Origin of the sequence: Colwellia psychrerythraea (genome assembly GCF_000764185.1) — a bacterium.
Classification (GTDB): Bacteria; Pseudomonadota; Gammaproteobacteria; order Enterobacterales; family Alteromonadaceae; genus Colwellia; species Colwellia psychrerythraea_B.
Genome location: NZ_JQEC01000011.1, coordinates 346030 through 461372 on the forward strand (window position 1 = coordinate 346030; position 115343 = coordinate 461372).

Consider the following 115343-nt stretch of genomic DNA (forward strand, 5'->3'; position numbering starts at 1 on the left):
TTATATCAGAGCAGCTCGCGCTAAAGGTTTAACCTTTCAACAAATCATATTTCGACACGCCATACGTAATGCACTGATTAAAATAATACGACATGTAGGTTTGCAATTTGCCAACTTGGTCACTATCGCTATGGTTACTGAAGTCATTTTCAGTTGGCCAGGCATAGGTCGCTGGCTGATAGAAAGTATATTCCAGCGAGATTACACTGCTATACAAAGTGGTTTATTAGTGCTGTCATGTTTTATCTTCATTATTCATATACTGACAGACTTTATTTATGCGGCGCTCAACCCATTAGCACGAGGAAATAAGCATGGCGCGTGAAAAAATATACCTTGAAGAAGTTTTTCCCTCGCCTTTTATGCAGCTGTGGGGGATTTTTCGTAAAACACCTGTCGCCATGGTAGGTTTCTGCTGTTTTATCTTTCTTATATTGTTAGCTATTTTCGCGCCAATTATAGCTCCCTACTCTCCAGTAGACGGTAATTTGCAGATGATATTATTACCTCCGGCTTGGCATGTTGATGGCAATGTTAGCTACCTTTTAGGTACCGATGAACTTGGCCGAGATATGTTATCAAGGCTAATGTATGGTACATCTCTGACTTTTGGTTTAAGTTTTATAGTGGTGATTTTCTCACTGGTTATCGGCGTAGTTATAGGCTCGTTATCAGCATTAACTCACGGCATTAAATCTAGCTTTTTAAATCACTTCCTTGATGTTGTACTCTCAATCCCCTCATTATTACTTGCCATAATTATTGTTGCGATATTAGGTCCTGGCATCAGTAATACTGTATGGGCAATCGCCATCGTTTTTATTCCGCAATTTATTCACATTACCCGTTATGCGGTAAAAGAAGAGTTTAGAAAAGACTATGTACTAGCGTCACGCCTTGATGGCGCCAGTAATTTCCGTATTTTGTATTACTCGGTATTTCCTAATATTGTTGAGCGCTTAATGAGTCAAGCGACCTTAGCGCAATCGGCAGCGATATTAGATATTGCTACCTTAGGTTTTTTAGGGCTCGGTGCACAAATCCCCTTACCTGAATGGGGCGCAATATTAGCAAATGGACTTGAGCGCTTCTATATAGCGCCTTGGACAGTTTATTTACCCGGCTTAGCAATCTTATTCGCCGTCGTTGCCACTAACTTAGTGGGCGAAGGAATCCGCCATGCGCTCAAATTACGCAAGGAAAGCTAATGGTATACCCTCAAATAGTGACAATATCTAGCATAACGACAACGACAGATTTCATATCAGTAACAAACAATGTCGCTTTACATTATCTGACATTAAATATTCAGTCTAAAAAGAGCGCTTAGAAGAGCTTATGAATTTACTCGACATTAGAAATTTATCCATAGAGCTAGATACCCCCAATGGCCGAGTATTAGCAGTAGACAGAGTAAGTTTATCAATCAAAGAAGGTGAGGTACGCGGTTTAGTAGGCGAATCTGGCTCAGGTAAGTCACTCTTAGCTCAAGCTATTATCGGTGTATTGGAAGATAAATGGCATGTTCATGCTGATCGATTTCACTGGCGCGGTATCGACTTACTGAGATTAACGATTGATGAGCGTAAAGCATTATTATGCCGTGATATCGCGATGATATTCCAAGAGCCAATGAGTTGCTTAGACCCCACGACTTTGATAGGTGAGCAATTAAGTGAAGCCATTGATACTTCACAACTATCTGGTTATTTTTGGCAGCGTAACAAACAACGTAAAGCCGCAGTGATTAAGTTGCTGCATAAAGTCGGCATTAAAAATCATAGTCAATGTATTAGTAGTTATCCTCATCAGCTCACCGAAGCAATTTGCCAACGCGTCATGATAGCAATAGCGCTCGCTGGCCGTCCAATATTACTGATTGCCGATGAGCCGACAGCAGCGATGGAAAGTACTAATCAGGGGCAGATTTTTAGATTATTAGCCAACTTGAACCAATTAAAAAACATGTCGATTTTATTAATCAGTCATGATTTAGAAAACCTTACCCACTGGACCAACACCATTACGGTGATGTATAGCGGTCAATTCGTCGAAGCAGGCACGACAGAACAAATATTTAATAAGCCTATGCATCCATACACCCGCGCTCTAGTTGATAGTAGTACTAAAGCCAATTTACAATTACCGACTAAATCTCGACTAATGACGCTACCTGGTAGCATCCCTATCTTACAACATTTACCTATAGGGTGTCGGTTAGGTCCTCGATGTCCTCGAGCCCAGCAAATGTGTGTCTCAGCACCAAAGGTAAGTAATTTTCATGGTCATAAAGTTAGTTGTCATTTCCCTATCCTTCGTGAAACAGTAAAAAAAGAAGTCATGAAAAACAACGCTGTAAAAGGAAGAAACTAGAGTGAGTATTTTATTTGATGTTAGAGATATATCCAAATCGTTCAAGCTTAAAGGTCACTGGTTTCACAAACGCAAATTCAATGCATTATCACCATTATCCTTCACCATTGAAGCAAAAAAAACGTTAGCTATAGTTGGGGAAACAGGTTCGGGCAAGTCAACGTTAGCGAAGATATTAGTTGGCGCAGAAAAACCCTCCGCAGGTAAGATATACCTAAACGGTCAATTACTGCAAAACCAACGTTTTAAAGAAAGGTGTCAACATGTCAGGATGATATTTCAAGACTCTGGCACCACCTTAAACCCAAGTTTAACCATACAAGAGTTACTCGACGAGCCATTGACCCTAAACACTGATTTAGATGAAAAGCAACGTCGTCAGCTTATTCGTACCACTTTGCAGAAGGTTGGCTTGCTTGGCGATCATATGAATTTTTATCCCCATATGTTTTCAGGAGGACAAAAGCAGCGCATATCTCTCGCTCGGGCGATAATATTGCAACCGCAAGTAATAATCCTAGACGAGGCCTTGGCAGCGCTTGATCCCTCTCTTCGGTCACAAATGGTTAATTTATTGCTCGATTTACAGCAACAGATGGGGTTAGCTTATATCTTGATTTCTCATAATTTGGGTATTGTTCGCCATTTTAGTGACGATGTCATGGTGATGTCCCATGGCGAGGTCGTTGAATCTGGTAAAACTATCGAAGTAATGCGTGATCCACAACATAAGGTGACAAAAAAATTAATGATGAGCCAAAACTTCCAGCTGAAATAAAACCAATGAGTATACTTTTAGTTAGCACACCTATTTAACCCTTATTATTTAACCTACTCCCCCCTGTAATTGCAAATAAAAAGGCCAATAGTAGGAACTACTATTGGCCTTTTTAGCCACTATAAGCGACTAATGGAACTCTCTATTTTAAAATAGGTAAGTTCTTAGTAAATAGCTACTGGCTCAGTAACTTGTTTACGGGTGATTTTAGCACCTACCTTTAACGAGTTAACAAAACTTTGATAAGCAGATTGTGCTAACTGAGAAGTTTGTTGCTGGGCTAAGTTAGGGTTAGCTGCTGTCTCACTTACGCCTACAGCGGTTACTTCAACTAGCGCTAGGTCACCATTGCTTAAAGCTACTGTTGAAGCGGAAACAACACCGTTAACCGGATGTGGTAACACAAAAGCCGCACGACTAATACTTTGATCAACTTCAGGACTATAACGGGCAACATTAGCCTTATTAACAAAACTTGCATTAAGCGCTGTTAGTTGAGTAGAAATATCCGTGCCTGTATTAAAGTCAGCTAATAAAGCATCAACGGTTTGTTGGGCTTGCTCGGTTGATTTTTGATTCACTAAGATATCTTTAATTTGTGCTTCAACTTCCAATAACGGCTTAACATTAGCTTCTTGGAATGTATTAAGGCGTAGTACTAAGGCAATATCATCATTCACTTCAATAAGGTCTGAGTTCATGTTGTCTTGTAAAACCATCTCAGAAAAAGCCGCCTCAATAACTTTTGCTTGATCAAAAGGTGCACTATTACCATTACGCGATAACCAAGGAGAAGTCTGTATGGTAACATTTACCTCACTCGCAGCATCTTCAAGGCTATCAGGGAATTCAAAGCTGATGCGTGCCATTTCTTGCTGCAAGGCAAAAAATTTGTCTTGTGCTTGCTCATTACTTAACTTAGTACGTAGTTCTGCTTGTACATCAGCAAAACCTTGGATTGCTTCGGCTTTATAATCAGTTAGTTTTAATACATGGTAACCAAAGCTCGTCTTAACTAATGGAGTAATATCACCAATATTAATCAATGCTAATGCAGCTTCATCAAAACTTTCCTCCATAACACCTGGCTCTAACCATTCTAGATCGCCACCGTTTTCACCACTGAAAGTATCATTAGAAACTTCAATAGCAACCACGGCGAAATCTTCACCTTGCTCAAGACGCGTTAAAATAGCTTGTGCTTGGGTTTTAGCTGCAGCTTCATCATCAGCAAATTCAATTAAGATATGAGAAATACGGCGCTGCTCTGCTTCAGTAAAGCTAGATAAGTTATCTTGGTAATGTTTAGTTAACTCTTCATCAGTAACATTAATACCTTTAGCGATGTCAGCTACATTTAAGCTAATGTAATCTATTTTCACTTGCTCTTTATTTTCAAAACGAGCTTGATTAGCAAGGTAATAGTTATTTACTTCCTCATCGGTTAACTCAATGGCTGCTTTAAACTGCTGTGCTGAGATGGTGGCAAATCGAATATCTCGAGTTTGATTCTGTAATGCTGTTTGCAGTTTTTCTTGATAAGGTAAACTAAACTCTGTGGCAACTAACGCTTGGCTTAACTGACGGCGAGTCATTTCAACACGTAAATAATCACGGAAACTTGATGATTGGAAAAAACCAGCTTGATTGATAATGGCTAAATAACGGTTATTATCAAAAACACCATCAACTTGAAATTCAGGCATCTTACGGATAGTTTCTTTTAAGCGAGCATCTGAAACACGAATAGCTAACGCTTTGCTGTTTTGATCAATAAGCTTTTCATTAATTAGATTGTCTAAGACACCTTGGCGAAAGTTTGCCATATAATTGGCATCATTTGATAAGGTATCAAACATTTCACCAAATTGTTGCGCCATACGGCCACGCTGTGTTTGATAAGCTTTATTAAATGCTTGTTGACTAATGGCTTCACCATTAACTGTAGCTACTGAAGTATCAACAGAATTGGTATAACTGCCAACACCTGCGACAGCGAAGGTTAGGATAATCAAACCAAGAATAATTTTGGCAGTCAGTCCTTGCGATTTTTCACGAATATCTTCTAACATCTCTTTCTCTTTTTTTATGCCTAAAACATCTAGGCTTAGGTATTTTAATACCAAATGCATCACTTGGTATTAATTAAAGTTGCTCGCGATTTTAGCAGAAGATAATAACAAGTGCATTAATTTATTGACCACTTAGCGAGAATTAAAAGGCTTAGAGGCAAGGCATTGATTGAAGAGAATAGTTATTCCCTTCTCAAAGTCAATAACGCCGCATGTAAGAATTTCAAACTCGCCCTTCGGAGTTTATTCGCAAACTTATAGCGGCACAAAATGAATAAAACATAGAATAACTATGTTTAAGTAATTTTGTTTGCTCTAAGCTCTCTAATATAGCTCTAAGCTGACCAATTAATTAGTGCAATTGGTATAAGCATTGCTTGAAGTACAACCTAGGTAAAATGCAAATTTAATATTCTATTAATTAGAATACTTCTATTTTCATCTAGCCTAAAAGCAAAAAACCACCTAAAAAGGTGGTTTCTAATACGCGGTATAACTTAGTCTAGTGACTAATTATGCGTTACATGCGTCTTTTAATGCTTTACCAGCTTTGAAAGATGGGATTTTAGCAGCAGCGATTTGGATAGTAGCACCCGTTTGTGGGTTGCGACCAGTACGAGCAGCACGGTCACGTACTGAGAAAGTACCAAAACCAACAAGAGCAACTTGTTCGCCATCTTTTAATTCATCAGTTACAGCGCCAATAAATGAATCTAATGCACGACCCGCAGCAGCTTTTGAAATGTCTGCACCAGCAGCAATCTTCTCGATTAGTTGAGATTTATTCACAGTGTATACCCCTTCAATTGTTATTATACAACGCTCTCCTTTTTATAAGTTTCATCAATCAAAAAATTATTTTCATTCGATGACTTGAAGCGTTGTGTGTAGAAATTATATTGCTCTCTAGCTCCCTTCAAATCATCTATATAACATAGAGGACAAGGGGTCTAGCGATAAAAGCGTAGTTAACTTACCATAGTTTCAGCGTTTGCAAAGCGATTATTACGTTTTTTTGCTATTTTTTTAGATTTTTTGGCCTTTTTTGATATAAATCATCAAAAAAGGCCAAGCTTTAAGCAAATTATTTTTCAACTTTCCATTGTTCTACTGGCTGTTCAAGCGCAAGAGCAAGTACTTCATCTATCCATTTTACTGGGTGGATAGACAATTCAGCCTTAACATTGTCAGGAATTTCCTGTAAATCACGTTCGTTTTCATGGGGTATAATTACAGTTTTTATACCACCACGATGCGCAGCAAGTAACTTCTCTTTAAGACCACCGATTGCTAACACTTCACCACGTAGAGTAATTTCACCTGTCATAGCAACTTCAGCTTTGACCGGATTACCTGTAAGGCTTGAAACTAATGCTGTACACATGCCAACACCGGCACTAGGACCATCTTTTGGTGTTGCCCCTTCAGGCACATGAACATGGATATCACGTTTTTCATAAAAATCTTCATTAATACGAAGTTTCTCGGTGCGACTACGTACAACCGTCATGGCCGCTTGAATAGATTCTTGCATAACATCACCTAATGAACCGGTATAGGTCAGCTTACCTTTACCTGGTACAGAGGCTGTTTCTATAGTGAGTAGCTCACCGCCAACTTGAGTCCATGCTAAACCAGTTACCAAGCCGACGCGATTTTCCGAGTCAGCCTTGCCATAATCAAATCGTTGTACGCCTAAAAATTCATTTAGATTATCTTGATTAATGGTGACTTTCTTTAACTTTTTATCCAGTAAAATAGCCTTTACCGCTTTACGGCACAGTTTCGATATTTCGCGCTCTAGACTACGTACACCCGCTTCACGTGTGTAATAACGAATAATGCCAACAATAGCACTATCATCAATGTCAATTTCTTTAGCTTTCAAGCCATTTCGCTCAATTTGTTTGTTGAGTAAATGATTTTTAGCAATATTAAGTTTTTCATCTTCCGTATAGCCCGACAAACGAATAACTTCCATACGATCTAACAAGGGACCAGGAATATCCATACTATTAGAAGTAGCAACAAACATCACATCAGACAAGTCATAATCAACTTCTAAATAATGATCATTAAAAGTGGTATTTTGCTCTGGGTCTAATACTTCAAGTAATGCCGAGGCTGGATCGCCGCGCATATCAGACGCCATTTTGTCAATTTCATCCAATAAGAATAGCGGGTTTTTAACACCTACTTTTGATATTTTCTGGATTAATTTACCCGGTAGCGAGCCAATATAAGTACGGCGATGACCACGAATTTCAGCTTCATCACGAACGCCACCTAACGCCATACGCACATATTTTCGACCGGTAGCTTTAGCAATAGACTGACCTAGCGAAGTTTTACCAACACCTGGAGGTCCTACTAAACAAAGAATTGGCCCTTTTAATTGACTTACTCTTTGTTGTACCGCTAAATACTCTAAAATGCGCTCTTTAACCTTATCTAAACCAAAATGATCTTTATCTAATACCTCCTGAGCTAAGGTAAGGTTACGCTTTAATTTACTGCGCTTTTTCCACGGCACGTTTATCATGCAATCGATATAGCTGCGCACAACAGTTGCTTCTGCCGACATGGGCGACATCATTTTAAGCTTTTGCAATTCAGCAACCGTTTTGTCTTTCGCTTCTTTTGGCATTTGTGCTTCTTCAATGCGCTTCGCCATTTGCTCAAGCTCATCTGGTGCATCATCACCTTCGTTAAGCTCTTTTTGAATGGCTTTCATTTGCTCATTCAAGTAATAATCGCGCTGACTTTTTTCCATCTGTTTTTTAACACGGGTACGAATTTTCTTTTCAACTTGTAATAAGTCAATTTCGCCTTCCATTAAAGCCATCAAATGCTCTAAACGAACATTAACATCAAGAATCTCTAAAACCTTTTGCTTGTCAGCCAGCTTAAGAGGCATATGAGCGGCCATAGTATCAGCAAGCTGCTCGGCTTCATCGATACCCGATACCGAAGTGAGTACTTCTGGTGGGATTTTTTTATTAAGTTTTACATAACCTTCAAATTGAGAAATAGCCGAACGGATTAGAACATCAATATCATCGCCAAGCTCAGATTTTGGCTTAACATATTCAATTTCCGCGCTAAAATACTCTTCAGTCTCAACGAACTTATTTATTGTGGCACGCTGTGCACCTTCAACTAATACTTTAACAGTACCATCGGGTAACTTTAACATTTGCAATATAGTAGCAACCGTACCTGTGCTGTATACGTCTTCAGCTTTAGGATCGTCGATGGCAGCATCTTTTTGCGCAACAAGAAATACTTGCTTATCATTTTCCATCGCTAAATCTAGACAACGAATTGATTTTTCACGGCCAACAAAAAGGGGGATAACCATTTGCGGGTAAACAACAACATCTCTTAAGGCTAAAACGGGGATCTCAACGACACCAGATAATTCTTTACTCATTGGCTACTCTTCTTGGGAATTGTTTTAATTAATAAAATAGTTTAAAGCTATAGAATCTATATGGGGCTAGGCTGTTAACTTTCAACAATAGATAAAAAATAAAGCGCTAAACAACTAGATTTTTATGAATAAGATCAAAAAAGCCTGATGTAGTAAGTAATTATCTATAAAAATAATTACTTACTACATCAGGCTATATTTTTTACTTAAGCAAACTACAGGCGTTTAAAGTTACTCGGAGGCAGCTTTATCTTGCTTACTGTCATAAATAACAATCGGCTTACTCTCACCTTTAATGGTGTTTTCATCTACAACAATTTTACTGACATTTTCCATGGATGGTAATTCATACATAGTTTCGAGTAAAACAGCTTCAACGATTGAGCGTAAACCACGAGCACCAGTTTTTCTGTTCATAGCTTTACGTGCAATAGCGTGTAAAGCATCAGCTCTGAACTCTAGCTCGACATTTTCCATATCAAATAATGCGGTAAACTGCTTAGTTAGTGCATTTTTAGGCTCTTGCAATATTTGAATAAGCGCTTCTTCATCGAGTTCTCGTAATGTTGCCAAAACGGGCAAACGACCAATAAACTCAGGAATCAAACCATACTTAACTAAATCTTGCGGCTCAACATCAGCTAAGCGATCTGTTAACGATACCTCTTGGTCTTTGCCACGAACTTCTGCGCCAAAACCAATACCGGTGCCAGTATGACAACGCTGCTCAACAACTTTATCTAAACCAGCAAAAGCACCACCACAAATGAACAGTATTTTAGAAGTATCAACTTGCAAAAATTCTTGTTGTGGATGTTTACGACCACCTTGAGGAGGTACGGAAGCAACGGTACCTTCAATAAGCTTTAATAAGGCTTGCTGAACACCTTCACCGGAAACATCACGGGTTATAGAAGGGTTATCTGACTTACGTGAAATCTTATCAATCTCATCAATGTAAACAATACCACGTTGAGCTTTGTCTACATCATAATCGCATTTTTGCAATAACTTTTGAATGATGTTCTCAACATCTTCACCGACATAACCCGCTTCAGTTAACGTAGTTGCATCAGCCATAGTGAATGGTACATCTAATAAGCGAGCTAATGTTTGCGCTAATAATGTTTTACCACTACCCGTTGGACCGATAAGCAAAATATTACTTTTACCAAGCTCTACACCATTATGATTATCACCATTTCGTAAACGTTTATAATGGTTATATACTGCAACCGCTAGTACTTTTTTCGCATGGTCTTGACCAATAACATAATCATCAAGACTTTCACGGATCTCTATAGGAGAAGGCAACGCTTCTTTATTTTCTTTTGGCGAAATTTCAGAAATCTCTTCGCGAATAATGTCATTACATAGTTCTACACATTCATCACAAACAAACACTGATGGGCCAGCAATTAATTTACGTACTTCATGTTGGCTTTTGCCACAAAATGAGCAGTAAAGTAATTTACCATTGTCGCCACCACTTTTAATATCGGTCATGCCCTACCTCTAAACTTTTAATACCAATAAATCCATTTATTACTCAATCTACACTGCTAAGTATACACCGAAATCCTATTTATCGTTACGTTGTTCTAATATGGAGTCAACTAAGCCGTATTCAACCGCTGCCTCTGCACTTAAGAAGTTATCTCTGTCTGTATCTTGAGAAAGCTGCTCTAAGGTTTTGCCCGTATGTTCAGCCATTAACGAGTTAAGCTTTTCTTTTATAAACAATATCTCTTTGGCATGAATTTCAAAATCTGAAGCTTGCCCTTGGAAACCACCTAGTGGTTGATGAATCATTACACGAGCGTTAGGTAAACAATAACGTTTACCTTTTTCACCACCTGATAATAAAAACGCCCCCATACTTGCCGCTTGGCCAATACAAACTGTGCTGATATTCGGTCTGATGAATTTCATCGTGTCATAAATCGCCATACCAGCAGTAACTGAACCACCGGGTGAATTTATATACAGAAAAATATCTTTATCTGGGCTTTCTGATTCTAAGAATAATAACTGCGCTATGATCAGGTTAGCCATATGATCTTCAACTTGTCCACAAAGGAAGATTACACGCTCTTTTAACAGCCTTGAATAGATATCGTATGAACGCTCACCTTTAGCTGTTTGCTCAACAACCATAGGCACTAACGCACTTTCAATACCGGTTGTACTACTTTGTGATGACACTTTTGATGATCTTTGTGATGTAATTTGAGAACCAATTTGAGAGTTAAACAAGAGTATACCTTCCCTTAATAGATAAAAATGGCCTGTATGTTGCCATACAAGCCATTAAATTTAAGCGATTGCTGAGTCTATTGTCAATGCAAAACTACGATAAACTTCAGCTTTACTTAATATTACTTAGCTTCTGGGTTCATTATTTCGTTAAAGCTAGCTTTTTTGTCCGAAACGTTGGCTTTTTCAACTAAAAGTTCAACCGCTTGTTCTTCTAGCGCTACGTTTTGCATTTGTTGCATTAGCTCTTGATTGTTTGCGTAGTATTCAATAACTTCTTTAGGATCTTCGTAAGCAGAAGCTGCTGAAGCAATCAATTCATTCACTTTAGTCTCATCAACTTTAAGCTCATTTATTTTGATTATTTCACCTAAAAGCAAACCAACTTTAACACGACGTTCTGCTTGTTCTGTGAACATATCAGCAGGAAGTTGTGGTAAGTTTTTCGGATCCATTTGACCTTTGAAACGTTGCATAGCTTGTTGACGTAAAACATCTACTTCTTGCGTTACTAACGCTGCAGGTAAGTCAACTTCATGACCAGCAAGTAAACCATCAATAACTTGTGTTTTAACTTTAGCTTTAACCGCTTGAGTTAATTCACGTGCCATGTTTTTACTTACTTCTGCACGTAAAGCTTCAACACCACCTTCTTCAATGCCGAAAAGTTTTGCAAACTCTTCATCTATTTCAGGTAGAATTGGACCTTCAGTTTTATGAATTACGATATCAAACTCAGCATCTTTACCTTTAAGGTTTTCAGCATGGTAATCGTCAGGGAAAGTTACTTTGATAGTTTCTTCATCACCCGCTTTCATACCGGTAACTTCTTTCTCAAAACCAGGGATCATACGACCAGCACCTAGTTCTAATTCAAAACCTTCAGCTTTTCCGCCTTCAAACTCTTCACCATCTACACGGCCAGTGAAATCAAGTGTTAGCTTATCGCCTTTTTTAGTTTTGCGTTTGTTTTCTTTCCACGTTTGATGTTGCTTTTGTAGCGTTACAAACATTTCATCTAAATCAGTATCTGTCACGTCTACTTGTGGACGTTCAACCGCGATTTTATCCAAATCTTTTAATTCTACTTCTGGGTAAACTTCAAAAGTTGCTTCAAACTCTAACGCTTTGCCGTCTTCATTGCTTTTAGCTACAAATGAAGGTCGACCCGCGGGGTTGATTTTTTCTGCAACAATTGCATCAACAAAGTTACGCTGCATAATTTCACCAGCAACTTCTTGACGTACTGATTTACCGTAGCGTTTTTGAATAACTGACGGTGGTACTTTACCTGGACGGAAACCGTTAATACGCTGTGTTTTACTAATTTGACGAAGACGATTCTTAACTTCTACATCTACTTTCTCGGCCGGAACAGAAATAGTCAGACGACGTTCCAAACCCTGTGTAGTCTCAACTGAAACTTGCATTTAAATACCTCAAAAACTTAGCGTATTACGCTTTTTATCGCATCAATCAATAGCCAACACCTTTGGTAATACCTACCAAATTTGTGACAAAATGATGCCCTGTTACAAAAATATGACGCCGAATTATAGCGAGGGCAAAAAAAAGTTGCAAGGAGTAAGTTTTAAGCAATAGACTTTTTTATGCATAATCGAAGGTACTAGGCTTTATGACACAAAGATATTTTTTAGAAAGAGTAACTTTAGGATTAAAACTGAGCGTTTATTAGTTTTATTTTTTTAAAAGGAATTTCAGAATTTTACTTTTTTGAATTAGAGAAAGTGGTCGGTGATGCAAGATTCGAACTTGCGACCCCTTGGACCCAAACCAAGTGCGCTACCAAGCTGCGCTAATCACCGACATATTCTCTGAGTATTCTATTAGCTGGAACTAGTAGAATTAAAGATGGGGTGGCTAAAGGGACTTGAACCCTCGACAACCGGAATCACAATCCGGGGCTCTACCAACTGAGCTATAGCCACCATAATACTTTTCCATACTTATCATTTATAGATAAGAATGGTGCGCCCTGCAGGATTCGAACCTGCGACCCACGCCTTAGAAGGGCGTTGCTCTATCCAGCTGAGCTAAGGGCGCACATTGCCTACAAAGGCATAACACTTTAGACCAGAAGTTAAAAGTGGTCGGTGATGCAAGATTCGAACTTGCGACCCCTTGGACCCAAACCAAGTGCGCTACCAAGCTGCGCTAATCACCGATTTATGCTGTATCAACAAGAAGTAAACTGCCTCGTTTCAACGGATGCGGATATTACCGAGTTGCTTACCCCCAGTCAAATCTTTTTTATAAATAAATAACTGTTCGGTTGTTTTTAACACAAGTCGTTTAATTCTTCTGCTAGCAACTATGCTTTGCCGGGTTAATTGACCGTATTATCAATTCCAATTTTTCAAGCATCAATACATAAAAATTTAGTCATTAAAATAGCGCTATTTATCATAGTGAATATTGCTTGATTTAACATCACCTACACAGAGTACCAGTTCACTATTTTTAGTGCCCAATCCCAAGGATTATATAAATAAATAGTACCCACCTAATGTATGGTTCCAATAAAATTATAATTTTATAACCTAGCTATGATGCCTGCAACAACTGACTATTGTATACAATCCATAGAAAGCGAATAGATAAATACTGTTTTAAGTAACCTTACTCATCCGGAGTTGATGTTAAGTAAAGTAAACCTACAATACACCTGCAGTTTGTGGCAAAATAGTCTCGTTTTTTTATTACATAAGCTAGGGCTAACAATAGAGTTATGACAGCATCATTGATCGATGGCAAAGTAATTGCCAAACAACTTAGAGATTCAGTTAAAGAAAAAGTTAGCTTACGTATTAGTAAAGGCCAAAGAGCACCTGGTTTAGCCGTTATTCTTGTTGGTTGTGATGCTGCTTCACAAGTTTATGTGGGTAGTAAGCGCAAAGCTTGTGAAGAAGTTGGATTTGTTTCCCGCTCTTATGACTTACCTGATACAACCTCAGAGCAAGAGCTATTGAGCTTAGTCAGTGAATTAAATAACGATGACACTATCGACGGTATTTTAGTGCAACTTCCTTTACCTGAAGCATTAAATGCCGACTTAATTATCGAACACATTAACCCACTAAAGGATGTTGATGGTTTTCACCCATCTAATGTCGGCAAACTGGTATTAAGACAACCAGGCCTTAGACCATGTACACCTAAGGGAATAATCACACTTGTTGAGTCAACGGGCGTTGATCCTAAAGGATTAGATGCACTTGTTATTGGCGCTTCAAATATTGTTGGCCGACCTATGGGGTTAGAGCTTTTGCTAGCCAAGTGTACGGTAACAACAACACATCGCTTTACTAAAGACCTAGAAGGTAAAGTGCGAAATGCAGATCTTATAGTAGTAGCTGTTGGCAAACCTGGCTTTATACCAGGAGAATGGATTAAAGATGGCGCTATAGTAATCGATGTTGGCATTAACCGTCTAGATAGTGGCAAATTGGTGGGTGATGTCGAATTTGATGTTGCTAAAGAGAAAGCTTCATTTATCACACCAGTACCTGGTGGCGTTGGCCCGATGACAGTTGCTAGCTTAATTGAAAACACTTTGATTGCATGTGAACAAGCAAATCATTAAGCGCTCGCTTTAAATCTAGCACATAAAACGTTGTCTGTGGTGATCAAAAAAGGGTGAACACTTTCTAGTGTTCACCCTTTTTATTACTTACTTCTGAGTATTTATAGATTAATGTTTAGAGCTTTATTTAAAAACATTAATCATGCTTTTAGCCTTTACGCCAAGTTGTTTTACCTGCACTATCTTCTAAAACGATATTCATGGCATTAAGTTTGTCACGAGCATCATCAGCTAGTGCCCAATCTTTATCTATACGTGCTTGGTTACGTTGTAAGATAAGCGCTTCAATTTGTGCAACTTCATCATTATCATTATCACCTTGCAAAAATACTGCGGGGTCAAGCTGTAACAAACCAATTATTTCGCCCAACGCTACTAACATTGAAGCCAAGTCACTGGCTAAGCTCTCATTATTTGTCGCTTTGGCAACATTTAGCTCTTTCGATATTTCAAATAAAACAGCTAATGCTTGTGGTGTATTAAAGTCATCATCCATTGCTTGGCAAAACTGCTTCACAAAGTTAGAGCTTTTATCAAGCACATAATCACTTTGAGTATTTACATCACGAAGCGATGTGTAAATTCGCTCAACCGATGATCTTGCTTGCGTTAAGTTATCGGTAGAATAGTTTAACTGACTGCGATAGTGACCGGTAGTTAAGAAAAATCGTACTGTTTCGGCATCATATTCAGTTAATACATCACGTATAGTGAAAAAATTGCCTAATGATTTCGACATTTTTTCTTGATCTACTTGTACCATACCGGTATGCATCCAATAGTTCACATACGGGGTATCAAGGGCACAACAACTCTGCGCGATTTCATTTTCATGGTGAGGAAAAGTTAAATCAGAGCCGCCGCCATGAATATCAAAATGATGACCGAGCTCTTTCGCGTTCATTGCTGAACACTCTATATGCCAACCTGGACGACCTTCCCCCCAAGGAGATGACCAACTAGGCTCTCCGGGTTTAGCCGATTTCCATAAAACAAAATCAAGCGGATTATTTTTATACTGATCAACCTCTACCCTTGAACCTGATTGTAATTGCTCAAGATTTTGACCACTTAGTTTACCGTAATCTGCATAACTAGAAACACTAAAAAGTACATCCCCCTGCCCGGTAGATTCAACGTTAGCACCGGCAACATAAGCATGCTCCTTAGCCACTAGGGTTTCAATCATAGCAATGATTTCACCCATGTGCGTGGTTACTCTTGGCTCTAAATCAGGCCTAGTCATATTAAGTGCATCAAAGTCTTGATGCATAGCGGCGATAGTACGCTCTGTTAATGCTTCAGGTGTTTCATTATTTTCGTTGGCGCGATTAATTATCTTATCTTCAACATCCGTGATGTTGCGCACATAATTTACATCGTAGCCAGAAAAGCGTAAGTAACGGGCAATATTATCAAAACTGATATAAGTACGGCCATGGCCTATATGGCATAAGTCATAAACGGTGCAACCACAAACATATAAGCCGACTTTACCTGGGTTAATTGGTGTAAAGGTTTCTTTTTGACGACTTAAAGTGTTGTAAATCTGCAACATGATATTTTATGATTCCTACTGAGTAATTTCTAATAAATAAGTGTTAGACCTGCTCTACTTCGAAATACATATGGAAGTAGATAGGCATAGATTGTACCTGAACAAATCTAAAGGATCATCAAGACTAATACCAAATACATCAATTAATTGACCACTTAGCGAGAATAAAAAGGCATATAGGCAAGGCTTTGATTGAAGAGAGTGGTTATTCCCTTGTCAAAATCAGTAACGCGGCATATATGCCTTTGCTTTCTTATTAGGGGACGCCTTTCGGAAGTTCATTACTGACCTGATAGCTGCTCAGAATTAATGAAATATAGAACGACTATGTTTAAGTAATTTCGTTTGTTCTCAGCTCATTAATGAAACTCTAAGTTGACCCGTTTATTGATGTAATTGGTATAATGCACTTTATAGCAAGTTAGCGTACAATTGCGGCAATTATTTTATCAGAACTTAACAAGAGACAACTATGATCGTATTAAAAACAAGCCTTGGCGATATTAAAATCGAATTAGACTTTGAAAATGCACCTGTTTCCGCAAAAAATTTCCAACAATATGTGGAAGAAGGTCATTACAATGGCACTATTTTTCACCGTGTAATTAAAGGTTTTATGGCACAAGGTGGTGGTTTTGCTCCTGGCTTAGAAGAAAAAGAATCTCGTGCAAGCATTAAAAACGAAGCAAATAATGGCGTAAGTAACAAACGTGGGACTTTAGCTATGGCACGTACTCAAGAGCCTCATTCAGCATCAGCACAATTTTTTATCAACTTATCTGATAATGACTTCTTAGATTTCACTGCTGAAAATGTACAAGGCTGGGGTTACTGTGTGTTTGGTGAAGTTGTTGAAGGCATGGACATCGTTGATAAAATGACTTTAGTTGAAACTGGCAACATGTACGGCCACGGTGATGTTCCAAAAGATGATATCGTTATTGAATCAGCTACGGTTGCCTAAGCTTTACCGCTTAACATAATTGAAAATATGATTAAAAGTAAAGATACTGCAATAACTTACCTTATTGCTGATTTGCACTTGTGTGAAAACAGGCCTGATATCAGCGCCTGTTTTTTACGTTTTCTGGAAAATGATGCTGTTAAAGCAGAGAAGCTTTATATCTTAGGTGATTTATTTGAAGCTTGGGTTGGTGATGATGATGATAACCCGTATCTTAAAACTATCGCCGATGCACTAACAAAATTAAGCCAAACAGGCACGAAAATTTATTATATTCATGGTAATAGAGACTTTTTACTAGGTAAAACTTACGCAAAAAAATCAAGTATGACACTCTTACCTGAAGTGGAGACTATTGATCTTTATGGACGACATGTTGTCATCATGCATGGCGATACCTTGTGTACTCGTGATATTGACTATCAGGTATTTAGAAAAAAATCTCGCTCTTGGTGGTGGCAAACAGCAGTTAAAAGTCTACCGTTATTTGTCCGTAAAAAGATGGCAGCAAATTATAGAAAAAGAAGTGCTGCTGCTACAGCAATTAAATCACAAGATATTATGGATGTTACCGACAGTGAAGTAACTGCATGCCTTGAGCAATACCAAAGCCAATTATTAATTCATGGTCATACCCATAGACCGGCGGTACATGAAATAATTGCCAATGGTAAAAGCGCTCAGCGTATAGTTTTAGGTGATTGGTATGAGCAAGGGGCATGGTTAAAAGTAACACCCGATGCTATTGAGTTACTCAATCAACCTTTAAATCAGTAACACTCAGCCCAAAAGATTTAGCACTTATCGATATCATGACAGGCACTCTCGTTGGCTATTATGTTATCGACTAGCGTTAAAGCTCACTTAATTGCTTAAATCGGCGAGCCTGAATGAAACTTAAAGTCTTCATCCGGACTAGAAATAAGCTCCGCTTCTACTTTAGCAAAGTAGGAAATACGCTCGCTAATATCTACGCCCTCACCGGCAACTTGTGCAGCTAAAGCCAAATAATCTTGATAATGACGTGCCTCAGAGCGTAATAAGGACACATAAAACTTATTTAACTCATCGTCTAAATGTGGTGCCAATTTAGCGAAACGCTCGCATGACCGAGCTTCAATGAATGCACCAATAATCAATTTATCAATTAACGCATTTGGCTCATAAGTGGTGACATGTTTGAGCATGCCTTTGGCGTAACGGCCTGCGGTAATACCATCAAACGGAATATCTCGTTTTACCATGATTTCTAACACTTGATAAAAATGGTGTAACTCTTCTTTAATTAACAACACCATTTTATCAATAAGATTTTGACTAAACGGCGATTGACCTTGAGCAGTGTTACTTTTAGGAAAAATAGCCTTAGAGATATTGTTTTTATTGGCAAGTGACGCTAAATCACCACGCTTTCGATATAAAAAATCTTCATACGGTTGAAACCATTCAAGTAATACCTTGTTACTTTCTTTATCTATCGCATATTTTCGAATAAGAAACATAGCGGTTTGCCCCGCCTTAAGCTCACAGGCAAGATGGTCTCGTAAAATTATAGGTAAATTTTCTTTTTTCTTCGCTTCATCTATCCAAGCATCAGGAGTTTCACATGTTAAAAAATTCAATATAGGGATTAGTAATTGCTCTGCTTCGGTCATCTGTTTATCTCAGCTCTCAATAGCCAGTTAATTCGTTTGGAGGAATAAGGTTTATTGCGCTATTTTAAAAGTCTATTTCTTGAGATACTAGCAAAATATGTTTTTTACCTTACATAGATCAAACTTATGCCTTCTATTATAAAAAAAGCACTAACCTGTAAAAATTCAGCTAAAAACCTTGTTAAAAAACATGATCAATTGATACATAGCGAAAATATGAAAGTGACCTCACATGTTCAGCGGGAGTGTGAGGATTGGATAATTAATACAATAATGCTTGATAACCTTGATGTGCCGTTCAAATACAAACGCAAAAAACTTTATCGAAGCCTACAGGGACAAAGAGTTAATTTAACTTATTACCTTGAAAATGAAATGATTGCCGGCTTTAGTATTGAAGTCATGTCAGTAGTACGTATTAAGATTAGCTAACCAAATCAGCCCCCCTATCATTCCTTATCGCATAAAATTATTAAAAATACATTTAATAGAGCTTTATTGTTTATTTTTACAGCAACACTTGACGGGGCCCTTTATATATTTCATAAATAAAGGAGTAATAATAAGAGTACTGATGGTTTAATAAGTTTTGTTGTGTATTTTGACTTAAAAGTACTTTCCGAATACTTACGTGCGAGAGGAATGATTATGATACTAAATCACATATGGGGGCTATATGCCCACCCAAAAGAAGAGTGGCATGTTATTGAAAAACGTCATGAAAGCTTAAGTTATAGTTTAATGCACATTTTAACCATAGCGCTTATTCCTGCAATAAGTTGTTATTACGCTACAGCCTACATTGGCTGGACTATTGGTGTTGGTGACCCGATAAAAATAAGCGTTGAAAGTGCTCAAATTATGGCTATCGGCATGTATCTTGGTTTGATTTTTGGTGTATTCGCTTTAGCTTACCTTATTCAATGGATGGCAAAAACTTTTGATTCTAAGCCTGATTTTGTTCAAGCTCTTGAATTAGCTGCATATACCGCGACGCCATTATTGATGGTAGGTATTACCGCATTATTCCCTGTTTTATGGTTTGTCGCCTTAGCTGGCCTTGCTGCCGTAGTCTATTCAATCTATTTATTATATTCAGGCGTGCCCATTATGATGAATATTCCTGAGGAAAAGGGCTTTATATATTCGAGTTCAGTAGTAACATGTGGGCTAGTTTTATTAGTAGGCTTAATGGCGTTTACCGCAATGATGTGGACTATGGGTTTTGGACCTGAATTCGTCTCTTAACATTCGCTAACTTAGCAGTTTAAATAAAAAAGCCTTATTTCTCTAATAGATAATAAGGCTTTAATTTAATAGCAATACAGGCTTAATAACTTAAACTATTAATCTCTATATTTAAGAAAATAGAAAACTACTCTGCACCTTCATTATGCATATCAATTATAGAATCAGCATTTTTATCTGATTCTTCTTTAGTAGTATTATTACGTAAAGCATCTAATCTTTCTAAATAATCTTGGTTAATATCATTAGTGACATAGTTACCGTCAAACACTGATGTATCAAATGACTTAATGTCTGGATTACCAGCACCTACAGCAGTAATTAAGTCCTCAATAGATTGATAGATTAACTTATCAGCACCAATGAGGTCACAAATATCATCCAACTCTCGACCATGAGCAATTAACTCATTGGCACTTGGCATATCTATACCATAAACGTTAGGGAACCTTACCTCTGGCGCAGCTGAAGCAAAATAAACTTTCTTTGCTCCGGCGGCACGTGCCATATCAATGATTTGCTCAGAGGTAGTGCCTCGAACAATAGAATCATCAACCAATAAAACATTCTTACCCTTGAACTCAGTACCAATAGCGTTAAGCTTTTGTCGCACAGATTTTTTACGTTGTTCTTGTCCCGGCATAATAAAGGTTCTACCAATATAACGGTTTTTAACGAAACCTTGGCGATATGGTAAATCAAGATGATGCGCTATTTGCAAAGCAATATCACAAGATGTTTCAGGAATAGGTATAACAACATCAATATCAATGTCCTGCCACTCAACAGCTATTTTCTCACCTAGCTTAGTACCCATTTCTACACGAGAAGCGTACACCGACATTTTATCCATTGTTGAATCAGGACGAGCAAAATAAACAAATTCAAAAATACATGGACTATAAACAGGGCTTTCAGCACATTGCTGGCTATGAATTTGGCCTTTTTCTGAAAAGAAAATAGTTTCACCTGGCGCAACATCACGGACAAATTCAAAATTACATGCATCAAGCGCCACTGATTCAGAGGCAACCATATATTCAATACCTTGCTCGGTTTCACGCTTACCAAACACTAAAGGTCTGATGCCATTAGGGTCACGAAAAGCAATCATGCCATGACCAACAATTAAAGCGACAGTTGCATAAGCACCACGAACACGTTTATGAAGCTTGGCTACTGCGGTAAAAATATCATCAGGGGTAAGCGCAATATTTTCACTTTGTTGTAATTCATGAGCCAAAATATTCAGTAACACTTCAGAATCTGATGTGGTATTAACATGGCGACGAGCTTCATTAAATAACCATGCTCTTAATTCTTCAGCATTAGTTAAGTTACCATTATGCGCTAATGACAAACCAAATGGCGAGTTTGCATAAAATGGTTGAGCTTCTGAAGAGCTAGAAGTTCCCGCTGTAGGATAGCGAATATGTCCAATACCAATATTACCTTGCAAGCGAAGCATATGACGGGTGTGAAAAACATCTTTCACCAAGCCATTGCCTTTACGTAACCTGAAAGTATTATTATGAATAGTTACAATACCTGCAGCATCTTGACCACGATGCTGAAGTACTGTTAATCCGTCATAAATATACTGACTAACAGCGGTTTTACCTACTATACCAACAATGCCACACATGAATTTTTCTCCACAAAAAAAATATTTTCAATAGTTATATGATCTACATGGGGTAAGCCACTACATAAATATTGAGTTATAAGGCATCAAAATAATGCCTTATAAGTTATTGCACACGGAATTACTCCGTATAGACTTAGCTATTAGTTACAACAACTAAGTTAAAAAACTTGATGAGCCTTTAAGGTACTCAAAGAACCATTCAACAACGAGAGTAAACTCTGGAATTAATTGAGAGCTTTGCCACCACTGTGTTTTTGCTGCACCAGTAAAAGCATCAACAAAAAATAACAAAGCGCTAATAATAAGTACGCCACGAAGCGCGCCAAAGACTAAACCTAATATACGATCAGTACCTGAGAGCCCGGTTTTACTAACCAATTGCCCAATGAGATAATTAACCAAAGCACCAAGTACTAAAGTTGTAATGAAAAGAATGGCAATGGCTGCAGCATTTCGCAAGAATTGATCAGAAATATTTGTTAAAAGGTTGGCGAGGTTGGCGTAAAAGGTACTAGCAATAAAGAAAGCGCTGATCCAAATAACTAGAGATACCGCTTCTTTTGCAAAGCCCCGCACCAAACTAACTAGTGTTGATATGCCTATGATGGCCAAAATGGCGTAATCTATCCAAACCATAACTTGAGTGTCTCGTTGAGTTTCTCTAAATTAGAGGCGCACATTCTACCAGAAGCCACCAAATAATACCTAATCATTTATAAAAGCGTATTACTTATTAGGTTCAAAGTACGCGACTTTGCCTTGAATATTTGTAAGCTTTTTCAAGGCAGGAAGTTTTTTAATCATGGCTGATTTTATTAGTTCAGGTCCTATAATGACTTTAGTTAACGTACCCTGCTTGGTTTTGATTGGTTTAGTGAAAGCGATATAACCTTTTGATTTCAACTTTTTTAATAACTGGGCAACATTGTCTTTGTCTTTAAAACTGCCTAGGTGAATCACCCAGGCCTCTTTAGCAATTGCTTTTTCAGGTAAGTTTGCAACTGACTTCTTCGCTATTCTAACTGGCGGCTTCACAATAGCTTTAGTGCTTGGTACTTTAACTTTTATCTTCTCGGTTTGTTGGCTTGAACCTTGAGGCAAGTTTTCCGTTGCTATATCGTCAATAGCTGTTTCATTTGAAATTGGCGTGACCTTTTGATGTACTAACTTATCTTCAGGGAAAGGCTTGTTTGTCAACTTACCTGAAAACACTTCGGCTTGTGGAATAGCTTCAAAATCAGCTTGGTGTGACTGTTTTTCACCATCCAGTACATCTGGTAGGAAAATGATAACCACGGCTGCGACAATGATAGTACCGACAAGACGATTTTGAAACGGTGTAGACAAGAGACACTCCTAATTAATACAACTTTACCTATTCGGGAAAACTTATATGTCAAAATTAATACGGCACAGTTAATACAATATAAGTCACACTTAAAAATCACTCTCAAGCTAACAAGTAATTAGCTGAGATCTGATTTTCGCAACAGTAAAAAAAGAGCCAAAAACAAGAATTAAGTCACTTGAACTCGCCTGCTCGCTCGCCATTTTAAATGCCTCATCGACATTGTCAAAACAATTAATTGCTTCAGTAAATTCTGCTAACTTACTTTGCATTGCTTCTTTAGTTGCAGCCCTTGGCACGCTTAGTGCTCCGGCATACCAAAAATCAATATCATCTTTTAGTGATAATAAACTAGCGCTGATATCTTTATCGCCCAGCATTGCAACCACAGCAAATACCTTTTGATAGTTATGTTGTGCTTTTAACTGCTTAATATGATTTGCTAAGTAACGTGTTGCTTGCGGGTTATGGCCGACATCAAGAATAACATCGCATTGGTTTACATGTTCAATTAACTCGGTTCGCCCTGCCACCTTTGTTATTGAAATAACTCGATTGACAAAATCACTAGTAAGCGTTAATTCGAGCTTTTCTAAGACCATTAAAGCTGTTGCAACATTATCTTGCGGAATGAAGGGAGCTTTAAGCCCCTTCAACCTAGTTTTTGTTGTTTGCCATTGCCATTGTCGTTGAGTACTTTCATTTTTAATGACAAACTCACTTTCACGTAAAAATAACCGCCCACCATGATGAGCATGTAAAGTTCCAGCGTGTGTTAACACCGACTTAGGTATATTGGCATCACCAATGACAATATCTTGCCCTTTTCGCATGATGCCTGCTTTTTCAAAGCCAATAGTCTCTTTGTCATTACCTAAAAAATCTTGGTGGTCTAGATCAACTGTGGTGACTACAGCTATATCAGCATCAATAAGATTGGTAGCATCTAAGCGACCTCCTAAACCCACTTCCAGTATGATAAAGGCAGGCTTTACATGCATTAACACCAACAGCGCTGCTAACGTCGTATATTCATAATAACTCAGGGATATTTCTGCACGAGCATGTTCAATAGCTTTAAAAGCATCAATCAATGGCTGATCATCAATATCCTGTTTATTGATTCGTAAACGTTCATTAAAGCGCTCAATATGCGGAGATGAGTAAACGGCAACACCTTGCTCCAAGCCATGAGTTTGGGAGTTGAGTAAGGAATTTTCTATAAAAGCACAGGTAGTGCCTTTACCGTTTGTGCCTGCAACCGTAATAACTTTAGCAAAACTTAGATCAATAGCTAAACGCTGGGCCACTTTGCCTATTCGAGCTAAACCAAGCTCTATCTCGCTACTGTGCAAGTTTTCTAAATAATAAAGCCACTGATCTAGATTAGTAAAATCTTGATAGTGGCTTGAATTTGATTTTGACATTTATTCTATCAACTAAAAGTTTGAGTTAAATAGACAATAACTGCTATTGCTTAGTGCTGCTTACGAAACGACGCTGGCATGTCCCATAAACTTACCTAGCATTCTCGCTATTGTAGTTTTCATTTCACGGCGATCGATGATCATATCAATAGCACCTTTTTCTAATAAAAACTCACTACGTTGGAAACCTTCAGGTAATTTTTCTCTTACTGTTTGCTCAATAACACGAGGTCCTGCAAAGCCAATTAATGCTTTAGGCTCAGCAATATTGATATCACCTAACATAGCAAGACTTGCTGATACACCACCCATAGTTGGATCGGTTAAAACTGACACGTATGGAAGACCTTTTTCGCTCATTTTAGCTAATGCTGCACTGGTTTTTGCCATTTGCATTAATGAGAAAAGAGCTTCCTGCATGCGGGCACCACCACTAGCAGAAAAACAGATAAACGGTATATTATGTTCTAAACAGTACTCAACACCTTTAACAAAACGAGCGCCAACTACAGAAGCCATTGAACCACCTAAAAATGCAAATTCAAAAGCGGCTGCAACAACAGGCATACCATTAATCTCACCTTTCATAACAACTAAGGCGTCTTTTTCACCGGTATTTTTTCTAGCTGCGCTAAGGCGATCTTTGTATCGTTTCGAATCTTTAAACTTTAAGATATCTTGTGCTTCAAATTCTTCACCTAATTCCATACGGTTATCTTGGTCAAGAAAGCTATCGATACGCTTACGTGCACTAATACGCATATGGTGGTCACATTTAGGACACACGGAGATTTGTCGCTCTAACTCAGCTTTATAAAGTACGGCATTACATGAAGTACATTTACTCCAGACACCTTCGGGAATATTACTTTTTTGCGTCGTTTTTGCTTTTGGGAGAATTTTTTCTATCCAGCTCATAATTTTATTTTTGCCTGTTGCAACGAAATATCTGTCGGTTTTTGATGGAAATTCCCCACCAAATTCTATTTTAATTTAATACTAATTCTAAACCGCATATTAGACCATAGTATAACCCATAGAATATAGGAAAAACTGGTCTGCTCAGTAAAAAATCAACAAAATACAATTTTTTATCTATAAAAACAATGGCCCTAAACGACTTTTAGGTAGGTCAAAGTGTTCTGGATAATCAACATCAACAAAATATAACCCTTCTGGTGGTGCTGTTACTCCTGCGAGGCAGCGATTTTTAGCTAACAGCACTTCTTTCATCCAATAAGTCGTCTCCTGTGATTGCCCTACACGCATTAAACTACCAACAATATTTCTTACCATATGATGCAAAAATGCATTGGCTTTGATATCGACTACAAGGTAATCACCCTGTCGAGTGATCCGGCAATGCTTTATGGTTCGCACGGCTGAGTGAGATTGGCAATGTACGGTTCGAAAAGAAGTAAAGTCATGCTGTCCGATAAGGAAGTCAGCACCTTGCTGCATGAGTTTTTCATCTAATGGATAGTGACAATGGCTGATGCCATGGCTTAATATTGCTGAACGTAATCGCTTATTATAAATGATATAACGGTAATTTCGAGCGGTTGCACTAAAGCGGGCATGAAATTCATCATCAACTTTTTTAACCCAAGCTACGGCAACATCACTCGGTAAGTGGGTATTTACACCTAAAGTCCAGGCTACATCTTTTCGTATCTTTAAAGTATCAAAATGAATAACTTGGTTAGTTGCATTAACCCCAGTATCAGTTCGTCCAGCGCACACAACTTCAATCGGTTCATTGGCAATTATAGATAATGCTTTTTCAACTTTTTCTTGTACTGTTATGGCATTATTTTGACGTTGCCAGCCACAATAATTCTTACCATCATACTCAATACCTAACGCATAACGCATGCGAACCTGCCTTTTCTAGTGAGGAGATTATTTTCGCTGCACATTATCCTTTATTTTATGCAGTTAGGCTATTGCTTGTTATTTTATTATCACCCATTAAGTTACCCTATAACTTATCCTATAACTTATTCTATAAAGTATTTAATAGCGCCTGAGCTTCATTTTTTTGAGCTGTATCGCCCTTTAAAATGACTTCTTTCAAAATCACTTGAGCATTTTCTTCATCACTCATTTCTATATACATTTTTGCCAAATCTAATTTACTCGAAATGGAGCCACCCTCATCAACATCAACACCGCTATCACTCTCAGCAAACTGGCCTAAACCAACATCAATATTGGCTTTATCATAAGGCTCTGATTCATCTACTTCGTTTAAAGTCTCAGATAGCAGTTCATCTACGGATACATAATCTTGTGCTGAATTTTGGTCCTCTTCTACGCTAAGGCTTTCTTCGCTAAAGCTATCATCAATTAAATCATCACCAATATCATTCAAGCTGAGTTCAACCTCATCTGACTCAGTTAAACTTGTTGCTGACTCTTCTTCTATATTTGCCAATAGCTCATCAAAATCAACGTTATCTAACTCTTCAATTACTTCTAACGCATCAAGCTCTTCAATATTTTCGGCTTCAGTTGAATCAACAGTTTCAGCTAATAGCTCAGCCAAAACATCTTCGTCGGTAAAGTCTGGTGACAATTCAATTGACTCTAAAGAGCTTTCCTCTGATTGTTTTGTTTCTTCATCAAGTGATTCATCTGCTAATAATTGGCTTAAATCCGCTTCTGAGTACCCCGCAACTACTTGCTCATCAACACCTTCATTATTACCTACATTCATAGCGTCACTAGCAGTTTCATCAATTGGGGTAGCAGTTAGGCTATCACCAATATCTTCTCTCTCATTTGGCTGCTCAGCTTGGGAAGCTTCATCCTTACTAACGGTATCAGCAATAAGTGCATCTATATCCAGTTCATCATCTAGCTCATTACTTTCGCTACTAGTTAATTCTTCTACGGGTAATCCAGCTTGACTTTCTTTAGCGATAATATCGCTAAAGTCAGCAGTAAGAAATGGTGTGACATATTCAGCAGTAAATTCAGCTATTTTAGCTTCGTTTTCTGCTATTTGCTTTTGAATATTTAAATCTTCCGCGCTTATCGAGCTTTCATTATCAGATAGCTTCTCATCAGGTTTTGTATCTTCTGGTGAGCTTGCCATTACAGCTTGTTGCGGCACAGGCGCATTTCCTGACATTGATTCAAGCAGTGCATCAATGTCATCTGGGTCTGTTACATCAACAGCCTCTGCAACTTTTTCTTCCGCTGGCGTTTCATTTACCGAACCATTCACTGAATCAAGTAGTGCATCAATGTCATCTGGGTCAGTTACATCAACAGGCTCTACAATTTTTTCTGCCGCTGCTGGATCATTTACCGAGTCATTCACCGAATCAAGTAGTGCATCAATATCATCAGGGTCAGTTACATCAACAGGCTCTACAATTTTTTCTTCCGCTGGTGTTTCATTTACCGAGTCATTCACCGAATCAAGTAGTGCATCAATATCATCAGGGTCAGTTACATCAACGGGCTCTGCAACTTTTTCTTCCGCAGGCGGTTCATTTACCGAATCATTCACTGAATCAAGCAGTGCATCAATATCATCTGGGTCAGTTACATCAACACGCTCTACAACTTTTTCTTCCGCTGGTGCATCATTCACCGAGTCAAGCAGTGCATCAATGTCATCGGGGTCAGTTACATCAGTAGTGTCTTCTACTTCGGGCTTAGCAGTTGATTCTGAAACTGCATCGAGCAAGGCATCAATGTCATCGGGGTCTGTTACATCGGCAGTGTCTTCTACTTCTGGCTTAGCAGCTGGTTCTGAAACTGCATCGAGCAAGGCATCTATGTCATCTGGGTCTGTTACATCCGCAGTGTCTTCTACTTCTGGCTTAGCAGCTGATTCTGAAACTGCATCGAGCAAGGCATCAATGTCATCTGGGTCTGTTACATCGGCAGTGTCTTCTACTTCTGGCTTAGCAGCTGATTCTGAAACTGCATCGAGCAAGGCATCAATGTCATCTGGGTCTGTTACATCGGCAGTGTCTTCTACTTCAGGCTTAGCAGCTGATTCTGAAACAGCATCGAGCAAGGCATCAATGTCATCAGGGTCTGTTACATCGGCAGTGTCTTCTACTTCTGGTTCAGCAGCTGATTCTGAAACAGCATCGAGCAAAGCATCAATGTCATCTGGGTCTGTTACATCGGCAGTGTCTTCTACTTCTGGCTCAGCAGCTGAATCTGAAACAGCATCGAGCAAGGCATCAATGTCATCTGGGTCTGTTACATCAGCAGCTTCAACTGATGTTTCATCCTCATCAAGATCGCCTAAACCACCAAGTAAATCATTTAAATCATCTTGATTTAATTCTCCGCCTTCAAGCACCTCACTTTCAGGTTCTTCATCTAAGCCTGAGAGCAGCGAATCTAAATCACTTTGATCTAACTCACCGCCTTCAAGGTTTTCAGTATCACTTTCATCATCTAGCAGGATATCTTCAAGATCATCGAGATCATCTAAACTGTCGTCATCATCTAAATGGATAGCGTCAACATCAAGTAACTCATCACTATCATTTTCAATAAGATCTATAGAAAGATCATCATCTAAGTTCAATTCATCATCAAGTGACAAGTCGAGTTCATCATCGAGTGATAATTCATCATCCAAGTTCAGTTCATCATCCAAGTTCAGTTCATCACTGAGTGATAACTCCTCATCAAGAGAAAGTTCATCGGCAACAGCTTCTTTTTTAACTGAGGGGGATTTCTTTTTATTATCTAACTCATTGAAAAACACTTCATCCGAAGCTTGTTGTTTGCGTTTAAACAAGAACACTAATAAAACAAGAAATAACAATGCAGGTAGCGTTCCCATGGCTATTTTAAACCATAAGCTTGAAGTAATATCTTGCTCAGCTAGTTCGGCAAGTTGCTGTTCTAATAATAACTGTTTTTCCCTCGCTTCTGCTTTCTCTAATAATGCTTGTTGCAGTTTGATCATATCGTCCATTTGCAACTTAATTTCTTTGCCTTTAGCCACTTCATCTTGCATAACACCAAGCTTGTCATTAAAAGAACTTAGCCGCTTACGTAAATCATCATTTTCTTTTAAAATAGCTTGCAAACCATCTATTGAGTCTGAGATATCATTCTGAATGTTTGCTAAACGCTTCTGCTGCTCACCATCAATCTTTTGCAGCTGATCATTAATTTCAGTTTTTACTGTCTCTAGATCTTTTTTCTTAATACTCGGCTCTGTTGACACAACCTGTTTAGTCACTTTAGGCTGAGTTTTTTGCCAAACTTTAGCATCACTTTGTGATTTTTGTTTCGCACTCTCGGTGTTTATCGCCATCATATTATTAAAGGATGGGATTTTTAAATATTGCCCTTCAACCAAGTGATTAATATTACTATCAACAAAAGCTTGTGGGTTATCTTGATATAACGCCTGCATTACTTGATAAACACTTAAGCGTGTATCAGGACGAATTCTAGTGGCAATGTTCCACAAGGTATCCTTAGAGGTGATTGGCCCATAGCGATCATAAGGAAAAACATCACTACTTTTAGGTCCTCGCATGCGAATGCCACGTTCCTCTTCTGCATTAACAGGGAAGTGAACGGTGAGTATGCCAATAATAATTACCTGCCATAGGCACAGGCGCAATAATTTTTGCATGGGGATATTCCTAATTTGACTTATTTAACTTATTTAACTTATTTAACTTATTTTAAGTAATGGCGCTGATTATTATATTTGTGCGCCAAAAAAATATCGCATTACTTTCTTTTTATAAGATAAAGCGTCTCAAAAAGATGAAATGCAATCTTTATTCCAAAAAATCATTAACTAACAAGATAATAGCAAATTCATTCAATAAGTCTTCTATTTTTGTAACTCTTAGGTAAATCAATACTGTGTTTTTGAATACCCGCTATATATTAATATTTAATTAGCTAAGTTTGGTTAAGCTTGCCGTACTGTAACAAGATTTAATTAGCTCTTTGGCTGAATTTAAACATTTTCAAACAATTAAATATAAAGCAAAAACAAAAAAACTCGTTAAGAAACTTATTGCTAAGGTTATTAACGAGTTTTTAAATAACTAAGTTAGTTATTAAATTAAGTACTAAAACTTTTTACTTTTATCAGCAAAGACTAGCTTAAATGATCTTTTACTAATAATTCTGCTATTTGCACGCTATTTGTTGCCGCACCTTTACGGACATTATCGGCAACAATCCACATATTTATGCCGCAATTATGGCTGATATCTTCACGAATACGACCAACGTAAGTATCGTCTTTACCACTAGCATCACCAATTTGAGTTGGGAAGTCTTCATCATTACGACAAACAACCACACCAGGGGCTTGCTCTAATAAGTCTTTAACTTCTTCAGCTGAAATAGGTGAATTAGTTTCAATGTGCAACGATTCGCCATGACCAAAGAATACAGGAACACGAACTGCAGTAGGATTAACTAGTACATTTTCATCTCCTAAAATCTTTTTCGTTTCCCAAACCATTTTCATTTCTTCTTTGGTGTAACCATTTTCTAAGAATACATCGATTTGTGGAATAACATTAAAGGCGATTTGACGAGAGAAGTTTTTAGTCTCCACTGGCTTACCACTTAATAAGGCAGCCGTTTGCTTAGCTAATTCATCCATAGCTTCTTTACCACCACCAGAAACTGACTGGTAGGTACAAACGTTTACTCGACTAATACCCACAGCATCATAAATAGGCTTTAATGCCACCATCATTTGAATGGTTGAACAATTAGGATTAGCGATGATATTGCGATTACGGTAATCAGCTAGTGCTTCTGGATTTACTTCAGGCACAACAAGAGGAATATCTGCGTCATAACGAAACTCTGAAGTATTATCAATAACAATACAACCAGCTTCACCCGCTATAGGGGCAAACTTAGCTGAAATGTCACCACCGGCTGAAAAGAAACCAATTTGTGCTTGGCTCCAGTCAAAATGGTCGGCATCAAGTACTTCAATACTTTCGCCATTGAACTCAATGATCTCACCAGCAGAGCGAGCACTTGCTAATGGGTAAAGTTTATTAATTGGGAAATCTCTTTCTTCTAAGATTTCCATTATTGTTTTACCAACTAATCCTGTTGCGCCAAGTATGCATACATCAAATTTCTGTGCCATGATCCTCTCTCTTCTAGTTGGACGATTTACTAAAACCTAAGCGATGTGGCACATCACTTTTGGCATTGGGTGACAAGGTAATCGTAACGGCAGAAAATTCCCTGCGAACGGGGTAATTCTTCCGTAAACTGTCAAATCCTTGTACAAATAATTGTTGACGAAATATTGCATCGTCTCGTCTGACATCGTAAACCATTTTAACTAACTGGTTTAGTAGTATTTGACTAAAACCTTGATTAATTTCAATTGCAGGGATACTTGCCGACGGTAAGAAGTTTTTTAGCTTATATTTTACTGCTATTTTTAACTGTTTACATAATGCCTGATAGAGCATTTCACTGCCACGAGCTTTTCCTTCTAAGCTATAACCGGCAATGTGTGCCGTGGCTATTTCTGTATAAGGAATTAATGCTTCAAGAACCTCAGGTTCACCTTGCCAAACATCGAGCACAACTTTTAAGCCATGACCTGACTGTTTAAGGGCCAATAAAGCATGATTATCAATGACATCGCCTCGGCAAGCACTGATTAAAATTTGATCCTGACGAAGTTCTGCTAAATTTTCTTCATTTAAGAGTTTATTTGTTGGATATTTGCCATCAACAATTTTAGGTACATGTAATGAAATCACATCACAGGCTAAAACCTCAGCCAATGAAACATAACTGCGTTTATCTGTTGCTGTTGTACTGTTATTTTGTACTTTTCCTTCGACTTGCTTTTCTTCAAGTAATGGGTCGCATATTTTATATTCTATGCCTAGAGCGGTTAATTTTTCACTTAAACGAGAGCCAGTATTACCACCACCGACTATACCTACGGTTAACGATGATAAGTTGAGTAGGTAACGCTCAGCTAAAACCACTAAAGCACTTAATACATATTCAGCAACTGAAATGGCATTACAGCCTGGTGCTGAATGAAAACTTATCTTTCTTTTGGCTAAATAGTCTAAATCAATATGATCTGTGCCAATGGTTGCACTACCAACAAAGGATAATTTTTCATTCAAATGAAGTAATTGCTCATTAACCTGAGTGATCGAACGCACCAATAGCACATCAGCATCAGCAACTTGCTCTGCGGACAATGTCCGTCCCGAAAAAGGAACCAACTCTCCCTTCGCATTACCATTAGTTATTTTATTAAAATGACAGAGTTCACTAAAAAACTCTTTGGCAAAGGGCATGTTCTCATCAAAATATATTTTCATTGATTCTAACTAACTGCTTAAGGTATTAAAGGACGTAATTATACGCTTATTTAACTATTAAGTACTAGGTGAAGACAAGCAGATTCATCTAGTACTAGCTATTTCTGAAACTAAAAAACCACATTAAGTATTTACTTAATGTGGTTTTTTTTACATGACTTAGTAACTATGTCTAAGGCATCTGCCTAACTGAACAAGATAAGGTTATTTATATTTTTTCATTACTAAAGTGGCATTAGTACCACCAAAACCGAAGCTGTTAGACATAACAAGGTCTAATTCAACATCACGTTTTTCAGTAACAATATCTAGGCCCTGTGCTTTTTCATCTAAATTATCAACATTAATTGACGGGGCAACAAAGCTATTTTCCATCATCAAAATTGAATAGATAGCTTCGTGAACACCTGCAGCGCCAAGTGCATGACCTGTCATTGCTTTGGTCGCGCTAATCGCTGGTGAATCGTCACCAAATAATTCTTGAATAGCGCCTAACTCTTTAACATCGCCAACTGGCGTTGAAGTGCCATGGGTATTTAAGTAATCAATTTTACCTTCAACACCTTGCATGGCTTGTTGCATACAGCGCACTGCGCCTTCGCCACTTGGCGCTACCATGTCGTAACCATCAGATGTTGCACCGTAGCCAACAAGCTCAGCATAGATATGTGCGCCACGAGCAAGTGCATGTTCTAATTCTTCTACAACAACCATACCGCCGCCGCCAGAAATAACAAAACCATCACGGTCAGCATCATAAGTACGTGAAGCGAGTTCAGGTGTATCATTACGACCCGCTGACAATGCGCCCATGCCATCAAACATCATAGCAAGTGACCAATGAACTTCTTCACCGCCACCAGCAAAAACGATATCTTGCTTGCCAAGTTGAATAAGTTCCATTGCATTACCAATACAGTGAGCACTAGTTGCACAAGCAGAACTAATTGAATAGTTAACACCTTTAATTTTAAAAGGGGTTGCTAAACAAGCTGACACTGTACTGCCCATCGTTTTAGGTACCGCATAAGGACCAACACGACGAATACCACGGCTACGTAAAGTGTCTGTTGAAGCAACAATATTCTCTGATGATGCGCCGCCTGAGCCAGCAACAATACCAGTACGAACATTTGAAATTTGCTCTTCAGTAAGCTTGGCATCTTTAACAGCTTGATCCATAGCAATGTAGGCATAACCTGCCGCATCACCCATAAAACGTACTGCTTTACGGTCAATGTGATCTTTAATCTCTACTGTTGGCTTACCCCAAACATTACTCTTCAAACCTTGCTCTGCAAAACTTTCAGAATGAGTGATACCTGACTTACCAGCTTTTAATGAGGCTAGTACTTCATCAGCATTATTACCAATACTTGAGACAATACCTAGACCTGTTATTACGACACGTTTCATTTAACTAACCATCTATAATTATAAAATTTTGCGCTATTATACTCGTAATAGCCGTTGAACTGGTAGTACTAGTTGCTTGTCACAACAAAAACCAGCGTACACTTGTACACTATAATATGATATCCATTCTAATTTATCTATGACATTTTAACTTAACAATCGTTATTTTCTGCTCGATATCAATATATCGGATAAAACATATAAGGTAAACTAACCTTAAACATGCACTAAAACCATCATTTAAGCAAAAGAATTTTTCATGAAAAAACGAGATAAAACAAATGCCCGCGGTATATTATCCTATCTAGAAGATGGTAGCCCTTATTGCCAGCGTTTTGATGATGTTTATTTTGATAGCGAGTCTGGTTACCAGCAAAATGATTTTATTTTTATTCAAAAAAGTCACATAAAACTACGTTTACAAGCAGCAGAAAAAACTTTCACCGTAGCTGAAACCGGCTTTGGTACCGGCTTAAATTTTCTATTAACCTTACAGGCGTACCAAAAATCGCAACTAGCCTCACCGACACCACTTGCTCCCTTGCATTTCATTAGTGTTGAAAAATATCCACTATCAAAAGAGCAGCTAGTTCAATCTTTATCCCTATTACCGCAATTAGAGCACTTAGCTTTAACACTCATCAATAGTTACCCTGAAGGTGCTGTTGAGCAATTTGAACAAGAGTTTCAAGCAACGTTTTTAAATGGCCAAGTGCGTTTAACACTTATATTTGATGATGCTGCTTTAGCTTACTCTTCTTTGAAATGCTCAAAACAGGGCTTAGTCGATGCTTGGTATCTAGATGGCTTTACTCCACAAAAAAATCCTGACATGTGGAGCAACGATTTATTCACCCAAATTGGCCGATTGTCAAAAGAACAAGCGACACTCACTACGCCAACAGTAACCGAGGTTGTTAAAAGACAGCTAGGCGATATCGGTTTTCGCCTTGAGCAGCAATTAGTACCCGATAAACACCAAATCATGCTTGTCGCTGTCATGCAAAGTAACCCGTTAACAAATAAAGGTTACCAATTAAGACCCGCCATTATAAAGCCTAAACATGTCACTATTATTGGCGGCGGTATCGCATCTGCGTGCTTAGCATATTCACTCACTAAGCAAGGGGTAGAAGTTACCTTGTATTGTAAAGATGCCTCACTTGCTCAAGGTGGTTCAAGTAATGCTATTGGCGCTTTATATCCTTTATTGCACCAGCAAAAAGATGATATCAGCGCTTTTTATCAGCAAGCTTTTTGGCGCGCGAAAGCGCTCTATACAGAAATATCTGAGCAAGGCCATTCATTCGACCATCAATGGTGTGGTTTATTAGAAGTATCTTATAAAGCAGCATTAACGAATAGACAATTAACATTTGAAAAAATGAATACTTGGCCTAAAGCTCTTATCCATGGTGTCGATGCTAAACAAGCCAGTGAACTTGCCAATATAGAATTACCTTATGGTGGACTTTTTATGCCTAACGCCGGCTGGATATCACCGCAAGACTTAGTTAAGAAAATGTTTAATGCGGCTAAAACAAGTAACCGCTTAACAATAGTGACCGATACCCATATTACTAAGATACGACAGATTACTAGCACTGTAGATGAAAGCAGCACATCATGGTGTTTATCGAGTAAGCAAGGAGAATTTAACGCCAGTGTTTTGGTCATCTGCGGCGGTGCAGATTCGATTGAAATTGAGCAACTAAAAGCTCTACCGCTGACGGCTACCCGCGGTCAAATCACCAGTATGACCACAAATAGCAAGATAAATAAGCTAGCTACCGTTATATGTCATAAGGGCTACTTAACCCCAGAAAATAAAGGCATCCACTGTATAGGTGCTACCTTTCAGAAAAACGATACCAATATCACCCCAAATAAGGCTGATGATAACTATAATTTAACTATGTTAGATAAGTGTTTACCCGAGTTATCAGCGACAATTAATTGGCAAGAACAAGATATTTCTACCAGTAAAGCAAGGTTACGCTGTATGTCGCAAGACCACCTACCCTTAGTTGGCGCAGTGCCCAATATCAGCGAACATATAAAAGCTTACCCACATTTGGCCAAAGATAAAAATTGGAAATACATTCAGCCTGCACCCTGCATTGAAAACCTCTATGTATTACTTGGGCTTGGTGCCCGCGGTTTGTGCTCAGCGCCGTTAGCCGCCGATATTTTAACAGCCGAGTTATGTAACATTCCCTACCCTATGGATAACCAAATGTTATTTAATTTAAGCCCTAACCGCTTTATCATCAGAGATATAATTAAAAGAAAACTAGCCAATGAAACTGGCTAGCTTAGCCTGACTTAGTTTGAGCCCAGTTTGAGCCCAGTTTGAGCCCAGTTTGAGCGTAGCTTTCTCTTCTTCATTTAGATGGCAATTATAGAGCTATTTTCTTTTGAGTATCCAACCAAAAGTTAGTCACTATGGCATGATCTTGCGGGGAGAGTTCTGTTTTTGCTTGACTGATCTTTTGGTTAACCCCATCAATTAGCGCAACAGAAATAGCTTGGTTCTCGTCGCCAAATTCGGTTGCTACTAAAGATAAAAAACCGCGTAGATAACCACTGGCAAATAGAGTATCACTGTCGATATCTTTTTCGAATAAATCATCTAAATATTGATAAAAATCGGCAACGCTAGTTAACGTCTGAGCTGGAGTATTTGAATTAGCTGGCATATAAATCACTTTGAAAATGTTAAGTTAGTTTTTAAAATATTATTGTGGGCTAGCAAGTGGGTAAAGGACTTGGTCTTTATAGCCTGTTGTTATCGGCATAAATCCGGCAAGCTGCTGATCTAGCTCGCTATCACCGGTATCGCTAATTAAGGGCTTATTTTCCAAAGCCGATAATTTAGCTTTTGTGGCAATAATCATTATATTATCGCAGCCACCTGGCTGCGCTAAAATAGTACGAATGACACGGGGGCTTAATTGCTGATTACCACGACCAAAAACATGCCCTTGCCCGCCTATTAAGGTAATAACAAGCTTGCTTATGCCTTGAAAATCAGTAATTGCTTTATATAGCTGCTCTTCAGTTACATCTGCTGCTGTAAGAGATTGCTCGCTAACAATATCAACACCGAGCAAGGTATTATCAAGGTTCAATTCTGTCATTAAAAAAGCAGTCGTAGAGCCCGAGCCGATGATAAATTGCCTTTCATCATAATTGTTCATTTCTTCGATAACATTGGCAGCAATATCTTGCAGCACAAATTCATCACTTTCTTTACCGCCTGATTTAACCGCTTGCACATAGCGCAATTCACTGGGGATTTTCATCTCGCTATACCGTTTTGCTTTTACTATTCCTTGTCTAAAGAGGCTTTCGTCTATATCCATAACATCACCGGTAGTTAATGTAACAAGCTCTTTAGTCACCATTAATTCAATAATTCGACCAGCGGCTTTAGGCGTAATAGCATAAACTCCAGAATGAATTTTACACCCTGCAGGTATGCCTAATACCGGTACTTGCTGATATTCATCGTCAGTAGCAACAATATTAGCAATATCTCGCGCCGTACCATCACCACCAGCAAACAAAATAATATCTACGCCATTTGTCAATAAAGCTTGTGCTGCTAACTTGCTATCATCGCTTAGCGTATATTTTTGCTTGGCTTGATAAGACACTTCAACATTGAATCCTAATTCACGAGCACACTGCTCACCCATTTGATCATTAGCAGTATAAATTACAATTTCATCTTGATAAGGTAGTAGTATTTCAAGAGCCATTTTTGCTCGGGCATTAGCTTGCGGTATTGCTCCTAATGCTAAAGCATGCTTTTCCATACCATCACTGCCTTTAAGGGCAACACTACCACCGATTCCCGCAATAGGATTAATTATAAAACCGAGTTTAAATTTGTTCATGACTTATCTCCGTTTATTACTACAGCGTAAAGCGCTGAGGGACTAGCGGTAATGGCGTTTGATAAAAATCAGCCAACGCAGTTATAAATTTTTGTGCCTCTTTGGGAAAGCCAGTAGTTAAATAAACTTCCACTTGTTGATAAACAGCCTGTTTAAAAACCGCACGGTCAGTAGTGCCAGTGCCTGATAAGTTATCTATTGATACATCAAACTTTTTTCCTACCGCAGCACAAAACGCCCATTCTATTGCTTGTGGCTTTATTTCTACTTGTTCAAATTTAAGTTGTTGTGCCTGGTCGCGCCCATCAGGAATATACCAATAACCAAAGTCTTCCAATAAACGCCTAGCTGAGCCAGCTAAACACCAATGGGCAACTTCATGTAAAGCACTGGCATAAAAGCCATGAGCAAAAATTATGCGATGATAGTTGCATATTTCATTTTTTGGAGCATAGAGTGGCTCATCACTACCTTTAATCAGCTGAGTATTCATACTGGTACTAAAAGTATGATTAAAAATATGAATTAAATCTTGATATTGGTATGACATACACAGCGCAGGTAAAAATGAAAAACGTATTCTAACTAAAACCCTTAGTGCTTGCACTGGCTATTTTTATAGAAACTGCCAAAGGTTTCAATACTCAAGGTCAAATCATATTAACGCCACATCGAGCTAACCATGTATTTGTTTACAACTAAAATCTTTAACGTAATTAGCTATGCTCTTAAATGTTATATTTATGTAAATATAGATAGCTTATTGTCAATGTATCATGGTATTAATTAACAGTAGTGTCAGTTTTTAAAAAGATACTAATTATCATCAAGGAAGATATAATGTATGCGCTTAATTAATAAAGATAAACTCAAGGCATTTTTTTTAATAAGTGGTGGCGAAAATAATATCATCACAGAAAATTTTCATCCATCCATTCATCATTTTACTGGCTTAGTTCAAACCTGTAACATTGATACAACGGTAGATAAAACAGTGCCTGACATTGCCCAAAGCAAAAGTTATAATTTAATTTTTATTGATTTATATAACTGTACTTGGGGTGATGAAATTCCCTTAGCGATACAGAAAATAGTACATAACGCACGCACTGTTTTTTTTAATGCTCAAAAAGATAAATACGATGAAAAAAAATTGTTATTATTAGGGCTTGAAGGCATTTTTTATCTGAATGAGCGTCTTGAAATTATTTTGAGAGGCATCACAAAATTGCAACAAAATGAGCGATGGTTCAAACGCGAAACAATGAACAGCGCATTAAATGAATTACTTATTAAAAAACACAACTCAAACTTACTTTCGGCACGTCCTCTTCAATGCCCGATAAACCTACCTAGCCTGACTCGACGTGAAAACACTATTATAGGTTTAGTATCATGTGGGGCAAAAAATCAAGAGATTGCTGAGCAGCTCCATATCAGTCCTAATACAGTAAAAACCCACTTGTACAGTATTTTTCGAAAAACCAGTTCCCGCAATCGTATAGAGTTGATTAGTTGGACACAGAGTTATGCTGCAAGTATTAACTAATCTGAACTCTGGATAATATTGAGAAAATGCTGCTTATCCAGACTTCAGGTTAACTAAGCAATAAAAAAGCCAGTACTTAATCACTGGCTTTTTTATATTTGATTCACTGCCTAAAGATAAATTAGCTATTAGTGCGCCAAACTTTTCGCTTAATACCTTTTTTAACCAATTCCGTGATCGCCTTTTCTATCGCTTGTTGCACACAAACATGCATCGGCTCATTATCACTAAAACCGCCTTCGACTTCAGCTAAACGTTTAAAACTAACATAACGGAAAAATCCAGCACGTACTTCTTGACTCAACACCTTTTTATTTGTTGATACCGAGACTAAAACTTGCCCTGTACGTACATCAACTGCACGCATATAAACCGTAATTTGATCTTCACGATAAAGTTCAGAAGCGCCAATACCAAAATACTCAGCACCAAAGCCACCGGTTTTAGTATTAGAGTCATAACTAATAATACCACCCTCAAGTAGTATTTTCGCGGTAGTTAGTGGCGGTAACTCGATATGTTCAGTGGCTTTGTTGGCTTTGTTTGCCGCACGGGTAATTTTTCGTTCAGTTAATACGTTTTGTAAACCTTCCCGTTCAACCGGTAAAAACCAATCAGAATCGCTTAATGCTTGCATCAAAATAGACGTTGCCCCTTGCGTTACCGCTGTAGAAAACGAACTAACATTGGCTTGTGGTTTATATTGTCCTGTTTGGTCTCGATAAGCGTAAACCGAAACAGGTATTGCACCTTTAGGTTTAGGTAAAGCCCTAAGCTCTTTAAAACTTTCTAATGGCATCATTTTTGTCGCTAAAGACTTATCTGGAGGAATAAGGCGACTGGTAGACTCAAGAACACTACAAGCCGACAATAGGCTGAATAATGCGACTACTAGAATCATTTTCATGGGGTTATCCAAACTTAGGTATTTCAATTATGGTCACTTTATCTGTCAATAAGTCAGTAACTTCTATGGTGATACTGTCACTATTAGACGATAAAATATCAATTTGATAATCGCCACTAATAAAGGTGCTATCTTCATCATTATTTATTACCGCACTTTCTCCTAATACCGTATCTTTATATTTACTGACTATATCGCTAAGTGTTGCACGTTCAAGTGCGTCAGATACTTTTTCCTCAAAGCTTTTTCTACTTTGCGGCGCCTTATGTTTATTTTGCCCTTGTGCTTTTCCTAACAGATAACTGCCATTTAATGGGCTGCCACCGAAACTTGGGTTAACTGGTTTATAAACCAATTCAGAGCCTGATACATAACTACTTACGCTAATACTAATAACTAACGCTAAAATTATTTTTTTCATTATTACTACCTTTATAATTTCATTAATGACTACCAACCATCTCCAGCCATATCAAGACTCTCTTGGCGATATTGAGACCTTTTCATAGCATCAATTAATATAAATATCGCTTGTTCTACCTTTTCTTTAACCGGTGTTTGCCTGCGTCCAAAATGAGTAGCATAAATAGCTTGTCCATTAAGTTTTAATGTAAGCCTAGTGCCTGCTCTTGGTACTAGTTGCTCTATTATTTGAACATTGATGCCTTGGGTATTTGGAATATCTCGCCATAACTGGCTGAATTCATAATAAAAATCATGACCTAAACGGCTCTTGGTATTATCAAGCAGCAAACCACCAATTTCGACTTCGTTATTAGCATGAGATAAAATAGTAAATAGCATGGCAAGTGTTACCAGCCATATACGGATATATTTAGTCATATTATGATAGATAAAAAGGGGCCGTAAGCCCCTTATTCAATTGTCTCTAAAGAAATTACTGCTGCACGATTACTGCAGTATTCCAATCACCCAGTTGGGTAATAGAAACTACACCAGAATCACTGATAAATGAGCCCTCAACAATATTGCCATTACCTATTTGGCTTATATTAAATTCGATATTGTTACCACCAATAAGCATAGTTTCACCACCCTCACCAGTGATTAAGTTTTCATCTCCTATTTGCTCGATACCAATTTGATGATTGCTACCTTCAACTAAAATATCTAACGAGTTCAGTTCACCTGTTTGAGCAATATCAATGGTATTTGCATTACTATCAATAATCGTACTTAACATAACTACAGCGTCATTAGCAAAACCTGTTTGAGAGATTTCAATATCATTTTCGCTGGTAAGTAACTCATTATTCTCAGCTGAAGCTTGCACTACAACAACATTTTCAGAGCCTGACTGCATCACGTCAATGTCGTTATCATCACCATTAAAATTGATCACATGACTTTCGTTTAAGTCACCGACTTGCACAGAGCTATATTCGTTATTCATACCAATAGTGGCAATATAACTAATGTTGCTATCGCCTACCTGGATGAAATTAAAGTCATTTTCATCACCAATAGCATCAAAGCTAGCACTGTTACCATTACCGTTTTGCATCACATCAACGGAGTTAGACATCCCTGTATATATCGCAGACTCAACGATGTTATTGTTACCTTCTTGGTCGATAGAAATTTCATTTTCATCGCCCTCAATTGAATCGATAGTAATCATATTCCGATCACCTTCTTGCTCAATCGATAACTCATTGCCATCACCTTCAATCGAAGAGATAGTTGTAACACTCCAAAAACCATCTTGAGTCACTTCAATAGCATTGTCGTCACCGGCAATACTCGTTAAGTAGCTCTCATTCCATTCACCATCTTGGACAATTTCAATAGTATTATTAGCACCCGTTATTTCTGAGTTAATTGCCCAATGACCGCCTTCACCTTGATCGATAACAACTTCATTACCGTTACCTGCTATTTCATTGATAGCACGATTACCAAAGCCTAAATACCCCGTACCTAGCTGAGTCACTTCAACACTGTTTTCATCACCTGTAACGTTATTTTCAGTTTCGTTAATTTCACCATCTTGTTCAACGTACAATAAATTATTGTTACCTGTATATGTACCAACGGCTATGTTGTTAGCACCAACTTGTATAATTTCCGCAACATTACCTTCACCTATGACAGTAAAGCCTGTGCCGTTTACATCACCGTCTTGGAAAATAGACGTTTCATTACCTAAAGTAGCCCCGTCGCTAGAAGTTTGTGACAACAAAATCACATTACCTAAAGCATTGACCATCAGATCTGATTGAATAACAACTTCAGCTTTTTCTACTTTCGTTTCTTCAGCCGCGAAAGCAGTTTGATTTAGGCCCAGTGCAATAAGTACAGCACAAGTGACTATTGATTTATTAATTTTCACAATATATCCCTATTTTCTTGTTTTATGTGAGTAAACAATTAACCCACAAAGATTATTATTAATGAATAAGCAGTTCTTCGTCTTAGCTGCTAGTGATGTTGTAGTATTTCCATAGTATTTTTCAAAACAATAACTCATCGTTATTATTAAAAAACAAGTAGCATGATTAAAATGATTTTGTACTGTTCTTTAACGATAAAGTCCTTATCTATCTTATTTCGCTAAATGTACTTATATAGATAAGTAACATCTAATTTAACTATTACCTCTCGGCATAACTTGGGTTTACTTGAAGCACTAAACAATCAAAAACAAGCATTTCATATAGATTAGATAAACAAACCTACAAAACCCAAAAATAAGAACAATTAACTTTAGTACGTTGCATTAAAAACTCTACAATATTTTCTTAACAATAGAAATCACCCTATTTTTGTATTCAATAAATTTGTTTTAAAACAAAGAAATAATAAAAAACAAAGGATGTACAACATAATTACCGATCAAAAAGTAATAAAAAAGGACTAGTTAAGACACTCTAATCACCTATATAAAAAAGTAGTAAAAAAGTAGTAAAAAACATAAAAAAAACAACTTTAAGTCATGAAAAAGTCGTGTTTATTACCTTTCTATAGTTATCTCCCTGTTTTTGTGATTAAAGTAGATGCGTTGCGTAAATCCATAGTAAGTAGAAAAGTTAAAATAAAGGAATTTATCCTAGTAGTAATGACTAGGCTGAAAATAATTTAAACATAATATTTAATGAAAAATGGAGCAAAAAATGAAAGCAAAATTATCAGCGCTAACATTAGCGTTAATACCTGTATTGGCGAATGCATCAATAGAGCTAAGTTCAATGCAAAAGCCAACCTATAAAGCAGACTCTATAATTGTTGTATACAAAGATGGGGCTTCTAAACTTGACCGACGCGCTGCGCGTAGCATTGTTAGCGCTAAAATTTCTGATTTAAATAATGATGAAATTGATGATAAATATCGAAACTTGAAAAACGGTCGCATAGCTAAATTCACCCTCGACAGTATTTCAGTTAAAAGTGCCCTTGAAAAACTTAACAAAAATCCAGCTATTTTATATGCTGAACCTGATTATATTGTCAGTGCAAGTCTGACACCTGACGATAGCAGTTTCTCAGCTCTTTGGGGCATGAACAACACAGGCCAAACCGGTGGTCTTGATGATGCTGATATCGATGCACCTGAAGCATGGGATATTTCAACAGGTAGTCATGATGTCATTGTTGGTGTTATTGATACTGGTGTTGATCACACTCACCCTGATTTAATGGCAAACATCTGGACTAACTCGGCAGAAATACCTGGCGACGGTATTGATAATGATGGCAATGGTTTTATCGATGATATTCATGGTATCAATGCTATTACCGGTATTGGCGATCCTATGGATGATCAAGGACACGGTAGTCATGTTTCCGGTACGATAGGAGCAACGGGCAACAATGGTTTAGGTGTTGTTGGTGTTAACCACAACGTTTCAATTATCGGTTGTAAATTCCTTGATTCATCTGGCTCTGGTAGCCTTTCTGATGCATTAACTTGTATTGATTACTTTGTTGATTTAAAAAACAATGGCGTAAATGTTCGTGCAACTAACAATAGTTGGGGCGGCGGTGGTTTTAGCCAAGCACTTTCTGACGCAATTACTTCATCTGAACAAGCTAATATTCTATTTGTTGCAGCTGCAGGTAACAGTGCTTCTGACAATGATGCACAAGCAAGCTACCCTTCAGGCTACCCACATGACTCGGTATTGTCTGTAGCGAGTACAACTCACACGGACAGTATGTCTAGTTTTTCACAATGGGGCTTAACTACGGTTGACCTAGGTGCTCCAGGCTCAGACATTTTATCGACAGTACCCGGTGGTGGTTATGCGACATATTCAGGTACCTCAATGGCTACACCGCACGTTACCGGCGCTGCTGCATTAGCATGGTCAGTGAACCCTGAACTAAGCGCTATTGAAATGAAAGAACTATTGATGAGCTCAGGTGATGACAACGCCGCCCTTGCTGGAAAAACAGCATCAGGTAAACGCTTAAACGTTAAAAATGCCCTAGACAATGCTGATCCAACGCCAGGATTCACCCTTACGCCAACACCAACCTCAAGCACTGTTGTTGCCGGTGAAATGGCGACTTATAGTTTTAATGTCGGCTCAATAGCAGACTGGAATGGACAAGTAGGATTAACATTAGTTGACTCTTTAGGTGGAGCGGCACTGTCAACAGATACCGCAGCGCCAGGTACAACATTTGAACTAACTGTACCAACCACGGCGGAAACACAATGGGGCGAATATACCTTTACGGTAACAGGAACTAGTGATGATTTAGTTAAAGAATCTACCGTACGTTTAATGGTTAACCCTCAAGGTTTAAATGAGTTTACTTACTCTAATGACACTGTTGTTAATATCCCTGATAACGATAATACAGGTATTACTTCAACCATTAACATTGCCGATGATATTACCGTCTTTGCCTCTGACATTTACGTAAATATCACCCACACTTGGATAGGTGATTTAACCGTAATGTTAACTTCTCCTACAGGTACCTCAGCAGCATTACACAGTGGATCAGGTGGCAGCAGCGATAACATCGATAGTACATTTAGCTCAGCAGCGTTCAATGGCGAAGTAGCCACAGGCGACTGGATATTAAGTGTTACTGATAATGCCGCCGGTGATAGTGGCTCATTAAACAACTGGGCAATTACCATTACAGGTATTGGTGAAGCATTGCCAAGTGCACCAGACGTTAGCTTTAGTTATGAGGCGGAGCAATTAACAGCAACATTTACTGATAACAGCTCTGATAGAAATGACGACATGGTCAGCTGGGACTGGAGCTTTGGCGACGGTACAATGTCGAGTGAACAAAACCCTGTACATGCTTTCTCAGCAACTGGTAATTATGAAGTTACCCTTACCGTAACGGATGCAGAAGGTTTAAGCAGTAGCGAAACGATGATGGTAGGTGTGTCATCAACAACGATAGAAGCGGCAGTTAAGCGTGCATATAAATCTCGTTTAGGTCGATTACGCGTTGATATTACTTGGGACGGTACTTCAGCTGATATGGTTGATATCTTCCGCAATGGTATAAAAATTGATACCGTTGAAAATGCAGGTATATATCGTGACCGTGAACGTCGCATAGATGGCAACCAATTCATTTACCAAATATGTGATGCAACATCAGCTTGCTCAAATGAAGTAACTGTTAACTTCTAAGCTTTATTTGATAATGACTCTGGTTAACATTAACCACTAACAAAAATCCCTAACAATTAAATGTTAGGGATTTTTTATATTCAAAGATAAATTAGCTTTTCATTTAGCTACTTAAAACATTTATATAGCACTAACAATCATCTTCGATGTTATCTTTGCCTTTAGTGCGTTCTATACTATCCAGCTTATGATGAATGGCCGATTTAATCATCATATAACCGCTGATCGGTGCTGTTAGCAATAGAAAAAGCGAGATAAGTATTTCTTTTACACTCAACCCTGCCTGTGTGGTACTAAAAAAGACCATAGCGGCAGTTAACAAGGACGCCATGCCAAGAGTAGTCGCTTTAGTTGGGCCATGAAGGCGCATAAAAAAATCAGGCATTTTTACTAAGCCAATAGAGCCAACCAGTACAAAAGACCCACCAATTAATAATAATATTGAAATAATCCATTCAATCATGAGCTAAATTCCTATTCTATTTTCTATTCAAATTTTCATTCGACTTTTTATTCGTCTATCTATTCGATAATATCGCCACGTAGCAAGTATTTACATACTGCAACTGTACTGACAAAACCTAACATAGCGATTAACAACGCAGCTTCAAAATATAATGCAGTGCCCATACTCATACCGTATAAGATGATCAAGGCAATAGTATTGATATACATAGTATCAAGAGCAAGTATCCTATCAGGTACAGAAGGACCGATTAATAGGCGCCATAAGTTTAACAATAACGATACACCTATCATGGCAAAGACAATTAAAATTACATTTTCTAGCATTTAAATATCTCCTTAAGAGGTGCTTCATAGCGTTGCTTAATAGTCTTAATTAAGGCCTGTTCATCAGTAAGATTTAATACGTGTATCAATAAATAAACTTGTTCAGGCTCTGCACCTTCAATCAAGTTCTCGCTCCAAGGGTATATCTCTGCACTGACTGTTCCAGGGGTTAATGACACCGTACTGGCCAAAATGGTAATTGGTGTACTGTGCGTTAAATCAAGCGGAACTTTCACGAAGCCAGGGGTTAATTTTCTTGTTGGGCCTAATATCAAAATAGCCACCTGAACATTCGCAGTAACAATGTCATATAACACCAAGAGTAAATGGCGTAACGCCAAACCGGGCTTTATAATTAATGGCTGCTTAGTTCTAAATGGACTAACTACCAAAGGAATGACTATGGCTAAAATAACAGCCAAAACAATATGTCCGGCTGATACGCTGTTATTTAGTAATAACCATACAATAAATAACAAAAGGCTCAAAACAGGCGTGGGTAACCATGTAAACCGTGCTTCTAAACGCATTATTGGCCTCCAGCAAGAATTATTTTAATATTGTTGTCAAAATCATGTAACTGGCTAGCAGCGCCAATTGCATATTCACTTAATGGTCCCGCAAAAATACTCATTAATGGCGCGCCACAAATAAGAATTAGCAATGCCATTAACTGTGCAGGGTGAACTCGCGCTTGCTCAGCACTTTGGGTGTGAGTGTCATGGTGATGCCAAAATACTGTACTACCTGCTTTAGACACTGCCAGCAATATAGCTAAACTTGCCAATAAATAGAGCGGCCAAAAAACAAAAGTATATTCAGCATTTAATGTTGCTTTAAGCAGCCACACTTTACCAATAAAGCCCGACAAGGGTGGCATGCCTATCACCGCAATTGCAGCAACTAAAAATAGAAAACCTAGTAATTTTGGCTGAGCCACTGGCGGACCTGCAGAAATGTGGTCTGCAACTTCACCACGCTGACGGCCAATTAAATCTGCCAATAGGAATAGTGCAGCCGTTACCAAGGTTGAATGGACTAAATAATAAATAGCTGCTGCGCTGGCTTCAATGGTCTGTACAGCAACTAATGTGACTAAAGTCCCCACAGAGACAATAACCAAGTTAGCGACTAACTTCCTTAAGTCTTTACTCGCTAAAACGCCCACCGCGCCCATCGCAATTGTTGCTAGTGCTAACCACCACAACCAACTTTGCGCCATATGAGTTAACTCACCCGCTTCATCACCAAAAATTAGTGTATAAACACGCATCATTGAGTAAACGCCAACTTTTGTCATAATTGCGAATAATGCCGCGACAACGGGCATCGCAGTTGCGTAAGTATTTGGTAACCATAGATGTAGTGGTAACAAGGCGCCTTTTAAAGCAAATACTACCAATAACAACAGCCCACCTATTTTGGCGAGGTAAACATCATCACCTTGTAAAAGTGCAACTTTCTGGGCCATATCAGCCATATTTAGTGTACCTAAGACACCATAGAGAACACCCAGGCCAATCAAAAATATCGCAGAACCAACAAGGTTCATAATTACATATTGTAAAGCTGCACGGGTGTTTCTTTTGTCTCCGCCGTGCATTAATAATGAATACGAGGCGATGAGCAATACTTCGAAAAATACAAATAGATTAAAAGCATCACCCGTTAAAAATGCACCATTCACACCTAAAATTAAAAAGTGTATTAGCGGATGAAAAAAGCTTCCTTTTTCATCATCTCCCGCACTGGCATATAAAGCGCAAACAAGTCCGAGTAATGTAGTTAAGCACACTAACAAGGTAGATAATGGATCAGCGACTAGCACAATACCAAAAGGCGCACTCCAATCTCCAATTGCATAAACTTGCGTGCCGTCTGCTTGAACTTTCAGTAATAGCGCCAATGAAACTAGAAAAGTGACGGTACTGAGCACTACAGAAGTAATTCTTCTACTGGTTTTATTATTGCAAAAAGGCGGCATTAATAAAATAACACCTGCCAACATAGGTAATAAGATCGGTAAAAAGCTCAAATTTTGCATCATATTTTGACCTTTTTATTTTTGTCTTTATTTTTATTGCTGCCTTTATTAGGAAGTTGTCCGTCTACATGGTCACTTCCTAAATCAACGCGCCCTCTGATAGCTAAAATAACCACAAAGGCAGTCATGGCAAAACCGATAACAATAGCGGTTAAGACTAGAGCTTGCGGCAGAGGATCTGCATATTCTGAACTGTAGCCAAGTACCGCTGCTTGGTTAAGGCTTAGCCGCCCAGATGAGAATAGAAATAAATTAACCGCATAAGAAAACATGGTTAAACCTAAGACAACAGGGAAAGTCCTAGAGCGTAATATTAAAAACACGCCACAAGACACTAAAATCCCAACACAGGATGCGTACAGTAACTCCATTAAATATTTACCTCTTTACTAGGAGCATTAGCTGGCTCACTTGCAGTTAATTGACCAAGACTTGCCAAAATCATTAAAGTAGAACCAACGACTGTAATATAAACACCTACATCAAATATCAACGCACTGGCGAGTTCAATTTCGCCAATAAGAGGAATATCAAAGTACTCAAACCAAGTTGTCATGAAAGGCCTGCCAAAGAACCAACTACCAACCCCAGTAAATAACGCAATAGCAATGCCTGATGCAATAATCTTACGATAATTTATCGTAATACGCTCAGCAATCCAGTTTGATCCATGGGCTATATACTGCAAGATAAAAGCGACAGCAGTCACTAAACCTGCAATAAATCCACCACCTGGCAGGTTATGGCCACGTAAAAATATATAAAACGATACCATTAATGCCAAAGGCAGTAATGATTGAGAGATACTAGCTAATAAAATAGGGTAACGCTCTTTCGCCCATGGTCGACCTTTGCTATCACTATCAGGAATATATAACGGTAAATTGACTAATAACTTGTAAATACCTAATGCGGCAATACCCAGCACACAAATTTCGCCTAATGTATCAAAACCACGGAAATCAACCAAAATAACATTAACAACATTAGTACCACCGCCACCAGTTTTAGCATTGGCTAAGAAAAAGTCTGAGATTGACTCAAGTGGCCGGGTAATTAATGCATAACAAATACTAGCGACAACAATGCCCAAAGCGCCTGATATGCCTAAATCACGTAAAACACGCATTGAGCTAGACTCTTTGGGTGAATGTTGAGGTAAGAAGAACAATGCCAGCATAAGTAGAATAATAGTGACTACTTCAACGGTTAATTGTGTCAAAGCTAAATCAGGTGCTGAGAATCGAGTAAACGCGACCGACACCATTAACCCCACTACCGAGAGCATCAATAACGATACCACACGTGTGCGATACCAAATAACAGTACTAATCGCACCCGCCATTAATAACGCGGCACCCATGGCATTATGCACATCAATCGGTGTCAGTTGTTTTTGCCCGCTTAATTGGCTCATTTCAAAGAGTGGCCAACCTGCTAAAAATAACACAACCATAAACATCAATACTAAGTAACGTTGTAAAGAGCCATTTTCTATGGCATGTACCTTGCGCTGACACCACTTTACCATCACATAAAGTGTGTTATCGAAAGCTTTTTTAGCATTCAATGTTGGCAATGAAGCTTGAAATTGATACAGGTAACGGCGTTGTGAATAAATCAATAAACCACCTGTTACAGCAATACCACTCATTAGTAGCGGTAGATTAAAACCATGCCATAACGCAACTTTAAACTCTGGTACATAACCACCGAGTACAGCAAAAGAAGCTGCTTTTAAAATATCGTCAATTATAAAGTTTGGAAATATCCCCACCATCAGACATAAAGCAACCAGTACTTCAATGGGCACTCGCATATAACGAGGTGGCTCACTTGGCTGTTTTGGTAAATCAACAGGCTCGCCATTAAAGAATACATCATGAATAAATCGAGCTGAATATGCCACAGCAAAAGCCCCTGCGATTGTAGCAAATACAGGAATAAGCCATGACATTGAACCGAGTAACTGTTGGTGTAGGGTCTCAGCAAAAAACATTTCCTTAGACAAGAAGCCGTTTAGTAATGGCACTCCTGCCATCGCCGCCGCCGCAACCATCGCAAGCGTTGCGGTATAAGGCATAAATCGCCACATACCATTGAGTTTTCTCATGTCACGTGTACCGGTTTCATGGTCAATAATACCGGTTGCCATAAATAATGAGGCTTTAAAAGTTGCGTGATTAATTATATGGAATATCGCCGCTACTGCCGCAAGTTTGGTATCTAAACCAAAGAGTAAAGTGATCAAACCTAAGTGACTAATAGTCGAATAGGCTAATAAACCTTTTAAGTCATGTTTAAATAGCGCTACATATGCGCCAAACAATAGTGTTGCCAGCCCTGTTAAACTGACCACAATAAACCATATATCAGTGCCCGCTAGAGCTGGATAAAAACGCGCTAATAAGAACACCCCTGCTTTCACCATAGTGGCCGAGTGCAAATAAGCACTTACTGGCGTTGGCGCGGCCATTGCGTGTGGTAACCAAAAATGAAAAGGAAATTGTGCTGACTTAGTGAAAGCGCCAAGCAGTATTAATATTAAAGTTACTTCGTACCAAGCATGTGCTTGAATAATATCTCTGCTGGCTAAAATAACATCTAAATTATAACTACCAACGATATTACCCAATAAAAGCAAACCACCTAATAATGCCAGGCCACCGCCACCGGTTATGGTTAATGCCATTATTGCGCCATTACGCGCTTCTGCTTTGTGCCACCAATAGCTAATTAACAAAAATGAGCTAATACTGGTTAGTTCCCAAAAAAACCACAGCTGAATGACATTGTTTGACATGACAATGCCAAGCATCGCCGTCATAAATAACATCAAATATGCGTAAAGCTTAGGCATAGAATCATTACTACTTAAGTAATAACGAGCATAAAATATAACTAATATACCTATGACTAAGATCATAAACACAAACAACAGCGCTAAGCCATCTAAGCGAAACGCAATGTCTATCCCGAGTAACGGAATCCAAGAAATAGTCTCACGAACAACGTCACCTGCGAACACCGCAGGCGCTAAGTCAATCGTCATGAATAATGCAATGATCGGCATTAACATAGTCAATGCAGTCGATTGATTACGTGATAATTTACCCGTCATTGAAGAAATAATACTGCCAAGTAAGGATAACAAGGGTATCCAAAGCAAAGTCATAGAGTAAACCTTTTTAATTTTTCTAACTAGAAGTAATGGGAATGAAGTACTACGTCATAATATGTCAAATTACCTAGCACTGGCAAACATTATCGATGTGATTATTTGTAACGACTTAATCACGACATAACACAAGAATATTAACTAAAGTCAAAAAATAATTCGGATAATTTAATAATTTACGTCAAAAATTCAAATAATAGCTTTATTTAACTAGTCTCACTACCTGAAATAAGTGTAGTATTTAGTTAATTAAGTGCTAATAATTTTACAGGTGACTAATGAAGAAGCTAGATAGCATCGATTTACAAGTATTAACCATACTCTATGCAGATGCAGACATTACCAATAAAGAGCTTGCTGCCCAAATTGGTATTGCTCCCTCGACTTGTTTAGAGCGAGTTAAGCGCTTAAAACAAAGCGGTGTAATTAAAGGTGCCTTTATTGATGTTAATTTAAAAACTATCGGCGGTAATATCGAAGCGATTGCAGCAATTCGCCTACAACCCTACTCTGAAGAAATCGTTAATTCATTACGTGATGATTTATTAATGTATCCAGAGATATTAAATTTATATCACATGGGTGGCAGCTATGATTATTACATCCATATGTCGGTAAAAGATAGCGAGCATTTACGTCAATTTGTTTTCAAAAATATTACTTCTCGAGAAGAAGTTACCACGGTAGAAACATCATTGGTATTTGATCATAGTCGTAGTGGCGTTCTACCCAATTTTGACGAGTAACGCAGACCAAATCCATTAAGTTATTGATGCAAGCTAAAAGCACTAAAAAGTGCTTTTAGCCAATAATTTAAAATCTTGCTGATATAATTAAAGAGCTGGAAACTGCACTAGGGTCGATAGTGATGCCTTGGTCGGCGCTAAAGCTTTTATAATCCCCCGCTTCACGTATACCAAGTACTAAATCTAAAGCAATTACGTCCCAGCTATAACCAACACCACCGTTCAGTTGCAACCCAGAAAAACCTTGTTTAAAGCCGGTAGTTTTCCAGTTTTCATTAAATACACCACCACCGATATATGCTTTAAAGCCGGTAGTTGCTAATCCGGTTCCAAAATAAGCAACAATATCAAAGCCCTTATCTTCAATAGCGGAAAAACTATCATGTTCAAGTGAATAATATTGACCTCTAACAGCAAAACTGTCATTGAAGGAGTACATCGCTGAAATCCCAAAGCCGCTTAATTCATCATCTTGATAATAGTTATTATCATCGGCAATAACTAATGAATACACCCCTACACCAAGGGTAACTTGCTTGAAGTCTTCAGAAAGAACAGGTCCTTCGGCTTGAACATTCATTGATGACGCTAGTAAAAAACCAGCAATGCTGGTTGATATAAATTTTTTCATGGTAAATTCCTTTTTAAAGAGGTTCACAGAGAGGCGATACTGTATAGAATTCCCATGCTATTTGAAAGTATAATATAACATAATCAATAACTTATTTTAAATCACCCTCTAATTTGTCACTCGAAGTAAATATAAAACATAAAAAATCCCGCGGTTATTGTTTAATAACGCGGGATTTTCATGATTTCTAAATAACGAGCTAGCTGTTAGCTTTTAAGGTCATCAAAAAACTTCTTCACACCATCAAAGAAACCAGTTTCTTTAGGGCTATGTTTTTTACTACTACTCGCCATTTTCTCTTCTAATTGACGTAATAGATCAGCTTGATCACCTGATAAGTTTACTGGTGTTTCAATAACGACTTTACACATTAAATCACCCGTAGAAGAACTACGTACCGATTTAACGCCTTTACCACGTAAGCGGAACATTTTACCTGTTTGTGTTTCTTTAGGTACTTTAAGCTTAACTTTACCGCCAAGTGTTGGTACTTCAATTTCACCACCTAAAGCAGCAGTAACGAAACTAATTGGTACTTCACAATATAAATGGTTTTCATCACGTACAAATATACCATGATCACGTACATTTACTTGTACGTATAAATCACCTGCTGGTGCACCATGCTCTCCGGCTTCACCTTCACCCGATAAACGAATTCTATCGCCGGTATCAACACCTGCTGGAATTTTCACGGATAAGGTTTTATTTTTCTCAACACGGCCTTGACCGCGACATGAAGTACACTTGTCGCTAATAACTTTACCGTTACCGCTACAAGTAGGACAGGTTTGCTGTACGGCAAATAAACCTTGACGCATTTGTACTTGGCCATGGCCATGACAAGTACTACAGGTTTTAGCTGAAGTACCAGGTTTAGCACCTGAGCCATCACAAGGATCACAACTTACATAAGTTGGTACTTTAATCTCTAAGCTTTTGCCCTTAACAGCATCTTCCAGTGATAAATCTACGTTATAACGTAAATCTGAGCCTCGTTGCTGACGTTGGCGACCACGACCACCGCCGCCGCCGCCAAAGATATCACCGAATATATCGCCGAAGTCTTGGCCAAAACCGCCACCACCGCCGCCGAAACCACCACGACCACCGCCACCACCTTGTTCAAAAGCAGCATGACCATATTGGTCGTAAGCAGCACGCTTTTGCTCGTCATTAAGGATTTCATAAGCCTCTTTAACTTCTTTAAACGTTTCTTCTTTAGCCTTATCCCCTTGAGTACGATCTGGGTGATACTTCATTGCTAACTTTTTATAAGCTTTTTTGACTTCTTTTGCAGTGGCGTCTTGGCTAACACCTAGCGTTTCATAATAATCACGTTTCGACATAAATATATTTCTTTACTTCAAGTTGATAATACCAAGGTTATTAAATTATTTCTCGCTCAGCAAGATGGTTATTTAACCTCGGTACAGGACTGATTTTCTTCATTTTTTTAAAGTGTTTCTCTTCAAAAAAAATCAAGAAAACCAGCACTAATTTTAAAATTAATATCTGATTTTATATACACAAAAAGCGCCGAGTAATCTCGACGCTTTATTTTCTGCAGCAAGTACAGATGACATAGTTTAACTCTTTTGAGCGCTAAGATTAAGTTAAATTGCTTTAGTTCAAGAAGAAGGCACGGAGCGTATGACTATACGTGAGTACCTTCGACGTGAAAATTAAGCGATTTAACGACAGCTTAACGATTCAAAAAACTATTACTTATCGTCTTTAACTTCTTCAAATTCTGCGTCAACTACGTCATCTGCAGGAGCGCCAGCATCAGCTGCTTGTTCAGCACCTTCAGGAGCGCCTTGAGCTTGTTGCTTAGCTTGAGCAATTTCCATTAACTTAGCTGAAGCTTCCATTAGCGCTTGAGTTTTAGCATCAATCGCTTCTTTGTCTTCGCCTTTAACTGCTTCTTCAAGCTCAGTTAATGCTGCTTCAATTTTTTCTTTATCTTCAGCTGGTAACTCTTCGCCTGCTTCTTCAACTTGCTTGCGAGTAGCGTGAACCATACCATCAGCTTGGTTACGCGCAGTAACTAACTCTTCAAATTTAGCATCAGCATCAGCATTTGCTTCAGCGTCACGTACCATTTGCTCTACTTCTTCATCAGATAAACCAGAAGAAGCTTTGATAGTGATTTTTTGCTCTTTACCGGTATTTTTATCTTTAGCTGTAACATGCAAGATACCATCAGCATCAATATCGAAAGTTACTTCGATTTGTGGCGTACCACGTGGTGCTGCATCAATACCTTCAAGGTTAAATTGACCTAAAGATTTGTTAGCAGAGGCTTGCTTACGCTCACCTTGACAAACATGAACAGTAACAGCAGATTGATTATCATCAGCTGTAGAGAACGTTTGTGATTGCTTAGTTGGGATAGTAGTATTTTTCTCGATAACAGCAGTCATTACGCCACCCATCGTCTCAATACCTAATGATAATGGCGTAACATCTAAAAGAAGAACGTCAGTTACATCACCAGAAAGAACACCCGCTTGAATCGCTGCACCAGAAGCTACTGCTTCATCAGGGTTAACATCTTTACGTGGCTCTTTACCGAAGAAATCAGTAACAGCAGCCTGAACCATAGGCATACGTGATTGACCACCAACTAAGATAACATCATCAATGTCACTTACTGATAAGTCTGCATCTTTAAGGGCTACTTTAAGTGGCTCTAGTGTTGCTTTAACCATATCTTCAACAAGAGATTCTAACTTAGCACGCGTAACTTTAATGTTCATGTGCTTAGGACCAGAAGCGTCAGCTGTGATGTAAGGTAAGTTCACATCAGTTTGTTGTGCTGAAGAAAGTTCACATTTCGCTTTTTCTGCTGCTTCTTTAAGACGTTGCATTGCAAGAGGATCAGACGTTAAGTCCATGCCTTGGTCTTTTTTGAATTCAGCTACAAGATAGTTGATTAAACGGTTATCGAAATCTTCACCACCTAAATGAGTATCACCATTGGTCGCTAGTACTTCAAAAGTGTGCTCGCCATCCATTTCATCAATTTCAATGATTGAAATATCGAATGTACCACCACCTAAATCGTATACCGCAACAACTCTATCGCCTTTCGCTTTGTCCATGCCGTAAGCAAGTGCAGCTGCAGTAGGTTCGTTGATAATACGTTTAACTTCAAGGCCAGCAATACGGCCAGCATCTTTAGTTGCTTGACGTTGTGAATCGTTAAAGTAAGCAGGAACAGTAATTACTGCTTCAGTAACTGTTTCACCTAAAAAGTCTTCAGCAGTCTTTTTCATTTTCTTAAGAACTTCAGCTGAAACTTGTGGTGGCGCAATTTTTTCGCCTTTAACTTCAACCCAAGCATCACCGTTATCGGCTTTAACAATACCAAATGGCATAATGTCAATGTCACGTTGTGTTTCTTTATCTTCGAAACGACGACCGATTAAACGTTTTATTGCATATAAAGTATTTTCTGGGTTAGTCACTGATTGACGTTTAGCAGGTTGACCTACTAATGTTTCGCCTTCAGCGGTATAACCAATGATTGAAGGAGTTGTACGATCGCCTTCAGCATTCTCAATAACACGTACACTGTCGCCATCTAATACAGCAACACATGAGTTAGTTGTTCCTAGGTCAATACCAATAATTTTGCCCATCTTGGGAGCTCCTATTCATTATCCTTTGCTAACAAAAAGCAAAGTAATATTAATTAAATTGTTTGTTGAATAGTAAGTGGGGTCGACAAAGTGCTTTTCAACTATTCACACGGAATAAATTAAAAAAACTTTATTTTTTTATTGAAATTGAGCAAGAAAATGCTCAATCAGGCCAAGATTCCTATCAGCTCTCACCAATAGCTCATTTTTAGCTTATATGAAGATACAAGTAATTAAATTTTAGTAATTTCTTTGAGTGCTAAATCAAGACGAGGATCGGCCTTATTTGAACTAGAAGTTTTAAATATTATTTCATTCTGTCGATTTATGAAAAAAGTTGTCGGCGTACCACTAACATCGTAAAGCTTGGCAACTTCCTCCCCCATTACAGCTGTAAGAAATGAATAACCCCTGCTATTAATTTCATCTTGAGGCAAAGCCCCTTCATCTTCATTAAAACTAATTGAGATAAGTTCGACACCCTGCGCCTGATATTTTTTTTGTAATTCGACTAAGGTTGGTTGTAGTTTTTTACAATAAGGACACCAAGTAGCCCAAAAGTGAAGAATTACCGGCTTGTTTTTATATTGGGCTAGACTAATCAGCTCACCGCGTTGAGTTTTTAACTGCCATGGTTTTGCTTGTTCATTGGCTTGCAGACTAAGACTTGTAACAGCCATAAAGCTTATTAGTAGATAAGAAGCCCTTCTAAGGAGTTGATTCATTTTAAATATTATCGCGTAAAGAAATTATATTATAAAAGACCTACTATTCCTGAATATATTTCAGCGTTAACTAAATAAAGATGGTACATAAAAAAGACATAAAAAAAGCAAAGGTGGAAGCCTTTGCTTTTTAATTCAATTAACCTTAGCTGTGTTACAACAATTTGTTCAAGCGATTACTTAAAACTATTGTTATAAATACGCTCTAAGCTATAGCATCAACACTTGGTGCAGCTTTAGATACCATCACCATAGCTGGACGAATTAAGCGGCCATTTAGCTCATAACCTTTTTGCATAACCGCAATAACAGTATTTGGTGCTACGTCAGGTACTTCTTGCATAGACATAGCTTGATGAAGTTCAGGGTTAAAAGGCTGGTCTTGTGGATCGACCGCTTTTACACCAAACTTTTCTAATGATGAAATTAAACCTTGCAAGGTTAATTCAACACCTTCAATAATGCTTTTATTACTTTCATCGTCTTTATCGATGTTTTGTAGAGCTCGCTCTAGGTTATCAACGCTAGTTAACATTTCACCAGCAAATTTTTCTAAAGCGAACTTACGCGCTTTTTCAACATCTTGAGCAGCACGACGACGAATATTATCAACCTCTGCTTTAGCACGGATAACTGAATCTTTTTGATCAACAACAGTAGATTGTGCCGCCGCTAACGATAACTCTAACTCGTTAATCTTTTCTTGTTCTGGGCTGATAGCTTCTACAGCGTGCTCATGCTGCTCTTCTACTTGCTCTTCTGCTTGTTTTACAATTTCATCTGCTAATTGTTCAGCACTTAACTCTTCTTCGTTTTTTGACTCTGTTGTCATGGTATAAACCTCAATTTGTATAACTAATGCAAACATTATGGGGGCTGTGGAAAAGGATTCAAGCGCGATTTAATACATTTTATAAAAAAGTGAACTTTACAAGTGATTAAATTCCAGCGAAACTGCCCTTATACCTAGCAAACTAAGTAAATAATCGTTATGGCTCAACTCTATAAAACCATTGGCCTTATTGGCAAACCAAAACATGATGGCGCCAGTGCCACAATAAAAACATTGCATGACTACTTAGTAGCCAATAAATATAAAGTTATTATTGAACATTCAGTGGCACAATCCCTCGATATAAACAACATGATAATTGGCACACTTACCGATATTGGTGAGCAAGCAGATTTAGCTATTGTTGTAGGTGGTGATGGTTACATGTTAGGCGCGGCACGTGTATTGGCTTGTTTTAACATTGGTGTAATCGGGGTAAACCGCGGTAACTTAGGCTTTTTAACCGATCTATCCCCTGATGAAATAATCGAGCCTTTAGAGCAAATATTGGCAGGCAAGTCTCGCAGTGAGCAACGTTTTATTATCGAAGCTGAAGTTTATCGCCATGGAAAACTTAAAAGCTCTAACAGTGCTGTTAATGAAGCCGTTTTACATGCAGGTAAAGTGGCCAGCATGATCGAGTTTGAAGTGTATATTGATGGCAGCTTTATGTTTAGCCAGCGCTCTGATGGGCTAATTATCTCAACACCAACGGGCTCTACAGCCTACTCTATGTCTGCTGGCGGCCCCATTTTAACACCTAACCTCAATGCACTTTCTCTTGTGCCTATGTTCCCGCATACGCTAACAAGTAGGCCAATCGTTGTTGATGGCAACAGTGAAATAAAACTAATACTCGCTAACGATAATCATGAAAATCTACAAGTTAGCTGTGATGGTCACGTTATTTTATCAGTCATGCCCGGCGATGAAGTGATTATCAAAAAGAGTGAGTGCAGTATTCGCTTGATTCACCCACTGGATCACGACTATTTTAATGTATTACGAAATAAATTAAGTTGGGGTAATAAATTATACTAAACCCTGTCATATCCCTAATATGACTTTAGTCTTAATACCTATCAAAACATGTGATTTCCTGTTTATTTTAAAGAGGAAGTCACATACTTTACCAAAAGCACACTCCCAAAACTTTACAGGCTCCCTTTCCCGTCTAGGTCACAGGTTCAACTTAGCTTAATCAGGCGACTCAACGTTTACCATTAACTCATAACCTTACTTTAGAAGATATTAAGCATGTATACCAACCATATAACCCCGTGTTAAACCGCTTTAAATTCACAACGATATTCCTGTTTACAGTCATCTTGATTCAGCTGAGAATTAATACCGCCTACAAGCTAAATTTATTACCTAAGCTTTTGAAAAATTTTGCTAAAGCTGATTAGTACGCTTTTATTCATCCACAGTGAAAATAGTTGACTTTTTATACAACCTTATAATATAAAACACTGTGAACTGAAATGTAGTGCTTACAATACGGGTTGAATATAAAACACAGTAAAAAGTGTAATTCAAGCACTTCATAAAATATTAAATAATATGGTAAGCAGAATTTTTACAAGGGAAGGGAATAAAAATGAAAATAATAAATTTTGTCAAAAAAGCAATGTTTTGTACTTCAATAGTATTTATTACAACAGCTAACGCAGCAGCTGATAAAGTACCAGAGCCTTTTAGGGGAGACACCCCTGGATCGACTTATGAAATAAGCTATAACGACCTTGACGCATTATTGCATTCATCAGTTTTAGCTACGGGAAGATCAAATCGCTCAAAAGCTAAAACCAGCAAACCGCCAACAGGCACCCGCCTAAAAGTAAATATCAATAAGTTAACAGCAACGGAAGCAAACCGCTTCATATTTGAATCATATAAAGAAGAAGAACATAAAGTACTCTTTACTAAAATTCGACAAAGCCTTGAGAAGGTGCCTTCTGAGGTGGAACTTAAACATTTCAGCAAAGAAGAACAGCTTGCCTATTGGCTTAATTTATACAACGTCACCATTCTTGAGCAAATTGTTAAGATATATCCGGCAAGAAAATTAGAAGACTTCCTTATAAGTGATGAGTCTGTTCTTGACGAAAAATTACTCAACGTTGCTGGCGTAGAATTAAGCTTGAATGATATTCAGCATAAAATTTTGAAAGAAAAATTTGATGCTGATCCTTTAATTATCTACGGTCTTTACCAAGGTGTTATCGGTGGCCCAAATATTAGGAAAAGTGCCTATACTGGAAAAAATGTCTATAAATCCTTAACGTCAAATGCAGATGAATTCGTTAACTCCAATCGTGGTACCTACAGCGTAGATAAAAAAACCTTTCGGGTTTCAAGTTTATATGAAAGAAATGAGGAATATTTCCCAGACTTTAAAACTGACCTAAAAAAGCACCTGCTCACGCATTTAAGTGGCTCAATGAGATATAAGCTGGAAGATTCTAGAAGAATAAAAGCCAATATCAATAACTGGCGAGTTGCCGATTTATATGGCACCACTCGCAGTTTCGGTGGTGGTATTTCAAATAGTAGTGCAGCACTAATCGGCGCATATACACCAACAGCTGGAAAAAGTGATGGAACGACTCCTCTTGGAGCCATTAATCCTGGTTTGATTACTAGTTTTGTGCAGAGTAAAAATGTGAGTTTTGGACGTTTTTCACAAGAGCAAGCAATAAAACTAAAAGCACTAAATCAAAAGCGTATGGATAACCTTGAAGGCACTGGTACCGTTACCCTAACGGAAATGGATGACCAGACTGAAGAGCAGAAAAAGAATTGATATTGATGCCTTATAAAAAGCCCAAAATTTAAGTTGTATTGACATAGTTAATTTAATAAAACTATCTCACTCTACCTTGAATTAGCTTTTTTGTTTTACTGGGTATCTACAAGATTGTATTACCGAAAAACGTCAGTAATACAATCTTTTTTTGTATAGGTATTACTTTCAACAGTTCAACAAAGTCATTATTTTATTCTCAAAGACATTGGTTTAACTGTTTAGATATTACCCTCGAATCTATAAAGCCAGGTCATCACTCCACTCAAACAAAAGCTTTACCTGGGCTCTAAGATATCTAAATTCCCTCATGCTATTTTAAGTACTATTGCACTGGTTTCATTAACAAAAAATTTAATAACAGTGTCATTTAGATGAACTAGCGTTCTTCAAACAATAAGAAAAACAGACATCGCTTACCTAGCTGAAGCTATTTATTCGTGCTGACTTAAACTTTCAAATAAATTTATATTGACAAAAAACAAACAAATAAGCTTGAATAAAACCCCGTTACTGTATAAATTAACAGGTACTGGTTTTATATTCATGCTTATTGCTTAAGGTTAACTATGCTGCTGCAACTTAACATTCAAAATTTTGCCATTGTCCGCTCTCTCGATATTGACTGGCAACCAGGTATGACCACAATTACTGGTGAAACAGGCGCAGGTAAATCAATTGCCATTGATGGCCTGGGTTTATGTTTAGGTGATAGAGCAACGACCAATGTTGTGAGACCAAACTGTAAAAAAGCGGACTTAGCTGCCACGTTTGAAACCAAGAAAAATAAACTAGCAAAAGCCTGGTTAAAACAACATGATCTTGTTGCAGAGCATGACAGTGAATGCATACTTCGCCGTGTTATTTCGGCTGAAGGCCGTTCGAAATCTTATATTAATGGTTGCCAAGTCCCGTTAGTGCAATTAAAAGAAATTGGTCAATTATTAATTAATATACACGGTCAGCATGATCATCAACTCATCGTTAAAGCCAACCAACAATGTCGTTTACTCGATAACTACGCTAATCATTCACCACTATTGAGTGCAGTAAAACATTACGCTCAACAATGGAACAAACTCAATAAAGAGTTAGAATTATTGCAGCAAAGTAAACAGCAACGCGAAGCAGAGCAACAACTAATTCAATACCAAGTAACTGAGCTTGACGAATTTTCTTTACAACCAGACGAGTTTTCTACTTTAGAGCAAGACTATAAAAGACACAGTAATGCGCAAGACCTGCTTGACTCAACTTTAAGTTCATTACAAAGCCTTTCACAAAATGATAATTTCAATATTTTAGATTCACTTAGAGAATGTAGCGAAAATATCAATTCCATCGCTCGCGTTGATAATCAATTAAATGACGTTGCCGCTATATTATCTGAGACACTGATTCAGTTAGATGAAGCCAATAACGACTTAAGCCACTATTATCAACAGTTAGAGTTAGACCCACAAAGCTATGCGATTATCGAAGAGCGGTACTCTACCGCCTTACTATTAGCCAAGAAACACCAGATTTCACCTGAAAACCTAGTCAACTTTCATAGTGAATTAAAACAACAACTCGCCTCAATTTCTGGTGATGAAACTAGAATTAATGTCATTATTGAGGAATTAGAGATCACCAAACAACACTTCCATGAAAGTGCTGAAGCCTTATCAAGATCGAGACAGAAATCAGCAAAAGGCCTCAGTAAACTTATCAGTAAAAGCATGCAAGAGCTTAATATGCCCCATGGCAAGTTCTATATTGCTGTGGAGAGTAATAAACAACAAGACAATCATAGAAATAATGGCAAAGAGATTATCAGTACCAATGGCATAGATCACATTAGCTTTCAGGTCAGTATCAATCCAGGTCAAGCACTTGACGCTATGCACAAGGTTGCCTCAGGTGGTGAACTGTCGCGTATCAGTTTAGCAATGCAGGTTATTTTAGCCGATAAAGTTATCACACCAACATTAATCTTCGATGAAGTAGATGTCGGTATTAGCGGACCGACGGCAGCCATGGTAGGTAAAAAACTGCAACAGTTATCTAAAAACACCCAAGTCATATGTGTTACTCATTTACCGCAAGTTGCCTGTAAGGGACATCAACAACTCTTTGTCAGTAAATCAACTGATGGCGAACTAACTGAAACACAAGTAAGTGAACTTAGTGAGGCTAATCGTGTCAAAGAAATTGCCCGCCTGTTAGCTGGAGATAAAATATCACAGCACAGCCTGGCAAATGCGCAAGAGCTATTAGCTAGCTAAGTTATTTACATGCCTTTGATTTTGTCAAAAATGGAATCCCTAGAAATAGGTCAACCGTTTATTTCATGCTAGTAATGAAAGTATAAATTTATCATTGATTAAATAAATAGCTTTGAATCCATGCTGGGCTTGGGTATTATCCCTGCTCACACTTTTAGCCTGTTTTTATTGAGCTACTTAAAGGTAAATTAATTTTATGTATTTTCGTGTTGCCATTCTTGTTACAGCCCTTACGTTATCTGCCTGTTCTAGCTGGGTATATCGCTATGATGTTCCACAAGGGAATTACCTTGAACAAAAAAGTATTGATAAATTGCAAGTGGGCATGACCAAAGAACAAGTTAAGTTTATTCTTGGTAGTGCAGTTGTTGTCGATGCTTTCAATGATGATACGTGGAGTTATGTCTACAAGTTAAAGTCTGGGCGAAATAAAGATTTTGATGTAAAGAAACAGTTTATAATTAACTTCTCTAATGACAAGTTAATTTCTGCTTCAGGGGATTATGAACTTTCTGATAAGTTTAATACCCCATTTAATGCGCCTGCGGTTCAAGCAACTCCAGCCAATAACAATAAATTCAGCACAGAAGCAACACCAGCAGTTGAAAATAAATCTGCTGAAAGTAGCGATAAAGTAAAAGGTTAATATTGGTTTATTACCTGCGAGTGAAATGTTTAAAGCTTTGAACTAAGGTGTTTGAACTTAATTAATTATTCAATTCGAATTTAATACATAAAAAAACGGCATCTATGCCGTTTTTTTATGTTTATCACTTGAGCAATACCTACGCCTTAGATGACTGCTAGCTAATTCTTTACATCAACTCTCAACGGATTAACTCGGCCACCGGTAGTTTTGTCTGCACGACCTTCTAATTTAGCTTTTTCTGCGCGGCGCTTACGAACATCCTTAGGGTCGGCTATTAATGGCCTATAGACCTCAATTCTATCCAGATCGTTTACCGTTTCAGATAATTTTACCGCCCTATTCCACACGCCAACTTTATTAATCTGTAAATCAATTTCAGGAAATAATGTTATAACGCCAGATTCAATAATAGCTTGCTCTACTGTACAAGCATCATCAACCAACAAGGTTAGTATTTTTTGTTTGTGCGGCACGCCATACACCACCTCTATCGTCACTTTATCTATGACTACACCTTCATTGATATTATCAAGGGCATTATTATCCGATGTCATAATTAAACATTAACTCCGTAAATTTCTTTAGCTCGTTGAGTAAACACTTGTACCAAACTATTACTAAAATGGCCGAATACTTTACCAAACGCCAGTGATACCAATTTATTTGAAAATTCGTAGTCTAACACTAAGCTAATTTTACAAGCATCATCTGATAACGGCGTTAACAGCCAATATCCCTCAAGCCTCTTAAAGGGACCATCAACAAGTGATAAATGAATTTTCTCATTCGAGATTAAGGTATTTTTAGTGGTGAACCATTTACTTAACCCCCCCTTGGAAACCAGTAACGCTGCCGTGACCGTTTTCTCATCCTGACCTATAACCTTACTATCATTACAATCAGGCAGAAACTTAGGGTAGGCAGGGATATCATTAATTAATTGATACATCTGTTCAACACTGTGCATTACTAGCGCACTACGACTTATGGTTGGCATTATTACTCCCATAGCACCCCATTCAATGGCCGACATGATAGCAAAAGCCGACAAAAAACGCACCATTGTGTAATATTTTATGCTAAAGGTGAATTTGTTATGTAAAAGCAGTTTAATCTCAGTATAATCACCGTGTTTGCTGCTTATTGCGGCAAAGGAATGGAAGATAAAGATGGCTAAGAAAAAATCTAAAAATAAATCTAACAGCAATACCATCGCTTTAAATAAAAAGGCTAGGCACAACTATGCCCTAACCGATAAATTTGAAGGTGGTATGAGCTTACAAGGTTGGGAAATTAAGAGCATCAGAAGCGGTAAAGTTAACATTTCTGATTGTTACGTGCATATAAAAGATCGAGAAGCCTATTTATTAGGTGCTGAAATAGCGCCCCTTAACTCTGCTTCTAGTCATGTGGTCTGTGATCCAAACCGCGATAGAAAACTATTACTTAACCGTAGAGAGCTAGAGAAGATCACTGCTGCTGTTGAACGTGATGGTTACTCATTGATTGCAACGGCCATGTACTGGAAAGCCTGTTGGGTAAAACTCGAATTTTATCTGGGTAAAGGTAAGAAAGATCATGATAAACGATCGGATATTAAAGACCGAGAGTGGGCTGTCGATAAAGGCCGTTTAATGAAAAATAAAAACCTGGACAGATAACCTATCTGGTAAAGGTTAGAAAAGTGGTTAAAAAATACCACGTTGTCTAATCAAGTTAAGCGCTGTATACTGTGTTTAAAGGCATATCGAACCTTTGTAAAAAAAAATAGAAAACTGTTAACCTTTGGGGCGGATCTAGGATTCGACAAGATTCATGAAACCCAAGGTGCATGCCCAGGGGCGGTTTGCCTGGTAAAAAGCCGTAAAAACTATAATTGCTAACGACGATACGTTCGCACTAGCCGCTTAGGCTAGCCATCGCCTTGAAATCTCTCCTATTGGTTAGAGGATCGATGGTCACCCCAAATAGGATAGCGAGGGAAGCACGCTTAAGGCTGAACCGCGAAATAGTATTAAGCTCACCATGACGAAGCCTGTCGCTTGGCGTCTAATTGGTTAAATAAATAAGCGACTAAGCATGTAGTACCGAGGATGTAGGCTTTTTGGACGGGGGTTCGATTCCCCCCCGCTCCACCAAATAAAGACCTTTTTAATCAACAAGTTATACCTAGTAACTTATTGGTTTGGCCACAAATAGTCCACCTTTTGTGATAAGAAACCGCTTAATTGCGGTTTTTTTATGCCTGAAATTTGGCTTGATCGGTAGGAATCTGTATTTTTCAGGTTAGCTAATCTAGTCTAATAATTGGAGTAATAACAAGGATGTAATTTATGGGTACAACCAAAAGTGCAATCAAAATTAAGAGAAATCTAGCTGTCCCCATAACTCTACTAACTATTCCTGTAACTATATTATTGTCTTGGCATAGCGAGAAGCAAGAGCAAAAGTACAAGGAGAGGTTTAAGGCTGTATTACAGGAAGTGGCTGCTAGCGATCCTTACACCTCAATAAATAAATATCGAGTAAATCATCTTCTTTAAAGGTCGCGTTCTACCACATTGCGGGCATTAGCATTTAATCAGTAGCGGTGATTTGGATTAGATTTTGTATCGATAACGCCACCTTAAGCGGTGAGTAATTGTTGGCTATAATATGAAGAGAAGCGGAACAGACTATTACAAATCTTACTTTAAACCTTGTTATAAATACGATTTATATAACTCATATACATAATCGTTTTATATTGATTGTTGCTAATTACACAATTAACAGAGTTCTCATCATCGAAATCACTCAGTTCTTACTTACGTTATATTTGTCCTGTGTGATTAGTAGTTTTTGTTAATATTGCTTTTTAACCCTTAATTTCGGGTGTTGGCAATGACTTATTCGTTTACAAAGTAGATGGGAGTATTTACCAGTCATTGACTTGCTTATCGGTTACTCTATATAAGTAGGTAGTAAACAGTGGTGTCATGATAAAAAAGATATAAAACACCTCATACTGGGCAGCAAGAAAGGTAAAATATTTTACTACCATTGCACCTTTTAACTCCGTAATTATTAGTTACGAAGTTCGTTAATTCAAAAGTGGATCATACCAAGGTCAGTTACTATTTAAGGAGCTAAATAGCTCAAGTGTTTTGAATGAATGAGTGTCTGTTGTCGAAATCCGTTCAATTATACTATCCAGGGCCCAAGAGGTGAGTGCATCTGGGCTTCTATTCATTAATATAATAATAGCGCCTTTGGTTTCAACATCAAAAAAGGCATAAGTAAAAGCCCCTGGATTAGAGCCACCATGCCCTATCATGCCATGTGATTCTTGCCAAAAAAAACGTTGACCTTGAGCAACGTCTTCAGGAAAAGCCAATTGAAACATTTGTTGATAGCTTGTATCTGACAATAATTTAATCTTTTCATTTCCATTATTTAATACCGCTTTAATCAACAAAGTTAAATCTTCAATACTACTTCTAATTCCTCCTGCTGGGTAATCAGGAAAGCCATAATGAGGAAATGCGGCTAAAGTTTTATATTCCGAGGGTGGATCAAACAGTTTACCAAGAACATAAGCCATCGTAAGACTTGACTCATCGGCACAAATTTTTATGTATGGAATACAAGCCTCTAGTTCGTAAGGAACAGCAATATCTTTCATCATTAATTGATTTAACTGCCATGCGGTATTTTTCATGCCTAGCGGCTCAAAAATCTCTCGATTACTAAAAGCATGCAGACTCATTTCAGACGTTGTTTCCAAGGCTAAACCAGCTAGAGAAGCACCTAAGTTATTATAGCGAAAGCTAGTACCAGGTTGAGCACTGTCATAAAAGTAGCCCTTGCCATAAGCATTACCTTTGATACTAAGACGTTGTTCAACATAGTCTCGAAGATTAACATTAGACTCTTCATTGTGGCCGAATGCTTCATAATCATAAGCATCATACAAGCCTGAGGAGTGGCTAGCTAAATGACGTAACGTGATTTTTTCATCCTCTAAATTAGGGTTATCTAACACAAAAGGTAAGTATTCATTAATATCATTGTCGATATTTATGAAACCTTTATCTTGTAGTCGTAATAAAGAGATACCAAGAATGGGCTTACTGATTGAAGCTAAATTAAAAGGTGTAGTAACCTTAACTGGCTCGTTTTTTTCAACATTCGCTAAACCAAAACCATCAAGTAAAACAACCTTGTTATTTTTGATTACTGAAATAGCTAAACCCGGAATAGATGCTTCTTCCATAACTGCTGTAATAAAATCCTCTACTGATATTTCATGCTGACTCACGTGTTTCTGTCTCGGTAACATACAAGAGACCAACGTGAACAGTAGTACAATCAAGGCTATTTTAATGAATGATTTTTTGATAAAAACTCTATATATTTCGTTTAAAAATTCATGTTATGTTGCATATTGTATAATATCAACACCGAGATGTAACAAGGGATTATTTTGCGTTAGGAATTATTGGCAATCAATTACGATAATTTATTTCTTCAAACCATAGATTAACAGCGAAGGTTATCTTGTTACCTTATCAATAATTAACTCCAAAAATATTGCCCTATGGTTTTCATAGCAATACCCCAAGCCTTTGATCTAATTAAAGTCTATTTTAATAATATCAATTAATTAGGTTTTATATCGATTGATTTTGGTTTATTACTGAGACTTCTCAGTAATATGAGACAGTTAATTCATTAGAAAAGATAGGGCAAATAATTGGAAGCTAATGTCAGCTTAGCGCACCAAGAAGTCATTAGCGGTGACCAATGGGCGCACTCGCTACCCGAAGAAGTGCAGAAGAAATTAGTGACTAGACACTACTAAAGACTAAAACAACCATATTGGCGCAAGGCCGCATAGTTTGGTGGATTCTCCCCCCGTAATACATGACGGGGGTTTTTCACCCCCTCCTCTTCCTCCTTGCTCAGGCTTCGCTGTCGCTCATCGTCGGTCGTTCAATCTACGACTGTGCAAAAAGGGAAATTGAGAGAGCAAAAAGAATCAATGGAGAATGGGATAGGGAGGCTCAGGCAATTACCTGACCTATATAAAGACACTAACCTAATAACTAGAGACTAAAGATTAGTAATTAGAGATTAACTGAAAAATCGCTACCCACCCCTGTATTTAACGCTCTCAGCGGAAATCCGGAAAAACTTTACCCCTGTATTACTAAATGGGAGTAAAATCTTTCATTTCCTCCCTCCGCTCTATTCCTCTTCCTCGTTGCTCAGGCTTCGCCCTCGTCCTCAGCACCACCTCACTATCTAACTTCCTTTCCATAGATTAAATAAAAACAATGGGAAACTTGGCGCAAATTGCACACTAAAAGTCACTGCGTGCAAAGTGTTAATTATTATTATTCTGTAAAATAACACGCACAAACAAGTGTAAAACTAATCAACTTAGCCCACAAAGGGCGCAGGAACAACAATGAAAACAGCAATATTAAGTTTAGCAGTGGCAATGGCGTTACCTTTAGCAGTTAAAGCAGAAGAGGTTAAGGTTCAGGCATATAATGATTTCTACATTGGTGTGGCTGCTGGTCAGGCAGAGGTTTCTATTAATGATGCTGGCAATGAGGATTTCGGTAAAACATTAAAGCTATTTGGTGGCTATATGTTCACCCCTAATTTAGGTATGGAAGTGTCATATACTGATGTCGGTGACGGTGTGTGGGTAGATTGGACTGATTGTGATAGTGATGGTTGCTATACAAAAACAAGAGAGTTTGCAGGTAACGTGTATACATTAAGCTTAGTGACAAAGTTTAAGCTGATAGGTGATGCACACTTCATTGGTAATTTAGGTTACCACAGCACTACAACTGACCTTTATACAGTAGTTGATTATGACTATGAGGATCATACGCTCATTAAGGAATCCAATAGTGAAGATGGTTTCTATGGTGCGATAGGCTTAGGTTATGACATCACTGAGTCATTAGCTGTGCAGGTCAAGTACGACATAATGTTTTTAGATGCCGCAGATGTTACTAACTTATCACTTGGTATTGTGTATAAATTTTAGCTGCAATGAAATAACCTTTATTAGCTAAACACAGCAAGCCTTTAGAATACTAAACCCGCCTAACTAGCGGTTTTTTTATTACCTAAAAGAAGGTAGGTGAGTGTAGCTTATTACTTAAAGTGACGAGCGTAACCGAAATTAAACCGCGGAGTAAGTGCGAAGGATGTAGCAGAGTTACCCTTATCCAAACCAATAAACCACTAGGCTTTAACGCGCTTATAGCACCAGCTTACTTATTACGACCTGAACTTAAATTGATTACGGGAATGAGGATAGCAAAAAAACCTAGCGCTCATTTATATTTGTCTGGTGGGTATCATCCACCTGCGTATACCAGTACAGCAGAGGCAACTATTGCAGCGAACTTAACTGTTGGATTAAAGAGCCCTGCATCACCGATAACAGTGCTAACCACTGGCTCTATCATTTAAGTTGCATCCTTATATTATTAATTATTTATGGTTCAGTTGAGGTGCTTAGATATTCCTTTTAGTGGTAATTAGTACAGGGGGGGTTATTAAACTAATAAACCATGTAAGCGCTGATGCAGTATTTAGCCATTGATTGGATGTAGTAACCGTTATTAATAAGGGCTACAGACGGTGGGGCGATTCCCCCCGCCCCACCAAATCAAGACCTTTTTGATCTATTAGTTATACCAAGTGACTTTTAGATTTGGCGATAGACAGAACACCGTCTATGATAAGAAACCGCTTAATTGTGGTTTTTTTATGTCTAAAATATACTGCAAACAAAAATAACCTTCAATTACATTAGAAGCAAATGGGCTACAAATACCACAAAGAGAACCCAATCAATTAGCTGAAAACAACCCTTATAAAGGGTGCTATTGTTGCCTATGCAGACATGAATTTTTGAAACACGTATATACTCGGTCCGCGTTTCAAATATAGCCCTTTGAATGGAAGCTGACTCTTATAAAGTAGTTCAATCATTTTTGCCATTGGCTTCTGCTGATTTAGTCCAGATTATAAATGCCTGTTTCAATTTGTTGATTAATTCAGGCTGCATTGATTTTTTACTTATTCCAAAATAAATATCACCTGTAATTACCTCTAACGGATGCTTTTTCAAATGAGCATACTTTGGAGATGAGGTCAGGTGATGATTCAAACTATTAGTCTCCTCAAAAAAACCTACAATACGACCTTTTCTAATAAGTTCAGAAATATCATTATGACTATGTATATCGATGAATTTACTTGAAAAGTTCTTATCTGAAATATACATTTGACTAAACAGCTCTCCAAGATAAGCATTAGCTGGCTTCCCATAATGGTAATCCCACTGGCTAATCGATGTCAAACTTGTAATCAAACCAGGAATTTTTTTTGTTGTTACAAGGGATAGTTTTTCTATTCTCAGCGGCCCAATATACGAGAGGAATGAGTTTCGTTTACTTAGCTTAGAAATATTTGACATAGCATCAATCATTCCAAGCTTGAGCATTCTTAGCCGTTCAGAAAAACTTCCTTCAACAAAGAGCACTTCACAACCGACAACTTTAGCCATAAACTTAAACTTTTCTACATCATTACCAGACCAGACTCCATTATCAGTTTTAAATGTAAAGGGAAGGCTCTCACTAACTCCAAATCTAATTTCACAGCAAAGCGCATTGCTACAAAGCACAAAGAAAATGCTGATAAAAACAATCCGAATTACCATCAGATTTACTTCTCCAAAGGAGTACTTATGGCCATAAGTATAGATGTAACGACACTTCCCGCAATGTATATAGGAAGTTACTTCGGCCAAATTTCGTATCTAATGTTCTAAGTATTGGATGATTTTGACTTACAAATAATTTTCGCTCACATTAGTATTTTATAAATATTGTTCGATATGACTGCTATAGAGCCAACTATAGAAGTTTGATATTAGTGACTATAACTTCTGCTAAGCGCACCAAGAAGAGATTAGAGGCTAAAGGTACTAGTATATATAACGCACACTTAAACACTGAGATAAAGCCTTACCTCCGTATTCCTAAACGGAAGTAAACTCTTTCATTTCCGCCAACCGCTCTATTCCTCTTTCTCGTTGCTCAGGCTTCGCCCTCGTCGTTCGCTCCCAAAACAAATACACCCAAAGTTCAAAATAAAATTCAGAGTACGGTTTCAAAGCGCTTCAAATTAAGCTCGCCCCTATGTCGCGATGCGGCGGCTACACATTAAATAATTAGCCGTGGCTTCCCTAATCAATTAATAACTTCTCTGTCACTATTACCTGCCTTCATGTTTGTTTTTTAGTCTTTTATTGCGTATTGATGTATGCCATAGTTGATAAATAGTTAATCAGAAGTTAACAATACGTTAATTTTAAGCGGGTACACACTTCATTATTAATGTGTATTTACCTCTTATTATCATTAGCAAGTGGTTATGATTGGCACTGTTTTCATGGTTCAGTAAATTAAATGTTATTAATCTAAAATAAGGAAGTTCATCATGGATAATACTCAATACCGTCAGTTTCTTAATAACCCTGTTACTTTTCTCAATGGTGGCCCGGTCAGCCGTCTAAGAATAAATGTAACCACCCCGGGTGTATCGTTTCGCAACAGCATAAAATCCACTGAAAACTTTAACGGCAGCGTGCCAACATCTTTTCAGTATTCAGACTCCCGAGTAACACCTATATCTCTTCGTTATGAAAATACCGGAATTGCACCTACTAGCGCATTATGGGCGCAAACAACTCGCCCCCCCGTCGGAAACTTTGTTAATGATCGCGCTTATTATTTACAATGGAGTGCAGATCAGGCTTATGCCATTGAATTAAAACATGAAGCACAACTGTTCTTTACCGCTCAGGTGGACGGTTGCGGCATTCTTGTTTTTGAAACGCCACAGAAACTCATTATTGTGCATCACAATATTCAAGTTGCAGCAGCAGGACAGAGTTTTCTGCAGTCTGTGTTTGAGTCACAAGGAAATTACCAAACTCGTGATAGGAATAATCGTTTTGATGCTCGGGCCCGAGCACTCCAGGAGCTTTCCGCGCACATCATTGCCAATAACCCTAGTATCACCGGTGGTACCTCGTTAGATGCCCGCCAATACATGTCAGCCGGCCACGCTGCTAGTGTATTTGGTATTAAGCGTGGCGGACGCTGGCGCATCTATGTTAATAGTAAAACCGGCGCTAATTACCGCACTAAGTTAATGTACGGCTAATGACAAAAATAGTAATAACAGGCTGGTAAAATAGCTAACCTAGATAAACCCATAACCGGTACCTAAAAATGCCAGTTATGGGAAGATACATCAGTTATTATGGCTGGCCTGATAAGTTATTAGTCAGCTTTTTTATTAAGATTTGAATTCCTTTTCTGTCAATTTCCCTCTTCTTGCTATATCAAAGGCCATAAGCTAATTTGGCCCGACGAGTCGCTTAGGTCTTTGTGCAAAAAATTCAATTGTACTGACAATTTGGTTAATCCCTTTTGAACCTCCGGCCATTAACGCGCCCATGGTGAACAACTCAAAAACGTCAAACATAATTATTTGCACCGTCGAGGCGTCATCGAAGTCGAACATACCTGTAAAAATTCTAATGCCAACTATGGCCATTAGAACACCCAAACTAAACCCTACCCAAGCAGTTTTTCGAGCGGTTTCTGCTTTATAAAAACTTAATTTAGAGATATCCAACTTTTCACCCGTAGCGAGGGATATGTCGTTTTCTATTTTAGCTCTACCAGGTGCTCTATATAAGATGACATATAGTTCGACCACTCTCTCAACAATTAAGGATAAGAATAGTAGCCTCAACAGTAGAAGAAAAAAATCTTTTGGCGTTTCAAAACCTACCCAAACAAGACCGTGACCAAAATCTAAAAAATGTGAAGCTGCTGACAATAGAACAATAATGAATATGCTCAACCAAAGTGACTTATGATACATATGCTTTACACCCCTTATTATATTTAAACTTTTTACCAAGTTTTACTTCCAATGAATTGAGAAGTAATTTAATTTCTTCATATTCCACACGCGCAATTAGTTGCTCTATACCCACAGCATAGTGTTGAAGTTTTGAAGCTCGTGCATCGTTGGCATTTGGCACAATCCAAGCAGAGAAGTATTTTTGATTGTTATGTTCACCAACTAATACCCTCCAAAAATAATCAGGCGTTCTAACACCGTGACTATTAACGAATAAATCATTCTTACTATCAGTCCCCCAAATTACGCCACCATAATTAACAACATCAAAGCTATCTCTGTAGCATTCAACTAACTCTTCAGTTCTTTTCCATGCACCACGATTCAACTGCAAAGTTTGCGGCAGCACATTTGCCATAAAATTTGCTTCCTTTAATGCTGTCTTGTCGAAATCAAAATGGTTAGCCGCGGCTAGTTGAGCTCGGTGGTATTTAGATTCAAAATCGTTGTAGTGACTGTAGGCTTCACGTGATAATTGCTGACAAGATTGAGCTAGGCTAGGGTCATCATAAAAAGAGTTGTATTTGGTTTTATTGCCCTTGTCTTCAGATGCCACATAGTAGAATGCAATTGAAGCTCGCTCCTTACAATCAACCCAGAGTTTGTAATGAGTATAATGCTGTTCAACTAGGGCTTGAGCATTGGTGATATAAAGTGCTGATATGAAAAAAAATAGCGTTAAAATACGCAACGTTACTTCCTTGTGGTTAATATTATTAAATTGTTAAATCTTTGTACTATTAACGTTTCAAAGAGTCAACAAAATACTGGTTGATGTTTACTAACTCGCCTTTTAACTTTATGTATTGGGCTCAAAAAGTAGATATTACCCATAATTTAACGTAGCGCTAAAAAGAAGCTAAACATACAAGCCATAATAATCTAATGGGAATATAGATAATTTATTTGAGTGACCCGTTAACAAAGACTGAAGCTGATTTATCCTAATTTTATTTCAATATATACGTTTATATATATGGATGTAGATATATTCCACTTCATGCTGCGAGTTAACAGTATAAAATGAATATATTGAGTAATATCGTTTGGCTATTCTTTAGATCTTGTTTAGCTGTAAATTAGCCTTTATCAAAATAACCTCCCCCTTACAATACGGGGAAACGGCCTTAAATCTATTTATGATTAAATTCAAAGACCGTTGAAAATTCCATATAAGCCGGGTAATCACACAGAGCTTTTATTGAGTGCCGCCCCAATCAAATTTAATGGCATCAGCAACTGTTGCCGAGCCCTCATCACCATCATGCTCTCGAGTAAGACTTACTTTGATAGTTTCTCCCTTTTGTACTTGCATAGCCGCAAGAGGTACCCATTGGCCACCTGTACTGTTTTGATCTTTAGTAGCAACTAAGCTGTTGGTTTCGGTTGAAATAACATATTCAGCCGAGCCATCTCGGTTATATAAAGAGCCGCTTGATTTGGTATTAGTCCACCAAGCATAGATATGGTATGTACCCGTTTGATCAACCGTTGTACTCCAGCTAGTGCTTTCACCTTCACTGTTAGTATATCGAGACTTACTAAGCCCTTTAGATGGGAAGTTATCTACTGCACCTGAGCTGCTCCAGTCATTAGTCTCATAGTAACCTTTATAGTCAAAATCAATTAACACAGTTGCCGGGGAGCAAGGGAAAGCAACAACATTGTCATTACAATAATAATTCGTCATAAAGGTATGAATGTTATCTGCCATATTATCGCTAAAATACTCTCGTTGGCTTTCTGAAAAACGAATATTACTACCTATCTCAAATTGAATAGCATCTAGGCCTAATAAGTTATGACTGCCATTATGTTTTAGGGTAGTACCACCACTTAAAGCACCTTCAGGCGCTGGATCGGAAATAGTCGGAATATGTGAATTCTCAGGTTCAACCGTAAAACCTTGCTGGGATAATAGACCAAAGAAGCCATTACCACCGACAACCGAATCCCAACCATGCTCAGCGACCAAGTTTTGCACCGAGAAACCATTTCGAGTGCCTCGAATAATTTTATCTGGTTGCTGTGCTTGTCCGTGAATATCTAATAATACTCCCTTACCAAACTTTTGCTTTATTTCCTTAATATATTCAATAACCTTACTTTGATAGCTATCGTAATAAAGTTTCGCCACTTGGCTCTCATAAGCTTGATGTACAGGGCGGTTAGCATCAATATATTTACGATGAAATTCAGCGGTGACTATGTAGGGAATACCACCATATTTTTGTTCATATTTAGTTTGAATATCTTGGGCTATACCTTTAGTCCAACTATCTTTTACGGTATTAAAATCTTCAACCGTAACCCCTTGCATATTCGTACCGGTTCTAATATTGACATTATCAGGCTGTGCACTGCCACCGTGCGGTGCCGTTATGAGTACAGGGATAGTCCCTTGAGTGAAAGAAACTAAATTTTCACTTTCAGCATAAACTTGAACACAAGTAATAGTCAGTACCAAGGAATAACAACATTTTAAAAGAGTATTTTTTTTTATCATTTTTTTTATCTCCAGTATGTTTTTGCTGCCTAAATAAAAGACAGGCCATAAATAAAAACATAGCGAAATAGAGCAAGCAATTAACAAACCTTACCAAGGTCATAGCTAAAGGTTATAGAGTGTCAAAAATAGGTTCCTGCTAAATATAATTGAAGAACAGCAAAATAACTTGATTTATGCTGATTGATATTTTGTCACTTTGCTAATAGCCACAGCTTGCACTCTTAGCTGGGTTTTATGAATTTAGCTGGCTATGTCAATTAAGAGTTACCTGATAAATTAAGCTGCAGGTAATACTCAAAATAATAGCTGATGCCAGACTTTAAGCAGTAACGAGTGATATTTGTTATAAGCAGATTAACGTTTGAAAAAATATATTTTAATGACTATACCTCTGATTCATTTTGTGCATAATATTCTCTTATTAAACTGCCAAATACCAAAACAATTAAATGAACAACAACACCACTGATTTAGAGAAAAAACTACAGGCATTATTACTTGCTGAGCAAGATAATTTCCTTCAGGGTAAAGTGGCAGATTATATACCTGCCTTAGCAAATGTTAAGCCTGAATTAATGGGCATATCAGTTGCAACCATAGATGGTCAGTTTTTTGGTGCCGGTGATTATCAACATCCTTTTTCAATTCAAAGCATTTCAAAAGTGTTTGGTTTGGTCATGGCAATGAATCGGATAGGAGATTCTATTTGGCAGCGAGTAAGAATGGAGCCTTCTGGCCAACCATTTAACTCAATAGTTCAACTAGAGTGGGAAAAAGGGATACCAAGAAATCCAGTTATTAATGCAGGAGCGTTATTGGTATCAGATGTCTTAACAAGCCATTTTTCAGCAAGTAAACTCGCCTTTTTAACTTTTGTTCGAAAGCTAGCAAACAATGAAAAAATACACATAGATAACCAAGTTTATTTATCAGAACTTAAGCATGGTAACCTTAATGCTGCATTAGCCTATTTGATGAAGAGCTTTGGCAATATAGAAGCTGAAATACCAGACGTATTAAGTCACTACTTTACCCAATGCTCAATATCAATGAGCTGCCAGCAATTGGCAACAAGTTTACTTTTTTTAGCCAATAAAGGTGTCGATCCTAGAACCCAAAAATCAATCTGCACTATACGTGACGCACATAAAGTAAATGCCATATTATCTACAAGTGGTATGTATGATCAATCCGGGGAGTTCGCCTTTTCTGTCGGCTTGCCAGCAAAAAGTGGGGTTGGTGGTGGAATTATTGCAATTGTGCCAGGTTATGGTGTTATTTGTGCTTGGAGCCCACCATTAAACAGTTATGGAAATTCAGTTGTCGGTATGAACCTAATGGCAGCGATTACAGAAGAGTTAGGTTTATCAATCTACCATTAGCTTAATCTACTATTAACTTAATCTGTTATTAATACTCAAAAACACCTTTAGCGGTAAATAGACAAGGCCTACTTAGCTGCGTTTTTTTGTGTCTAAAACTTAGTAAATATCCCTATTAATGAACTGCCAATCACTTATTAACCCGCATAAAACAATTAAAAAATAATTATTTCCTTATCCTTACTCTTGTAAATCACCTTGCACCACTAGCTTGTTAATTTAACTTGAATGAAATGTTAACAAGATGTTACAGTTTATTTGGTTTTAATCGCGCATTGGGTAGGAGAGGTACCAATGCCAACTCAAAAAATGTGAAAGGAACTTAAATGAAAACATTATTTACCACACTCGGGCTATGTCTTTTTGTTAGTAACTCTGTCGCTGCTAATGAAGTGCCCCCTACAAGCAACACCCCCGTAATTATTGCTGATCATAAATCGGCAGATGTAAACTTTAACCCTAACCAATCGACTCAGTTATCAATAAATGCCGAGAATACCGCTGAAAGAGTGCAAGAATTTGCCCTTGAAAGCGCTGGGGCAAGCTTTATTAAAGTGCACTTTAAGGTATTCAATATCCCTGATGGCGCCTATGTATTAGTAACTAGCCAAGATGGCAGTGAAAGTTATCGTTATGATAATGCAACAAACACACCCCGAACCTTTAATACTTTAAAAGGCGAAAATGGCACTGAACAATTTTCTGCAATGTCAGTCTTTGGTGAAAAAGCTGTAGTTAAGCTTGTGCTACCCGTGAATGTGCAATGGTTGCCTTCTCATCAGTTAGTAATTGATAGCTATAAAGCAGGTACTGAAAATGATCTGCCAACAAACGACTCTGAATTAATTAATAGCCTGCAAGTGCAAGGTAATATCGATATGTCATCAGATATTGGCATTGAATCAACGTGTGGTGTAAATGAGCGTAAAGATGTGCAATGTTGGGCATCAAGTAACCCGATTGAATATGAACGTACCCGCCCTGTTGCCCGTTTATTAATGGCCGGTAGTGGTTTATGTACTGGTTGGCGCGTTGGCTCAGGCAATCATTTATTCACTAACAACCATTGTTTAGATAACGAAGCAAGATTACAAGATACTGAAATATGGTTTAATTACCAACATACCTCTTGTGATGGCAGTACCTTAGACTCTGTGGTAAAGGTCACTGGTCAATCTCTGTTGAAAACTGATTACAACCTAGATTACTCACTATTTACTGTTAATAGCTTCGCTAGTATTGCTGGTTTTGGTTACTTTGGCCTTGATGTCAGAAGCCCAGCCCAAGGCGAGCTAATTTATATTCCTCAACATGGCTCAGGTAATCCGAAAGAATTATCTATTCAAAGCGATCAAAACAGTGGTGGGTTATGTCAAATAGATACAGCTTCTGCTAATGGTCGAGCTACAGGTACTGATACCGGTTATTTCTGTGACACTATTGGTGGCTCTTCAGGCTCACCTGTTCTAGCAAGTAGTTCAAATAACGTAATCGCCTTACATCACTTTGGTGGCTGTGAAAACCAAGGGGTAAGAATTGATAAAATATGGCCACAAGTAGCCAGTATTTTTGGTAATACAGTGCCTGTTGGTGATAACGGCGGTGGTGGCACTAATCAACCACCAGTGGCAATTATTTCGAAAAGTTGTACTGAACTAACTTGTACTTTTGATGGTGCTGGCTCTTCAGATACTGATGGCTCAATTACTGATTACCAATGGAGCTTTGGTGACGGTAGTTCAGCGTTTGGCGCTCAAGTGCAACATACTTTCAGCAGCAGTGGTACTTATAATGTTTCACTAACGGTAGCTGATAATGGTGGTGCAACAAATACAGACACGCTTTCGGTTGCTGTAAGCAGTGGCGGTAATGGCGGTTTAACATCAGGTGTTGCTGTAGCAAACCTTGCCGGCGCAAAAGATAATGAGCAAGTATTTTATATTGATACCACGCAAGCAAATACTCGTGTTGATGTACAAATAAATGGTGGCACAGGCGATGCTGATCTTTATGTTAAAAAAGGCACTATCCCTACCAAAAGTGATTATGACTGTCGCCCATTTGTTGGTGGCAATAATGAAAACTGTGATGTGCAATTAGCTAGTGCTGGCAGAGTGTACGTTAAGTTGATTGGCTACAGTGCTTATAGCGGTGTTACGCTTGTTGCTACTAATACAGTTTCTACGCCTAGTGATTTTCCAAAAGCGGGCTTAGCGGCAACAACAGGAAATTGGCTACAATACACTTACACTGCACAAACAGCTGAAACCGTAACGGTTAGCACAGCTGGTGGTAGTGGTGATGCCGATTTGTATACCAGTAAAACCGGTCAACCGACAACAAATAGTTATACTTGTCGCCCCTATAAAAGCGGCAATAATGAAACTTGTTCAGTGCAATTAGGTGCTGGTGAAACCGTCTACATTGGGTTAAAAGCTTATTCGAGCTTTTCAGGTGTTACGTTAAACGCACAGCCGTAAAGTGATTTTTTAAGTATAATGTGGCATTAATAGCACTGCATTAATGCCACATATTCAATAAGCATAGCTTTATTGGCCAATAACATACTCATAGACAATGCACTAGTTAAGCACAATGAAATTTTTAGCAACAATGTACGCAGAAGTTAGAATACTAGTCTTCAGTGATCCATGTTCTCTTTGATCTGGACATCCCCCAAAAACCTCCTTCGACTTTCCCCCTTCAAACACAATGCTGACTTACTCGATGCATTAAATATTAAAAATACTTGATAAGTATCGCGTCACAAATTTCTGACTTTATATTCGATTAAATCACCTATGCTTACATTACAGCTGATTAATAGATAACAACAATATGCTTTTACGGCGCTTAATAGAAAATATCAAGGAACAAAACTGGTTTGTTGTTTGGCTTGATGTATCTGTAGTGATGGTTGGTATTTTTCTTGGTATGCAGGTTACCAATTGGAATGAAGACAGAAAAGATGATGATTTGCGTAGAATTTACAATGAACGACTCATTGTTGATTTCAATAATGAACGAAGTGGTTCTGAAGCGAGAGTTGACTATTTTAACGGCACAAAAGAGTATGGGTACCAAGCACTGAACTACCTAAACCAACCCATTTCGGATCGAGTTCCAACAACAGATATTATTGTAGCATTTATGATGGCTAGTGGAAGATGGGAAAACTCAAGTAAACAAAACACTTACAACGAGTTAATAAACAGTGGCAGAATTCACTTGTTAGGTAATTTTAAGTTGAGAGATATAATAAACCAATACTACAGTGACAATACAATGAGAATGGTTGAATTTGCACGTATGAGTACATATTTTACAACGATTAGATCAATCATACACCCTGATGTCCAGGAAACCATCTTAAATAACTGCGAGAAGATTAAGGGAGTTCTTCAAGTAACCATAATTATTAAACGGGCATGTGACATTGAAATAAGCCCTATTATTGTATTAGAAACCATTAAAAAAATAGAAAACCACCCAAGGTTGAAATCAGAACTTATTTACTTAATATCACAATTAAGATACAACGATGTTATTTACTTAGAACAAATTTCATCTGCAACTTATTCACTTGAGCTGCTAAAAGGTGATGAATCAAATAACTGATAGTACTGCTTATATTTTCCCCTACGTCTTTAACTGTCCTCTGCCGTTTGGCTCAACTTCTTAGTTGGGGTCAATAAGTTTCAAGTGCTAGACCAAGCTAGTTAGCTATACAAAACCCCTAAACAACGTTAGGGATTTTTATTATCAATTACGCCAACTGTTTAGTTAGCACCCGTTGGTGGCGGTGGTGCATTTTCTTTATGCTCACCTGATACTTCTTCATGACCATGAGCTTGAGGCGTAGTGTAACTACCATCTCTTGCTTTATTTGAACGAATAGGCGGTGGCGGCGCTGCTCTTACAAAACTATTTTCATCAACCACAACCGTTTCTTGTTCACTATTTTTCTCACCAGTAACTATCACAGCTTTAGTTACGTTACTTGGCGAAGATGGCGGAGCCTTTACCTGAACACTCTCAGATATTACTTGTTGTTGAGCTTTTGCCGACTCTACATCGTCACCTAAAAAACTATAACTAAAGGCAACGGCGACACCTACGATTAAACCAGCCGTTAACATTGTTGTTTTATTCATTTCAAACTCATTAAATGTATATTGAATACAATAAAGGTAACATACCCTAAAAGGCAATAACAAGGTGGTATTGATCAAATTTAAATCGATTCGTTTGTTTTTAACCTAAAAAACGACTTCAATCATGAAAAACGTTAACTGAAAATTAATTAATTTAACATTTTTTTAATAAAAAAATCTGCGTTCACCTTAACTATTTATCCTTTATATACAGAGTATTACTCTTTTAAAAAAGCCATTTAACTAGCTTCCCCCCCAAATAACCTCTGTAAAAACACAAAAAAACTATGCTGATTTAGTGTACAAAAGATACTTTCTACAATATATTGCATACAATTATGTTTCATATTTGTTACATAAACATTTTTCATCGATACATCAATAACTGAGATATCGAGAAAAATGTCAGCAATGCAATGCTAGCGCTTTTCTAGCGAGAAGAGTCATAAAGGCTCAACTAAAGAGTAACTTCAAAAAGTAAAAATAAATAATAAAATAGGAGGGGGTTGCATAGCCTTACTCCATAAAAATGGGACGACACATGTCAAATTCTGTTAAAAATAAATTACTCGCTGTTGCTACAGTACTTGGTGCTTTAGCATCAACTACGGCCAGCGCTAACGCACCAGTTCAATGTGGTAGCACAACCACATCAGGCGGGGCACTAGCCATAAACCAAACACAATGTATATCGGGAAACGGTCTATATTTTTATATTGATGTTGATGCTGATAACACCGCATTAGAAATCAAAACGTCAGGTGGCACAGGTGAAGCTGACATCTTAGTTAGCGATTATAGCTGGGCAACAAGCTCTAACCACACTCAACGTACATATAACGCAGGTACTGAAGAAACTGTTGCTGTTACTGCACGCGCCGGCCGTTTATATGTCAGTGTTTTTGGTATTCATGACCAAGTCACTCTAGATGTAATAGATGTTAATGCCGGTGGTACCACTCCAAACCCAGATCCAGGCACAGGAAATCCAACACCATCTATGTGTGGCGGGCAAACACTAACGGGTTATACCTTAACATTAGAGTCACAAGAATGTATTTCAGGCAACGGTCAGTATTTTTACATCGACGTTGAAGCTGATAATACGCCACTAGTCATCGAAACTAAGAATGGCTCAGGTCAAGCTGACATTTATGTTAATACCGGTAACTGGGCAACTCGCAGTGGCAATATTGCTTCTTCTGTAAGTGATGGCACTAACGAAACATTAAAAATAACGGCTAATGCTGGTCGCTTATATATCAGTGTATTTGGGCTTAATCAGGAAGTGAGCTTTAAAGTTAGCGCTGATAACGGCACTACTCCTAACCCTGATCCAGATCCAGGTACAGGTACTGGTAATATTCCAACCTTACCAGCTAACCCTGGCATGTGTGGCGCTGAAACGCCGGTTGAAGGTAGAGTGAATTTCAACCAAGTTGAATGTATCAACACTATAGCGGGCACTTCGTCATATGCTATCCATGTACCAGCAGACAATATTAATGTTGTTGTTTCAACGGGTGGCGGCTCTGGTGAATTTGACTTGTTAACTAGCCAACAAGGTTGGGCTACCTCAACAAGTTACGATCATATATCAAACAATGTTGGTACTGACGAGTCAATTAGCTTTACTGCTAACAAAGGTTGGTTATACGTATCACTTGATGGTACTTCAGCTTCAGAAGTGAGCTTATTAGTAGCCATTGATCCAAAAGATATTCCTACTACGGGTGGTGGTTCAACCATTCCAGATGACGGTTTCCCAACAGATGCTACACGCTTTATTGGTTTAAACGGTGCGGCCTTAGTTGAGCGTATTGCTTTAACACACCCACAAAATGTTAGCCCTATTTATAACATGAGCGGACCTGATGCTACAGCATTGTTCTCTGAAGCAAACATGATAGCTATTGCTAATGCAATTAACTCTCGTGCTTCATCTTATACTGGTGAAGATACTACTGGTTTAGAAGCGCTATTCTACTTCTTCCGTGGTGCGTTTTATGTGGAATTTGCTCATCCAACAGATATCGTTGACTATACGCCAGCAGTAAAAGCAAGTATCAAAACTGCTTTGCGCACTTTCTTTAACAACGGCAGTTCTTGGCTTGCAAGTGAAAGTAATGGTGGGGTATTAAAAGAAGCATTAATCAATGTTGATTCAGCAGGTTTAGGTGCTGACTTTAACGATATCACTTTACGTGTATTGAACGAATATAATGCTGACTGGGCATCAAGCTTCAACATGAACGCTGCTGCTAACTCGATATTCACCACAATATTCCGCGCACAGTGGGATACAGATATGCGTGCATTGTACGCAACTGACCATGCGATACTAACAGCACTAAATAACTTCCAATCAAGCAAACGTCACCTAATTGGTACTGATGCTGATTACGTATTATATAATGCTACCCGTGAACTTTCTCGTTTATACCATATCCCTGAGATGGAAGCGCAAGTTAAAGTTTATGTGAAAAGTATGTTAGATAGCACAAGTAAGCTCGACAATACTAAGAAAATTTGGATAGGTGTTGCTAGCATGGCTGATTATTATGATCGTGCTGATTGTGGTTACTACAATATTTGTGGTTTTGCTTTTACCTTAGAACAAGAAACATTAGCCTTTAACTACAAATGTTCTGCTAGCTTAAAAATTCGAGCTCAACATATGTATAACGATCAAGCAGCGTGGATTTGTCAAGTATTAGGTAACCAAGAAACAAACTTCCATAATATCTTAGGTACTGGTTATGTACCGGTTGCTGACGATACTAATGAAGCATTAGAACTAGTTATTTTTGATTCTTCAGAGGAATATAGTACCTATGCAGGCTTATTCTTCAATATGGATACCAACAATGGTGGTATGTACTTAGAAGGTGCGCCAATCAATGCCAAAAACCAAGCACGTTTCATTGCTTATGAAGCTGCATGGATGAGACCTAACTTTCACGTTTGGAACTTACAGCATGAATACGTGCATTATTTAGATGGTCGTTTCGATTTGTATGGTGATTTCTCTCTAGGTATGTCAGTTAATACGGTTTGGTGGTCTGAAGGCTTAGGAGAGTACATTTCTTATGGCGACGGTTATGCAAGTGCAGTTACTTTGGGTAAAACTCAAGCAGTTGCCTTATCTGAAATCTTCAAAAATAACTATGGCTCTGGTCAAGATCGTGTTTATCGTTGGGGTTATTTAGCAGTACGTTTCATGTTTGAAAAGCACAGAAATGATGTTAATCAAATATTGAACTTAACACGTAGTGGTCAATACCCTGAATACCAAACATTTATCAATAATATTGGTACTTCATTCGATGCAGAATTTAATGACTGGTTAGTTAACGGCATCGTATTAGGTAACAGTAATATTGTTGAATTTGGTCCTAATGATACTGACTCAACTGCTTCTGGCACCGCTGGTAACTGGGCAGGTGAGCCGATTACAATCAGTACTGATTTTTCTCCATGTATTGTTAATGTTCCAGCAAACAAACATGATGTAAACAATAATACTGTGACTATGAATCAAGTTGTTGAATGTATTAATTCATCAGGTGGTGGTGCATCGTTTATTGTTCGTAACGACGGCAACTTAGCTACCCGCTTTGAATTAAGAACGACTGGCGGCTGGGGTAATGCAGACATAATGTATAAAGCTGGTGGCTGGCCTACGGCTCAAGACAACAACGGTTATGCTAATGGTGATGGTAACTTTGATAGTTTAATTGTTGAATTAGACCCTACTGCTTACTGGCACTATATTACCCTTAAAGGTGAATTTGGTGGCGTTAGATTGAGCATTAATGCGCAGTAATTACTTTTTTAATTACCCTTATTAACGGCGTAGTTTTAAAGCCAATACTAAGCAAGTAAATTAACAAAGTGTGCTTTTACTAGAAATATTTATTAAATGCACTTTCAAAAGGCCTTAAGATTTTATTATCTTAGGGCTTTTTTTTGATGTTAATAACATCAAAAAAATAGCGCTAGCCACTTTAATGGTTGATGACTCAAGGGCAACATTCACGGTCCTCGTTTGATTAACAACAATCAGTTAATCTTTTAAGCAACCTCTGTGCTAAATCCTAGAACTACTTTCCTGAGCTAGTGACCTGAATTAATACCTTAATTAATACCTTGAACTAATACCTCAAATTAATGCATTGAGTTAACTGCTTGAAATTAATTGAATACAATATATTGCAAGCCCTCTGCCTTTATGAGATATTTTATTTTTGTACAATAAATAGCAAAAATTATTTTAAAGGAGATATTGTTAGCTGGAGTTCGATTTAATACTAATAATAACTACCTAAAGGTAAGTCAATGTCAAAAAGTATCCGCTCAAAGTTTCTTCTTTATGTATCTGGTGGTGTTAGTTTAGCCCTAGTGCTAGCCGCTATATTTATCATTAGCCAAGTGAGTAACCGCACTGAGCAGCAAGTTAATAAAACCCTGCAGGCTGCAGTGCAACTAGAAGCAAATAAAATTCAAACCTTTGTTGATAAACAAGTTAGAGGTTTAGAAGGTTTTTTTCGCATCCCCTCACTTATTAGTTGGGTTGATAACCACAAAAGTTTTTTAACGGATAAATCCACCGCTGACTATCAACTTTTTTTACAAACTCTTAAAGGTGAATCTAGCTCTGATCCTTATACAAAATCAGTGTTCTTTGGCTCAGAGCACACAGGTGAATACCTTGATGAACATGGTGTATATAAACAAGGCGATTACGATGTTAGAACCAGGCAGTGGTATAAGGATTTAAAGCAGCAACAAAAATGGACCATGTCAGACGTTGAGCTACACCCTGCTGATAATTATATCTATACAGCAATTAACATCCCTATATTTAACTTTGACGGTGACTTTATTGGTGTCGGTGGTGCTGATATTTTGATTGATAGCATTGCCGAATTTGTCGATCAAGCCAAATATCAGGGCGAAGGCACCGCATTCCTGATGACTCAAGATGGCAAAGTTATCTATTTTCCGCTTAAAAATGGCAAAATAGCCCATAACCAAGTTATCGCTGAATTAGATGAACAACAAGGATATGCAGGTTTTGATAACTTGGCCAAGCTTGCCAAGAAAAATCTACAGGGTGTTTCTGAAATTAGCCTCAATGGCGAAGCTCAAATTGTTGCTTATCAGTCTATTCAAGATGATAAACCTCAAATGCATTGGGTAATTGGCCTTATGGTCGCAAAAGACACTGTTTATAGTCCTCTTTACAATACCATTAAACTCTCTATTTTTATTGTTATAGCCTTGATAGCCATCGTAAGTATTATTATTTCTCTAGTGGCAAAATCAGTTACTAAACCACTAACAGAGTTACATGATGCCATGATCAATGTTGCCAGCGGCCAAGGGGACTTAACAAAGCGAATTACTGTAAAAACAAATGATGAAATAGGTGAACTTGCCAATGCTTTCAACCAGTTTACCGAGCAAATCCATGACTTAGTTACCGATATTAGCCAGATGTCAGATAAACTTAACCACTCTATTCATAGTGTTGGTGAATTAACGAAAAAGTCATCTTTTAAAATAGCCGACTCTAGAAATGACGTTGCCAGCGCTAGTGGTAATATTGCCGAGATGAGCAGTGCTGCTAAAGAGATAAGCACAACAGCGCAATCTGCCGATGAACAAGTTACCGACGCTTGCCAGATAACTCAGCAGGGAAAATCACTTATTGGTTCAACCGTTACCATTATGCAAGAAGCTCAGCAACAAATACAACATACGGTGTCTGTTATTGCGCAGCTTAAAGAAGATAGCGAATCCATTAGTAATGTTGTTGAAGTTATTGAGAGCATAGCATCACAAACCAACCTTTTAGCTCTCAATGCTGCTATTGAAGCAGCACGTGCGGGGGAAAATGGCAGAGGTTTTGCAGTAGTGGCTGATGAAGTAAGAACACTGGCCAGTAGAACTCAACAGTCAACCGACAGTATTCAAAAAATGATAAACAACTTACAAACGAGTGCATCGACTGCAGAGCAAGTTATTTTGACTAACCAAACACAGTTTAGCCAAACTGTTCAGCAAGTTAATGAAGTTGATACAATTTTAACTAAGATAGACACTACCATTGATAGCGCCAGAGAGCTCAATGTTACCATTAACAAACTTACCGAACACCAAGATGTTTTGTCTGAGCAAATGACTTCTATTATGGGCAGTATTGATGAATTCGCCGAGTCTGCCACTACCGATTCATCAACAGTTAATGAGCACGTACTCACTATTGAGAGTAACTGTCAGTCTCTTGATAAATTAGTAAAGCGCTTTAAGATAGCTTAATCATAAGGGCCTTAATGATAAGGTTCATTTTTAACTCTTCATTAGCAGTGACTATTATTATGTATTGTCCTAAACCAAAAAGCAGCTATTAATAGCTGCTTTTTTTATGGTATTACTGTGCTGACTTTTAGGTGTTTAGCAATGCTCTTTTTGCAGTTAATTTTAAGACCAGCAATCTCACTAACAAGAGTACCAGAATAAAAGCAAAAGTTTGTGATAGCCAAGTAGGCAGCACTTCATGATGTTCACCTAACATAGGTGCTACTTCAATATTATAATGTTCTACTAAAAAGTCAGTGATAAAACCAAAGATTATTGCAACCCCAATAACGCCTGTTAGATATGAGACAACAGCGCGCTTACCCAGTTCACTTGCTACCACCCCTAAGGTGGCAATATTAGTAGCAGGCCCTGCTAACATAAAGACCAGCACAGCACCGGGTGAGACACCTGACAATAACAAACCTGCAGCAATAGGTGTTGAAGCTGTCGCACAAACGTACATTGGAATCGAAATTAAAATCACCACAACCATGGCTAATATGCCACTGCCCCACTGGCTGAAAAAGCTTAACGGCACATAAGTTTGCACAATGGCGGCAAACCCTAAACCTATCAATAGCCAGATTGCAGTATCACTTAACAGCTTGGTACAACTGAAAGCGATAGCTTGTTTTAATTTGGTAAAAAATGACGCCTCTTGATGTTCAGCTGTATTAATATCACAGCAGCTGTCTGCTGGTGCAGTTTCTGATTGTTCAATTTTTCCTGATGACTCTTTAACTTCCACTGCCGGTTTTGAGCAGCAACTTGTTTGTTCACTCTTATTCTCAACAAGAATAGTTTTTTTGAACTCTGAGCCAGTAGCACAACAAGATGAACCCTGCTCTTTTCCTACTGATTTACTGTCACAGCAAGACTGCTCATTTTTTTGTTTCTCATCTTGAACTCTATTTCTTCGTTCATCGCTATCACCTTCTTTATCTCGACCAACCAATACACCCGCGACTATGGCACTAGTTATGGCGGCAATAGGTCTGATAATAGCCATAAAAGGACCAAGTAAAACATACGATACCGAGATTGAGTCCACTCCAGTTTCAGGAGTAGAAACCAAAAATGCCGTGGTAGCACTTTTAGAGGCGCCGGAGCGCCTAAGCCCTAAAGCTGCGGGAATAACACCACATGAACACAGTGGCATAGGTGCACCGATAATGGCGGCCTTGATTGTGGTATATAAACCATCACTGCCTAAGTGTTTATTCAAAAACTCCTTTGGTAGGTAGACATTAATTATGCCGGCAATTAATAATCCCAACATTAACCATGGCGCTGAAAGTACGAATAAATCCCAAAAATTATTTATTAATTGCATCAACATTCTCCAAAGCAGATAAAATTGAACAGTGGATCGCTTGTTCTTCACCACCGCAACACGCATCAACCAACAATTCTAAAGAGCCTTTAAAACGATTTAACTCAGCTATTTTATTATTTACTTGATCCAGCTTATGCTGGGTAAATGATTTCACATCAGCACAACTATGCCTGGCTTTATCAACTTTAATAGATAATAAATCATTAATTTCATTCAAACTAAAACCAATACCTTTAGCACGAATGATAAATTGCATAATTTTTAATGCCTCTTCATTATAAAAACGATAACCATTGTCGCCACGACTTGTTGCACTTAATAACTTATGCTTTTCATAATATCGTAGGGTATCTGTGGATACCGATAATTTCTGTGCCAACTCACCAATTCTATACATGAGATATTCCTTACTTAACACGTAATAAGCGTCTTCTTATTGAATATTTTACACTATAAAGCTTAGAGTACACTCTAAGGTCAACTATTTTTTACTTATTTATTCAGGTCATAGAAATCTAGAAATACGGCTATTTATTGTCATTTTTAACAAAATAGTGCTTCATTGTTGCACTTTTATTGCATTTATAAATTCGCCAGCAGTACACTATTTTTTGTTGTCGGGTTATAATTAGCGCTTATCATTTTTTTAAAAAGGTTTCCTCGGCAATGGAAAAACGTTTTATTACCGCGCAAGAATTATTAGAAGATTCTTTTCGTGTAGCCTCTAAAGTTTTTGAAGATGGCTTTCGCCCGCAGTTTATCGTAGGCATTTGGCGTGGTGGTGCACCTATTGGTATCGCTGTGCAAGAGTACTTTGACTTTAAAGAAGTAGAAACGGATCATATTGCTGTTCGTACTTCATCTTATTACGGTATTAACCAGCAAAGTAAAGAAATCAAAGTACACGGTCTGCATTACATTATTGAAAATGCAAACGCTGATGATGGTTTATTAATTGTTGATGATGTTTTTGATTCTGGCCGTAGTATCGATGCCTTGATTAAGCAGTTGAAGCAGAACATGCGTAATAATATGCCACTAGATGTACGTGTTGCTTGCCCATGGTATAAACCACAAAATTCAAAAGTTGATTTTGCCCCTGATTATTACATTCATACTTCTGATGAATGGTTAGTTTTCCCACATGAATTATCGGGTTTAACTCCTGATGAAATCATCAATGGCAAAAAAGATTTAGTGAATATCCAAGATTTATTAGTGTAAATTTTATTTGTCTATCACTAAATAATGATTAAAAGCATGTCATCTGGACATGCTTTTTTTGTCCAAAAAACTGTATTAGACCGTACCCTCTTCAGTTACTTAAACCTTAGCTTAAGCTTTACTTAGCATTTCCTTGCAATACTTTGCCCAATTCACTTTTTCATTTCTATTATTTTCCCTTCACTCATGTCCGTAAGGTAAAAATAAAAACAATTAAACCTTGATCTATATCAATATAAGTTTAAACTTTCAGAAATTACTGAAACTTCAGAACATACAAATGATACTTACTTCAAAAATAGAATCCTTCGTTATGCATTGTGGCGAAATGGGCAGTCGTTGGGGCTTTAATCGCACCGTAGGTCAAATGTACGGCTTGTTGATTATTCATGAAGAAGCCCTAAGTGCGGTACAAATATCTGAAGCACTTAATATATCTCGTGGCAATGTCAGCATGGGCATTAAAGAGCTGCAATCTTGGCGTTTAGTACAGGTTCAACATAAACCTAAAGACAGAAAAGAGTATTACTCTCCTGCAGGCTCAATTTGGGAAATGGCCACGCGTGTATTTGAAGAGCGCCGTAAACGCGAAGTTGACCCTACCCTATCATTGCTACGCGATAATTTATTAGATGAGCCTGCTAATCAAAAAGAAGTGTTTGCTCAAAAGCAAATGAATGAAATTCATGACTTATTAGAAACCGTCACCCATTGGGCAGGTGAACTACAAAGCATGAGCCCAGATAACCTTAATACCCTGATGAAATTAGGTAGTGGTATTAGCAAGGTTATCAGCCTTAAAGATAAACTAATTAAATAATTATAAACGGTTAAGTGTCTGCTTAACCGTTTTTTATGTGTACTTAAAATAAATAAACTTATCAATTTACAATTATCAATTCACAGCCAGCCATTTACATTCCTGTAAGTAATAGGCTAACGGAGTCCATCATGCTTGAAACCTTAATGCTGTCACGCATTCAGTTTGCCGCTAATATCAGTTTTCATATTCTTTTCCCAACAATTACCATAGCGTTAAGTTGGTTTTTGTTTTTTTTCAAAGTGCGCTTCGATCTAACCGGCGATCCTGTGTGGATGCGCGCCTATCGATTTTGGGTGAAGATATTTGCCATCACCTTTGCCATAGGAGTAGTGACTGGCATTACTATGTCATTTCAGTTTGGTACTAACTGGCCAAAATTTATGGAAACTGTCGGTAATATTGCCGGCCCCTTATTGGGTTATGAAGTACTTACCGCTTTTTTTCTAGAAGCAGGTTTTCTCGGTATTATGTTGTTTGGCATAAAACGGGTTTCCGCTAGGGTACATACCTTATCGACCCTTATTGTTGCCATAGGTACAACGTTGTCTGCCTTTTGGATTTTGGCCTTGAACTCATGGATGCATACTCCACAAGGTCATGAAATGCGAGATGGCGTTGCTTTTCCGGTAGATTGGTTAGCTATTATTTTTAATCCGTCATTCCCATATCGTTTGTCACATATGGTTATTGCCTCAGGCTTAACTGCCGCGTTTTTAGTAGCTGGCATCAGTGCTTATAGGCTACTTAAAGGCGATGATAAACAAGCACCTAAACTCACCCTGAAAATAGCGTTATCTGTGGCAATGTTTTTAACACCCGTGCAAATTTTTCTGGGTGATATGCACGGTTTAAATACCTTAGAGCATCAGCCACAAAAAATCGCTGCCATGGAAGGTATTTGGCATACCGAAAAAGGTGCGCCGCTACTACTTTTCGCTATTCCTGATGAGAAACAAAGAACTAATCATTTTGAATTAGCGATACCCAAAATGGCCAGCTTCATTTTAACCCATGATCTTGATGGAGAAATAAAAGGTTTAAACGAATTTGAAGGTAATCATCCTCCGGTAGCACCTGTATTTTATGCTTTTCGTATTATGGTTGGTATGGGCATGTTGATGTTACTTATTTCTTGGGTTAGTCGCATTCAGTTGCTACGAAATAAACCCTTGCCGGGCTGGTTATTAAAAGCACTTGTAGCCATGAGCTTTTCTGGCTGGATCGCCACATTAGCCGGCTGGTATGTAACTGAAATAGGACGTCAACCTTGGTTAGTTACCGGTATTTTAACCGTAGAGGATGCCGCTACTGATATAGCCGTAGGCAATGTTGGTTTATCATTAGTTATGTATCTCATTTTATATGTGGTGATAATGACCGCCTATTTGCACACCATATTTACCATGGCAAACCGTGCTGTAGAAATTGAAGAAATCACCGATGATGAAAAAGTAAAACCGGTAATTAATACGCCGATAATACCTAAGGAGAGTAATCATGTTTGAAGCTAATTCTTTGGCAGTAATATTTGTTGGCTTGATGGGGCTTTCCATCTTGTTATACGCCATTTTAGATGGCTTTGATTTAGGTGTAGGTATATTGCTACCGTTATCACAAAAAGATGATAGCGATACAATGATTGCCTCAATAGGCCCTTTTTGGGATGCCAATGAAACCTGGCTGGTTTTAGCTATTGGCTTGTTATTAATTGCTTTTCCAGCAGCTCATAGCTACATTTTTAAAGAGCTATATTTACCAACTGCGGTTTTATTAATTAGTTTGGTATTACGCGGCGTGGCTTTTGATTTTAGAGCCAAAGCAGCATTTAGCCACAAACCTACATGGAACAAGGTATTTAAAGGCGGTTCATTGCTCGCCGCCATGAGCCAAGGTTATATGTTAGGCATGTATGTAATGAGCTTTGAAAACACTTTAGTAGCTTATGCCTTTAGTTTACTCAGCGCCTTGGGTGTAGCTGCCGCTTATGCTTACATTGGTGCATGTTGGCTTATTATGAAAACAGAAGGTGCTTTACAAGTTCAAGCGGTAGGTTGGGCAAAAAAGGCCGGAATTATTTGTTTTATTGGGGTGCTTGCTGTTTCTGCGGTAAACCCTTTAATTAACCCTGATGTATTTGCTAAATGGTTTGCTTGGCCCACGACCCTATACATATTACCTTTACCAATAATCTGTTTTGCCTTATTTGTTTATAGCCAAATGCAGTTGAAACTTTTACCTGCAGTAAATGATAAAGGCTGCTGGCGACCTTTTGTTTGCGCGGTAATAATTTTTACCCTGTGTTTCTTTGGTTTAGCCTTTAGCTTTTTCCCGTACATTGTGCCAGGTAAATTAACTATTTGGGAAACAGCATCAGCACCTGAATCGTTAAGCTTTCTATTATGGGGAGTGATCATAGTCGTTCCTGTGATATTCAGCTATACCGTTTTCTCGTATCGGGTATTCTGGGGTAAGGTACAAGAGTTGAGGTATCATTAACTAAGATAACGAAGCGACCTAATTAGAGAAAAAAAGCCCGTTTAGTTAGACTAAACGGGCTTTAATTAAGACTGTTTTTATAACAAATTTACTTAGTTTATCGCCAGTAACTCAACATCAAAAATTAATAATGCACCTGGACCTATTTTACCTGCTGGCCTATTACCGTAACCTAAACTTGATGGGATATAAAAACGAACATTATCGCCAACAACCATCAACTGAACACCTTCTGTCCAACCTTTAATGACTTGATTTAAACCAAAGCTAATTGGTTCCCCTCGATCTACTGAGCTATCAAATACAGTGCCATCAAGTAATGTACCATGGTAATGTACTTTAACTTTTGACAATGCACTTGGGTGCTCGCTACCGTTGCCTTGAGTCAAAATTTTATATTGTAAGTCTGAAGCGGTTTCTATTACCCCTTCTGCCTTTTTATTACTTTCTAAAAACTCATTGCCCAGTTTTATATTGATTTTGGCTGCTGCTTTATTGCCATTTTGTCGCACGATGAAGAAGACAAAAAGTCCGATAACTATGGCCAGCAATATAAATTTACTCATTGAATAACACCCTTAATAATTTGCCTACTTGAAAAAATGCATATTACTTAATTGCATACTTACATGCTAGCACTAAGTATTTAAGGCAATAAAAAAACCATCGGTAGCAGATAAGTTAACCTGTTACCGATGGTTTTTTATAATTCAGCCTCAGTTAAATAAGGAGGGCATAAGAGTGATGGTTAAAAGTCGTAGTATTAGAACTGATATTGCTCTGCCTTGGTTAATAGTTTTTTAGCTGTAAGTTTACTGTTAGCACAGGCGTTAATATCTTTTTTATTAAACACCAGTATTTGATCTTTGTAACCGCGGCTCTGTTTTTTTCCTGCGCCTTTAATTATCAAGCTGACATGTTCTTGACTTGGAATAGCCCTTAAGCCATTACCGTATAAACATAACGTTTCCACTAAAGCATTATTAACTGCACTGAAGTGTGCCGTTCTTGCGTTACTTTGAGCAACTTTCTGTTGCTCTCGCTGCTTATTTAATACTGCAACTTTTTTATCAAGGGAGGCTTTATTTTTACTTAAAGAGGCGCGTTCAACATCAAGTACTTTCAACTCTGCACTTAATTGCTTTTTAGCGTCTTTCTCCGCGCGCTGTAATTGGTATTCAATATCTTTACGTTGCCTAGCAATATCACGCATTTCATAAACAATTTCACGTTCCTCACTACGAAGCTCTCGAGCCCCTTCACGTTGTTGTTCAAATACCTCTATCACTCGTTCAAACTCATCATCATGATCTGAAAACTCAATAACAAAGTCGTCATTATCCGAGGTAACAACTCTCTCCCCTTTTGGTGCAACAGGAGGCATTCGAGATACCGGAGCTATCGGCGCTACCATTTGAAAAAATTGACGATGCGAAGAGCCGCCATGAGCCGAATTGACGGTAAAAATAGCACCTTGTCCTTGCAGATAAACACTATCTATTGAGCGAATCAAAGGCTGGCGTGAATTCTGTGGCGCTTTTGCCGATGACAACATGATGTCATTCATGATATTTAATTGTTTAGACAAGTTATCGTAGTTTTTATCGGCGCCTTGAGCACTAAACGCTAATAATAATGCTGAACCTATTAGTGCAACTTTCGTTTTCGCATAAGTTTTTAGTGTATTTGGTTTTATTGATACACTTGTTAATTTCATCATAAGTTTCCCCTTACTGGATAGTTCTGGTATTTAATTGATTTGCACATAATTATCTTATTAACAACTTAGCCTTGGTAATTTGTGGGCTTAGCCGAGTTTTTATTTATATTGCTACTTTGTTCTAGACCAATCTTTTGAAAACTAATTTCACGTTCAAGTTGCTGAAATTTAATTTTCTGTGTTAACTGTTCATCCTCACGCTGGGCATTAATAAAATTAATAAAGTCACTGATATCTTCTTTACGCTCTTTTCTCGAAGCGCCAATCACATAACTTGCTAAAGCCAGATTATTACTTTGTTGTTGCGTACTAATATCTGCTCGATAATTAGCTAACATTACTTGCTGTTCGGCAGCAAACTCTCGTAATTTAATATTTATTAAGGCTTCGATGTCAGCGTTGCTTTTACTTGTTGACTGATCTGATGATTGACTGGCTAACTGAATAGCTACTTTTTGTTGAACTTGTTGATCAATTAACGCCGTTACTTTTAGGTTGATTGCCTGTTGATCTAGTGTTTGTTCTTGCATAAAAGCCATAACAACCGTGATAGCAAATGCTGAGCACGCCATTGATAAAGCAGGAACACCAAACCACATACCCCAGTTAATGGATTTTCTAACGGTATTTTTTTTGTCCGCTTCAAAATGTTGTTCAAATGCTTGTGCTCGGTGCCATTCAGGCACCTCATGCTCGACTTCAAAACTTGCTTGATGGGCAATGTTTTCGCTAAATAATGCTCTATCATGCTCACCCATCCGAGCCTTAACTGATTTTGACTCAGACATACTCCACCTCTACCTTACTGATTGGATCATCTGCTAACTGCAGTTTTAATTTATCTAATGCACTGTATAATTGTGACTTTGCCGTATTCGTTGAGATGCCAAGCTGCTGACTGATATCTTCAAAAGTGCACTGCTGAAAAAACTTTAATTCCACCACCAATTTTTGCTTTACTGGTAAATGCTGCATTGCCTGTAATAACGCACTACTTTGTTGTTTTAAAAACAACTCTTTTTCTAGGCATAACGCTTGCTCATCTTCTTGTTCTGGTACATCATTAATTGATTGCATAGGCCGCTTACGTCGATAAAATTCAAGACAGCGATAATGGGCAATCCTGAAGAGCCAATTTTTAAAGGGACATTCGCCTCTAAATTTTGATAAATTTCGAAATAACGCAATAAAAATATCTTGCATTAAGTCCATGGCATCAGCCGGGTTATTCACCATACGTAAAGCGTAGTTATAGAGATTTTTCTCATAACGTTTTACCAGTGTTAACCAGGCAGATTTTTTACCTTTTAGCGCTTGCGCTATGAGCGTTTCATCGCTTCTTTCAAACACAAAGGCTCCTATTTATATTTTTTATTAACATTTTACTTAAGTCTTACTCACTAATATAAGCGGTATTGTTATTTGGTTAATTATAAAGTAGCGCGGTTAGGTAAAATAGTTTGGAATTAATTGAATTAAAATTTATCAGAGCTAATAGGGATGATATTAAGGTATTACTCACTAAAACAATTCAGAAAAAGTTATAGTTTAATCAATTACATACAAAGAACCCTTATCTAAAAATAGCAGTAAAGGGCTTTAACATTATTATTAAGTATCTGGCATAAGCTAAACATTAGTTAGACATTAGCCAAAAAACTACATCTTCAACAACACACGATCTGTGATATCACCGTTAAGAAAATCGTCGAATATCTCATTGATATCTTCAAGATACTTTTCAATGGTAATGGTCTTAACTTTCCGCGGCTGGCAAAATCTAAGCACTCCACTAAATCTTTACGTGTGCCAACAATGGAGCCAATAACACTGACACCATTTAAAACAGTATCAAAATGGGTAAAGGCAAATATTCAGCAGACATGAATTTTAACTAATACTTCTCGACTAGCTATTGATGGCTTGTCCAGCTGTCTAATTTCAAGTTTCCCTTTAAATTGACATTAACGGCTGCTTTCATAGATGAACTCCCTTTCAATACTGATGCTTAGTAAATAATGCATTGTTAAATGCTTGTTTAATAAAACAACGGCATAGGTCAATAAAGGAGCAGAAAATGAAAGTCACTTTCGATATACCTTGGTTTAAAGAGATTATGTGAAGAAAAGCAAAATAAATAGAATAAAAACATTAACAAACAAGGAGAAATATGAGTAAAATAGTAACCGTCATTGCAATGTCTCTATAGTTTAACTGGATAAAACTGCGGCCTCCTAAGCCGCTGCTCTGGGTTCGAGTCCCGGTGGAGACGCCAGCAGAAGTTCCCCTCCCCCTAAAGTTATTTGAACAATCTATTTAACCTAATCTCTGGATAATGAGTGCTTGATGTCTAAGTAAAAATAGCAATTACGACTATTACAAAAGAAACTTATCGGATTAAATAGTGATATACGCTATCAATGTTTCAATTTATGCGATTATCAAGAAAAAATGTTTATGAATAACAGGTTATTTACTAAAGCGGTAAAAAGAAAAAACCCCAGCACTGATATAAATTCAGCAGTGGAGTTTCAATTTTCCATAACAATTAAATGATTGCCTTGTAGCTATTCCTCTAATTGCGATATCTCTACATCCATGTCATCAGCGACTGAGTTACCACTCAGTATTGCACCAACAGCCATGATTAATACGGCAAAAATCACGGTCGTTAGTTTAAATCCTCGCGAGGATGAATTATTCATTGTTTTACCTTTGTCACTGCCTGCTCGATTTATTATTTATTTGTACTATTTATGAACAGGTGCCAAGACACTAAACCATTAACTTTTTCTTTACAAGTAATTTTTTAGTGAAATAACAAAACAATTTAACTAAGTATATCAAATGTTAAGCCTTGCTGTTGCTCTTGCTCTTCGATTGATGAAACACTTACTCTTATTGAAGCACTTAATACACCAGCGCCAGAGCTTAACGTTGTGAAACTGGTATCACCTTTCAACAACTGACTGTACTTATTTGCCATGGCCATTGATGTGCTATTGGTTGATACATGATCATTATTTTGCAGCTCAATGGTGGCACTAGTATCATTCATTAATGTGCTACTTTGAGCTGATAGCGTAAAAAACAAACTCGCATCAACTAATTTATGGGTATGCAATTTAATAGATAACCGCAAGGCATCAGTTTTCAATAAATGATGTGCACTTTCAAGCAAGGCATTGAGTAGTTTTTGTATATAAAGCTCATCACTGTTGAGGTAATGCGGTACACTCTCATCAATAAGAAAGAAAATTGATTTACCTTCATATGCATTGCTTGCTTTAAGTACAGACTCAGTTCGCTGTAAAAAACCATAGAAATCAAAACAATCTGCTTTAGCGATAATTTTTCCTGATTCAATATCAGATAAATCCATCATGGTATCTAACAAAAGCGCTACATTACTGCCCGCGTGACTTATCCCGGTTATTTCTTTGTTATTGATACCTTTTTTCTTCAATTGCTCAACATGTGCTTTTATCGCCAACAATGGCAAACGCAACTCTTTGTTTAAAGTCTGTAAAAATTGACTTTTAGCTGAACTTTTTTGCTCTGAACTTTCTTTGGATAAAATAAGTGCTCTGGTCTTTATGTTTACTTGCTGCCCCAGCTCACTTGAGTAGGCCGCCATCATCAAAACCAGCATTTGGAATAATACTGCGCCAAGTGTGCCACCAACAAGTACCGCCCATGCTTGCCAGCTTTTAGCCTGACTAAACCAAGGTTGCTTTTCAGCTATACTGATCTGCCATAATCGAGAATACACCTCAATAATAATAGTCTCAGAATAACGATTAGCCGTAGGTGGAGCCTGACCAAATAATGTAAAAGGTTCATTATTGGAGACATCTTGAATAAAGAAATTTACCTCTTGTTCTTTTTTTTCGGCTAGTCTCTGAAAGAAATGTTCAAATTGCACCACTGCCATCACAAAGCCCAGTAATTTATCTTTTTTAATCAGCGATATTTTCTTTTGCCCAGAACTATTAATGAACTTATTGCTGCCTCGTGTGAGAAAAGTTGCATGACTAAATAACATAGCGGGCTTAGCCTGTTCATCTTGTACTAAAGTGATTGGTGCGCTGGCAGTTACCCCCTTACTATTAGCAACTTTCTGCATAGACAATACATGCTTGGGGTTGCTATAAACATCTAAACCTAATGCGGCCTGATTACCATGTCGTGGGTATATATAGTATAAGGGGGCATATTGGTTTCGAGCTTCTGCCAATGCTATTGCCCCATTAGCTCGTCGCTCTTTAATTTGAAAGTCTTGTCGCAGTATTTTTGAACTTTGTTGTTCAAAGCTTTTTCGTTGGGCGAAAGGTATTATCGGCGCCCACTCTAACGCCCTGACACTAGTGCCTTGTTTAAAGACACTTTCACTAAACACGTTAAACTCCGCTAACGACACATAATCACTGGCTTTAAAAAAAGCCGAAAGGCTATTAACTTGCTCAGCTACACCGTCAACTTCAGCGATGAGCAAACGTTCAATTTCCATTTTAGATTGTTTAAAAAGCGCTTCTCTGTAGCTCTGTTGTTCATACTGAGAAGTTTTAAACAATAACAAAATAGCCATACTTCCTAAAACAGAGGTCAAACCAACAAAAAGTCGCTTAGTTAATTTGAGCTGTTCAGCATTTCTAGCCAGTAACAACAAGGGGATAAAAAATACCGCCACCAGCATACTCGCCGACCAAGTGTTAACAAAGGTATAAAAAAAAGTCCCCTGAATTACCTGATTATCCAGCATGGCTATAACCAATACTGAACTAGCAGATACTAAACTAGCAATGGGTCCTATACGAAGTAAGAAGAAGAATAAATGTTTTCTTGAGGTTAACCACTTTTTATAATGTATAAAGCGAAAGACAAGCTGCTTAGTCCAGAAGCCTTGTAATAGAATGGCCAGTAAGGCAATAACCATCACCGCTAAATTGGCATCTAACTGAAAGTAATAACCAAGAATGAATGCTGATATTGGGCTAATGACCAAAATGGCAATAAGCGGCGTAATTCCCCAAATAAGCAACAAGCCACTAAACAACGCCGCAGCAGGACCAACAAAATTGACTAACGATTGTGGATTGATCATCCAAGTCGCGCCAAAGGTAACCATGAGAAATAAAATGGCAGAAATTAAAAAACGCGTTAAGTAAAGTTGAATCATAGAGTTTTATTCAAGATATACAGAGTTAATCCGTTAATAAAGTGTAAATATTTACGTAAGCTTTTAACCGATACTAGCATTATACCCATGTTATACCAATTCCATAAAATTATTGCCCACTTGTGCTGGCTCAAATATTCCAAGTCAGCGTTGCTCTCAATCACAATAGCCAGCTATTGCTCAATCAAGCGCCTTGCCCTGATTTATTTTCTCTACGCCCAACAAGATCACAAACTTAATGGCAATGGTATTACTTGAAAACGCAGGGCTCAGCAAGAATTAGAAACACACTTTTGGGCAATAGATTGATTGAATAGATAGTTATTCAGGAGATCCTGCCCTCCCTTCCCTAAATTTAAAAGAGGTGCCTTGAACATGAACCGCTCAGACATCCTAAAATACTAAATTCTGCGTTAAATTGACTTGCAATATACCAGTTGTTGACGCGTAAATTTGCTTTGAATTAAGAGAAAATATCAAGCCATAAGCAACAAAAAAGACTTTAGTCTTTTAATTTCAACATATTAACTATCGCTTAAGCCGAGTTCAGGTTAAATATTATCCGAATAATTAAATATGATATAAAATAATATAAAAAATTGCATAATATAATTTGCGCTACGTGCTTTGGTAAGCGAAAATACGCGCAATTTTTATTCTTTCAAGACTATAAGATCTGGAGCTATATATGTCATCGCGTCAAGAGCTAGCAAATGCTATCCGTGTATTAAGTATGGATGCCGTACAAAAAGCAAAATCAGGACACCCTGGTGCCCCTATGGGTATGGCAGATATTGCCGAAGTATTATGGCGTGATTTTTTAAAGCACAATCCAAACGACCCTAACTGGGCTGACCGTGATCGCTTTATATTGTCAAACGGCCATGGCTCAATGCTTATTTATTCTTTATTGCATTTGTCAGGTTACGATTTATCTATTGATGATTTAAAAAGCTTCCGTCAATTACACTCTAAAACTCCAGGTCATCCAGAATATGGTTATACCCCAGGTGTTGAAACAACTACTGGCCCATTAGGCGCAGGTATTGCCAATGCTGTTGGTATGGCTATAGCAGAAAAGACTTTAGCTGCACAATTCAATCGTGCAGCCCATAACATTGTTGACCATTTCACATATTGCTTCTTGGGCGATGGCTGTTTAATGGAAGGTATCTCTCATGAGTCTTGTTCACTTGCCGGTACTTTAGGTTTAGGAAAGCTAATTGCTTTTTGGGATGACAACGGCATTTCAATTGATGGTGAAGTTGAAGGTTGGTTTACCGACAATACTCCTGCACGTTTCGAAGCATACGGTTGGCATGTTATTTGTGTTGATGGTCATGACGCTCAAGCAATTACTCACGCTATTGAAGCCGCTAAACTAGTCACTGACAAGCCTAGCATGATTTGTTGTAAAACTATCATCGGTTTTGGTTCACCAAATAAATCAGGCACACATAATTGTCACGGCGCGCCATTAGGTGACGAAGAAATTGCCGCGACACGTGAATTTTTAAACTGGGAACATGCACCTTTTGATATTCCAAGTGATGTATATTCACAATGGGATAGAAAAGAGAAAGGTCAAGCGAGCCAAGTTAACTGGACTGAAAAATTTGCCGCTTACCAAGCAGCATATCCAGAGTTAGCAAGCGAATATGAACGTCGTGTAATTAAAGGTGAATTACCTGCTGAATTTGAAGCAAAAGCTAACGCTTTTATTCAACAGTGTCACGAAAGTAGTGAGAACATTGCTTCACGTAAAGCATCACAAAATGCTATTGAAGCCTTTGGTGCGGTACTACCAGAAATGTTAGGTGGCTCAGCCGATTTAGCTGGCTCTAACTTAACATTATGGTCAGGCTCTAAAGGTATTGAAACAGATCCTGCCGGTAACTACATCTTCTACGGTGTACGTGAATTTGGTATGAGCAGCATCATGAACGGTATTTCCCTGCATGGCGGTTTTGTAAACTATGGCGCTACTTTCATGATGTTTATGGAATATGCACGTAATGCGGTACGTATGTCAGCATTAATGGGTATCCAAAATATTTTTGTATATACCCATGATTCAATTGGTCAAGGTGAAGATGGTCCAACGCATCAACCTATTGAGCAATTAACTAACTTAAGAACTACGCCTAACTTAACAACATGGCGCCCATGTGATGCAACTGAATCTGCTGTTGCTTGGAAAGCTGCGGTGCAAAGTCAAAAAGCGCCAACGGCATTGATTTTCTCACGTCAAGGTTTACCGGCAATGACTCGTACTCAAACGCAAGTTAGTGCTATTGAAAAAGGTGCTTATGTACTTGTAGATTGTGCAGGAACTCCTGATGTTATTTTAATGGCAACAGGCTCTGAAGTTTCTCTAGCAGTTAATGCTGCCACAGCCTTAACTGAGCAAGGTAGCAAAGTACGTGTTGTTTCTATGCCATCAACCAATGTATTTGATAAGCAAAGTAAAGAATACAAAGAGTCTATTTTACCAATGAATGTTACTAAACGTGTTGCGATAGAAGCTGCTCACGTTGATTTTTGGTCTAAATATGTTGGTCTAGCTGGCGCTGTTGTTGGTATGACAACATTTGGTGAGTCAGCTCCAGGTAATGTGTTACTTGAACACTTTGGTTTCACTGTAGATAACGTTGTAAATACAGTAAACCAGCTATAAATAACTAAAATATATCCAAGCAACATGAAGCATGAGTTTCAAGTCACTTAGGTATAAGTAAATATACCAGCCATGAGTATTTAACATTACTTATGGCTGGTACTTATAATCAATACCTCTAAATAGTTACCACATAAACTAGCGTTTCATTACCACTAAGTTACCGTTTAGGTTATCGTATAAACTCATCAGTAAAAATGTAGTAAAATTATGACAATCAGAATTGCCATCAATGGCTTTGGCCGTATCGGTCGCAGCGTAGTTAGAGCGCTATATGAAAATGGCAAAACAGACTTATTCACCCTAGTTTCAATTAATGAATTAGCTCCTTCTTCTGGCATAGCCCACCTATTAAAATATGATAGTACTCATGGTCGATTTCCTTTTGATGTCAGCCAAACCGACAATCAATTACTTATAGATGGCGATGAAATAGCCTTAACCCATATTGCCAATTTAAATAGCTTACCTTGGCAACAGCAAGATATAGATATAGTACTTGATTGTACGGGTAAATATGGCAGTCAAGCCGATGGTTTGAGCCATATTAATCGAGGTGCTAAAAAAGTATTATTCTCTCACCCAGGCAGCCAAGACATTGATGCCACCATAATTTATGGCATCAATCATCAAACATTAAGTTCAGATCATCGTATTGTTTCTAATGGCTCTTGTACTACTAACTGTATAGTGCCAGTGATTAAGGTTATTGATGAAGCATTTGGCGTAGAAAGTGGCAGTGTAACTACGATTCATTCATCAATGCATGATCAGCAAGTTATTGATGCTTATCATAAAGACTTACGCCTATCTCGTGCTGCTAGTCAATCAATTATACCTGTAGATACAAAGCTTGCCGCCGGTATTGAACGGATATTACCAAAATTTAAAGGTCGCTTTGAAGCTATCGCGGTACGTGTGCCTACAATCAATGTCACCGCCATGGATTTAACTTTAATAGTCAATAATGATGCCAGCATTAGTGATATCAACCAAGTTATACAAGCAGCAACTAAAGTTCATAACTTAATAGGTGTGCTCGATTATACCGAAGAGCCTTTGGTTTCGGTCGATTTTAACCACGATTCTCATTCTTGCATCGTAGATGGTAGCCAAACACGTGTTAGCCATAAACGTTTAATTAAAATGCTTATTTGGTGTGACAATGAATGGGGCTTTGCTAATCGCATGTTAGATACTGCGCAGGCAATGTTTCAGGCGAAAAACTAAAAAGAATTAAGATTAAAAACAGCTTTATATAAAGTATTTAAAAGCTACATTATCAAATATTACTTTTAAGCAATATTTTAAACCATATTTTAAACAATATTGAACATAATTCACTGACAGTGAAAACAGGAGACAACGATGTCTATTATCAAAATGGCTGATCTAACATTAGCTAACCAGCGCGTATTGATTCGTGAAGATTTAAATGTACCGATAGCCGATGGTAAAATCACTTCAGATGCACGTTTACGTGCCGCATTACCAACCTTAAAACGTGCCCTAGAAGCTGGTGCTAAAGTAATGGTTATGTCTCACTTAGGTCGTCCAACTGAAGGTCAGCCTGAAGAAGAGTTTTCACTTAAGCCAGTCACCGATTATTTAAGCGCAGCTTTAAACTATCCTGTTCGCTTAGTAACAGACTATTTAGACGGTGTTGAAGTAGCTAGTGGCGAACTAGTCGTTTTTGAAAACATTCGCTTTAATGTTGGCGAAAAGAAAAATGATGATGGTTTAGCTAAAAGATTAGCTGCTTTATGTGATGTATTTGTCATGGACGCTTTTGGTACTGCTCATCGCGCCCAAGCAAGTACTCATGGCGTAGCAAAATTTGCTGCTACCGCTTGTGCTGGTCCATTGCTTTCTGGTGAACTAGAAGCATTAGGTAAAGCGTTAGACAACCCAGCTAGACCACTAGTTGCAATTGTTGGTGGCTCAAAAGTATCAACTAAATTAACTGTACTTGACTCCTTAGCCGGAATAGTTGACCAACTTGTAGTTGGTGGTGGTATTGCCAACACCTTTATTGCCGCCGAAGGTCACAATGTCGGCAAGTCATTATATGAAGCGGACTTGGTTGCAGAAGCAACGCGTTTAACTAAAGAAGCACAAGCCAATAATGGTAGTATCCCTGTGCCTACTGATGTTGTTGTTGCTACTGAATTTTCACCAACAGCATCAGCTTCATTAAAACCTGTTAATGAAGTTAATAGCGACGAAATGATTTTTGATATCGGCCCAGAAACAGCAAAAGCATTAACTGAAATTATCGCTAACGCCGGCACCATTGTTTGGAATGGTCCTGTGGGCGTATTTGAGTTTGATCAGTTCGGTGAAGGTACTAAAGTAATAGCGCAAGCCATTGCTGATAGTTCAGCTTTTTCTATTGCTGGTGGTGGTGATACGTTAGCCGCTGTTGATAAATATGATATTGCCGATAAAATCTCTTATATTTCCACTGGTGGTGGTGCTTTCTTAGAGTTCTTAGAAGGCAAAAAATTACCTGCTGTTGAAATATTAGAGCAACGCGCAAAAGCATAATATTTTTTATTACTAAGCGCACTTAGTGATAGTACTTTCTAACAGTTAATAATAAAAATATAAACGAGCACCTAATTTCAGGTACTCGTTTTTTTATGTCCAAAGTAAAATTAAATTAAGGATTTAAAAGTAAAACAAAAGAAAACAGCAAGAGAAACGAAAGCTGAAAAAGTAAAAGTACACGCAAACGAAACAAATTCAAAATAAAAACGAAACACAAACGAAACATCCTGTTATACTAGTGTTGTAAACTTACAATCATTAACTTGATAAATGTACTAAAACAGCCTGAGATACAAAATAATATTGTAATATTCGTACAAAATACAGCTTTCATAACTATTACCGCTAAAAAGACAACTTTACTAAATTTATTCTGTAAGATAAGCGGTCTCTTTGCTATAATTCTGTTATCAAAATAAAAACTTTCAACCTCAGTAACAAAACTTATCTAGGAGTAAGTAAATGGCTTTAATTTCAATGCGCCAAATGCTCGATCATGCAGCAGAATTTGAATACGGTATTCCAGCATTTAACGTCAATAATTTAGAGCAAGTACGTGCAATTATGCTTGCGGCTAGTGATACTGATAGCCCTGTTATTATGCAAGCATCAGCTGGTGCTAGAAAATACGCTGGCGCGCCTTTCTTGCGCCATTTAATTCTAGCTGCTATTGAAGAATTTCCACATATCCCAGTGGTAATGCATCAAGATCACGGTACTTCTCCTACTATTTGTCAACGCTCTATCCAATTAGGTTTTTCATCAGTAATGATGGATGGCTCTTTAATGGATGATGGTAAAACACCAAGTAGTTATGAATACAATGTTGATGTTACTCGTCGCACTGTTGAAATGGCGCACGCTTGTGGTGTTTCAGTAGAAGGCGAATTAGGTTGTTTAGGCTCGCTTGAAACAGGTATGGCCGGTGAAGAAGACGGTGTTGGCGCTGAAGGAGTATTAACAAAAGATCAAATGTTAACAGACCCTGAAGAAGCTGCTGATTTTGTTAATAAAACCCAAGTTGATGCACTTGCCATAGCTTGTGGTACTTCTCATGGTGCTTATAAGTTTACTCGTCCACCAACAGACGATATCTTAGCCATTGACCGTATTAAAGCGATTCACCAACGTATCCCACAAACTCACTTAGTAATGCACGGCTCTTCATCAGTTCCACAAGAATGGTTAGCTGTTATTAACGAATTTGGCGGTAAGATTCCTGAAACTTATGGTGTACCTGTTGAGCAAATTCAACAAGGCATTAAACATGGTGTTCGTAAAATCAATATAGATACTGATTTACGTCTTGCTGCTACCGGCGCTGTTCGTCGCTTTTTAGCGCAGAACCCAAGTGAATTTGATCCACGTAAATTTTTACAAGTATCAACTAATGCAATGTACGATATTTGTAAAGCGCGTTATGAATCTTTCAATACTGTTGGTAATGCTAGTAAAATCAAGCCAATAAGCCTTGACAACATGTTTGACCGTTACCAAAGTGGTGAGTTAAAAGCTATCATTAAGTAATACGACTAGTACAAAGTAGTTACAGAAAAAGGGCTTCGGCCCTTTTTTTATGCTCGAAAAAAATATACTACTTAGGTATAATCAGCATTCATTATCAGCTGTTCCACCTTGTAAGTAGTATTAATTAAGATGTTTTCTCGCTTTATCCTTCTTCCCTTATTTGCCTTTTATTGCACTGTCCCTGTAATTTCATATGCGCAAGCACAACCAGAAGAGTCTAACTCTGCTGACGCCTCTGACATTTTATTTAGTTTAGAAAAGGCAGATGATTCACAGCAGCCTTCTTCTGGTACTTTGTTTACCGCCTCTGCTCAGCTTGGTTTTCTCTATTTAACAGGTAACACCCGCAGTGCCGATATAAAAACGGGTCTAGACTTACGTTTTGAAAGAGGCCTTTGGCGCAGTTTTTTTGTTTTTGATTTATTGGTTAAAAAAACCGAAATTGAAAATGAAATGAGTACTAATAAAGAGAATAAAAATTTTGAAACCACTGATCAAAAGTGGAGCATTTCCTCGCAAACTAACTATACCCTTGATGCAGCTAGACAAAACTACATCTATGGTAGTGTCTTTTATGAAGAAAATCGCTTTTCTGGCTTTGACTCACAAGCTTCAATATCTACGGGTTGGGGTCGTCGCTGGTTTGAAAGTAAAGAAGCCAGTTTTGATGCTGATATAGGACCCGGTTTTAAAAGGGATGTTACCCAAGTAACCCCAGAGGAAATGGCTGATGGCAAGACAAGTCAAACACAAGACACATTCATTTTGCAGGCTCAAGCGCTTTATATAAGGCACATAAATGAGCACATAGAGTTTAAACAGCTGTTCGTTGTTAAACATGCTATTGAAGTGGGACAAAACAGTATTTACAAAGCCGAAAGCTCAATCACCAGTAAATTAATTGATTCACTACAACTAAAAGTAAACTTTATAATAGATTACAACTCAAAGGTAGACGATGATAAAGCTAATTTAAATACCGAAACCTCTGTGGTACTTATTTATAGTTTTTAGTAAGTATTCCTAACTTAGCAACAAGACAGTATTAGCTTACTGGCCCGAATGAGTATAATACCAGTTCTATTAAGTTTGTGATCTTGTTTTGCGTAGGAAAATAAATCGAGCGTCTTAGAGTATTTTAATCAGCACAAGTGGGCAATAATTTAATGGAATTGGTATAACTTAAACTTATCTAAATCGTCAGATAAAAGTTCAACACTTTTTTTATCAATCATATAAGTAAAGGTACAACTACCAACTTCACTAAATTCATAACAGACACTTAGAAAGGCCTTTCCCTGTTTGGAGTTATATAAGCCAAACTTAAAAGTAACACCATTCATCCACTCTGATACATACTCGTTTATCGGCTTTATGGTTAAGTAACTATCTGGTGTAGTTTGAGCCTGCCAGTGACGATACTTATTAATAGCAAACTCAACCTCATCAACTTCAGACTCATTTATCCATAAAGGGTAAATCACCGTTGAACTCCCTTGCCCCGAATTGAAAGCTAAGCTATTTCCCTCGGCAGAATACAGTAAGGTATTACCTGAAACTAAACCTGTTTGAGCCACTTTTAAGTTGGCTTTTTTCTTAAGGTGATTATCTGTATTTGTACTGTACTCAGAAAACCTTACCTGTGTATCTGCTAGATTCTCAGTATAAGCACCAATTGAACCACAACCCGTTAACAATAAGGCTAATATGACTATGAACGGTTTCATTTTATGCTGACTATTTTTATTATTTAAAGCCCGTTGAGATAAAAATATTGCCATTAACCTCTACTAAGCGCTGATCTGAAAGTCCATTCTACCTACGATTTTCCTACTAAATGTTGAGATTCGTAAACTTGCCGTTAAGAACTGTAATTGGATAGAAGCCAATCTGACAGTAAGTACACGGCACGCTCTAACAAATAATGCTCACAATTCCCAATATCAGTACATTGCAATCCTGATACTGGGATTGATTTACAATTTAACTAATGTACAACTTCCTAATCACTTGTTATCTATATGAAAAAATAGTGGCATATAAGTGGCAAGACATAGTTCAAGATAGACTTAATGAATTTTTAACTCATGATTTAAGCAAGCAACAGTGAAGGGATTATTATGAATTCAACTACAGCACCTTTTAACAAAATGGCACTAGCGTTAGTACTTTCGGTAAGTGGCATGTTACTAAGCTTGTCAGGGCTAGCCTTAGCAACTGATAACGTTAAATATGAACAGCGTACAATTAAAGTTGAAAATAAAGTTATCGAGGTTAAAGAGGTAACATCATTGGTGCAGAGACCATAATTAAAGTGTTATCTCATAGCCAATACCGTGCTGAGAGTTTAGACGAACTGACCCTCTCAAACATCAATAAATACTCGATGTGAAAAGGTAAAGAGTTTTATCTTTTCACATCGCTTTGACAACGCAAAATATTGTCTTAAATTAAGTCACTGCTTTGCGCCAAGTACATCATAAAGGATGTACTGTGAGTTACAGCTAAAAGTAATCTACCTACTCCGACTACAACTAAAATAAAAATCCACTCAATCTCATTTGCTTGCCTTGCGCCTTTAACCAAAATATCGGCAATATAATTTCTCTTCAAAATAATAAGGTTTCTACATGGCTCAGCCGTTACCAGATAAATTCATCATGTCGATGAACCGCGTTTCGAAAATTGTTCCGCCGAAACGCACAAGCTAAGAAGTTAAAATGCACTGGACTGTTCCCCCCTTTTACCTCATTGATTTTCAAAATAAATCGACAAATAGTTCAATTAAATCAAGTTACAACCATTAGGTATTCTGATATATTCATCAAGTATTTTACTCTCAAAAATCTAATGAATATTATTCAAGGAAGGATAAACTGTTGTCTATTCACATCTCCATTTTTAAAGCATTACTATTATCATGTTTAGTTATCGGTCTTACTGCCTGTGGTGGAGGTGGTGAAGAAAATAGTGATGCTGAAACTCCCCCTAAAAACACCATTTCATTAGAGCTGCCAGCTGATCAAACTGTCACTGAGTATGACTCAGTTACCTTGGCGGCTGTATTAATAGATGGAAGTAACAGTATTAATAGTTTTAACTGGCGGCAAAAATCAGGCATCACGCTTGACTTACCCGTACCGAGTGCGGGTGATAGTCATGCGCAATTAACTTTTATTACACCCAATGTTCAAAAAGATGAACTAGTAACATTTGAATTTATATTGGTTCATGGACAAAATGAAACTATCAAAGAAACGACCATTACCATAAAGGCTGCAGATGACGATATTGCAGACATGGTATTTGAAGATGAAAATTTTTCAGCTTGTGTAGTTAATCAAGCTGAAAATAAAGACTGGAAACTTGCTAGAGAATTTACTTCCCTCTCATGTATTAATCAGGATATTAGCTCTGCTGCTGAAATAGAGTATTTTATAAACTTAACTTCACTCACCATCTCTAACCAAAAATCACCTGAAGAACTAGTAGTTAACGCAAATACTGTCAAAGAAATACCGGACACCAATAATAAGCTAGAAAATATAGATATCAGTAAACTAACAAAATTAGAAATACTTAATTTAAGTTACAACAAACTAACCAGTATTGATCTAAGTAATCAACTCAGTTTAAGAAGCTTAGCATTAGACAATAATTTAATTACTGAAGTCGATTTAAGTGCGCTAAGCAATTTATGGTCTTTGCATGTAGAAGAGAATCCTATAAATGAAGAAACCATAGAACAACTCATCATTTTATTAAAAGAAAGTGACATAACAGTTTCTTTTCCAAACCAACTACCTCAAGTAACTGTACCTACTTTAGATTCTATAATTGAGTACTCATCTGTTCAACTAGTAGCTATTGCCGAAGATGTTGATGGTTTTATATCAAGTTATACGTGGCGACAAGTTTCAGGCATTGACCTTGGCCTTGACTTATCGTTAGAAGATAAGAACTGGGTAAGTTTTACAGCGCCAAATACCAATGAAGATTTAGAGCTAATATTTGAATTAGTGGTCAAAGATGATAAAGGTGAAGCTACAACAAAGCAGTTTAGCCTCACTATACAAGCATCACCTTATGATCTATCAGATATAGCTTTTGAAGATGAGTCATTTAAAAAGTGTATTTTGGAACAGGCTGAATTTAAAGGCTACCTATTTTCCACTGACTTTATAGAACTAACTTGTCCCAATATGGAGATTTCATCCGTAAAAGGGATAGAACTTTTTACTAACTTGACAAAATTAGACCTTTTTTACAACCCAATCACAAGTATCAATTTAACTTCCCTAACAAAACTGACTAAGTTAAGTCTTTTTGGTTACAGACTAACCAATTTAGACTTAACTGCTCAAACGCAGCTAATAAGTTTAGGTATTAGAAATTATCAACTTACCAGTTTAGATTTATCTGCTCAAACGAAGCTAATAAGTTTAGATATTACAAATAGTCAACTAACCGATTTAGACTTATCTGCGCAAACAAAGTTAATAAGTTTAGATATTACAAATAACCAACTGGCCAATTTAGACTTATCTGCGCAAACAAAGTTAATAAGTTTAGATATTACAAATAACCAACTGGCCAATTTAGACTTATCTGCTCAAGAAAATTTAAAGAATTTATACGCTAATGGAAATGAACTGACCAATATAGTATTCCCTGAAGATCCACAGGTCTCAGTGCTCGCTTTAGTCGATAACCAATTCACCACCATTGACTTAACACTTTTAACAGAACTAACGTCTTTAGACCTAAGTGTACTAGGTAAATATAATGTCCAATTTAACACCATTGAAAGTATGGATTTAAGTAAAAATATCAAACTCACAGATTTAACCATTGTTGGACAAGATTTATCTTCTATCGATTTAAGTACAAACCTAAACCTAAACAGTTTAAAGCTTTCTCTCAATAAGCTAAGCGATATTGACTTAAACACTAATATTAAGCTAGAAACCTTAGAGATAAGAAGTAATTTACTTCAAGCTATTGATCTTACTCATGCAACTCTGTTGGAAGTAGTTACGCTAGAAGTATATTCACTTGCTAAACTTGATTTGAGTTCACAAAACAAGCTAAAAACCTTAGTAATATGGAACAGTAACTTGCAATTTTTAGATGTTACCAATAACCACGAACTCACCACCCTCCATGTCTTCAATAGCCCAATATACAGTTTATTTTTGAGTGAGCAACCAAGCTTAACATCATTGAGTCTAGGAGCTACCAGTCTTACTTGGTTAAATTTAAGTAAGCAAAGTAACCTTCATTCAATCTATTTATCAAACAGTTACCTTGATACGTTAGATTTAAATGCTCAAAAAGAGCTACGGATTTTAAAGCTGTTATCTAATGAATCACTGACAGGTGTAGATTTAACTGCACAGACTGAGCTAAGTTCTCTATTTTTATCGGCAAACAGTAATAAAAACTACCCCTTATTAGATATGAACTTAGGCCTCCTCACCAAGTTAGAAAACTTATTTCTACGAGATGGAGCGCTATCAAGCATAGATTTATCAGCCCTGATAGAATTAACAGAATTAACTTTGATCCATAATCGGCTGCTAAACATTGACTTAAATAGTCAATCAAAACTAATAAGATTAAATCTTAAAGATAACCTTTTAACCACAATAGATATTTCAAGTTTAAGTTTATTAAAATCACTAGGTATTACGAATAATCCGCTTGATGATATCACCAAACAATATTTAGACAGTTTGAATGGCGTTAATGGTTTAAGTATTTCTCATTAACGCTAACCTAAGCAAAGTCTAAATATGAAAGGAGCTTGATAACAAACAAGCTCCTTTTAACTTTCTCACTTTCCTGTCGAAAGTTAAATAAATTCATTTCAATAAAAAACAAGTTTACTTTGCTAATCACCTAATGTTTAACCTAAAATAACCGCAATTATAATTCTCTTCATATAAAAAGGTATCTACATGGCTCAGCCGTTACCAGATAAGTTCATCATGTCGATGAACCGCGTTTCGAAAATTGTTCCGCCGAAACGCACCATTTTAAAAGACATCTCCCTATCTTTTTTCCCTGGCGCTAAAATTGGTGTATTGGGTTTAAACGGCTCAGGTAAGTCTAGCCTGCTTCGTATTATGGCGGGTGTTGATAAAGAATTTGAAGGTGATGCTGTTGCATTAGCCGGTACTAAAATTGGTTATTTACCACAAGAGCCTCAACTTGATGAAAATCAAACAGTACGCGAAGCGGTTGAAGAAGCCGTTGCGACAGTTAAAAACGCCATGGCACGTTTAGACCAAGTCTATAACGAGTATGCTGAAGAGGGTGCTGATTTTGATAAACTAGCTAAAGAGCAAGGCGAGTTAGAAGATATAATCAACGCGAATGATGGTCATAATATCGATAACGTATTGGAACGTGCTGCTGATGCATTACGTTTACCTGAGTGGGATCAAAAAATTGCTGTACTAAGTGGTGGTGAACGTCGTCGTGTTGCACTCTGTCGCTTATTGCTTGAAAAACCAGATATGTTATTACTGGATGAGCCAACTAACCATTTAGATGCTGAATCGGTTGCATGGTTAGAGCGTTTTTTACATGACTATCCTGGTACTGTAGTAGCAATCACCCATGATAGGTATTTCTTAGATAATGTTGCTGGTTGGATATTAGAGCTTGATAGAGGACATGGTATTCCTTATGAAGGTAATTATACCAATTGGCTTGAGCAAAAAGATGCCCGTCTTGAGCGTGAAGGTAAAACAGAAAATGCATTACAAAAAACCATCAAGCAAGAGCTAGAATGGGTACGTTCAAACCCTAAAGCGCGCCAATCAAAAAGCAAAGCCCGTATGGCACGCTTTGAAGAGCTGAATAGTCAAGATCATCAAAAACGTAATGAAACCAACGAACTTTACATTCCACCTGGGCCACGTTTAGGTGATAAAGTATTAGATGTT

At 37.8% G+C, this 115343-nt stretch carries 91 protein-coding genes, 5 tRNA genes, 1 other RNA gene and 1 pseudogene (2 of these 98 only partly in view); 40 read left to right on the forward strand and 58 right to left on the reverse strand.

Annotated elements, in window-relative coordinates:
- The 4 genes from GAB14E_RS16675 to GAB14E_RS16660 form a co-directional block, all read left to right on the forward strand.
- Positions 1-325 carry the 3' end of an ABC transporter permease gene (locus tag GAB14E_RS16675; RefSeq protein ID WP_033081286.1) on the forward strand. 704 nt of this gene lie to the left of the window's left edge, so the window shows 325 of its 1029 coding nt (coding positions 705-1029); its start codon lies off the left edge, out of view; its stop codon occupies positions 323-325.
- Positions 315-1208: an ABC transporter permease subunit gene (locus tag GAB14E_RS16670; protein WP_033081287.1), complete on the forward strand. Its 894-nt coding sequence runs from the start codon at positions 315-317 to the stop codon at positions 1206-1208. Before GAB14E_RS16675 ends, GAB14E_RS16670 begins: the two co-directional genes overlap by 11 nt.
- Before the next feature lie 130 nt (positions 1209-1338).
- Entirely contained in the window at positions 1339-2373 is a 1035-nt protein-coding gene (locus tag GAB14E_RS16665) for a peptide ABC transporter ATP-binding protein (protein WP_033081288.1), read from the forward strand.
- A gap of 1 nt (position 2374) precedes the next feature.
- Positions 2375-3151, forward strand: coding sequence for a peptide ABC transporter ATP-binding protein (locus GAB14E_RS16660; RefSeq protein ID WP_033081289.1), 777 nt, complete (start codon positions 2375-2377; stop codon positions 3149-3151).
- Between the two features lie 164 nt (positions 3152-3315).
- On the opposite strand, the gene GAB14E_RS16655 is transcribed toward GAB14E_RS16660, so the two are convergent.
- The 10 genes from GAB14E_RS16655 to GAB14E_RS16610 all read right to left on the reverse strand — a co-directional run bounded on the left by GAB14E_RS16655 (position 3316) and on the right by GAB14E_RS16610 (position 13097).
- Positions 3316-5223, reverse strand: coding sequence for a SurA N-terminal domain-containing protein (locus GAB14E_RS16655; RefSeq protein WP_033081290.1), 1908 nt, complete (start codon positions 5221-5223; stop codon positions 3316-3318).
- 513 nt (positions 5224-5736) lie between these two features.
- Positions 5737-6012, reverse strand: coding sequence for a nucleoid-associated protein HU-beta (gene hupB / locus GAB14E_RS16650; RefSeq protein WP_033081291.1), 276 nt, complete (start codon positions 6010-6012; stop codon positions 5737-5739).
- A gap of 295 nt (positions 6013-6307) precedes the next feature.
- Positions 6308-8656 carry an endopeptidase La gene (gene lon, locus GAB14E_RS16645; RefSeq protein ID WP_033081292.1) on the reverse strand — a complete coding sequence of 783 codons (2349 nt, stop codon included), beginning with the start codon at positions 8654-8656 and terminating at the stop codon, positions 6308-6310.
- A 231-nt stretch (positions 8657-8887) separates the two neighbouring features.
- Positions 8888-10162 carry an ATP-dependent protease ATP-binding subunit ClpX gene (gene clpX, locus GAB14E_RS16640; RefSeq protein ID WP_033081293.1) on the reverse strand — a complete coding sequence of 425 codons (1275 nt, stop codon included), beginning with the start codon at positions 10160-10162 and terminating at the stop codon, positions 8888-8890.
- A 75-nt stretch (positions 10163-10237) separates the two neighbouring features.
- Positions 10238-10834 (reverse strand): ATP-dependent Clp endopeptidase proteolytic subunit ClpP, encoded by a 597-nt coding sequence (clpP, locus tag GAB14E_RS16635; protein ID WP_269429106.1) that lies wholly within the window; start codon positions 10832-10834, stop codon positions 10238-10240.
- 200 nt (positions 10835-11034) lie between these two features.
- Positions 11035-12342, reverse strand: coding sequence for a trigger factor (gene tig, locus GAB14E_RS16630; protein ID WP_033081294.1), 1308 nt, complete (start codon positions 12340-12342; stop codon positions 11035-11037).
- A 319-nt stretch (positions 12343-12661) separates the two neighbouring features.
- A tRNA-Pro gene (locus GAB14E_RS16625) sits at positions 12662-12738 on the reverse strand.
- Positions 12739-12785: 47 nt separating this feature from the next.
- Positions 12786-12861: transfer RNA gene (locus GAB14E_RS16620), tRNA-His, on the reverse strand.
- A gap of 38 nt (positions 12862-12899) precedes the next feature.
- Positions 12900-12976 (reverse strand) — tRNA-Arg (locus tag GAB14E_RS16615).
- Positions 12977-13020: 44 nt separating this feature from the next.
- Positions 13021-13097, reverse strand: a tRNA-Pro gene (locus GAB14E_RS16610).
- Between the two features lie 564 nt (positions 13098-13661).
- Between GAB14E_RS16610 and folD the strand changes: the two genes are divergently transcribed.
- A complete protein-coding gene (gene folD / locus GAB14E_RS16605; RefSeq protein WP_033081295.1) occupies positions 13662-14516 on the forward strand; it encodes a bifunctional methylenetetrahydrofolate dehydrogenase/methenyltetrahydrofolate cyclohydrolase FolD in 855 nt (284 codons plus the stop codon).
- A 148-nt stretch (positions 14517-14664) separates the two neighbouring features.
- On the opposite strand, the gene cysS is transcribed toward folD, so the two are convergent.
- The gene (cysS, locus tag GAB14E_RS16600; RefSeq protein ID WP_033081296.1) at positions 14665-16074 is read right to left on the reverse strand and encodes a cysteine--tRNA ligase; all 1410 of its coding nucleotides are present in this window, start codon (positions 16072-16074) and stop codon (positions 14665-14667) included.
- A gap of 472 nt (positions 16075-16546) precedes the next feature.
- On the opposite strand from cysS, the gene GAB14E_RS16595 reads away from it, so the two are divergent.
- Positions 16547-17038 carry a peptidylprolyl isomerase gene (locus GAB14E_RS16595; RefSeq protein ID WP_033081297.1) on the forward strand — a complete coding sequence of 164 codons (492 nt, stop codon included), beginning with the start codon at positions 16547-16549 and terminating at the stop codon, positions 17036-17038.
- Positions 17039-17065: 27 nt separating this feature from the next.
- On the forward strand, positions 17066-17815 hold the full coding sequence (locus tag GAB14E_RS16590; protein ID WP_052093510.1) for a UDP-2,3-diacylglucosamine diphosphatase: 750 nt from the start codon (positions 17066-17068) through the stop codon (positions 17813-17815).
- A 95-nt stretch (positions 17816-17910) separates the two neighbouring features.
- Here the strand turns inward: GAB14E_RS16590 and miaE are convergent, their stop codons facing one another.
- A complete protein-coding gene (gene miaE, locus GAB14E_RS16585) occupies positions 17911-18693 on the reverse strand; it encodes a tRNA isopentenyl-2-thiomethyl-A-37 hydroxylase MiaE (RefSeq protein ID WP_033081298.1) in 783 nt (260 codons plus the stop codon).
- Between the two features lie 126 nt (positions 18694-18819).
- Here miaE and GAB14E_RS16580 point away from each other — a divergent pair, with 126 nt between their 5' ends.
- Positions 18820-19125 carry a hypothetical protein gene (locus GAB14E_RS16580; RefSeq protein ID WP_033081299.1) on the forward strand — a complete coding sequence of 102 codons (306 nt, stop codon included), beginning with the start codon at positions 18820-18822 and terminating at the stop codon, positions 19123-19125.
- 216 nt (positions 19126-19341) lie between these two features.
- Complete coding sequence (locus GAB14E_RS16575) at positions 19342-19941, forward strand: Yip1 family protein (RefSeq protein WP_033081300.1); 600 nt, start codon at positions 19342-19344, stop codon at positions 19939-19941.
- 127 nt (positions 19942-20068) lie between these two features.
- Here the strand turns inward: GAB14E_RS16575 and purF are convergent, their stop codons facing one another.
- From purF to fabB, 10 genes are all read right to left on the reverse strand, one after another.
- Positions 20069-21586, reverse strand: coding sequence for an amidophosphoribosyltransferase (gene purF / locus GAB14E_RS16570; protein WP_033081301.1), 1518 nt, complete (start codon positions 21584-21586; stop codon positions 20069-20071).
- Between the two features lie 156 nt (positions 21587-21742).
- Positions 21743-22225: a CvpA family protein gene (locus GAB14E_RS16565; protein WP_033081302.1), complete on the reverse strand. Its 483-nt coding sequence runs from the start codon at positions 22223-22225 to the stop codon at positions 21743-21745.
- 90 nt (positions 22226-22315) lie between these two features.
- Positions 22316-22936 (reverse strand): SPOR domain-containing protein, encoded by a 621-nt coding sequence (locus GAB14E_RS16560; RefSeq protein WP_033081303.1) that lies wholly within the window; start codon positions 22934-22936, stop codon positions 22316-22318.
- 108 nt (positions 22937-23044) lie between these two features.
- Positions 23045-24364 carry a bifunctional tetrahydrofolate synthase/dihydrofolate synthase gene (gene folC / locus GAB14E_RS16555; protein WP_033081304.1) on the reverse strand — a complete coding sequence of 440 codons (1320 nt, stop codon included), beginning with the start codon at positions 24362-24364 and terminating at the stop codon, positions 23045-23047.
- 60 nt (positions 24365-24424) lie between these two features.
- Positions 24425-25282: an acetyl-CoA carboxylase, carboxyltransferase subunit beta gene (gene accD / locus GAB14E_RS16550; protein WP_033081305.1), complete on the reverse strand. Its 858-nt coding sequence runs from the start codon at positions 25280-25282 to the stop codon at positions 24425-24427.
- 177 nt (positions 25283-25459) lie between these two features.
- Positions 25460-26239 (reverse strand): tRNA pseudouridine(38-40) synthase TruA, encoded by a 780-nt coding sequence (truA, locus tag GAB14E_RS16545; RefSeq protein WP_033081306.1) that lies wholly within the window; start codon positions 26237-26239, stop codon positions 25460-25462.
- A 130-nt stretch (positions 26240-26369) separates the two neighbouring features.
- Positions 26370-29993, reverse strand: coding sequence for a FimV/HubP family polar landmark protein (locus GAB14E_RS16540; protein ID WP_033081307.1), 3624 nt, complete (start codon positions 29991-29993; stop codon positions 26370-26372).
- 480 nt (positions 29994-30473) lie between these two features.
- Positions 30474-31493 carry an aspartate-semialdehyde dehydrogenase gene (locus tag GAB14E_RS16535; RefSeq protein WP_033081308.1) on the reverse strand — a complete coding sequence of 340 codons (1020 nt, stop codon included), beginning with the start codon at positions 31491-31493 and terminating at the stop codon, positions 30474-30476.
- Between the two features lie 13 nt (positions 31494-31506).
- Complete coding sequence (locus GAB14E_RS16530; RefSeq protein ID WP_033081309.1) at positions 31507-32706, reverse strand: 4-phosphoerythronate dehydrogenase; 1200 nt, start codon at positions 32704-32706, stop codon at positions 31507-31509.
- Between the two features lie 204 nt (positions 32707-32910).
- Positions 32911-34122 (reverse strand): beta-ketoacyl-ACP synthase I, encoded by a 1212-nt coding sequence (gene fabB, locus GAB14E_RS16525; RefSeq protein WP_033081310.1) that lies wholly within the window; start codon positions 34120-34122, stop codon positions 32911-32913.
- A 259-nt stretch (positions 34123-34381) separates the two neighbouring features.
- On the opposite strand from fabB, the gene mnmC reads away from it, so the two are divergent.
- Entirely contained in the window at positions 34382-36436 is a 2055-nt protein-coding gene (gene mnmC, locus GAB14E_RS16520; RefSeq protein ID WP_033081311.1) for a bifunctional tRNA (5-methylaminomethyl-2-thiouridine)(34)-methyltransferase MnmC2/FAD-dependent 5-carboxymethylaminomethyl-2-thiouridine(34) oxidoreductase MnmC1, read from the forward strand.
- Positions 36437-36521: 85 nt separating this feature from the next.
- Here the strand turns inward: mnmC and GAB14E_RS16515 are convergent, their stop codons facing one another.
- From GAB14E_RS16515 to GAB14E_RS16505, 3 genes are read right to left on the reverse strand one after another with little or no spacing between them, the layout of a single operon-like run.
- Positions 36522-36821, reverse strand: a complete 300-nt coding sequence (locus tag GAB14E_RS16515; protein ID WP_033081312.1) for a YfcL family protein — start codon at positions 36819-36821, stop codon at positions 36522-36524.
- A 39-nt stretch (positions 36822-36860) separates the two neighbouring features.
- A complete protein-coding gene (locus tag GAB14E_RS16510) occupies positions 36861-38024 on the reverse strand; it encodes an ATP-NAD kinase family protein (protein ID WP_033081313.1) in 1164 nt (387 codons plus the stop codon).
- A 19-nt stretch (positions 38025-38043) separates the two neighbouring features.
- Positions 38044-38631: an elongation factor P hydroxylase gene (locus GAB14E_RS16505; RefSeq protein ID WP_269429101.1), complete on the reverse strand. Its 588-nt coding sequence runs from the start codon at positions 38629-38631 to the stop codon at positions 38044-38046.
- Between the two features lie 237 nt (positions 38632-38868).
- On the opposite strand from GAB14E_RS16505, the gene GAB14E_RS23940 reads away from it, so the two are divergent.
- Positions 38869-39573 carry a helix-turn-helix transcriptional regulator gene (locus GAB14E_RS23940; protein ID WP_052093511.1) on the forward strand — a complete coding sequence of 235 codons (705 nt, stop codon included), beginning with the start codon at positions 38869-38871 and terminating at the stop codon, positions 39571-39573.
- Between the two features lie 121 nt (positions 39574-39694).
- Here GAB14E_RS23940 and GAB14E_RS16500 read toward each other — a convergent pair whose 3' ends face one another.
- From GAB14E_RS16500 to GAB14E_RS16485, 4 genes are read right to left on the reverse strand one after another with little or no spacing between them, the layout of a single operon-like run.
- Positions 39695-40480, reverse strand: coding sequence for a CsgG/HfaB family protein (locus GAB14E_RS16500; protein ID WP_033081315.1), 786 nt, complete (start codon positions 40478-40480; stop codon positions 39695-39697).
- A gap of 4 nt (positions 40481-40484) precedes the next feature.
- Positions 40485-40901 (reverse strand): curli assembly protein CsgF, encoded by a 417-nt coding sequence (locus GAB14E_RS16495; RefSeq protein ID WP_033081316.1) that lies wholly within the window; start codon positions 40899-40901, stop codon positions 40485-40487.
- 29 nt (positions 40902-40930) lie between these two features.
- Positions 40931-41323, reverse strand: a complete 393-nt coding sequence (locus GAB14E_RS16490) for a CsgE family curli-type amyloid fiber assembly protein (RefSeq protein WP_033081317.1) — start codon at positions 41321-41323, stop codon at positions 40931-40933.
- 55 nt (positions 41324-41378) lie between these two features.
- A complete protein-coding gene (locus GAB14E_RS16485) occupies positions 41379-42833 on the reverse strand; it encodes a hypothetical protein (RefSeq protein ID WP_033081318.1) in 1455 nt (484 codons plus the stop codon).
- Between the two features lie 781 nt (positions 42834-43614).
- Between GAB14E_RS16485 and GAB14E_RS16480 the strand changes: the two genes are divergently transcribed.
- Positions 43615-46110 carry a S8 family serine peptidase gene (locus GAB14E_RS16480; RefSeq protein WP_033081319.1) on the forward strand — a complete coding sequence of 832 codons (2496 nt, stop codon included), beginning with the start codon at positions 43615-43617 and terminating at the stop codon, positions 46108-46110.
- Between the two features lie 130 nt (positions 46111-46240).
- Here GAB14E_RS16480 and GAB14E_RS16475 read toward each other — a convergent pair whose 3' ends face one another.
- Genes GAB14E_RS16475 through GAB14E_RS16450 form a run of 6 tightly spaced genes read right to left on the reverse strand, consistent with a single transcriptional unit; the run spans position 46241 to position 52121 of the window.
- Positions 46241-46573 carry a Na+/H+ antiporter subunit G gene (locus GAB14E_RS16475; RefSeq protein ID WP_033081320.1) on the reverse strand — a complete coding sequence of 111 codons (333 nt, stop codon included), beginning with the start codon at positions 46571-46573 and terminating at the stop codon, positions 46241-46243.
- A 59-nt stretch (positions 46574-46632) separates the two neighbouring features.
- Positions 46633-46902 carry a K+/H+ antiporter subunit F gene (locus tag GAB14E_RS16470; protein WP_033081321.1) on the reverse strand — a complete coding sequence of 90 codons (270 nt, stop codon included), beginning with the start codon at positions 46900-46902 and terminating at the stop codon, positions 46633-46635.
- Complete coding sequence (locus GAB14E_RS16465) at positions 46896-47432, reverse strand: Na+/H+ antiporter subunit E (RefSeq protein WP_033081322.1); 537 nt, start codon at positions 47430-47432, stop codon at positions 46896-46898. Before GAB14E_RS16465 ends, GAB14E_RS16470 begins: the two co-directional genes overlap by 7 nt.
- Positions 47432-48949, reverse strand: a complete 1518-nt coding sequence (locus GAB14E_RS16460) for a monovalent cation/H+ antiporter subunit D (RefSeq protein WP_033081323.1) — start codon at positions 48947-48949, stop codon at positions 47432-47434. The genes GAB14E_RS16465 and GAB14E_RS16460 overlap by 1 nt, the downstream gene beginning before the upstream one ends.
- Positions 48946-49317: a Na+/H+ antiporter subunit C gene (locus GAB14E_RS16455; protein ID WP_033081324.1), complete on the reverse strand. Its 372-nt coding sequence runs from the start codon at positions 49315-49317 to the stop codon at positions 48946-48948. The genes GAB14E_RS16460 and GAB14E_RS16455 overlap by 4 nt, the downstream gene beginning before the upstream one ends.
- Positions 49317-52121, reverse strand: a complete 2805-nt coding sequence (locus GAB14E_RS16450) for a monovalent cation/H+ antiporter subunit A (protein ID WP_033081325.1) — start codon at positions 52119-52121, stop codon at positions 49317-49319. Before GAB14E_RS16450 ends, GAB14E_RS16455 begins: the two co-directional genes overlap by 1 nt.
- A 281-nt stretch (positions 52122-52402) precedes the next feature.
- Here GAB14E_RS16450 and GAB14E_RS16445 point away from each other — a divergent pair, with 281 nt between their 5' ends.
- A complete protein-coding gene (locus GAB14E_RS16445) occupies positions 52403-52870 on the forward strand; it encodes an Lrp/AsnC family transcriptional regulator (protein ID WP_033081326.1) in 468 nt (155 codons plus the stop codon).
- 67 nt (positions 52871-52937) lie between these two features.
- On the opposite strand, the gene GAB14E_RS16440 is transcribed toward GAB14E_RS16445, so the two are convergent.
- The 5 genes from GAB14E_RS16440 to grpE all read right to left on the reverse strand — a co-directional run bounded on the left by GAB14E_RS16440 (position 52938) and on the right by grpE (position 58705).
- Entirely contained in the window at positions 52938-53501 is a 564-nt protein-coding gene (locus GAB14E_RS16440; RefSeq protein ID WP_033081327.1) for a hypothetical protein, read from the reverse strand.
- Positions 53502-53707: 206 nt separating this feature from the next.
- Positions 53708-54850 (reverse strand): molecular chaperone DnaJ, encoded by a 1143-nt coding sequence (gene dnaJ / locus GAB14E_RS16435; RefSeq protein WP_033081328.1) that lies wholly within the window; start codon positions 54848-54850, stop codon positions 53708-53710.
- Between the two features lie 375 nt (positions 54851-55225).
- A complete protein-coding gene (gene dnaK / locus GAB14E_RS16430; RefSeq protein WP_033081329.1) occupies positions 55226-57148 on the reverse strand; it encodes a molecular chaperone DnaK in 1923 nt (640 codons plus the stop codon).
- A 233-nt stretch (positions 57149-57381) separates the two neighbouring features.
- The gene (locus GAB14E_RS16425) at positions 57382-57828 is read right to left on the reverse strand and encodes a peroxiredoxin family protein (RefSeq protein ID WP_231561998.1); all 447 of its coding nucleotides are present in this window, start codon (positions 57826-57828) and stop codon (positions 57382-57384) included.
- Positions 57829-58078: 250 nt separating this feature from the next.
- Entirely contained in the window at positions 58079-58705 is a 627-nt protein-coding gene (gene grpE / locus GAB14E_RS16420; RefSeq protein WP_033081442.1) for a nucleotide exchange factor GrpE, read from the reverse strand.
- Positions 58706-58864: 159 nt separating this feature from the next.
- Here grpE and nadK point away from each other — a divergent pair, with 159 nt between their 5' ends.
- From nadK to GAB14E_RS16400, 4 genes are all read left to right on the forward strand, one after another.
- Positions 58865-59746: an NAD(+) kinase gene (nadK, locus tag GAB14E_RS16415; protein ID WP_033081331.1), complete on the forward strand. Its 882-nt coding sequence runs from the start codon at positions 58865-58867 to the stop codon at positions 59744-59746.
- A gap of 559 nt (positions 59747-60305) precedes the next feature.
- Complete coding sequence (locus GAB14E_RS16410; protein ID WP_033081332.1) at positions 60306-61511, forward strand: DUF547 domain-containing protein; 1206 nt, start codon at positions 60306-60308, stop codon at positions 61509-61511.
- Between the two features lie 569 nt (positions 61512-62080).
- Positions 62081-63778, forward strand: a complete 1698-nt coding sequence (recN, locus tag GAB14E_RS16405; RefSeq protein ID WP_033081333.1) for a DNA repair protein RecN — start codon at positions 62081-62083, stop codon at positions 63776-63778.
- A gap of 196 nt (positions 63779-63974) precedes the next feature.
- Positions 63975-64424, forward strand: coding sequence for an outer membrane protein assembly factor BamE (locus GAB14E_RS16400; protein ID WP_033081334.1), 450 nt, complete (start codon positions 63975-63977; stop codon positions 64422-64424).
- A gap of 161 nt (positions 64425-64585) precedes the next feature.
- Here the strand turns inward: GAB14E_RS16400 and GAB14E_RS16395 are convergent, their stop codons facing one another.
- Positions 64586-64981 (reverse strand): RnfH family protein, encoded by a 396-nt coding sequence (locus tag GAB14E_RS16395; RefSeq protein ID WP_052093512.1) that lies wholly within the window; start codon positions 64979-64981, stop codon positions 64586-64588.
- A gap of 2 nt (positions 64982-64983) precedes the next feature.
- Positions 64984-65424 (reverse strand): SRPBCC family protein, encoded by a 441-nt coding sequence (locus GAB14E_RS16390; protein WP_033081444.1) that lies wholly within the window; start codon positions 65422-65424, stop codon positions 64984-64986.
- A gap of 172 nt (positions 65425-65596) precedes the next feature.
- On the opposite strand from GAB14E_RS16390, the gene smpB reads away from it, so the two are divergent.
- The 3 genes from smpB (at position 65597) to GAB14E_RS16380 (ending at position 66970) form a co-directional block, all read left to right on the forward strand.
- Positions 65597-66088: an SsrA-binding protein SmpB gene (smpB, locus tag GAB14E_RS16385; protein ID WP_033081335.1), complete on the forward strand. Its 492-nt coding sequence runs from the start codon at positions 65597-65599 to the stop codon at positions 66086-66088.
- 126 nt (positions 66089-66214) lie between these two features.
- Positions 66215-66565, forward strand: a transfer-messenger RNA (tmRNA) gene (gene ssrA, locus GAB14E_RS24465).
- A 195-nt stretch (positions 66566-66760) separates the two neighbouring features.
- Positions 66761-66970 (forward strand): hypothetical protein, encoded by a 210-nt coding sequence (locus GAB14E_RS16380; RefSeq protein ID WP_033081336.1) that lies wholly within the window; start codon positions 66761-66763, stop codon positions 66968-66970.
- A gap of 566 nt (positions 66971-67536) precedes the next feature.
- Here the strand turns inward: GAB14E_RS16380 and GAB14E_RS16375 are convergent.
- Positions 67537-68748 (reverse strand): serine hydrolase domain-containing protein, encoded by a 1212-nt coding sequence (locus tag GAB14E_RS16375; protein WP_081967735.1) that lies wholly within the window; start codon positions 68746-68748, stop codon positions 67537-67539.
- A gap of 1131 nt (positions 68749-69879) precedes the next feature.
- On the opposite strand from GAB14E_RS16375, the gene GAB14E_RS16370 reads away from it, so the two are divergent.
- Entirely contained in the window at positions 69880-70476 is a 597-nt protein-coding gene (locus tag GAB14E_RS16370; RefSeq protein WP_033081338.1) for an outer membrane beta-barrel protein, read from the forward strand.
- Between the two features lie 948 nt (positions 70477-71424).
- Here the strand turns inward: GAB14E_RS16370 and GAB14E_RS16365 are convergent.
- Positions 71425-72165, reverse strand: a complete 741-nt coding sequence (locus tag GAB14E_RS16365; RefSeq protein WP_033081339.1) for a substrate-binding periplasmic protein — start codon at positions 72163-72165, stop codon at positions 71425-71427.
- 929 nt (positions 72166-73094) lie between these two features.
- On the opposite strand from GAB14E_RS16365, the gene GAB14E_RS16360 reads away from it, so the two are divergent.
- Positions 73095-73676, forward strand: a complete 582-nt coding sequence (locus GAB14E_RS16360; protein ID WP_156115666.1) for a hypothetical protein — start codon at positions 73095-73097, stop codon at positions 73674-73676.
- A gap of 195 nt (positions 73677-73871) precedes the next feature.
- Here GAB14E_RS16360 and GAB14E_RS16355 read toward each other — a convergent pair whose 3' ends face one another.
- From GAB14E_RS16355 to GAB14E_RS16350, 3 genes are all read right to left on the reverse strand, one after another.
- Positions 73872-74405: a hypothetical protein gene (locus tag GAB14E_RS16355; RefSeq protein WP_033081341.1), complete on the reverse strand. Its 534-nt coding sequence runs from the start codon at positions 74403-74405 to the stop codon at positions 73872-73874.
- Positions 74395-75138: a DNA/RNA non-specific endonuclease gene (locus GAB14E_RS0122635; RefSeq protein WP_052093513.1), complete on the reverse strand. Its 744-nt coding sequence runs from the start codon at positions 75136-75138 to the stop codon at positions 74395-74397. The genes GAB14E_RS16355 and GAB14E_RS0122635 overlap by 11 nt, the downstream gene beginning before the upstream one ends.
- A gap of 507 nt (positions 75139-75645) precedes the next feature.
- Entirely contained in the window at positions 75646-76953 is a 1308-nt protein-coding gene (locus GAB14E_RS16350) for a golvesin C-terminal-like domain-containing protein (RefSeq protein WP_033081342.1), read from the reverse strand.
- 452 nt (positions 76954-77405) lie between these two features.
- Here GAB14E_RS16350 and glsB point away from each other — a divergent pair, with 452 nt between their 5' ends.
- The 3 genes from glsB to GAB14E_RS16335 all read left to right on the forward strand — a co-directional run bounded on the left by glsB (position 77406) and on the right by GAB14E_RS16335 (position 81956).
- A complete protein-coding gene (gene glsB / locus GAB14E_RS16345; protein ID WP_033081343.1) occupies positions 77406-78338 on the forward strand; it encodes a glutaminase B in 933 nt (310 codons plus the stop codon).
- Positions 78339-78664: 326 nt separating this feature from the next.
- A complete protein-coding gene (locus GAB14E_RS16340; RefSeq protein WP_052093514.1) occupies positions 78665-80818 on the forward strand; it encodes a pre-peptidase C-terminal domain-containing protein in 2154 nt (717 codons plus the stop codon).
- Between the two features lie 358 nt (positions 80819-81176).
- Positions 81177-81956, forward strand: coding sequence for a hypothetical protein (locus GAB14E_RS16335; RefSeq protein WP_033081344.1), 780 nt, complete (start codon positions 81177-81179; stop codon positions 81954-81956).
- Between the two features lie 161 nt (positions 81957-82117).
- Here GAB14E_RS16335 and GAB14E_RS16330 read toward each other — a convergent pair whose 3' ends face one another.
- The gene (locus GAB14E_RS16330; protein WP_033081345.1) at positions 82118-82492 is read right to left on the reverse strand and encodes a hypothetical protein; all 375 of its coding nucleotides are present in this window, start codon (positions 82490-82492) and stop codon (positions 82118-82120) included.
- A gap of 541 nt (positions 82493-83033) precedes the next feature.
- On the opposite strand from GAB14E_RS16330, the gene GAB14E_RS23945 reads away from it, so the two are divergent.
- A complete protein-coding gene (locus GAB14E_RS23945) occupies positions 83034-86318 on the forward strand; it encodes a collagenase (protein ID WP_052093515.1) in 3285 nt (1094 codons plus the stop codon).
- A 512-nt stretch (positions 86319-86830) separates the two neighbouring features.
- On the forward strand, positions 86831-88816 hold the full coding sequence (locus tag GAB14E_RS16325) for a methyl-accepting chemotaxis protein (RefSeq protein WP_033081346.1): 1986 nt from the start codon (positions 86831-86833) through the stop codon (positions 88814-88816).
- 127 nt (positions 88817-88943) lie between these two features.
- Here GAB14E_RS16325 and GAB14E_RS16320 read toward each other — a convergent pair whose 3' ends face one another.
- Together GAB14E_RS16320 and zntR are read right to left on the reverse strand one after the other, a co-directional pair.
- On the reverse strand, positions 88944-90191 hold the full coding sequence (locus tag GAB14E_RS16320) for an SO_0444 family Cu/Zn efflux transporter (protein WP_081967738.1): 1248 nt from the start codon (positions 90189-90191) through the stop codon (positions 88944-88946).
- Complete coding sequence (gene zntR / locus GAB14E_RS16315) at positions 90175-90591, reverse strand: Zn(2+)-responsive transcriptional regulator (protein ID WP_033081347.1); 417 nt, start codon at positions 90589-90591, stop codon at positions 90175-90177. Before zntR ends, GAB14E_RS16320 begins: the two co-directional genes overlap by 17 nt.
- Positions 90592-90860: 269 nt before the next feature.
- Here zntR and GAB14E_RS16310 point away from each other — a divergent pair, with 269 nt between their 5' ends.
- The 4 genes from GAB14E_RS16310 (at position 90861) to cydB (ending at position 94737) form a co-directional block, all read left to right on the forward strand.
- Positions 90861-91418, forward strand: coding sequence for a phosphoribosyltransferase (locus GAB14E_RS16310; protein WP_033081348.1), 558 nt, complete (start codon positions 90861-90863; stop codon positions 91416-91418).
- A gap of 280 nt (positions 91419-91698) precedes the next feature.
- Entirely contained in the window at positions 91699-92238 is a 540-nt protein-coding gene (locus tag GAB14E_RS16305) for a GbsR/MarR family transcriptional regulator (protein WP_033081349.1), read from the forward strand.
- 131 nt (positions 92239-92369) lie between these two features.
- Complete coding sequence (locus GAB14E_RS16300) at positions 92370-93746, forward strand: cytochrome ubiquinol oxidase subunit I (RefSeq protein ID WP_033081350.1); 1377 nt, start codon at positions 92370-92372, stop codon at positions 93744-93746.
- A complete protein-coding gene (gene cydB, locus GAB14E_RS16295) occupies positions 93739-94737 on the forward strand; it encodes a cytochrome d ubiquinol oxidase subunit II (RefSeq protein WP_033081351.1) in 999 nt (332 codons plus the stop codon). Before GAB14E_RS16300 ends, cydB begins: the two co-directional genes overlap by 8 nt.
- A gap of 92 nt (positions 94738-94829) precedes the next feature.
- On the opposite strand, the gene GAB14E_RS16290 is transcribed toward cydB, so the two are convergent.
- From GAB14E_RS16290 to GAB14E_RS25265, 5 genes and pseudogenes are all read right to left on the reverse strand, one after another.
- A complete protein-coding gene (locus tag GAB14E_RS16290) occupies positions 94830-95303 on the reverse strand; it encodes an FKBP-type peptidyl-prolyl cis-trans isomerase (RefSeq protein WP_033081352.1) in 474 nt (157 codons plus the stop codon).
- A 197-nt stretch (positions 95304-95500) separates the two neighbouring features.
- Positions 95501-96457, reverse strand: coding sequence for a hypothetical protein (locus GAB14E_RS16285; RefSeq protein WP_033081353.1), 957 nt, complete (start codon positions 96455-96457; stop codon positions 95501-95503).
- A gap of 65 nt (positions 96458-96522) precedes the next feature.
- Entirely contained in the window at positions 96523-97245 is a 723-nt protein-coding gene (locus GAB14E_RS16280) for a hypothetical protein (protein WP_033081354.1), read from the reverse strand.
- Positions 97238-97807 carry an RNA polymerase sigma factor gene (locus tag GAB14E_RS16275; RefSeq protein ID WP_033081355.1) on the reverse strand — a complete coding sequence of 190 codons (570 nt, stop codon included), beginning with the start codon at positions 97805-97807 and terminating at the stop codon, positions 97238-97240. The genes GAB14E_RS16280 and GAB14E_RS16275 overlap by 8 nt, the downstream gene beginning before the upstream one ends.
- Before the next feature lie 309 nt (positions 97808-98116).
- A pseudogene (locus tag GAB14E_RS25265) lies at positions 98117-98342 on the reverse strand (zinc-dependent alcohol dehydrogenase); the annotation flags it as partial.
- A gap of 314 nt (positions 98343-98656) precedes the next feature.
- Here GAB14E_RS25265 and GAB14E_RS16270 point away from each other — a divergent pair.
- A tRNA-Arg gene (locus tag GAB14E_RS16270) sits at positions 98657-98732 on the forward strand.
- Positions 98733-99024: 292 nt separating this feature from the next.
- Here the strand turns inward: GAB14E_RS16270 and GAB14E_RS24730 are convergent.
- Positions 99025-99162 (reverse strand): hypothetical protein, encoded by a 138-nt coding sequence (locus tag GAB14E_RS24730; RefSeq protein ID WP_156115667.1) that lies wholly within the window; start codon positions 99160-99162, stop codon positions 99025-99027.
- A gap of 125 nt (positions 99163-99287) precedes the next feature.
- Entirely contained in the window at positions 99288-101636 is a 2349-nt protein-coding gene (locus tag GAB14E_RS16265) for a CHASE domain-containing protein (RefSeq protein ID WP_033081356.1), read from the reverse strand.
- Positions 101637-102324: 688 nt separating this feature from the next.
- On the opposite strand from GAB14E_RS16265, the gene tkt reads away from it, so the two are divergent.
- The 5 genes from tkt (at position 102325) to GAB14E_RS16240 (ending at position 109404) form a co-directional block, all read left to right on the forward strand.
- Positions 102325-104313: a transketolase gene (gene tkt, locus GAB14E_RS16260; RefSeq protein WP_033081357.1), complete on the forward strand. Its 1989-nt coding sequence runs from the start codon at positions 102325-102327 to the stop codon at positions 104311-104313.
- Positions 104314-104523: 210 nt separating this feature from the next.
- The gene (gene epd / locus GAB14E_RS16255) at positions 104524-105543 is read left to right on the forward strand and encodes an erythrose-4-phosphate dehydrogenase (RefSeq protein WP_033081358.1); all 1020 of its coding nucleotides are present in this window, start codon (positions 104524-104526) and stop codon (positions 105541-105543) included.
- Between the two features lie 138 nt (positions 105544-105681).
- The gene (locus tag GAB14E_RS16250; protein WP_033081359.1) at positions 105682-106860 is read left to right on the forward strand and encodes a phosphoglycerate kinase; all 1179 of its coding nucleotides are present in this window, start codon (positions 105682-105684) and stop codon (positions 106858-106860) included.
- 465 nt (positions 106861-107325) lie between these two features.
- On the forward strand, positions 107326-108390 hold the full coding sequence (gene fba / locus GAB14E_RS16245) for a class II fructose-bisphosphate aldolase (protein WP_033081360.1): 1065 nt from the start codon (positions 107326-107328) through the stop codon (positions 108388-108390).
- A gap of 129 nt (positions 108391-108519) precedes the next feature.
- Entirely contained in the window at positions 108520-109404 is an 885-nt protein-coding gene (locus GAB14E_RS16240; RefSeq protein ID WP_033081361.1) for a DUF481 domain-containing protein, read from the forward strand.
- A 149-nt stretch (positions 109405-109553) separates the two neighbouring features.
- Here the strand turns inward: GAB14E_RS16240 and GAB14E_RS16235 are convergent, their stop codons facing one another.
- Entirely contained in the window at positions 109554-110171 is a 618-nt protein-coding gene (locus tag GAB14E_RS16235) for a hypothetical protein (RefSeq protein ID WP_231561999.1), read from the reverse strand.
- 339 nt (positions 110172-110510) lie between these two features.
- On the opposite strand from GAB14E_RS16235, the gene GAB14E_RS16230 reads away from it, so the two are divergent.
- The 3 genes from GAB14E_RS16230 to ettA all read left to right on the forward strand — a co-directional run.
- Positions 110511-110699 carry a hypothetical protein gene (locus GAB14E_RS16230; protein WP_033081362.1) on the forward strand — a complete coding sequence of 63 codons (189 nt, stop codon included), beginning with the start codon at positions 110511-110513 and terminating at the stop codon, positions 110697-110699.
- 570 nt (positions 110700-111269) lie between these two features.
- Entirely contained in the window at positions 111270-114161 is a 2892-nt protein-coding gene (locus tag GAB14E_RS16225; RefSeq protein ID WP_033081363.1) for a hypothetical protein, read from the forward strand.
- 189 nt (positions 114162-114350) lie between these two features.
- A protein-coding gene (gene ettA, locus GAB14E_RS16220; RefSeq protein WP_033081364.1) for an energy-dependent translational throttle protein EttA crosses the window boundary here: on the forward strand, positions 114351-115343 show its 5' portion. It continues 687 nt past the right edge of the window; the window shows 993 of its 1680 coding nt (coding positions 1-993); it begins with the start codon at positions 114351-114353; its stop codon lies off the right edge, out of view.

Bases quoted from the DNA above. Each gene is read 5' to 3' on its own strand.
- GAB14E_RS16670 (WP_033081287.1), top strand. From the start codon at position 315: ATGGCGCGTGAAAAAATATACCTTGAAGAAGTTTTTCCCTCGCCTTTT.
- GAB14E_RS16665 (WP_033081288.1), top strand. From the start codon at position 1,339: ATGAATTTACTCGACATTAGAAATTTATCCATAGAGCTAGATACCCCC.
- GAB14E_RS16655 (WP_033081290.1), bottom strand. From the start codon at position 5,223: ATGTTAGAAGATATTCGTGAAAAATCGCAAGGACTGACTGCCAAAATT.
- lon (WP_033081292.1), bottom strand. From the start codon at position 8,656: ATGAGTAAAGAATTATCTGGTGTCGTTGAGATCCCCGTTTTAGCCTTA.
- clpX (WP_033081293.1), bottom strand. From the start codon at position 10,162: ATGACCGATATTAAAAGTGGTGGCGACAATGGTAAATTACTTTACTGC.
- tig (WP_033081294.1), bottom strand. From the start codon at position 12,342: ATGCAAGTTTCAGTTGAGACTACACAGGGTTTGGAACGTCGTCTGACT.
- folD (WP_033081295.1), top strand. From the start codon at position 13,662: ATGACAGCATCATTGATCGATGGCAAAGTAATTGCCAAACAACTTAGA.
- cysS (WP_033081296.1), bottom strand. From the start codon at position 16,074: ATGTTGCAGATTTACAACACTTTAAGTCGTCAAAAAGAAACCTTTACA.
- GAB14E_RS16595 (WP_033081297.1), top strand. From the start codon at position 16,547: ATGATCGTATTAAAAACAAGCCTTGGCGATATTAAAATCGAATTAGAC.
- GAB14E_RS16590 (WP_052093510.1), top strand. From the start codon at position 17,066: ATGATTAAAAGTAAAGATACTGCAATAACTTACCTTATTGCTGATTTG.
- miaE (WP_033081298.1), bottom strand. From the start codon at position 18,693: ATGACCGAAGCAGAGCAATTACTAATCCCTATATTGAATTTTTTAACA.
- GAB14E_RS16580 (WP_033081299.1), top strand. From the start codon at position 18,820: ATGCCTTCTATTATAAAAAAAGCACTAACCTGTAAAAATTCAGCTAAA.
- GAB14E_RS16575 (WP_033081300.1), top strand. From the start codon at position 19,342: ATGATACTAAATCACATATGGGGGCTATATGCCCACCCAAAAGAAGAG.
- purF (WP_033081301.1), bottom strand. From the start codon at position 21,586: ATGTGTGGCATTGTTGGTATAGTAGGTAAAACCGCTGTTAGTCAGTAT.
- GAB14E_RS16565 (WP_033081302.1), bottom strand. From the start codon at position 22,225: ATGGTTTGGATAGATTACGCCATTTTGGCCATCATAGGCATATCAACA.
- folC (WP_033081304.1), bottom strand. From the start codon at position 24,364: ATGTCAAAATCAAATTCAAGCCACTATCAAGATTTTACTAATCTAGAT.
- accD (WP_033081305.1), bottom strand. From the start codon at position 25,282: ATGAGCTGGATAGAAAAAATTCTCCCAAAAGCAAAAACGACGCAAAAA.
- truA (WP_033081306.1), bottom strand. From the start codon at position 26,239: ATGCGTTATGCGTTAGGTATTGAGTATGATGGTAAGAATTATTGTGGC.
- GAB14E_RS16540 (WP_033081307.1), bottom strand. From the start codon at position 29,993: ATGCAAAAATTATTGCGCCTGTGCCTATGGCAGGTAATTATTATTGGC.
- GAB14E_RS16535 (WP_033081308.1), bottom strand. From the start codon at position 31,493: ATGGCACAGAAATTTGATGTATGCATACTTGGCGCAACAGGATTAGTT.
- GAB14E_RS16530 (WP_033081309.1), bottom strand. From the start codon at position 32,706: ATGAAAATATATTTTGATGAGAACATGCCCTTTGCCAAAGAGTTTTTT.
- fabB (WP_033081310.1), bottom strand. From the start codon at position 34,122: ATGAAACGTGTCGTAATAACAGGTCTAGGTATTGTCTCAAGTATTGGT.
- mnmC (WP_033081311.1), top strand. From the start codon at position 34,382: ATGAAAAAACGAGATAAAACAAATGCCCGCGGTATATTATCCTATCTA.
- GAB14E_RS16515 (WP_033081312.1), bottom strand. From the start codon at position 36,821: ATGCCAGCTAATTCAAATACTCCAGCTCAGACGTTAACTAGCGTTGCC.
- GAB14E_RS16510 (WP_033081313.1), bottom strand. From the start codon at position 38,024: ATGAACAAATTTAAACTCGGTTTTATAATTAATCCTATTGCGGGAATC.
- GAB14E_RS23940 (WP_052093511.1), top strand. From the start codon at position 38,869: ATGCGCTTAATTAATAAAGATAAACTCAAGGCATTTTTTTTAATAAGT.
- GAB14E_RS16500 (WP_033081315.1), bottom strand. From the start codon at position 40,480: ATGAAAATGATTCTAGTAGTCGCATTATTCAGCCTATTGTCGGCTTGT.
- GAB14E_RS16495 (WP_033081316.1), bottom strand. From the start codon at position 40,901: ATGAAAAAAATAATTTTAGCGTTAGTTATTAGTATTAGCGTAAGTAGT.
- GAB14E_RS16490 (WP_033081317.1), bottom strand. From the start codon at position 41,323: ATGACTAAATATATCCGTATATGGCTGGTAACACTTGCCATGCTATTT.
- GAB14E_RS16480 (WP_033081319.1), top strand. From the start codon at position 43,615: ATGAAAGCAAAATTATCAGCGCTAACATTAGCGTTAATACCTGTATTG.
- GAB14E_RS16475 (WP_033081320.1), bottom strand. From the start codon at position 46,573: ATGATTGAATGGATTATTTCAATATTATTATTAATTGGTGGGTCTTTT.
- GAB14E_RS16470 (WP_033081321.1), bottom strand. From the start codon at position 46,902: ATGCTAGAAAATGTAATTTTAATTGTCTTTGCCATGATAGGTGTATCG.
- GAB14E_RS16465 (WP_033081322.1), bottom strand. From the start codon at position 47,432: ATGCGTTTAGAAGCACGGTTTACATGGTTACCCACGCCTGTTTTGAGC.
- GAB14E_RS16460 (WP_033081323.1), bottom strand. From the start codon at position 48,949: ATGATGCAAAATTTGAGCTTTTTACCGATCTTATTACCTATGTTGGCA.
- GAB14E_RS16455 (WP_033081324.1), bottom strand. From the start codon at position 49,317: ATGGAGTTACTGTACGCATCCTGTGTTGGGATTTTAGTGTCTTGTGGC.
- GAB14E_RS16450 (WP_033081325.1), bottom strand. From the start codon at position 52,121: ATGACTTTGCTTTGGATACCCTTGTTATCCTTACTTGGCAGTATTATT.
- GAB14E_RS16445 (WP_033081326.1), top strand. From the start codon at position 52,403: ATGAAGAAGCTAGATAGCATCGATTTACAAGTATTAACCATACTCTAT.
- GAB14E_RS16440 (WP_033081327.1), bottom strand. From the start codon at position 53,501: ATGAAAAAATTTATATCAACCAGCATTGCTGGTTTTTTACTAGCGTCA.
- dnaJ (WP_033081328.1), bottom strand. From the start codon at position 54,850: ATGTCGAAACGTGATTATTATGAAACGCTAGGTGTTAGCCAAGACGCC.
- dnaK (WP_033081329.1), bottom strand. From the start codon at position 57,148: ATGGGCAAAATTATTGGTATTGACCTAGGAACAACTAACTCATGTGTT.
- GAB14E_RS16425 (WP_231561998.1), bottom strand. From the start codon at position 57,828: ATGGCTGTTACAAGTCTTAGTCTGCAAGCCAATGAACAAGCAAAACCA.
- grpE (WP_033081442.1), bottom strand. From the start codon at position 58,705: ATGACAACAGAGTCAAAAAACGAAGAAGAGTTAAGTGCTGAACAATTA.
- nadK (WP_033081331.1), top strand. From the start codon at position 58,865: ATGGCTCAACTCTATAAAACCATTGGCCTTATTGGCAAACCAAAACAT.
- GAB14E_RS16410 (WP_033081332.1), top strand. From the start codon at position 60,306: ATGAAAATAATAAATTTTGTCAAAAAAGCAATGTTTTGTACTTCAATA.
- recN (WP_033081333.1), top strand. From the start codon at position 62,081: ATGCTGCTGCAACTTAACATTCAAAATTTTGCCATTGTCCGCTCTCTC.
- GAB14E_RS16400 (WP_033081334.1), top strand. From the start codon at position 63,975: ATGTATTTTCGTGTTGCCATTCTTGTTACAGCCCTTACGTTATCTGCC.
- GAB14E_RS16395 (WP_052093512.1), bottom strand. From the start codon at position 64,981: ATGACATCGGATAATAATGCCCTTGATAATATCAATGAAGGTGTAGTC.
- GAB14E_RS16390 (WP_033081444.1), bottom strand. From the start codon at position 65,424: ATGCCAACCATAAGTCGTAGTGCGCTAGTAATGCACAGTGTTGAACAG.
- smpB (WP_033081335.1), top strand. From the start codon at position 65,597: ATGGCTAAGAAAAAATCTAAAAATAAATCTAACAGCAATACCATCGCT.
- GAB14E_RS16380 (WP_033081336.1), top strand. From the start codon at position 66,761: ATGGGTACAACCAAAAGTGCAATCAAAATTAAGAGAAATCTAGCTGTC.
- GAB14E_RS16375 (WP_081967735.1), bottom strand. From the start codon at position 68,748: ATGTTACCGAGACAGAAACACGTGAGTCAGCATGAAATATCAGTAGAG.
- GAB14E_RS16370 (WP_033081338.1), top strand. From the start codon at position 69,880: ATGAAAACAGCAATATTAAGTTTAGCAGTGGCAATGGCGTTACCTTTA.
- GAB14E_RS16365 (WP_033081339.1), bottom strand. From the start codon at position 72,165: ATGGTAATTCGGATTGTTTTTATCAGCATTTTCTTTGTGCTTTGTAGC.
- GAB14E_RS16355 (WP_033081341.1), bottom strand. From the start codon at position 74,405: ATGTATCATAAGTCACTTTGGTTGAGCATATTCATTATTGTTCTATTG.
- GAB14E_RS16350 (WP_033081342.1), bottom strand. From the start codon at position 76,953: ATGATAAAAAAAAATACTCTTTTAAAATGTTGTTATTCCTTGGTACTG.
- glsB (WP_033081343.1), top strand. From the start codon at position 77,406: ATGAACAACAACACCACTGATTTAGAGAAAAAACTACAGGCATTATTA.
- GAB14E_RS16340 (WP_052093514.1), top strand. From the start codon at position 78,665: ATGAAAACATTATTTACCACACTCGGGCTATGTCTTTTTGTTAGTAAC.
- GAB14E_RS16335 (WP_033081344.1), top strand. From the start codon at position 81,177: ATGCTTTTACGGCGCTTAATAGAAAATATCAAGGAACAAAACTGGTTT.
- GAB14E_RS16330 (WP_033081345.1), bottom strand. From the start codon at position 82,492: ATGAATAAAACAACAATGTTAACGGCTGGTTTAATCGTAGGTGTCGCC.
- GAB14E_RS23945 (WP_052093515.1), top strand. From the start codon at position 83,034: ATGTCAAATTCTGTTAAAAATAAATTACTCGCTGTTGCTACAGTACTT.
- GAB14E_RS16325 (WP_033081346.1), top strand. From the start codon at position 86,831: ATGTCAAAAAGTATCCGCTCAAAGTTTCTTCTTTATGTATCTGGTGGT.
- GAB14E_RS16320 (WP_081967738.1), bottom strand. From the start codon at position 90,191: ATGCAATTAATAAATAATTTTTGGGATTTATTCGTACTTTCAGCGCCA.
- zntR (WP_033081347.1), bottom strand. From the start codon at position 90,591: ATGTATAGAATTGGTGAGTTGGCACAGAAATTATCGGTATCCACAGAT.
- GAB14E_RS16310 (WP_033081348.1), top strand. From the start codon at position 90,861: ATGGAAAAACGTTTTATTACCGCGCAAGAATTATTAGAAGATTCTTTT.
- GAB14E_RS16305 (WP_033081349.1), top strand. From the start codon at position 91,699: ATGATACTTACTTCAAAAATAGAATCCTTCGTTATGCATTGTGGCGAA.
- GAB14E_RS16300 (WP_033081350.1), top strand. From the start codon at position 92,370: ATGCTTGAAACCTTAATGCTGTCACGCATTCAGTTTGCCGCTAATATC.
- cydB (WP_033081351.1), top strand. From the start codon at position 93,739: ATGTTTGAAGCTAATTCTTTGGCAGTAATATTTGTTGGCTTGATGGGG.
- GAB14E_RS16290 (WP_033081352.1), bottom strand. From the start codon at position 95,303: ATGAGTAAATTTATATTGCTGGCCATAGTTATCGGACTTTTTGTCTTC.
- GAB14E_RS16285 (WP_033081353.1), bottom strand. From the start codon at position 96,457: ATGATGAAATTAACAAGTGTATCAATAAAACCAAATACACTAAAAACT.
- GAB14E_RS16280 (WP_033081354.1), bottom strand. From the start codon at position 97,245: ATGTCTGAGTCAAAATCAGTTAAGGCTCGGATGGGTGAGCATGATAGA.
- GAB14E_RS24730 (WP_156115667.1), bottom strand. From the start codon at position 99,162: ATGAATAATTCATCCTCGCGAGGATTTAAACTAACGACCGTGATTTTT.
- GAB14E_RS16265 (WP_033081356.1), bottom strand. From the start codon at position 101,636: ATGATTCAACTTTACTTAACGCGTTTTTTAATTTCTGCCATTTTATTT.
- tkt (WP_033081357.1), top strand. From the start codon at position 102,325: ATGTCATCGCGTCAAGAGCTAGCAAATGCTATCCGTGTATTAAGTATG.
- epd (WP_033081358.1), top strand. From the start codon at position 104,524: ATGACAATCAGAATTGCCATCAATGGCTTTGGCCGTATCGGTCGCAGC.
- GAB14E_RS16250 (WP_033081359.1), top strand. From the start codon at position 105,682: ATGTCTATTATCAAAATGGCTGATCTAACATTAGCTAACCAGCGCGTA.
- fba (WP_033081360.1), top strand. From the start codon at position 107,326: ATGGCTTTAATTTCAATGCGCCAAATGCTCGATCATGCAGCAGAATTT.
- GAB14E_RS16240 (WP_033081361.1), top strand. From the start codon at position 108,520: ATGTTTTCTCGCTTTATCCTTCTTCCCTTATTTGCCTTTTATTGCACT.
- GAB14E_RS16235 (WP_231561999.1), bottom strand. From the start codon at position 110,171: ATGGCAATATTTTTATCTCAACGGGCTTTAAATAATAAAAATAGTCAG.
- GAB14E_RS16230 (WP_033081362.1), top strand. From the start codon at position 110,511: ATGAATTCAACTACAGCACCTTTTAACAAAATGGCACTAGCGTTAGTA.